The following is an 81,547-nucleotide window of genomic DNA, read 5'->3' on the forward strand; positions in this document are numbered from 1 at the left end:
GTTTCATCCATTCTCCAGCTACTACCAACTGGGCGTTTTCTTTTTCTTACTTCTTGATCTATAAGGGGAATAAACTTAACGACCCACCTTTGTAAAGTAGAATGATCAATCTTTGCGCCTCTCATATGCATTATCTCTTCTAAGTCTCTATAGCTTAAAGAAAAACGACATTTCATGTAGACAAATAACAATATTAATTCCGGTGAAGAACAAAATCCTTTAAAATACCGAAATAATTTCGGTGTAATAGTAAACATTTTAGTCAATTTTTAACTAAAATTACTAAAATAAATACCTTCTTAAAACAAATGCGACAGAACCCTCAAACAAACTGTATCATAGTGGGCTCCAATTACAATACATTCCGTATGGGTACTATTTTGGATAGCTATACCATGCGACGTAGGTATACTACCTGGAATAACTACTTCTATATTTTGCACATCAAATTTTTGCCCCCTATAGGTGGCACTATAGGTAATTACATTGGTTTGATACCCGATCTCTTTAAAGGAATTATCAATGTATTGTGCTGCTTGACAGAGCTTTTGGTAATATGCTGGATCGGAAATATTACGGGGACCAATTATTTGTGATAAATAGGTTATATGCTTTTTTAAGTTTTGGTTTAGGGCTTCGTCTGATTGCCTACAGCGGATTATATGCGTTGTGGTTGGAGCTATATATGTAGGTATAGGGGTAGCTGGTCCACCAGCAGTTTTTAGGATACCCAAGGTAGTGTTGCTACACCCAATAAATAATGTGGCAATATAAAACTGATGTATGCCATACATCTTAAAGATAGTCATAAAATTTTTTGGTGCATTCTATTGCGTCAATAAGGGGTCTATTGAGTGGACAGTGAACAAATGGCTAAATGCAGCTTTTTAAGTAAAACTATTTGGTTAAAAGACTAAATTGAATATAAAATAATAGTATGTTTTTACTAAAAGTTGTCGCTTACCATGGCCGAATGAAAATAGAAAAATAACCCTTACTAAGTGCAACTATCGAGCTGAAAAATAGTGGTTAGACAATACCACCCATGCTCCGTTGTTGTTGCTGGAAAAAGGTTAAAGCTTCTAGCAGATCCTGTTTTTTGAAGTCTGGCCAATATAAATTAGTAAAATATATTTCTGAATAAGCGCATTGCCAAGGCAGAAAATTGCTTATCCGTTTTTTACCACCTGTACGTATCAATAAGTCAATATCAGGCAAGTGGCCTGTATTTAAATATTGCTGATAGGTAGCTGGAGTAATTTTAGCGCGATGGTTCTTTGCAAATTTTATAAAACTCTCAAAACGAGAATTTTTATTAAACCCTTTATGTAAAAATTCGTCTACTACTTTAATCAAAAAATCATTTGCTATAGCTTCAGAGGCAGCTACCATTTCTGCTTTCCCTCCATAGTTAATGGCAACGGTCAAATGTAGCCTAGTATTATCCTTTGTAAGCTCTATCACCTCTTTTAATCTATTCCAGCAAAAACTAGGTATCCCTGCTGTATCCCCCACTACACGGAATTTAACATTATATTCCGTAAAAAGGTTGATGTGCTCAGCAATGCCTTCGGTAATCGTTCGAAAAATATTATTTACCTCTGGTGTGGGTCGGCTCCAATTTTCAGTAGAAAAAGCATAAAGGGTTAAATAGGTGATCCCGTGCTCTAAACATCCAGTTATTGCTTCAATGACTGCCTTTTTTGAATTTTTATGTCCATAAGACCTGTCGCCTATTGTTTTTATGCCCCACCTGCCATTACCATCCATGATAATGCCAATATGGCTTGGATGTTTGGCTAAGCTAGGTAGTGCATGTAGATCATACTTATTGGAAGAAGCGGTATATCCAGGTAGGAGTGTAAATAGCAATACCCAGTTTGTAAAAACCCTTCTGAATACAATTACTATTGTAAGTAAAAATCTTTTTTTTTTGTCTGCCATAGAAGGAAACAGGCTATACATCTGATATAAAAATTTTTTAGCTTAAATCAATATCGTCCCACATCGTTTGGAAAAAAGTATAGAAGTAAGACTTCCAAAAACTATAGGTGTAGAAAACAGTCAAGTTTAAGTAAAAATATCATACGATCAAAACAATATTGGGTTTACTTTCCCTATATATATAGTTTAGAGCAATTGGTTAACAGTCCTATTTAACTGGAGTCTACCTGGGTCGCTCCATTGAAATATGTTTGATAATATTCTGGATTAATGTCGAATGATCATTATTCTGTTGATTAACCTGAATATAGGGACATAGTTTCAGTTGGAGCGTTTGTTCATAAGCCTTTTTAATGGCTTCAAAACGCGTTTGACCCATTTGGTCAAACGCGTCCTGGTTGCTTCTGGACTGGTTTCGGAATTGGAAAGTATCAAAGTCTATATCGCAGTATATACATAGATCTGGCATTAAACCAGAAAAAATACGATGTGTAGTTAAAAAAGGGGCCCAGTAATCTGGTTGATGCGTTAATTGATAGGCTATAGTAGAAAAAATAAATCGATCAAAGATCAGTACATCTGCCGCTCCTACCAGTGCTTCTTTATAAATCAGTTCATGGCGTGCTGCTAAGAATAGAAAAAATTCTGTAATAGGGTGGGCGTCTTCATTTTTAATGGTTAAGATGGTTTCCCAAATCAATTGCGCATTTTTACTCCCTTTGGGATCATGCAGCAACTTTACCTGATAAGATTGATTGATTAAACTAGCTTGTATTTGATGTGCCAAAGTCGTTTTTCCAGCAAAATCTACCCCTTCAATCACTAACGTAAATATCCTACGTTGTGTACGGGTGATCCGATTTTCCATATAATTTATAATTAAGGGTAAAGAATGAATGGTAAAAATACAAATAAATCTATCATTCATTATGAAGTTAAATTTCTTTAAAATTAAGTATATTGCAGCGCTACCATTCAGTTATACAGTAGGCCTAGAATAATTTTATACATGATGAGTACGCTTCAAGATTTTCTTTCCTGCTCTGATCCAAATGTACGCAATGTATTATTGGGCACCATTTTGCTGAGTACCAGTAGCGCTATGATTGGCGTATTAGCCCTTCTAAAAAGAAAGACGCTTATCAGTGATGCCATTGCACATGCGGTACTCCCTGGTAGCTGTTTGGCTTTTTTGCTAACTGGAAACAAAAACTCTATCTGGCTTATTATAAGTGCTTTTATCACAGGTTGGTTGGCCTCTATAGCCATTGATCAGATCACTACCCATTCAAAAATAAAGTTAGATGCTGCCATTGCTATTGTGGCTTCCATAGCTTTTGGATTGGGTAGTTTTTTGCTATCTATGCTGCAACATAGTGGACAAGCTAGCCAAGGTGGGTTAAAGTCCTTTTTATTAGGCAGTGCTGCTACCCTACTACAAGAAGATGTAGTTGCATTGCTCTGGTTGAGTTGTATTATTATTATAGTTTTAATTTTGTTCTTTAAAGAATTTATGCTTATTGCCTTCGACCGTCTTTTTGCACAGTCCATAGGCCTTCCTATTAAAAAAATAAATTTTTTGTTTACCAGTTTAATGGTACTGGCTATTGTAGTTGGCATCAGGGCAGTAGGGATAGTATTAATGAGTGCGATGCTTATTACGCCAGCTACTACTGCACGGTTCTGGACAGGAAAGATTTCTTATATCATGCTGTTTGCTATGTTGATTGCGGTCTTTTCTTCCTTAGCAGGAACTTTTATTTCCTATACCATTCCTTTTATGCCTACTGGGCCTTGGATTGTACTCATTATGTCAGTTATAGCTTATTGTTCTTTTCTTATTGCTTGGTATGGCCGCCTATTGAAAAAAAATAGATAAATATACCATAATATGATGCAGCTTACCCTGCCCTCGTTTGATTATAAAACTAAGCAAGTTTTAAATAAAATCTATATTTTAGACCTGGTTCGTAAAAGGTATGTATTGCTGACCCCAGAAGAATGGGTCCGTCAGCATATGTTGCATTACTTGATTCACTACCGCTTCTATCCTAAAGGGTTGTGCTGCTTAGAAAAAAGGATATATAACGGCATCAGCTATTATAGGCCTGATATTATGCTATGCGATAAATTTGGTGCTACTAAAATGGTGGTAGAATGCAAAGCGCCCTATATCAAACTAACTCATAAAACCTTAGGGCAAATGATGCAATACAATCGACAGCTTATGGTAAATTATTTACTGGTAACAAATGGAATTACCCATTTTTGTTGGCAGTGGGAAAAAGATTTAGGTTATTTTCAGGCAATAAGCTATATTCCAATTTATCAAACATGCCCAATCGCTAGATAACCTACTTATACAAGTAAATATGATTTTCATTTACCCATAGATGCAACATGCTGTTAAGTGTTTATTCAATGGTTAGAGAACGTCATCAGTGTCTTCCGTTCATCCTAGAGGCACTTAAGCTAGGTATAGCGATTTTTGCTTTTGAAAAATTTTTAAGAATGGGTATAAGGTGACCATTTAGTAAAAATTAATCTGATTTTTTTATACTTTAATTCAAAAATCTATTGCAACAGTCTTATAATTTTTACTGTTTGTAATATTAAATCTTTACTGCTACAAAAGAAAAAAGACTTCTATAAGTAATATACACATGATTTACAATAATCCTAATTCAGCATTGACCTTTTTATACTGCTGAATAGATTTTGCTGGATTGCCAAGTAATACATCACCCTTTTTTACATTTCCTAATACAACTGATCCAGCACCAATACTGGCTCCCTTTTGAATGGTAACACCTGAAATAATAGTAACGCCCATGCCAATAAAAACTTCTTCTTCCAAAGTGACCTGGTTCCCTATAATAGTCCCAGCTCCTATCTCTACCCAATCATAAATATGCGTTTCTGATTCAATGATTACCCCATTGTGTAGTATACAATGGTTGCCTATGGTTACCTCTGAAGCCAAACAAACTTGTGCAGCTATGTAATTGCCTTGCCCTAGTTGAATGGCATCAGCCATAATGACAGATGGATGAATAGCAGAGATTGAAATGGCGTCTTGTTGTGCCCTTAAAAAGTTTAAACAGTCTTTTCTTTTTTCTATAGGGCGATAGGCAATAAAATAAGGACATGCTTCATTGAGTAGCCCAAGAAAAGCTGGATCATTTGTACTACCTAACACAGGAATATTTTGTATGGTTCCCTGATGCCATTTGGGTTCATCTTCTAGAATGCCATACACCATTAAATTATTTTTTTGAAAAATATCTAAAGATCCTTTTGTAAGATCACATACGCCAAAAACAATGACTCCCTTGTGCATATTATGTATATGATTTAATATTAATGAGTGCGTTCATAAAAGAAAAGTTTTATTATATAACGCCTTACGCTATTACTAACTATTTAACTTTACATTTCCTCGGGTAATTCAATGGTTAAAAGCGCCATGCTCTTTTTAAGCACTTTGCCTACACAAAAGGAAAGCAATAGTCTAATCGCTTTGGTATTAGCGTTAGGTTCCCGTAATATTAGATGACTTGCATAAAATTTGTTGTAAGTTTTCGCTAGCTCTAAAGCGTAATGGGCTACTACAGAGGGCATATAGGCTACTGCAGCCTCCTCTATCGTTTCTGGTAGCCTATACAATTGGAAAATAAGAGTCTGTTCTAATGGGCTAAGCGCACCACTTGTTGATCCATCCAGTGGAACCTTTAGAACGCATTGTGCCTTTCGGCTTAGTGAACAAATTCTAGCATAGGTATACTGAATAAATGTACCAGTATCACCCTGTAAATCAATAGATTCATTAGGGTTGAATAACATCTTTTTTTGAGGTGAAACCCGTAGTAAGAAGAATTTTAAGGCTCCTATTGCCAAAGTATGGTGCAATTTGTGTAGGGCTTCCTCGGAACATTTAGTAACTTTATCAGCAGTATTCATATAGTCCCCAACTGTATCAATCATTTCTTGTATAAGGTTGTCCGCATCTACTACGTTTCCCTCTCTAGATTTCATTTTACCATCTGGTAAATCCACCATCCCGTAGGGAAAATGGTGCATAGAAGATGCATAAGGTCTGCGCAATTCGGTCATAATGGCAAATAAGACCTTAAAATGATAGCCTTGTTCATTGCCGACCACATAAATCATTTGATCAAAATGATAATCTACATAACGTAAATCAGCTATTCCTAGATCTTGTGTAATATACACAGCTGTTCCATCGTTGCGCAACAAAACCTTTTCTCCTAAACCTTGTTTGGATAGGTCAACTGCAATGGCTCCATCTTCTCTTTTGTAAAATATTTTTTGATCCAGGCCTTCTTCTACAATAGTTTTACCTAGTAAATAAGCGTCAGATTCATAATAAATCTTATCAAACGTGATGCCCAATTCGGCATAAGTTGCATTGAATCCGTCGTAGACCCAGCCATTCATTTTTTTCCATAGCGCCATCACATCAGGGTTGCCCTTTTCCCATTCCACCAACATATTTTGTGCCCGCTGCAAAATAGGAGGTAGCGTTGCATCTTCCCCATTTTTCTCCATAAGAGCCCGTTCTGCTTTATATACTTGGTCAAATTTTACATAATACTTTCCTACCAAATGGTCTCCCTTTATGCCAGTACTTTCTGGTGTCTCATCGGCGCCAAATTGTTGGTAAGCCACCATAGATTTACAGATATGAATGCCACGGTCATTAATGAGGTTCACTTTATGGATGGTATATCCAGCCGCATCTAATATAGCTGCCAAAGAGCTGCCTAAAAAATTATTACGCAAATGACCCAAATGTTGCGGTTTATTGGTATTGGGAGAGGAAAATTCTAGCACTACATGGCGCATCCGCCTGGCCAAACGGCCATAAGTCGAATCTGTTGCAATAGTAGTTAAAATGGACAGCCAAATGGCATCATTCAGCACAAGATTTAAAAAACCACTTATCACATTATAACTAGCTATTAGATTGGTATGGGTTTGTAGCCATTGGCCTATTTGAGTGGCCAATTCCGCAGGTAATGCATTACATCTCTTAGCAAAAGAAAATACAGGCAATGAAAAAGTACCTTCAAATTCTTTTCTCGTAACCTCCAAGCTACAGGCTTCTTCCGATAAAGGTAGATCATAAATGGCTAGAAATGCTTCTTGTATGGCTCGTTTAAGTTTAGGTACCAGCTTTATGGAAGCTCTGTCAAAGGGCATAAGGTAAAGTTTATCTGATCTGATTTTATTTTAAATTAAAAATTTATAACGTGGGTCGCACTTTCTGGATTTATTTTTTTGATTTACAACTATTTTAATAGAGTATTTTATTGGTATTTTTAGTAAAAATTAGCTACTTTACTTGATTTTATCAAGTAATTTTTAACATAAAAACTGATAATAAAAATAATTTATACAAAAATATTCTTTATACAACTGTTTATAAATAAACATTATTTCAATTTTTATAATTGATTATCAATTTAAAAAATATTAAAATTCGGAACAAATTAGGTATTAAATTATATTTTGGGTTTAAAAATTTAGTGTATATACTTTCTATTACCCCAAGATTATTACCCTATTTTAAAAGATTAATGCATCTATCATGATTGTTTTTTTTAGCTAGATCAAGAGGCGTTTGACCAAAAACATCTTTTATGTTGGCTACAACCCTTTCATCTTGTATTAACGCTTTACAGACTTCTACATGCCCTTGATAGGCTGCTGCATGTAGTGGAGTAAAACCATCTTTATCTTGTAAATTCACCTGGACATCTTTAGTGGCCAATAGTTCTTTTACCACTTCTACATGCCCTTGATAGGCTGCCGCACGTAGTGGAGTCCAACCATATTTATCTTGTAAATTCACCTGAATACCTTTAGTGGCTAATAGTTCTTTTACCACTTCTAAATGACCTTGATAGGCTGCCGCACGTAGTGGAGTACAACCATATTTATCTTGTAAATTCACCTGAATACCTTTAGTGGCCAATAGTTCTTTTACCACTGCTAAATGCCCTTGATAGGCTGCTGCATGTAGTGGAGTAAAACCATCTTTATTTTGTAAATTCACCTGAATATCTTTAGTAGCTAATAATTCTTTTACCACTGCTACATAACCTTTATAGGATGCGATATGTAGTGGAGTAAAACCATCTTTATCTTTTAAATTCACCTGAATATCTTTAGTAGCTAGTAATTCTTTTACCACTTCTAAATGATCATTTTGTGCTGCTAGTTCTAGTGGAGTACAACCATTTTTATCTTGTAAATTCACCTGAATATCTTTAGTAGCTAGTAATTTTTTTACCACTTCTAAATGACCATTTTGTGCTGCGATATATAGTGGAGTACAACCATATTTATCTTTCGAATTTACGTCAATCTCAGGTTTATTGAGTAAAGCTTCTACTGCTTGTACATCACCACTTTTAACTACTACATGTAGCCTAACATTCCTTTCTTTTGGTGATAAATATGAATCAGCATAAGCATAGATCGGAAGTAAAAAAAATAAAAGAACTATACACAGTAGTAGGGATATGCTATACGCGATATGTTTTTTATACATCTATACAAAAATATTTAATAGGGTGAGACGATAATTTATATAAACAATAAGGTATAGAAGTCAATATTTAATTTTACAGTCAGTACAAATTATAGCTTATAGTTATCGTTTAAGTTTAGTATATCAGATTTTCCTTTAATATATGCGATTAGGTTTTTTTCAAAAAATATTAATTTTTTACTACCTTCCCAAGTTTGTATAGCTGTTTTACCATAACAATTGCAATAGACTTTTAATTATGTTGTGCCCCATTGGTCAAAACTTAAGAGGCCCTACTTAAGGCAGCTTGTAATAACTTATTGGCCAGTGGTGCGTTGGCTTTTCCTTGACTATTTTTCATAATTTCCCCCATAAACATGGCCAGTAGTCCTGACTTTCCATTTTTATAAGCTACTACTTTTTCTGGATGCGCTGCTAATACTTCTGCAATAAGTGCTTTCAAGTTGGCTTCATCATTATCCTGTATGAGGTCTAATTCCTCTGCAACTGCCATAGGCGTTATATTTGGCTGTTGCAATAACAAGGGAAAGATTTGATTGGCCGCAACCGAAAAATGGACCATGCCACTTTCTACCAATGTGATGAGTGCAACGAAACGGTCAACGGTAAGGGGCAATTCTTCCAATGCAAGAGACTGCTCGTTAAGATAACCTTTTACAGGCCCCAGTAACCAATTAGCTGCAGCCGTATAATAGGTAGTATGTTGACATAGTTCATCAAAGAATATGGCAAATGCTTTATGCTCGGTAAGTACGGAAGTAGCATACTCGGAAAGACCATATACCTCTATAAATTTTTTAAAATAAGCTCTTGGCAACAAAGGCATCGTCTTGCGAATGCTTTCTATCCATTCTTTTGAAACCCATATAGGAGGTATGTCTGGTTCTGGAAAATAACGGTACTCACTGGCTGTTTCTTTGGCACGCAAGCTAATCGTCTCACCTGAAGCAACTTGAAAGTTTCGCGTCTCTGCTATCACGGGTTCACCCTTTTCCAACAGGGCTATTTGGCGTTCTATTTCATGGGCTATGGCAAGCTGAACATTACGCATAGAGTTCATATTTTTAACCTCTACTCTAGTGCCTAGTTGTTTAGATCCCTTACGGGCTACTGAAATATTGGCATCACAACGTAAAGAAGCTTCTTCCATATTGCCATCACAAATATCTAAATACCGGACCAATTTTCGAATTTCATATAAAAACTGATACGCTTCTTCTCCTGTTGTAATGGCTGGAGCGGTTACCAATTCCAATAAAGGGGTCCCTGCTCGATTATAATCCAGCAAAGTAACCTCTTCCACCAGACCATGTATAGATTTACCAGTGTCTTCTTCTAGATGCATGCGTATAAGTGGAATGCTTTTCTCTACTCCTTCATTGCTATAAATGGTTACAAATCCACCTTGGCAAATCGGGGTAGTATCTTGTGTAATTTGAAACCCCTTGGGCAAATCTGGATAGAAATAGCTTTTTCTAGCAAAAAAATTTAAATCTGTAATCGTTGAACCACATGCCAACCCTAATTTTATCGCGTAGTCAAATGCTTTTTTATTTACTCTAGGCAACGTACCAGGACAGGCCAAAGTAATAGGACTAAGATTGGTATTAGGAAGGGAACCATATTCAGCTCTATCTGAGGAAAACATTTTGCTATGGGTGAGCAATTGAATGTGGATTTCTAGTCCGATCACTACTTGATATGAATCTTTTATAGTTGCATGCATAAGTTTACTATATGGTTTGCTAGCTGTATGGCTATCTGGATCTATCAATTATTTTGCTTATAAAACATAGATAGCATTTACCTGTAAGAACAGCATGATTTTTTACAAATGCTATTTTTTATTGCTTAGCAGATGAGGTATGATCGATGGGTAGATGATACAAGTTATTCATAACGTTTTAATTCAAATTTTTCTCCAAGATAAAGCCTACGCACCTGTTCATCTTCTGCCAATTCTTCTGCAGTACCCGCTTTAAGCAATGCGCCAGCAAACATTAAGTAAGCTCTATTCGTAATGGAAAGCGTTTCATCTACGTTATGGTCTGTAATCAAGACCCCAATATTATTATGCTTAAGCTGGGCAATAAGCAGCTGAATTTCTTCTACAGCAATAGGGTCTACACCTGCAAAAGGCTCATCCAGTAAGACAAATTTGGGATCAGTGGCCAACGCTCTAGCTATTTCTGTACGACGCCGTTCCCCTCCAGAGAGTACATTAGCTTTACTTTTGCGTATATGCGTAATGCTAAATTCTTCCAATAAACCTTCTAATTTTTCTTTCCGTTCCTGTTTAGAAAGACTACGCATTTCCAATATAGCCATAATATTTTCCTCTACCGTTAATTCTCTAAAGACAGAGGCTTCCTGGGGTAAATAACTAATACCTTTTTGGGCACGTTTGTACAAGGGCAACGGGGTAATACATGCTTGATCCAAATAAATGTTACCACTATTGGGCTTTATAAGACCAACCGTCATATAGAAAGTAGTGGTTTTCCCTGCTCCATTGGGCCCCAGTAAACCTACCACTTCACCAGACTCAACGGTCAGTGAGATTCCTTTTACTACTTTACGTCCTTTATATGCTTTGATCAGTGAATCTGCACGAAGTTGCATAATTTTTTTGTATTAAATGAGGGTATATACTTTATCTTTAGATTGCCCTATCCAACGACCCTTATACAGATTAAAAATACGAAGGGTTTAAACTGAACCATAAAAAGCAAGAGCAAGATCGCATTATTTGTTACGATCATGGGGTAAAAACGGACCGACCTGCACATTTGCTCATCAGAGTAAATTTATAAGAAAATATTCATTTTATTACTATCTACCTATTTCGAGTGGAGTACTTCATGGGGAATGAGGCTAAAAAAGCATATATTTGACCCAAAATCTAAAAGAAGATTTTTGTTCAGTAGGCCTTCCCTATCTTTATAGTTTAGCGCATACATATAATCATCCATACTGCATTGCAATTTTCTGTAACACATGAAGATCAGTATTCCAAAGCTAGAGCAGGGCTGATCACCACTAGTAAAGGCAGCATTCGTACGCCTATTTTTATGCCAGTAGGTACGATAGGATCGGTAAAATCTATTCCACAGGACGTACTGCGCGACCAAATCAATGCGGATATCATCCTAGGCAATACCTATCACCTTTATCTACGTCCAGGTACTAAAGTATTGGATGAAGCAGGAGGACTCCATTCCTTTATGGGATGGCATCGACCCATATTAACCGACAGTGGGGGCTATCAAGTCTACTCTCTAGCAGATCGTCGTCAGCTGACAGAAGCAGGGGTTACCTTTCGTTCCCATATAGATGGATCTAAGCATTTATTCACACCAGAACTTGTAGTAGATATTCAAAGGAGCATTGGCTCCGATATCATGATGGTACTGGATGAATGCACCCCTTATCCTTGTAGCTACCACTACGCAAAGGCTTCTATGGAACGTACCCATAGATGGCTCAAAAGGGGCATAAATTATTTTGATATCACCTTAACGAATCAGCATGCCCATCAAGCACTTTTTCCAATTGTGCAAGGTAGTATCTATAAAGATTTACGGATCCAATCGGCTGAAACCATAGCTGCAGCAGATAGACCTGGCAATGCGATAGGAGGCGTATGCCATCCCGACGGTCAACTATATGAAATTACAGAGCTGGTTTGTTCTATTTTACCTAAGTCCAAGCCGCGCTATTTAATGGGGGTTGGTACACCGTTGGATCTTTTAGAGTGCATTGCCTTAGGTGTAGATATGTTTGACTGTGTAATGCCCACTCGCAATGGACGGAATGGTACGCTATTTACCACACAGGGTATCGTAAACATTAAAAATAAAAAATGGGCATATGACTTTAGCCCTATAGATGCCGCATTAGGTGGGCCAGTTAGTGGTTATTATTCAAAGGCCTACCTGCGCCACTTGATCACCTCTAAAGAATTATTGGGCGCGCAATTGGCCAGTGTCCATAATTTAACTTTTTATCTATGGTTGGTGCGTGAAGCTAGAGAGCAGATTCAGCAGGATAGCTTTGTTGCATGGAAAAACCATATAGTTAAAACCATCATGGAAAAAATCTAATCAAAATGAAGCTATTAGATAGGTACATTTTTAAAAAGTTTTTTTCTGCTTTTTGGGTGATTCTTACCATATTTATCTCAGTTTTTATCGTTATCCACCTAGTGGACAATATAAGTAATTTTAAAAAGCATCACCTTTCTTTTCAAGAAGTATTCAACTACTACTGTGTACTAGTACTTTATTTAGTGAATCTTGTAGCCCCTCTTATTGTCTTTGCTACCACTATATGGTGTACGACGAGGCTGGTAAAACGATCAGAAATTATTGCATTATTAAGCGGTGGGATTAGCTTGCATCGCATCATAAGACCTTATATAATCATTGCTTGTTTGCTTACTGGAGCCAATTTTTATCTTATAGGTTGGTTATTGGCCAATGTGAATAAAGCACGTGTTAGGTTTGAAACAGAATATCTCGACATGGGCATGGGTAGTTTGTCTCAGTCAGACTATATACAGCTTAAGGTGGGCGCTGATCAATACCTACACATTGGCAAGTACCATGGTTACAGTAATACGGGATATGATATTAGCTTAGATACCTTTAAGCATAACATGCTGATAGAGCGCCTATGTGCTGAAAAAATGGAATGGAATGGAAAAGATCAAACATGGATCGTACAATCTTGGCAAAAACGCATCTTTTTTCCAAGACATGAAGCGGTTATAACAGGAGACAATCTAACGATTTCCTTAGCAGTCCATCCAGAAGATTTTTCCATTAACCCCAATTTAAAGGATAGCTTAACCCTTCCTGAATTGGCAAAACAAATTCAAAAATTGATATACAAAGGTAGTGCAAGTGTGCGTTTTTTCATAGCCGAGCAACATATTCGCTACATGACCCCCTTTGCCATTCTCATTCTTATTGTATTGGGTTTTTTAGTAGCATTACATAAGCCCAGAGGAGGGGTAGGAGGACGGATTACGTTGGGCATTATACTGGGTTGTTTTTATATAGTCCTGTTTTTATCTGCCAAAATTGTAGCCGAGACACAAAGTGAACACCCACTATTGGACATATGGTTGCCTAATATTATTTTTTCTGTTTTATGTATCATCTTTTATCGACTCGTATCCAAATAATATCTAACTAGGCTTTTTCAGTCTACTACTGGTGCAACATATCCATCATTCGATATAGATCAAATTCTGCTTGTTTTACCTTAAAAGCCTGTTCTATTAAATCAATTTCTATTTTTTGAGTATCTTCTTCTGCTTCATGCAATTCAAGTAGTTTTAACCGATTCAGACGGTACTTTTCTCTTACAAAGGTCAATTTTTGTTTGCTTATTTTCAGTTGTGCTTCTACTACTTTGTATGCACCTAAAGCATGGTGGTATTGCCACTTTTTATCTTCTAGACCACCTTCTATAGCTAATTTTTTTTGTATTAACCCAAATTTTGCATTATGCAATGCAATCTTTGCTTTCTTAACCGTTGCAGGCAGTAATAATAAGGTAGCTATATCAATACTAATTCCAATACCGGTAGCGCATTGGCTAGGTGAATGATCCAGAGACCATCTTTTATCCTTTAAATCATATAAATAGCCATTTGATTGAAAACTGCTGAACAGATTTAAACAAGCAAGTGGATAGGCTTTGGCCCTACTTAAATTGGTAGCGGCTATGGCTACTTTTTTTGCTTGTATGGCAGTCTCTAAATCAACTGCTTTTTCTTTTATAACAGCCTTTATATCCCATATAGGTTGAATGGAAATATTGGATTGCACGCATGTTGCTTCATTAAGCGGTTTACCAACCATTATGTTGAAACTTCTGCGCTTTTCTTTCAACGCTTCTTGCCGCTCTAATAAGGTTAATTTTACTTTTTTAAGCGCTAGTTGCGCATCCAAACAATCTATTTGGGAAATAAGTCCCACCCGCAACTTTTCTTTCTCTGTTTTCAATCTAGTTGTTGCTAGGTTCATCAGATTATTCGATAATTCCCACTTTTTTTGTGCCAAAGCTAATGCATAATAGGCATAAACGACTTCTTGTAATTCGTTTTCCACCGATTTTTTTGCCACTAGTTTGCAAACAGCATTATTTTGACCAGCTATTTTAGCTTGAAAAATTTTATCAAATAGCGATGCAAGCCTCCATTCTACGCTAAAAATAGGTGTAGATTGAATTTTATATATGTGATCTTTGGATTTCCAGGTGTTTACTTGGTCAATCTTTACAGTTACCTTAGGCGCCCATAAACGAAAATAGTCTATCTTGGTCGAGAGGATGGCTTGCTTTTTTGTATTTTCAGCCATCTGAATATTTAAATTATTTTTTAAGGCCATATGTATGGCTTCTTCTAAACTTATTGGCTGGTCTTTCGATTGTGCAACATTATAGACCAAAAGTGCAATGGTGCACATCATACTAAATCGTATAATCAATTTTTGAATCACCGACATTTTTAGTGAATTTTTTATTAAATAATCTTTCCGTCTATAATTTCTTGAATACAATTACATTGTCGTGCTACCTGTAGAGAATGTGTAACGATAAGAATCGTATTCCCTTCCCTATTCATTTCCTTTAGCAAGGCCATGATTTCATGCGCTGTACTGCTATCTAAGGCGCCTGTTGGTTCATCTGCTAAGATTAAAGGAGGATCGGTTACCAGTGCACGTGCAATGGCTACCCTTTGTTGTTGACCACCTGACAATGCATTTGGCTTATTATGGGCATGGGCAGATAAGCCAACTCGATCTAGCATAGCCCATGCACGTTTGTACCGTTCTTTTCTTTCTATACCCTGGTAATAAAGCGGTAGCGCTACATTTTCTAAGGCCGTTTTAAAAGGAATTAAATGAAACCGTTGAAAGATAAAGCCAATTAATTCGCTTCTATATCTACTGGCTTGTTGGTTAGAAAGATTTTTTATATGAACGCCATTAAGATGGTAATCTCCATGGTCATAATGATCTAGTATGCCAATAATATTCAACAAGGTAGACTTCCCTGCACCAGATTGCCCCATTAAAGCAACTAAATCTCCTTTTTCAAGGTAAAAATTTATGCCATTTAGCACATTTTTAGTAACCGTACCATTTTGATAGGATTTATACAAATCTTGAATCTGAATCATGCTACGTTTCTACAATTAAATGATCTGCTTCTGTAAGGCCTTCTTTTACTTCAACATAAAGCCCATCTGATAGCCCTAATACTACATTTTTGGGAACGATTTTACCTTCATGCAAACACTTTATAAAACAGTGCTTCCCTTCCATTTGAATCACACTTTCTGGAACAGCCAGGACATTTTTTACTTGTCCAACTACTACCTCTGCAAGTGCTAAATAACCTGCCCGTAAGGTAACTTTTGACTTTTTAGGCTGCTGTACGAGCCCTTCTATTTCAAATTTAATTTCTCCATTTTTTAATCGTTCTTCACTTGCTTTTGGTGCAATTTTAGTTAACGTAACTTGTAATTTTACCTCATTAAAGGCATTTAATGAAGCGATAAAGGTCATCCCTTTGGCTAAATCGGCCACATCTAATTCACTTACCTGAGCTGAAAACAAAAAATGATCCATATCACCAATAACAGCTACTGTAGTACCACGAGCGTTACTACTAGTGGTCTGTACCATACTACCTTCCTTAGCGGGTAAGGCTAAAATGGTTCCTTTTGTAGTAGCCTTAATGAGGTTGGCATTTGCTCCTTTTGCATGAGTATAGCCTTGTTGGCTGATTTGCAATGCTTTATGGGCTGAAGCAAATACTTCTTTGGTTTGTTCCCAAGATGCCAAAGCTGCTTCATAAGCTTCTTTGGCTAGCATCTTTTTAGTAAAAAGGTGTTTACTTCTTAAGTATTTCGCTCTGGCTTGATTTAGGTTAATAGAGGCCACACGCAACTTGCTAGCTGCCTCCTCAACCTCTTTTGGATTGGGCTGTATTTTAATACGAGCAATCTTCGTACCTTGTTGCACATAATCCCCCACCTCTACCCATAATTTATCTACAATACCTGTAAGATGCGTTTCTAAATTAATTTCTTTATGAGGTATAAGAGTACCGGAAAAAACTTTCTTTCGAATAATCGTTCTGCGCGTAGGCTGTGTAGTTTTAAAAGTTACTTGATGGAACTTGCTCCATTTGACTTTATAGACCCTGGAATAAGCAAAAACGCCCCCAGCTATAAGACCAGTGGTTAAAATAAATTTAGTGACTGTACGCATTTTTATTCATTATTTAAAGCATCTATTGGCTTAATATATAATGCTCTTTTTGCAGGGATAATGCCGGCTAGACAACCAGACAATATCAAAACAATTAAGGCAGATACAACCATAGAAAAGTGAAATTCAAAATGAGCGATCCCATGTTTTTTGATGATAGGCAATAGATAAGTATTCATCCACTGGAGCATGCTTATACCGATCCCTAGTCCTAAGACACCAGAAATGAAGTTAATGATTATGGATTCTAGTAAAATTAAGCCCATAATATCGCTTGATTGAGCACCCATCACTTTACGAATGGCCAATTCTTGTGTACGCTCCTTTACGACCACATGCATCATATTACCTATACCTACCACTCCACTGACTAAAAAACAGAGACCAAGGAACCAAATAAATCCTTGCATCACTACAAAGAGTATTTGGAAAGTTCTGGCTTCTTTAGATAGATGTCTTATGTACAGTGCTTGTTTATCTTGCGCTTCAAAATTGAGCCGCCTAGCCAAATAAGCCCGAATTTTTTTTTCTACCTTTATAGGATTTTGTTTGGGCGCTAAAGTTGAGATCATGCAATCAATACTTTCCGCATTAAGCGGAAACAATGCTTTAAATAGGCTGCTTGGGATAATGACCCGATGGTCATCCTGACCAGCGGTTCCTTCTAATACGCCAATCACAGAGAAAGTAGTGCCATCTATTGTGACAAAGGTTCCAGCTGCTGATTGGCTTCCAAATATTTTCGTTTTCATTTTAAAACCTAGTACGCAAACTGGAAGTTTTTGTATTCCATCACGTTCAGTAAAAAAGCGCCCCTCTACTAGTTCTAAATGTTTCATTTTTTCATAGCCCACACGCACCCCTAATATATTACTTTTATGTGCAGCTTGCCCATATATAATCGAACAATGGGTTGCAAATAGAGGCATGATCTGTTCAAAAACATTCAAATGAACGGCTAGCTCGTCTGATAGTCGTTCGGTTAGATGGATGGTACCAGTTGATCTATGGCCTCCATAAATGGAGATCACTTGGCTGCTATAGCTTTGAAATTTTTTCACCATACCATTGTAAAATCCACTACCTGCTCCTTGTAAAAGCACCAAAATAAACATTGCCCACATTACACCAAATCCGGTAAAAGTGGTTCTTATTTTATGTGCTTTTAAGCTATAAAAAACCTCTAAGAAACTTTGATATCCAAACATATATATAAATATACAATCGGTTTAATCATTTACGATTCAATGCCTCTACAGGCTTTATTTTTACCGCTCTGATGGCAGGTACAATGGCAGCTAAGGAGCTGCTTAAGGTAATTAATCCCAATCCGACAAATATCGATTCAGGCGAAGAGGTTAAAGTAGATAGGTAATAGGTTTGACATAATGGAACGACCCATTGGTTGAACAGCTGCATAAGAGAAAAACTTGCTATAAATCCAATCATACTCGCTACAAGGGTTACCATAACGGTTTCACATAAAACCATCAACACAATTTCTGTAGAGCTACTACCCAATACCCTTCGAATAGCCAGTTCTTGTGTTCTTTCTTGAACGGTCACAAGCATCATATTGCTAATGCCTACCATACCGGTTAGGAGCAGACATATACCTATAATCGCATTAAAAATAGCTAGATTTTTAAAAAAATTATGAAATTTATTGGCATGCTTGGTAAGACTAAATACACCGAGTCCTTTTGTATTTTGTGCATCAAAATTTAAGTGGCGGCCAAAATAAGAACGAAACTGTGCTTCTACTACCTCTTCACGAGCCGTTGGTACCAACGTAAGTCGAATAGAATCTACATAGTGACTATACTTGGGAAGTATCTGTTTAAACAAACTATTGGTCAGTAATAACCCATTAGATTCATTATACATTCCACCAAATGCATCTAGTACACCGACAACTTGCAGGCCCATATCTTCCAAAAAAATATATTTCCCAATAGCAGAGGCTGCACCAAATAATTTTTCCTTAATGTGTATACCGATGACGCAAATATTATGTACAGTTACTCCATCACGTGGGGAAAAAAAACGACCCTCCTGGATGGGCAAATGGGTTAATAAAGAATAAGAAGGATCACATCCCAAAACCCATGCGTTAACCTTTTGGGAGGCATACTTTACGGGACTGTTACACCCTAACATAGGACTAATCTGCTGAATCGTAGGGAAAGCTTTGGCCAAGTTTCCAACCATTGTAGTTGGAATAGGGTGATGATTACCAGCGGTACTACCGCCCCAAATGACCATCGTTTTCGTACCATACTTTGCAAATGCATTGGAAACACCATGGTGAAATCCATTGCCCACACCCAATATCAATACCAGTATAAAAATAGCCCACCATATGCCAAAGCCCATAGAGAAGGTGCGGGATCTATGGGTGTTGAGGCTCTGTGCGGCCTCTCTTAAAGCATACAAAAGCATAAGATTCTACAATAACGTAACCAAACAACCGATCAAATCTAATACAAAATGTATAAAAAACATAATTTATATAGATAACTATAATCTATGGAATTTTAGGTTATTTCCTTTCCGGAAAAACATATTATGGCATTAACTTTCCTCTGCTCTAGGATGGGCTTTTTTAAAAATTTCTTTTAATCTGGTCAGAGAGTTGTGCGTATAGATTTGGGTAGCGGCCAAGCTAGAATGGCCCAATAATTCTTTAATAGCCTGCAAATCAGCCCCTTTATCCAATAAGTGCGTAGCAAAAGTATGGCGAAATATATGGGGACTATGTTGACTAGCACGTGTAGTAGGGGCCAAATATTTCTTTACTACTCGGTAAATAAACATAGGATAACAAGGTTGCCCCCGGTCGGTTACGATGAGTTGCGGAGTAGAATGATAACCTACTCGCTCTTTTTCCAATATATAATCAGCGATCAATGGCGTAAGTGGCCGTGGAAAAGGAATGATCCGTTCTTTATCGCGCTTTCCTATTACCTTAACAGTTGCATCTGTAAGGTTGATAGCCTTTTGGCAAAGGGCGATTAGTTCAGACAGCCGCATACCTGTTCCATATAGCAGTTCTAAAATCAATCGATCGCGCAAACCAGCAAAATGAATGGGAAATAGTTGTTTGTCTAAGAAGGAGATCAGCTCCTTTTCTTGAAAAAAGATGGGCAACCTTTGTTTCCCTTTTAGACTTTTAAGTGAGGCTGTAGGACAATCTGTTGCCAGCAATCTTTTTTGTAAAAAAGTGTAAAAACTACGTATCGCTGCCATTTTCCTATTGATAGAACGATGGCTAAGTCCTTCCTTAGCCAAAGACATGATCCAGCTACGCAGATCCTGACCTGTTACTTCCGTAACTATTTTTTTAGGGATGTACCCAGAAAGGTAAGCTATAAATTGAATTAGGTCTGTTTGATAGGCCGTAATGGTATGTGGACTTGCTCTTTTTTCTACTGTTAAATAGGTGACAAAAAGGGTAAAGAATGGCTGATTATCCATAAATGCAAATATAAAGCTTTAACAGGATAAAAGGCTACCTATAAACTACCCTAAAATGACAAAAAAGCTATGCGCGACTACATCTATCCTAATGCATACGGCATCGCATTTATTGAATATATAGTTACAACTACTGCAGATCAAACTAGATACCAGATTTATCCGTTGTTGCCATATAACATGCGATACTTATAGATGGATTTCAACTTTTTCGCTTTTCTCCTTACAGTGGGTTTCGTATAGGCCATACGTTGCCTCGCTTCTTTGAGTACGCCTACCCGTTCTACTTTTTTCTTAAATCTTTTAAGCGCCCTATCTATTGCTTCATTTTCTTTTACTTCTACAACAATCATATTTTATTTAGTTTGTCATTAAAATGGGTACACTATGCAAATCCAACTACAAATCTACTCTAAAAATAGAGCAAGCACAAGGTTCCTTTAATAAATTAGACTATTCTTAAAGTTTACCGGCTATTTTCATTAATTGTATGGGTTGATTTATATGAAGAGGTATATCCATTGCATGCAGTTTTAGTGAACTACTATATGTTTTGGCGATGTCACATCTTTAAAAAACCTATATCCATCAACTTTTTTTTAATTTACGTGGAAACGTTTGGTTAATCCGTTGGAGTTAACCTTCAGATATAATGATATCAAACTAATTTTTTTTTGTATTTTATCCTATTGCATCTCCAACAAAAGGTTATTATCAACTTAACTACTTGTTTATGTTTATGTATCATTTTTTATCCGTCGCTTTTAAACAAAAAAAACAAAAATATTTGATTTCCATTATCCATTATATATGCTTTACATTGCTTGGATTTTTAAGTCATGCTAACGAAATTCAAAAAATAACAACACCTTATTTCAATATAGGATTTTATAAAAGTGTAACCTGCTCGGCGCAGCGTATAGCGAACACGTTAGAAACCATATATAACCCTGTCTGTAAAACATTGGGGGTATATCCAAATCCTATTTCTTTATGGATCGATAACCAATCTACGGAGTGCAACGGATTCTTTACCAATATGCCACGTCATATAAAGATGTATACTTTATATGCCCATGATCCCTATTTTATTGGAAATGAAGATTGGTTAAATATGTTGTGTATACATGAGTTTAGACATGCGGTACAACATAGTATTGAATACTATAGTACACCTTCTTGGCTCAAGCCCTTATATTTTTTCGGCAATTTGGTTAATTACTCCAGCGTTCCTCCTTTTTTCAAAGAAGGTGATGCAGTTGGTATAGAAACAGCACTTACAAAAAGTGGTCGAGGGCGCTTACCTGGATGGGAAAAATTATATAAAGTTAACCTGCTAGAACGTGGCGCAGCTAGTTTTGGAAGACAAATATTTGGCTCATTGAAACATGAGCTAACATCTGAATATCACATAGGTTATTACTTCACTACACATATTCGAAGAAATTATGGTCTAAATGCTATCAAATCTATTTTTGAAAAAACCATTCAAGGAATACCTTTTTTTGGATTTTACCATGCCATAAAAAAGGTTACTAAAAAGTCAATACTTCAAGTATACAATGATATGAATCAAGAATTATTGGTTGGTTGGCAAAAACAGTTAGAAGGCCTAAAAATTACGCCTGCTACCCAACTTACCTTTAAGAAAGAAGGGGATAGCTTCGATTATATGCAGCCATTTATTGACGCATCAGGTAACTTGATAGCGTGTAAAAGAGGTATAGGATTGCGTGATCAATTGGTACAGGTTACGATTACCCCCTCTGAGCCGACCGTACCAAAAAATATAGTTTCACCTTTTCAAAAGGATAAAACTATATTTTACTTTATAAATAGGAGTGATACGTTTGTTCCATCTACTTTTGCGATCGGTCAGGGGTGCGCAGTTTGGCTAGAACCCTGTACCCATCCTTGGAAAGGAAAACAGCGAACCATTCGGTTACAACATTATGATTTTAAACAAAGAAAAAGACGAACCCTTGTTGCAAGGAGTAGGTATAATGCACTGGCTATACGTCCTGATACCCGCCAACTGGTTGCCGTAGCATCTGATGAATCCAGTAACCATTTTTTAGTTGTCTTAGAAACAAAGTCTGGTAAAGTCGTTAAAAAAATAGATAATCCTGATAATGGTTATTATTTAACGCCTAGTTGGTCTGGTGCGTCAGACATAGTAGTGGTAAAAACCAAAGACCAAAAAAATAGTATTGTACGCATCAATACCGATACAGGTAAAACAGAAATACTCTTGCCTTACACCTACGAGCATAGAAGTTATCCTAAACTATATAAAGACTATTTACTCTATAACAGTTCCTACAATGGCATTGATAATATTTATGCCATGCATTTACCTACCCAAGCTTGTTTTCAAGTTACTTCAAGAAAATATGGAGCCTATTTGGGAATGGTAGACCCTATAACCAATCAACTTATTTTCAGTGATTATACTAAAAATGGTATGGAAATAGCCGCTATGCCTTTTGATCCTCTTTTGTGGACACCTCTAAAAGAGGTAGAGGATAGGTCTGTAGCTTACTACGAACCATTAGTTGTACAAGAAGAGAATGGTGATATTTTAGAAAAAGTTCCCAACCATCGATATCCTGTTACTAAATGCCGTTTTGGAATAGATAATATTGGCTATAAGGGCATAAACTTAGCACTCAACAGGGAGAATAAGTCGCTAGACATCGTGCCTTTTACATTGGTAAATTTACAGGATAATCTGAAAGTCACCCCTTATTTTAGCCTATTTATGAAACCTAAAAATCAATTTCCAACGACTGAAATAAGGTTGCAAGTAAAGTATAGAAGCTTTTATCCAATCTTTAACGTAGACATTACAGGTATTGCAGGTACTCGGGATAATACAAATAAAAATCTATTGTATTTTTATGATATAAAGCGAAAAACAGCTCTATATTGGAAAACAAGATTAGGGTTAGGCATAAGACTCCCTCATTACTTTACTTTAGGAAAGTGCTTAGGAAAAGCATCTTTAGGAGCTGTATTGAATTTAAATCAACCTTTTGATAAAAAAGGCTCTTATAACACAGACTACTTTTTTAAAATAAAAAATCACTCCATGCAAAGTAAGAGAGATAGATATCCACCCTGGATGCAACTATTTAATGTAGCGTTTTCTACGCATAGGGCTTTTTATAAAAATAATGTTTCCTATAAAGATACATGTTATTTTAATTTTGCATGCTATTTACCAGGTATTCAGCACCATCACTATTTTATTTTTACTTTAAATCCAATTATTGAAGTTGAAAGATTCAAAAATCTAAATAATAAGTGGAGCTACATGTTTAAAAACATTAAACTTAAATATGGTTTGCCCCTAGCCTATCCAGAGTGTGGCATACCATTCATTTGGTTTTTAAAGGATATATGGATAAATGGTCATTATTCAACGCTAGCTACCAACCAAAATCCCGATACCTTTGGCCTAGAATTTAATTTCTCAAGTAAATTACTATCTAATAAAAATATTTATCCTATTGATATTTCTATAGATTTTCGTTGGTTTAAAAAGATAAATGATGAGTGGATTTGCAAGTTTGAAATGCCTCATTGGCGTATAAGGTTCAATCCTAAAAGCTGTTGATGGCTGCATCTACACAGTTAATTTTTTAGTGGCATAGTCACCAAAAGGGTAGTGGACTGATTTTTAAGACAAATTTTTAGGAATTTTATTTCCTTCTTTTCCCATTTGTTAATCACCTAAAATAGTGATTTACTTGTCTGATTTACAATAGATCAGTATTGTTTTCTTAGTTAATATTTACATTTTTAACAAGCATTTTTTCTGTCTTTAATACGGTATTATATATAATAAGTTGATAAACAAAACAATTCATTTATTAATAATTTATTTAGAATTATCTAAAATAAACTGTAAAATGTATATTTAATACTTATTATAAAAGTTAAAGGTACAATACTATATTTAGATTATACGGAAATAAAATTCTTATTTTTTTGTCTGATTTTTTCAGTCCACTATAGTTTTATGGTAAATCAGTTGATATAGTGTCAATATCATCTATAAAATTTACTGTTTTATCATGTGCGCCTGCATAAGCGTCAAATATATTCAATATATACCAAGCACTCGCAATGATAATAAATAAATTACGCGTGCGTTCACATTCCCGAATACGTTTTTTGGTAAACTCACAAACTGGATTAGATGAATGGTTACCAAGAAGAAGGGTTCGTCTATGTTTGTTCATTTCTTGATGTTCTGAGTAGATTTTATGGCCAACCAAAGCAAAACCCAAATAAAGGCAAGGCACTTTCCAGTAATCTTTATTATAAACTTGCCCTAAGCCAGGAACCACCATAGAAGTGATCCAGGCGCGTTGCACCATGGCTTCTGCACGCATGATTTTAGACGACAATGCTGTTTCCTCTATCTTTTCAGAAGAGAGATGATTAGATGTATTGTCTACAACATATAAGGGTCTAATGGAGTGGTTGAGCAGCACATTCCATAGAATGGATTTATCCGGTGAGGCAACAGCCCAACTTAAGTAAGGAAAATAAAAAAATCCCATTACGCTTAAAAAAAAATGAAAAGACATCTTCATTCTTATTTTATATTTGAAATAATAGATAAAATCCTTTCTAGTTCTTTCTCAGAATCAAATATAATCTTAATTTCTCCTTGTTTTTGTGTATCTGCCTTGATAATTACTTTTGTATTAAATTGCTGGCATAATTGATGCGTTGTGTTTTGTAATTTTCTTTTAAAAGAAGGATTAAGTTGTATTTTAGTAGTTGGCTTTTTCAAATGGCCAATGGGAGAGAGGTCTTGTACCAATCTTTCGACTTCTCGTACGGAAAGAGCGTCTTCTAGTATCTTTTTCAGATAACCTAACTGGATTTCTGGTGTTTGCAAATTAATCAGGGCTCTTGCATGACCCATAGAAATTTTTTGGTCTCGAAGCGCAATTTGAATATCAGGCGGCAATTTAAGCAAACGAAGGTAATTATTTACAGTGGTTCTATCTTTTCCAACCCGTTCAGCTAATGCTTCTTGTGTAAGTTTGCAATCTGTCAGCAAACGTTGGTAGCTCAACGCAATTTCAACTGCGTTCAATGCATCACGTTGGATATTTTCAATAAGCGCAACCTCTAGCATATGGAGATTATCCGTACAACGTATATAAGTAGGTACCTCTTCTAAGCCTGCTAATTTAGCTGCACGCAAGCGCCTTTCACCAGCTATTAACTGATAGGTATGATTGCTTAACTTTCGAACGGTAAGCGGTTGTATAATTCCATGTAACCTTATGGAGGCACTTAATTCATTAAGTGTTGCTTGGTTAAAATCTTGTCGAGGTTGGCAAGGATTGGTAGCAATCGATCCAATCTGAATCATTTTAAAAAAATGGTCAGAAGTATTAAGAGATGTTTCGGTATGGGCACCTTGCAACAAGGCGCTTAACCCTCTACCTAACACGCGATTTCCTTTTATAGGCTCCATAATTTAATCAGTTTTATTATTTCTAACGCCACCTGTGATTTCTTCAGCAAGCCTAAGATAGCTAACCGCACCTTTACTATCTGCATCATAAATAATTGCCGGCATACCAAAACTTGGTGCCTCACTTAATTTAATATTTCTCGGAATAATGGTTTCAAAAACCATGCATTGAAAATGCTTTTTGACCTCTGCTACAATTTGGTTGGCCAAACGAAGCCTCGCATCATACATTGTCATTAATATGCCCTCTATTTCGAGATTAGGATTCAAGCGAGATTGAATAATTTTAGTTGTATTCAATAGCTTTCCTAACCCCTCTAATGCAAAGTATTCACACTGAACCGGTATAATTAAAGAATCTGCAGCGGTAAGTGCATTGATAGTGATTAAGCCTAAAGAGGGCGCACAATCTACTATGATGTAGTCATAAATCGGCGTTATGGACTTTAAGGCTAATTTAATGCGACCTTCTCTATTCTTAAAGCTTACCATCTCTACTTCTGCACCTACTAAGTTGATATGGGAAGGCAGAAGATCTAGATTAGGTATAGTGGTAGATTGAATCAACAGTTTGGGATCTACAGTCTCTACAATGCATTCATAAATACTGTGTGCTACTTCTTCTGGCTTAATCCCCACACCAGAAGTTGCGTTTGCCTGTGGATCAATATCAATCAGAAGGGTTTTTTTTTCTAAAATAGCAAGACTTGCTGCTAGGTTTATAGCAGTAGTTGTTTTGCCAACCCCACCTTTTTGATTTACAATCGCTATGATTTTTCCCATATTATCTGCGATTTATTCGCATAAATTTTACAAATTATACATAAATAGCCCTAAATCTTTATTTTTTACTTCTTGATTACAACTAAACCGCAAATAAGAAAACAAAACCAATATTTAATATATACAAAGAAAATAATAGGAAATAAACCATAAACGGATTTTATTACCGTATGATTACCACATTATATGATGTGCTAGCGCACAATCTATGAAAAAAATAAAATATATCAAAAAAGTATATTCAAAAATGTAGACTTGCTTTATACAAAAGATATGTTTCATCTTTGCAGAAATACCAAATAGGCAAACCCACAGCTTATTAAGTTATTTTACTTCTTTTTAAGATATAACTGTTTTGATTACCGTCCTAAATAAACCATTAAAATAGAGATATCGGCCGGACGCACACCGCTTATTCGTGAAGCTTGTCCTAAGGTGGCAGGTCTTACTTTTTGAAGCTTTTCTAATCCTTCTGCAGAGATTGCCTTAAGTTTTGTATAATTAAAATCAAGTGGAATCGTATAATGTTCCAATTGTTCCATTTTTTTTACAAGTTCTTTTTCTTTTTGAAAATAATTTTCATATTTAACCTGAATGTTCGCTTGTTGCAAGACTTCTTGTTCATAAGTAGATAGTCCATTACTTTGCTGTTTGTCCAATTGAAGCAGATCACTCAAATTAACCTCTGGTCTTTTTAGCAACACATCAGCAGATTGTGGGATATCTATTAAACTTGCACCTTGTGCTGCCAAGATTGGATTAATTATTTCTGGTTGTATCTTCCATTTTTTTAAAAAATCAAAGATAGAAACCAGTGCTTTTTTCTTTTTATATACTTTTTGAAATCTTTTTTTATCAGCTAATCCTATCGCATACCCCAATTCTGTTAAACGCAAGTCTGCATTATCTTGTCTGAGTAAAATGCGAAATTCAGCCCGTGATGTAAACATTCGATAAGGTTCTTCTGTTCCTTTTCCCACTAAATCATCTATTAAAACGCCAATATAAGCCTCAGATCTTTTGAATACTACTTGACTAAGTTCATGGATCTTTCTATAGGCATTGATCCCTGCCATTAGACCCTGACAGGCGGCTTCTTCATAACCAGTTGTTCCATTGATTTGGCCTGCAAAGTATAGATTTTGAATTAATTGGGTTTCTAATGTATAGTGCAACTGTGTAGGAGGAAAATAATCGTATTCAATGGCATAACCAGGGCAGATCATTTTTACTTTTTCAAAGCCAGTGATAGCCCTTAGCATCTTTAATTGAATAGATTGTGGTAATGAGGTAGAGAGTCCATTTACATAGACTTGAATAGTATGCCATCCTTCTGGCTCCACAAAAATTTGATGACGCTCTTTATCTGCAAATCTATACACTTTATCTTCGATAGAAGGACAATAACGGGGACCTGTGCTTTGAATTTGCCCATTGTAGATGGGAATATCTGCTAAATTATCCTTAATAAGGTTGTGGACAGTTGGATTGGTATACGTAATATAACAATTTTTTTGCTTTATAAGCGGAGTAGTATTTAAAAAAGAGAAGTACCCTGGCACAGGATCGCCTGGTTGTTTTTCCATTTTATTGTAGTCTAATGTTCTACTATCTACACGGGGTGGGGTTCCTGTTTTCATTCTTCCTATTTGAAAACCCAATTTTTGCAGTTGTTCCGTTATACCCGTAGCAGCTCTTTCTGTAGAACGACCACCAGCCATTTTTTTTGTACCAATATGGATTATTCCATTTAAAAAAGTACCGTTAGTTAAAATTACAGCGCAACTCTTTATCGTAATGCCTAGTGCAGTTTGAATACCCTGTACCTTTCCATTTTTTACTAGTAATGACACCACCGTATCTTGCCAAAAATCTAGATTGGGCAATGATTCAAGCGCCCTGCGCCAACATATTGAAAATAATCCTCGATCGTTTTGTGTCCGAGGACTCCACATTGCTGGCCCTTTTGAGGTATTTAACATTCTAAATTGAATAGCCGACTGATCTGCTATAATGCCAGAGGATCCTCCTAACGCATCTATTTCCCGAATAAGCTGCCCCTTTGCAATACCGCCCATAGCTGGATTGCAAGACATTTGACCAATCGTCTGCAAGCTCATAGTAACCAACAAAACTTTAGCGCCTAATTTTGAAGCAGCTGTAGCAGCTTCACAACCTGCATGGCCACCACCTACTACAATAATATCATATTCAAGTACCATAAATTTAAAAATGTTCCACGTGAAACATATCACTAATAATTTGCTAAAGCACAAAATAGACCATTGAAGGACAATTTATTGGTGTAATCTGATTACTGAACGAGTAACTGTAAATGAATAAGATCAATATAATTGCTTAAAAAAATCGAACTAGAGATGAAATATTTTTTATCCAAAAAAATAAAGTTAAATTGCACAAAGCAGCAAAAGTGTTACGAAAGCATTGGCTCGCTTAGCTCGCTTAGCTTATTAATAAAAGATATATTAACTATGCACATGCTATATGGTAGAGGTTTTTTTTAGAAGGAGGTCACGCCCAGGGAAAAAAAAAGAACTTTCCAATGCAGCCGCTTCATCTGAATCTGAGCCATGAATAGCGTTATAGTCAATAGAAGTAGCAAATATTTTTCTAATGGTACCGTCAGCGGCTTCTGTTGGATTAGTAGCGCCCATTAGTCTGCGTAGATCTGCTACAGCATTTTTTTTTTGTAAAACCATAGCTACTACAGGGGCAGAAGCTATGAATGCACACAAAGCTTTGTAGAAAGGGCGATCTGAATGGACAGCATAAAAATGTTCCGCAACAATCGGCGTTAACTGAAGCATAGTGATGGCATCTATGGAAAAACCTGCTTTTTCGATCATAGAAAGAATGGCACCAATATAATTGGCTTGAACTGCATCTGGCTTAATCATTGAAAATGTATATTTTCCTTGTATTCTGTTCATTTGATTAAGGGTTATTTAGGAAGATTGCATTTGTTCGTTGTGTACTGAAACCTGGACACTTTTGGATTTTTCTAGTTGATTATGATTAACCCTATCTACCAATAAATTAGATTTTCAATAAGGGAATAGCTGAGTCAGCTTTTTTCTATAAAGACAAATATAATACTTTTTGCTTCTTATCCAATTAGCTATATAACCTATATTATAAGTAAGCCAATCTATTAATGATACCAGTTCTGATTATGTGAAGTAGCGTAAGTTTTTATAGAGGGTCAATCTACTTTTTGTTAAGCAATGTTTATAACATCTTTTAAAACAGCGCTTATCTAATGACAAGGAAATACATTCAAATAAATAAAAAATTAGCAAAATGGTAGAACATAGAACAATAATTGTAAAACACTTGGGTTTAATAGATTATAAAGAAGCATTAGCAGTTCAGGAGGCCTATTATAAAACGATAGTTGATCAAAAACATGCGCGTGCTACGGTAGATCAACTTAGTCAATCAGCAGTTTCTAATTATTTGCTTTTTTGTGAACATCCTCCTGTGTACACATTGGGCAGAATGGGATCCATCAACCATTTATTAGTGGATGCAGCTACCTTAGCGACACAGGAGATTGCCTTATATCATGTAAATAGAGGCGGGGATATTACCTATCATGGACCGGGTCAATTGGTAGCCTATCCTATTATTGATTTAGAATTTTTTTTCACAGATATACAGCGTTATCTTCGCTTGCTTGAAACATCTGTTATAGAAATGTTGTCCCATTTCAATATTCCATCAACTAGCTTACCTGGCTTAACAGGTGTATGGTTAAAAGCAGATAAAAATAGCAAATCGTTCGACCGAAAAATTTGTTCTATTGGCATTAGGATAAGTAGATGGATCACCATGCATGGACTAGCCCTAAACGTAAATAATGACCTGGCCCCTTTTGATCAAATTATACCCTGTGGTATCCCCAAAGCAGTAACATCTATGCAACAAGAATTAAACAAATCGATTTCTATAATGGATGTTTCGGACATTTTAGCGCAAATTATTTTAAAAAAGTTAAATTGTGTATAATTTTTGTATTAAGATTTTATTTAAAATAAAGTGCCAAATATTTATATTGCCTGTATGGTTCCTATTTACAATTACAGGGTACTTCTTTTAAATGTTGGAAACATTTAAACGTAAAGATCAATGAGAAGGACCTCATCATCATGTTTTTTCCTACTTATTAATTTGCCAATGTCAAATGCAACATAGAGGAGAAATTATTGAAAATGTAGTGAGAAGAAGCGGTATTTCTATTTCAGTGTTAGCTGAAAAGATAGGTATAAGTAGAAATACGCTCTACAACAGATTTAAAGAAAAAAATTTAAGCTATGACTTTATATTGACCTTGGGAAAAGTGTTGCACTATAATTTTGCAGTACATTTTCCTGAAATGAAGTCAGATAGAACACTTCCAGATAATGCCCGTGCAGAATTGTTTCAACTTGAGCAGAAATACGAAAATCTTCTGGAAAAGTATAATTGGTTATTGAAGTTCTTACTGAAAAAATCGCAAGATACAGACCAACATGCTTTGCGTAAGCAAATTAAAGAATTTATCAATACTCCTTAGTGTACACCAGTATGTCAAATTCTATAAGAATTAAAAAATCATTGGGTCAACATTTTTTAAGAGATTCAAATTTAGCCAGTCAAATAGCCAATCTATTAACAGATGAAAGTTTAGGAGGTACGGTAATTGAAGTTGGACCGGGTAAGGGAAACTTAACAAGTGTATTGCATCATAAAGCTATTGCTCGTTTATACCTTGTAGAAGTGGATAGTGACCTTATACCCTATCTAAAAAAGAAGTATCCCTCTTTAAGTGATCGCATCATAGAAGCAGACTTTTTAAAGTTACCGCTAACACAACACTTTCAAAACAAGCGGTTAACGATTATTGGCAATTTCCCTTATAATATTTCTTCTAAAATCTTCTTTAAAATTTTAGATAACCGAAATGTAGTAGGTGAAATGGTAGGCATGTTTCAAAAAGAAGTAGGACAACGCATCACTGCTAAACCAGGTAGTAAGGTCTATGGTATGCTCAGTGTGCTTTTACAAGCGTTCTATACTATTACATACCATTTTACAGTCCCACCTGATCTTTTTTTTCCCCCTCCTAAGGTGGATTCTGCAGTTATTACCATGCACCGCAATAATGTACAAAAACTGCCATGTGATGAACCATTTTTTTTTCAAATAGTAAAAAGGGGATTTCAGCAGCGTCGAAAAAAATTACAAAATGCACTCGGTGGGTTGAACCTATCAAATAGATGTTATACCGGTTTATTGCATAAACGTGCAGAGGAACTAAGTGTAGCTGAATTTATAGAACTTACCAATGCATTGACTGTCAAAACGTTGATTTAACCTATGCTAGGTTGGGTGTAGAAGTTAATATTTGATCTTACAGACAGTAAAAATTGTAGCCTTTTATATAGCTCTTTTACTATTAACCTGAACTCTGGATTAGAGTTATTGTAAACCAGTCATATATAAAGGAAGTGTTCACCAAACTGTGTCAAGACCTAAAAGAAGTTATAATTTAAATAAATTAGACAGTAAAGGTTTTAGACATGTAAGAAACAATGAAGAATGACTACGTTGGGTTAGTAGATTATAAATCTCTGGAGGCAAACATTTTGTCTTCTATTCGTTTAGGTAAGCCTTTAACAGGCAAGAATGGTGCTTTAACCCCTCTGATAAAGAAGCTTCTAGAATCAAGCTTAGAGTGTGAGATAACTCACGACTTATATACTGATTTATCAATAAATAATCGCAGGAATGGAAAGAGTTCTAAACATTTACGTACAAGCTCTGGTTCTTTTCATTTAGTCACCCCTAGGGATAGAATAGGCAGTTTTGATCCACAGATCGTCAAAAAGCGTCAAACAAGTCTACATCCTGAATTGGAAACTAAGATTTTAAGTATGTTTTCTAGTGGTATGAGTTATAAATCTATAGCTGGCCATGTTAAAGAAATTTATGATCATAAAATATCATCTGCTGAAATATCTAGCGTTACAGATACCCTGTTACCGGTAATAAATGAATGGCGTAATCGTCCGCTTCAATCGGTATACCCTATTGTTTTTATGGATGGAATGTTCTTTAAGGTAAAAGAAGATGGCAGATGTGTAAGTAAATGCATGTATACCCTATTAGGGATAGATAAATATGGTAAAGAAGAAGTACTAGGCTTCTATTTATCTGAAAATGATGGATTTAACTTCTGGTTAGGTGTTCTTAATGAACTTAAGGAACGCGGTGTAGAAGATATCTTTATTGCCTGCATTGATGGCTTAAAAAACTTTCCTTCAGCTATAAATAGCGCTTTCCCTAATACACAAGTCCAGATGTGTACTGTGCACCAGATACGCAAGTCACTCAAGTATGTAGCTAGCAAAGATGTAAAACGTTTTTTAACTGATTTAAAGCAGGTATATAAAGCTTCAAGCATGGAAATTGCCAAACATTATCTATTGGAATTGGAAGAAAAATGGGGAGAAAAGTATCAGATGGTTACCAAATCTTGGCAAAACAACTGGGAGCATTTATCTGGATATTTTAAGTATTCAGACCCTGTCAGAAGGCTAATCTATACTACTAAACCCATAGAAAGTCTGCATAGACAAATCAGGCAATTCACTAAGACAAAAGGAGCATTCATAGTATAAATTCCTTGTATAAATCAGTGTATTGTGCTATAAAAAAGATGGAAAATAAGTGGACTATGCCTCTGCGAAACTGGGCATTGACCATATCTCAGCTAGATATATTCTTCCCGGGAAGAGTAATGGCTGAGCTGAGGTGAAAAGATTTTGACACAGTTTGGTGAACACTTCCTAGAAACCTTCAAACGAAAACTAGAAGTTAACTATTCGATAAGTAATAAAAGTACTTTTTTAATACAAATCTTACAAAGTCTATTGAAATGGTCTCATCCAGTAAGTTGTCAGCTTTATCAAAAGTAACTTTTGTCTTAGTCACTCGTCTTATTTGCCTATTAAGATTTTCGATGCTATTGGTCGTATAGATCATTCTACGCACCTGAACAAGATAATGAATATACGTAAAATAGTCATTTATATCTTCTGTTTGAAGAGACTTAACCAGTTTTTTCGGTCCACTATATTCAAGCGCACCGCAGGATCCATACGGGAGAAAAGCCGTATAAATGCGACATCTGTTCTAAATTGTTTACTCAATCAGCTAATCTTACAAAACACGCAGGTAGTCAGTATCTTTAAGTTGATTTAAAATAAGTTATGATTCCTTATTTTTATATTATAGAGAATTACATAATAGATTGTATATCAGATTTAGATAATCCTGTAACACGAATAATCTTATCTAATAAATCTCCCTCTTGTAGCATAGTTTTAGCGACTTTAAGCTTACCAAGTTTTTCACCTTCTGCTCTCCCCTCTTGTCTCCCCTCTTGTCTCCCCTCTTGTCTCCCCTCTTGTCTCCCCTCTTGCCTAGCTGTATTTTTCATGTATTCTTCTACAGCTTGGTTGTCCATAATTCGTTTAATCTCTTTCTCATAGGTGGATAATTCCACGTCTGACCAGTTGAATCTATTTAAAGCTTCATAAGCATCCTTTATAACAAAATCAGAACCTATTAATTTTTTTAAGTCTTGTTCGGTAGTATCAGGCGCATATTTGAAAAAATAACACCATTTTTCTATAATATTAGATAATTCTTCTATAGATTTTATCTTAAACTTAGGTAATTCTATAAATGTGAAAGAGAAATCTTTAAGATCTCGTTGGTAAGTGTTGTCATCTAAAATAACATGCTTAGATAAATAATTTTTTTTGTTAGGGAAAACAATATAATCTATAATAGCTATGAATATCACTTCTCTAAGATCCTGATATCTCCCCCCTACGTCTTTTCCTTGATTTAGTTGCCTAGAATATGCCTTAGCCGCATAATACTGTGCCCTTTTTTCGAACCCTTCTTGTGGCGCGACTTGCATCTCTATTATGAATTTCTTTTGATTTTGGTCTTCACATAACACATCTACTATACTTTCCTTTTTACAAGCAATATCAGGATCTTGAATGGTAGGCAAGAACTCTACATCTTTTACTTTATCTTTTCCGTTTAATTTCAATACATCATTGATAAAATGGATAAGAATATTTTTGTGTTTTTCAGTTCCAAATATCTTTCGGAAAGCTACGTCGTTCTTAGGATTTAAAAACTTTGAGGTTATCATAAGTATAGATCAGATATGTTGATTCCTATAGTAAATATAGTAAGTTTTTATGGTCGAACAAGGTTCTAATTTGCAAGGTATTCTCACTGCAAGAGCTATTTTTAGAATTTTGTCTCAAAAATGTTAAAAAAGATAAGTTTATGGTATTTTGTTTTTTTGAGATAGGAATATGAAATAGTTTATGGACTATTTTAAGTAGGTATTTTAGATGTTTTGTAAAACGTTCGTTTTTTGAGACAATCAGATGAAGATGGTAAGAGGATATGAAATCTTATTTAGTTTTAAGTAAGAACTATGGATGACAGGTGAGTTGGTTTTGTATAACCGAAAAAATTACTATATTGGATGTTTTGATTAATATCTCTTCTGTATCCCTATGGTAACTTCAAAGTTTTTAAGTCCCAATAACGACCTAGCCTTTCGTAAGATATTTGGTAGCGAAAAACATAAAAATATTCTTATTTCACTTTATTAATGATATGCTAGTTCTAAAAGACTCAGATAAAGTTGAAAACTTTACTTTCTTATCCAAAATTCAGGATCCAGATGTATAAAAAACATTATACATATAAGCTTTTTTATGGTAAAGGTAATACTACTTATAGTTTTTGTATTTTTTTTGCTACGGGTATATAGTTATTTCAAATCATATTTATCGACCTGGTTTTTCTAATAATTTGCTTTCTTTAGGAGGAAGTGGTTTAAAAAAATCATGCCAGCTTTTTTCTTTTTTTATATCTTTTAACACAAAATTTTAATACTAATCCAAACCATTTCTTACTGGGACTAAACAGCTAAAAGCGGAACAAAACGGAAACAAATTCTATAAATTTCTGTCCAGTTTTTTCGGTCCACTATAACACCATGGTCTCCCTTACTTCAGCAGAAAAACACTACCGATTGGCACTTTCTTTGGTACCAGGTATAGGCGCGGCTAGGTTAAAAAAATTATTAGCCTATTTCGGCAGCGCCCAAGCAGTCTTTGTAGCAGCACATAAAGGCAATACTTTGCTGCCCTATACACTAGCTCAATCGATTACCTCAAGCAGTAGCCTGGCTCAGGCAGAAAAAATCCTACAGCTGCATGCATCAGAAGCCATTCAGTTGCTAACCATAGAGGAGGATACCTATCCGAAAAGATTGCTAGACTTACCAGATCGTCCTGCTATATTGTATTATAAAGGGCAAGCCGTTTTGAATCAACAGCGGGTAGTCACTATTGTTGGTACCAGACAATTGACACCCTATGGGCAAGCCGCTATTACTAAATTTTTAGAAGAACTCCTTCCCTATCAGCCCCTTGTAGTCAGTGGTTTAGCCTATGGAGCAGATATATGGGTCCATAAGCAAGCACTAGAGATGGGTTTGACCACTGTAGCCGTCTTGCCTACAAGTTTGGATCAAATTTATCCTACTGCACACAAGAAAATAGCCTTGCAGATGTGTGGGGGTAGCGGAGGCTTACTTACGGAGTATCCGATAGGAAGTGGACTAGGTCCCTATACTTTTGTAGCCCGCAATAGAATTTTAGCTGGGTTGGCAGATGTAACCATAGTTATTGAAGCTAAGGAAAAAAGCGGTGCATTAATTACCGCCTACTATGCCAATAATTACCATCGAGAGATTTTTGCTTTGCCAGGTAGTATCTACTCAGCTACTGCTGCAGGATGCCATCGATTGATTAAACGCAATCAAGCGCATCTTTTGACTCATATCGATGACTTGGTCTATATCATGAACTGGAAAGTGGACAAGCCATCTCAACCAGATGCTTATCTTAACCATCCGCTTACCGAATCAGAACAAACGGTTTTTATCCAGATTCAGGAAGCCACGCAACCCATTACCATTGATGCTTTAACCCATGCCACTGACTTGCCACCTGGGACCTTACAAGCCGCATTATTGTCCTTAGAATTACAAGGTTTATTACGTGCCCTACCAGGTAAGCGTTTTACAATAGCTCCTATCTATAGCCACAACGGTAAAGTATGATTAATGTAAAGAATTTAGCTAAATTTGAGATAGCTAAAATAGCATACATAGATCAACATCATTTAATATATGTTTAAAGTCGCAACTTTATATAAGTTTGTATCCCTAAGTGACCTAGCTGCACTACAGCAGCAACTTCAATCTATATGCAAAGAACTAACCGGTACACTGCTGATCGCCCCAGAAGGGATCAATGGTACCATTGCTGGTTTACCTGGTCCATTGGATCAGGCGCTGGCTCATCTAACGGCTATGCCATCATTTAGCGACTTGTGGTATCAATATTCTGAAGCCAGCACTAAACCATTTCGCCGTCTAAAGATTAGGATTAAAAAAGAAATTATTACTATGCAGCGACCAGAGGATTCATGTATGTCACTGCGTGGTCGTCACGTCTTAGCCAAAGACTGGAACCAGACTTTAGAACAGGCAACGCTTGTTATTGACGTGCGCAACGATTACGAATGTCGATTGGGAAGTTTTTCCGGTGCCTTAAACCCGCATACCACCTATTTTAGTCAATTTCCTGCTTTTGTTGACCAAAATTTAATAGCTTACAAAGCGCAACCCATTGCCATCTTTTGTACAGGAGGCATCAGATGTGAAAAAGCATCTGCTTATATGTTGGCCCATGGGTTCAAAGAAGTTTATCAACTCAGTGGTGGCATTCTACAATATTTAGCGCATACTCAACTAGACCAATCCAAATGGAAAGGCGAATGTTTTGTTTTTGACGAGCGCATATCCTTAAGCCATGGATTAAAAAAAGGAAGTTGCCTACTTTGCTATGGTTGTCGTATGCCTTTAACTCCAGCAGATCTAGATACAAATTATCAACCTGGTGTTCAGTGTAAATTTTGTCTAAAAAATAAATAATATAGGGCTATGCATAGAAAAAAATGGATGCTTTTAGGATAAACTTTTAAACCATTGCTATAAACTTAAATGTATACAAATGAAAGGGTATTTATTTCCTGGTCAAGGGAGTCAGTATATAGGAATGGGAAAAGCGCTTTATCAACATAGCAGACGCGCACGTCAAATGTTTGCAACAGCTGATCGGATCTTAGGTATGGATTTGACACAACTTATGCTAGAAGGTACTTTAGAAGCTTTAAAAGCAACTACTGTTGCTCAGCCTGCTATTTTTTTACATGCTGTTGCAACCGCTTTGCTAAGTGATGCGTTTCATCCAGCAGCCGTGGCAGGCCATTCTTTAGGCGAAATAGCCGCTCTGGTGGCCAATAAGGTCATTGCATTTGAAGATGGCCTTTATTTAATAGCGGTCCGTTCTAAAGCGATGCAAAAAGCTTGTCAGCTTTGTCCCGGTACAATGGCTGCTGTATTGGGTCTAAGGGAGGAAGTGGTTGAAGCAATTTGCGCAAGGATTAGACAAGAAATCGTCGTTCCGGCCAATTACAATTGTCCAGGACAATTGGTTGTTTCAGGAAGCCAGACAGGTATCACCTTGGCGATAGAAGCTTTAATACAAGCAGGTGCGCGAAAAGTAATACCCTTACAAGTAGAAGGAGCGTTTCATTCTCCACTTATGGCGCCTGCCCAGGAAAATTTTGCCACTGCACTCTCCTCTATTTCTTTTTCTAAAGGGACTTGCCCTATTTATCAAAATGTGACTGGGTTACCTGTTACCGATCCCCAAATTATTAAAGAAAACTTGCTGCAACAGTTGGTTGCACCTATTTATTGGACAAAAACCATTCACCATATGGTACAAGATGGCATTAGCGAATGCATTGAATGTGGCCCAGGAACTGTTTTACAAGGGTTAACCCGAAAAATAATTCCTGATTTATCGATTGGATCCCTTCAGCTAAGCTATTTGATAACCTAATAGTGTAGTAATTTAGCCATTACGTAAAGATTCTAGTAGTATCCTTAAAGCTTGACCACGGTGTGATACAATATTTTTCTTTGCTTTTGTTAATTCAGCTGCCGTAAGACCTAACTGCGGATCATAAAAAATAGGATCATATCCAAAACCGTTATTACCTTTAGCTTCACGCTTTAGCAACCCCTTCCATATACCATGACATATCAGCGGCGTGGGATCTTCGGGGTGGCGTAAATAAACCAATAGACAATCAAATTGGGCCTGGCGCTCATGATCTGGTATATCTTCCATATCTGTTAATAATTTTTTGATATTATCTTGATCAGAACCATACGGACCACTATAGCGTGCTGAATAGATACCTGGAGCACCTTTTAATGCATAAACAGAAATACCTGAGTCCTCAGCAATAGCAGGTAAGCCAGTTGCTTTTGCGGCATGACGTGCCTTTAAAATAGCATTTTCTATAAAAGTTAGTCCAGTTTCTTCAATTGAAGCTATACCTAAATTAGTTTGAGCAATAATATCAAATTTGAATGCTTTTAGCAGCTCGGAAAATTCAGTAACTTTACCAGGATTGCCTGTAGCTAATACTACTTTTTTCATAAAATTTTCTTAATGTTTTAAATCAAAAATAGCTATTTACCAGTTTAGGAGAGCATAATCTATCTTTAGCGCTGCTTGTTCCAGGAATGGTTTAACAGGAAGCAACCGTGATTTAGCAGAGGGAACATTATGAATATACAAATAAAATTAGTACACTACATATATAATTTGTGCTATGTAAGCAAACCGCCATCTACCTGGATGACTTGTCCCGTAATATAGTTTGATGCATCAGAAGCTAAAAAAAGTGCACAATTCGCTACATCTTCCGGAAGCCCTACCCGCTTAAGCGGAATATTTTGGATCCAGGCTTGTTGAATCGATGGCTCCATTTGGTCTGTCATAGCAGTGGCTATAAAACCTGGTGCAATAACATTGGCACGTATATTCCTACTACCTAGCTCTAAGGCAATTGACTTAGTAAAACCAATCATACCAGCCTTAGAAGCTGCATAGTTCGTTTGTCCAGCGTGTCCACTAATGCCTACAATAGAAGATATATTGATAATAGAACCACTGCGCTGCTTAAGAAAGGTTTTGATAGATGCTTTGACAGTGTTAAAAACAGATTTTAAATTTATATTTAATACTGTATCCCAATCCGCTTCTGGCATACGCAATAGCAAGTTATCTCTAGTAATGCCTGCATTATTAATCAATACATCTAACCCACCAAACGTCTCTATTATATCTTCTATTACTTTATGAGTAGCTTTAAAGTCGGAAGCGTCTACATGCATAGACTGCACCTTAACGCCAAAAGCACGTAATGCTGCTTCTGTAGCTTGTACCGCTTTTAAGTCAGATTCACAATAGGTAAAAGCAATATGACCGCCTGCCTCTGCCAATTTAAGTGCAATAGCTTTTCCGATTCCTCGTGTGGCACCTGTAATAAATATTCTTTTTTCTTTTAGATGCATAATAAAAACTGATAATGAATGAACGACCTTTAATGAAATTAATAATACAAAAGTACCCAAAATAGGATCTTTAATCGATTATATAGTTAGAGATTAAAATTAAGTCATACTTTTGTATAATAGGATTATCTTAATTAAAGAGCTGGAAAAAGGCTGCAACGTGATTAGTATTAGATACCGTCCCGAACGTTCAACCCCAGCTTTTTTCATCTTAAAACTGAATAGTTAGCTGGCCATTAAAGCCCGTGTAAACGACGATAGTTAACAAGATGAATAAATTTAATACAAACATCTAGTAATATGCAATATATAGGCATCGATATAGCAAAGAATAGTTTTGTATCTGCTTTCCCTAGAGATAAAGGATATAGTACATCTACGTATAAGAATGATCTGAATGGTATTAAAACTTTTTTGGTTAAACTTGATAAATCATTGCATCATTGTGTATTAGAAGTGTAGTGGACTGATTTTTAAGACAAATTTTTAGGAATTTTATTTCCTTTTTTCCATTTGTTAATCACCTAAAGTAGTGATTTACCTGTCTGATCTACAATAGATTAGTATTATTTTCTTAGGTAGTATTTACATTTATTTAACAAGCATTTTTTCTGTCTGTCTTTATTAGGGTATTATATATAATAAGTTGATAAACAGAATAATTCATTTATTAGCAATTCATTTAGAATTATCTATAATAAACTATAAAATATATATTTAATTCTGATTATAAAAATAAAAAATACAATACTATATCTAGATTATACGGAAATAAAATTCTTATTTTTTTGTCCTAATTTTTCAATCCACTATAAATATAACAACTATCTATAGCAACGGCCTCATATCATGAAACCATATTTAACATTACTACAACATATTTTAGGAGAAGGAGTTGACAAAAAAGATAGGACTGGAACGGGAACAAAAAGTCTTTTTGGTTACCAAATGCGGTTCAACCTAGAAGAAGGATTTCCACTACTTACTACTAAAAAAGTGCATCTACGCTCTATTATCTATGAATTACTGTGGTTTTTAAGTGGTGATACAAATGTACGTTATTTACAACAACATGGCGTTACCATATGGGATGAATGGGCCTCCAAAGAGGGAAAACTAGGCCCTATTTACGGCCACCAATGGCGAAACTGGTCTACAGAAACAGGTGTAAAAATTGATCAAATAAGCGAGACGATAAAGGAAATTAAAGCTAATCCTGATTCACGTAGGCTATTAGTAAGTGCATGGAACGTGGGTGAAATTTCTAAAATGGCATTGCCACCTTGTCATGCTTTTTTTCAATTTTACGTAGCAAATGGGAAACTATCTTGTCAACTCTACCAGCGTAGTGCGGATGTTTTCTTAGGGGTTCCTTTTAATATTGCCTCTTATGCACTCCTCACGATAATGATGGCGCAAGTCTGCCAATTAAAAGCTGGCACGTTGATTCATACGATTGGTGATGCACATTTATACTATAATCACCTAGAACAAGCAAGTTTACAACTCAAACGTTCTCCTTATCCATTGCCTACTATGCAACTTAACCAAAACGTGACAGATTTATTTAGTTTTCTTTATGACGATTTTACATTGTTACACTACCTGCATCATCCAGCTATTAAAGCAGTGGTTTCTGTATAATGATATCTTTTGTACTAAATCTTAATTTCCTTTTAGGTATTAGGAAAATTTATACTTTCATGATTAGCTTAAAGCTACCGTCATAGACAAGAACAATTTGACTAATCGTATTATAAATAATCGGATCATTTGTGCTTCCATGTCCAAACCTGTTTGTTTTAAAGACTGGGATAGGTAAAGCAGATGCAAATTGATTCAGTGTTGTTATAATGTCTTTATTATCGGTACCACAATGGCCAAATAGTATGGCTTTTACATTTTTTAGTAGACCAGCTTGTTTAAAATGCAGTAAGGTACGATCTAGTTGATAAGCTTTTATTTGCGTATCTTCCAGAAAAAGAATTTTTCCTTCTGTTTTTACTTCCCAGGTTGTACCAATACCTGTTTGCAGCACGGTTATATTACCACCTGTAAGCTTACCATCTACAATATCGATAGATTGCGCTGCTGCATTAATCGGAAATATTTGATCAACTATAGCGTGTTTAACTTTTCCGGAAATGATCTCAGCTATCTTTGTAAAATTAGCACGTTTTTTATCACTTTTAAGTATTTCAACTATTCCACTTCCATGAATGGTTTTCCAGTCCCATGCTTGTGTAAAGAAAATATGGAGCGCAGTTATATCACTATATCCTATAAAAAATTTCTCTTGTTCAGGTATCGTTAATTTCTGTAAAGCAGGTATCAACTTAGCAGCACCATATCCTCCACGCAATGTCCATACTACATGATTGGTCTTATCAAACAGTGCATCCTTTAAGTATTTAAATCTTACTTCATCACTATTAGAATGAAAAACAGATCGGCTTTGATCAAAGCATCCATTTGGTATATTCAATTGGAATGAAGCGATGGTTTTCAAAGTAGTTAACTCGTTTTTATTGATACCTGAAGCAGGTGCAACGATTGTAATGGGTATATCTTTTAAGAGATTAATAAAATTTATATTCTGATTTTCAAATTTTACAATTGAAAAATTAGCTAATAAAAAGAATATAGTGGGAATAAAACACTTATGCATATATTTATAGACAACATTTAGAATACGTCCATCGTTATGCATACAAAGAATAAAGAGCTAAAAAAAAGATATTAATATTACATGAACAAATATAATTATCAAAGATTTTATTCTAAGTATTAACTATCAAAAACTGATGAAAGTCTATCTTTTAACATTTTAAAAAATGCAAGCTAGAAAATAGACAAAAGCAGGAAAAAAATTTATAAAAACTTGTCCTAAATTTTCGGGCCACTATAGTTTGAACCCTTACGTGGACTTGAAGGGATTCGAACCCCTAACCGCTGCATCCGTAGTACAGTGCTCTATCCAGTTGAGCTACAAGTCCATCTTATGGCTGCTATGCAAATTTAATAAACAAAAATTTATTTCAAAGTAATGTTTTGACATATTTAAAAAAAAAAGTACCTTTGTTTAGGTAGTATTTATACGTTATAATGTCATTAATTTACATGAAAAAAAAGATTCTTCCTTGGTTATTTCTTTTTGTCGCCTTACATTTTCCCTATGCAGCTTCTGCAGGTAACGCAGCTTCTACTCCTATAGATGCTGAAGTCGACCAGCCAGATAGCTCTTCAGGTAACGTAGCTTCTACTCCTATAGATACTGAAGTCGATCAGCCAGATAGCTATCTGCCGCTAGTACAAAATTATTTTAGCTTTGTATACGAACCCCTAAAAATGGATTACTTATATGATCGAAATTCGGAAAATTCGTCAAAATTTCCCAATACAAAAAAAATAGATTGGACCGCTTTATTCCGTAACAATACTGCATTTCTGTATGCTATTCGTCTCAATAAATCTCGTTTTGCTTTGTGTATAGGGGGTGGTTGTAGTAGTTTGTATTATTCTTTTATTGGTGAAAAACGTAATCAAGATATAATCTATAAAGAGCTTAAAAGAGTTTCAGAGTCTGATGCAAGTTTTCAGGATCTAGATAATACTTCAGGTAGAAAAGTGTCAGATTCTATTCTTAATATCCCCTTCTTTGATTTCTTGGTTAGGCTTCGATTCAATAGTGTCTTGGAAGCTCCTAAGGAAGGATTTCATGGTTGGTTAGGCCTTAAGCTTGGCCTGCGTAAACGTGCTGCTATGAAGTATTGCTATAAAGAATATAATGATTCAGGTGCTTCTTTGGTTACAAATGGTACTTTTAACCTTAAGCCGTTTGCTTGTGCATTCCAAACTGGAATGGGGTATCATCGTTTTGGTTTTACAGGAGGAATTCATTTGACTCCTCTCTTCGAGAAAAATAAAGGTCCTGATGATTCTGATTCGCTTAGGCCTTTTTCTTTTGGTATTTATGTAGATTTAATGTAACGAATAGATCCGCACTGCGTATACTTACTTGCGTTTACTGTTAAAAACTTTATCTCTTTTTTGTAACAAAAAAATATTTTTGTAGATTTGATTAATCTATTCATTTGGTATACTATATACTGATTTTCTGCTTATTTTTTGGGGGAGATGCCAGAGAGGTCAATTGGGGCGGACTGTAAATCCGTTGCGTAAGCTTCGAAGGTTCGATTCCTTCTCTCCCCACTAGTTGGCAGTAAAAATATGTAAAGCGGGAGTAGCTCAGTTGGTAGAGCGGCAGCCTTCCAAGCTTCAGGTCGCGAGTTCGATCCTCGTCTCCCGCTCTTTTTCTATAGGGCCGGTGTAGCTCAGTGGTAGAGTGCTTCCTTGGTAAGGAAGAGGTCACGGGTTCAAGTCCCGTCATTGGCTCCATGTTAGAATAGATCTGAGGAAGTTGATTTTAGCGTAGATCCAAAAATTTATATTGGATAAGTTATTTATTTTATTGAAAGTCTTAAAGAATTATAAGCTATGGCAAAAGAAACATTTAATCGATCAAAGCCACATGTCAATATTGGTACAATTGGCCACGTTGACCATGGCAAAACGACACTAACCGCTGCTATTACTACTGTTTTGGCTAAAGCAGGATTAGCAGAAAAAAAAGAGTTTTCAGCTATTGATGCTGCCCCAGAAGAAAAAGAACGGGGCATTACCATTAATACTGCGCACGTGGAATACGAAACCCAAAACAGGCATTATGGACACATAGATTGTCCAGGTCACCGAGATTATGTTAAAAACATGATTACGGGTGCAGCCCAGATGGATGGTGCGATTCTTTTGGTAGCTGCTACAGATGGGGCGATGCCTCAAACTAGGGAACATATTCTCTTGGCTAACCAAATTGGTGTACCTGGTATCGTAGTTTTTTTAAATAAGGTAGATCTAGTAGATGATCCTGAAATGATCGAGTTAGTAGAACTTGAAATTAGGGAGCTTTTAAATGCCTATAATTTTGATGGAGACAATGCGCCTATTATTCGTGGTTCTGCTTTAGGTGCCTTGAATGGCGAGCCAAAGTGGGAAGCAAAAGTTGAAGAGCTTATGGCTGCAGTAGATAGTTATATTCCACTTCCTGTACGATTGGTAGATAAAGATTTTTTAATGCCTGTAGAAGGGGTATGTACGATTACAGGTCGCGGAACAGTTGTAACTGGTAGAATTGAAAAAGGTGTGATTACCACCGGTAGTACAGTTGATATTATTGGTATGGGAGCTGAAAAATTGACTTCTACGGTTACAGGTGTTGAAATGTTCCGAAAAAACTTAGATAGGGGCGAAGCAGGTGACAATGTAGGCCTCTTGCTGCGTGGTATTGATAAGGCTTCTATTCAACGTGGTATGGTGGTCTGTAAACCCGGAAGTGTCAAGCCGCATAGTAAGTTTAAAGCTGAGGTCTATGTTTTAACCAAACAAGAAGGAGGGCGCCATACTTCATTCTTTAACAAGTACAGGCCACAGTGCTACTTTAGAACAACAGATGTTACAGGTGAAGTAAAACTACCGGAAGGTGTAGAAATGGTTATGCCAGGTGATAACGTCAATTTAGAAATTACCCTTATCCATAGTATTGCTATGGAAGTAGGATTGCGTTTTGCCATTCGTGAAGGAGGAAAAACAGTTGGCGCTGGCAGGGTTACTGAAATTCTTGATTGTTAATTAAAAGTTTTATAGAAGTGGCTTGCATAGTATAGTTAAAAGGCTACTTAAATATAATAAAGTAGCTACTAGACTATGTTTTTATCTTAGTTAAGATAAAAAATGTACATGTACAGTCCATAAGTCTCTATTCTGTAATTGTTTGTAAAACACAAGTTTACGTCCGATCATTTCGCTTATCAAACAGATCTTATTCTAAGCAGCATAATTTTTACCTAATTGTTAACTGTAAATAGATAAATACGGGTGTAGCTCAACTGGTAGAGCGATGGTCTCCAAAACCATAGGCTGGGAGTTCGAGTCTCTCCACCCGTGCATAAAATATGTCAAAAGCAAAGCTATTTATACGGAATCTAATACAAGAAGTAAGGTACAAGATTACTTGGCCTCCCTATCATGGGTTACAAAGTAGTTCCCTGCTTGTGCTAGTAGTCTCATTTATATTTGCGCTTCTTATTGGGCTTATGGATTGGTCTTTGAAAAAAGTTTTTATTTGGTTTTATAATCCTTTTTAAAAAATGGACAAATTGAATGAATGCATTACAGTGGTATGTGCTTAAAGTAGTCACTAAGCAAGAAGAAAAAATAAAAGCCAATCTAGAAGTAGAGCTTGTAAAAAACACTTTACAGCATATTGTTGGCGAGGTGTTGATACCTTACGAAAAAGTATATGAAGTCCGTTCTGGCAAAAAGTATGTAAAAAATAGGAACTTATTTCCTGGCTATATATTTTTGCAGGCAGATCTTGCAAACGGCTTATTGGTACAGTTATTAAAAGATATAACAGGTGCCTTGGGGTTCTTAGGTGTGAAAGGGTGGCGTGGCGCTCCTGTTCCATTGAGTCAAACAGAAGTAAATAGAATTATAGGTAAAACCAATAGCCTTGAATCTAATGATTTAAAGTTAAATACTATTTTCTCCCTAGGAGAAGTGGTTGAGATTATAGATGGACCTTTTGCAGGTTTTTCTGGAAAAGTTCAAGAAATTTTTGAAGAAAAGAAAACACTTAATGTAGTGGTTAAAATTTTTGATGAGCGGAGTACACCTGTAGAGCTAAATTATACGCAGGTTAAAAAGCTTTTCTAATGCTTTGTAAATATGCCTGTAAAGCATTTGTAAAATTTATATAATATGTCTAAGCCAGTTTTGGGTTATGTAAAGTTAAGGATTAAGGGTGGCTCAGCTAATCCCTCTCCACCAGTAGGTCCCGCATTAGGTAGTAAGGGTATCAATATTATGGAATTCTGTAAGCAGTTTAATGCCAGAACAAAAGATCAGCAAGGAGAAATTGTACCTGTAATCATTACAGTTTATCAAGACAAATCTTTTGACTTCATCATTAAAACATCTCCTACTGTTGTTGCCATTATGAAGCTTGCAGAAATTACAAAAGGCTCTCCTGAGTCCAATAGGCGTAAAGTGGCCAGTATTAGCTGGGAGCAGATTCAAGAAATTGCAGTAGAAAAGCTTCGAGATTTAAACACCTTAGATATACATGCCGCGATGCGTATGGTAGCTGGAACAGCAAGAAGTATGGGTGTTACGATAGAAGGTATTGCCCCTTGGGTTAAATAAAAGAGATGAAAATGGCGATTCAAAAAAAGAATAAGCATAGTGCAACAGATCATGCTAAAGAAGCCTATACTTTAACTGAGGCTGTTCAGCTCGTGCAAAAAAGTACTTCTACAAAGTTTGATGCTTCCATGGATGTTGCAGTTCGTTTGGGTGTAGACCCTAAAAGGTCTGATCAAATGGTAAGGGGAACAGTTTCTTTACCACATGGAACAGGTAAATCTTGTAAGATCTTAGTTCTCTGTACAGCTGACAAAGAACGAGAAGCTAAAGAGGCTGGGGCAGATTATGTAGGGTTAGACGACTTTATTGAAAAGATAGCAGCTGGGTGGACAGATATAGATGTGATTATAACGATGCCAACCGTTATGGTTAAACTGGGTAGATTGGGTAAAATATTAGGGCCTCGTGGCCTTATGCCTAATCCTAAGGTAGGTACTGTAACCATGGATGTGGCTAAAATGGTTAAAGAAGTAAAGGGTGGAAAGTTAAGTTTTAAGGTAGATAAATATGGCATTGTACATAGTAGTGTAGGTCGTGTATCTTTTCCCCAGGAAAAAATAGTAGAAAATGTGATGGAGCTGTTAAAAGTGATTGTTAAATTAAAGCCTGTCTCCTCAAAAGGGCTTTACGTAAATAGTATTAGTCTTTCTAGCACGATGAGTAGAGGCGTTTTTGTAGATAGGAGTATTGCCGTTGGGCTTTAAAAAAATGAAACGAGAAGAAAAATTACAGGTTATAGAAAGTCTAATAGAAAAGTTTTCTACTTTCGACTGTTTTTATGTAGTAGACGCTATGGGGCTTACTGTAGAACAGGTAAATAAATTTAGAAAAAGTTGTGCAGAACAAAATATAGTCTATCAGGTAGCTAAAAATACCCTGATACAAAAGGCCCTAGAACGATCCGAAAAATGTACCGCCCATTCGCCTGTTTTTTCAAGCGTATTAAAAGGATTTTCAGGTATTTTATTTAGCCATGATAGTGGCCGTGCTCCTGCAAAAATTTTAAAGTCTTTTTTGGAAGCGGAAAAGTTAAACTTGCCTATTTTGAAAGCTGCTTCCATTTATGGTGATTTATTTATTGGGGCAGAGCACTTGCATAGGTTAACAACCTTAAAATCAAAAGAAGAGATTTTGGCCGATATTATCACGCTTTTGAAAGCTCCTATTTTAAATGTGCTGGCTGCAATGCAATCTGGTGAGAAACGTTTGATGGGAGTGATAGAAACTTTTTTGAAAGCATCAACTTAATAAAAAAGTCTCTTTTTTATATTTATCTATATTTTACAAACCTTTACAAATTATGATCGACTTAAAAGATTTAGCAAAAACGCTTGTTAACTTAACGGTTAAGCAGGCATCTGATCTGGCTGATATTATGAAGAATGAGCACGGCATTGAACCAGTTGCCGCAGCGCCTATGATGATGGCTGCTGCACCTCCAATTTCTGTTGAAAACGTGCCAGAAAAAACTACATTTGATGTTATTTTAAAATCAGGCGGTGCGGCTAAGTTAGCAGTTGTAAAACTGGTAAAAGAAATAACAGGTTTAACATTAAAAGAAGCCAAGGAGTTTGTAGATGGTGTACCAGATACGATGAAACAAGGTCTTCCTAAGGAAGAAGCAGAGACTATTAAAAGAAAATTAGAAGAGGCTGGTGCAGAGGTTGAGTTGAAATAGTCAATGGGCGTATATATAATATAATTTTTGCTGCGTTAAAGGTTACCTATTTAGGTCTGAGTGCATATTTATTTGTAATGTACTCCCTTTAGCGCTTGCTTTGCTTCATGTTAATGTAGCTAAAACCGCATTCTAGTTTTGCTTTCTATAAGTTATAAACATGTAGCATCTTCGTAAAGAAAACACAATCTAGTAAACAAAATTGCCATATGCCTTCTGTTGATGCTCCCGCAAACTACACTGATTTGCTTGAAATCCAGTTGCAATCTTTTAAAGACTTTTTTCAACTTGGTATTAGTCCAGAAAATAGAATAAATGAAGGGCTTTATAAGGTTTTTATGGAGCATTTTCCTATTGAAGATTCTAAGCGAAACTATATTTTAGAATTTATTGACTATAATTTAGAGCTTCCTCAATATACGCCTCGGGAGTGTATTGAACGAGGCTTGACCTATGATGTACCTTTGAAAGCAAAATTACGCTTGTTACAAAATGACGAACATACTGGAAAATATGAAGGCGTTGAACAAGAGGTTTTTTTAGGGAATATACCTTATATGACCGATCAAGGTTCTTTTATTTTAAGTGGCGTAGAGCGTGTGGTGGTTTCTCAAGTGCATAAGTCTTCTGGTATTTTCTTTTTTCAAAATAAGCACATTAGTGGTTCGAATATTTACGCTGCTAAGGTAGTCCCTGCCAAAGGTGTTTGGATTGAATTTTCCGTTGATATTAATTCAGTCATGTATGTCTATTTAGATAGGAAAAAGAAAATACCAATTACTACTATGTTGCGTGCCATTGGATATAGTAGTGACAAAGATATTTTAGGTATATTTGGTCTTGCCGATGAGGTAGAGGCAAGTGCTGTAGTATTGGAAAAATGTATAGGCCGCAAATTAGCCGCTCGGGTTTTAAAAATTACAGTAGAGCATTTTGTAGATGAAGAAACTGGCGAAGAATATGTTTCTACCAGACATGAAGTTCTTGTAGAGCGCAATACAGTATTAGATGAAGCAGCTATAGAAGTCATCTTATCTTCTGGTGTTCCGTCTGTTATTTTCCATCATTCAGAAGCAGCTCCTGCAGACTACCAGCTTATATATAATACTTTTGGGAAAGATAGTACCAATGACACTAAGGAAGCAATAGAGCAAATTTACCGCCAGCTCCGTAATGCAGAAGCACCTGATGAGCAAACGGCTCGTGAAACGGTAGAAAGCCTTTTTTTTAGTAGTAAGCGCTATACGTTGGGTGAAGTAGGTCGTTATCGAATCAATAAAAAATTAAATCTGGATATTTCAGTAGAGGCTTCTGTTTTGACCCAAGAAGATATCATACAAATCATTCATTATCTTATTAAGGTAGTCAATGGTAAAGCAGAAGTAGATGATATTGATCATTTAAGCAATCGCCGGGTACGTTCTGTTGGGGAGCAACTTTTTACTCAATTTGGTGTAGGGCTTTCTCGTTTGGCCAGAACGATTCGTGAACGCATTAACATTAGAGACAACGAGCTATTTAAGCCTGCAGATTTGATTAATGCACGTACCCTTTCTTCAGTTATTAATTCTTTTTTTGGTATTAATCCACTTTCTCAGTTGATTGACCAAGTCAACCCATTGGCAGAAATTACCCATAAGCGTCGCGTATCCGCATTAGGACCTGGCGGACTTTCTAGAGATCGTGCTGGTTTTGAGGTTCGTGATGTTCACTATTCTCATTATGGTAGGTTGTGTACGATTGAGACACCGGAAGGTATGAATATTGGTTTGATTTCTTCACTTTGCATGTATGCACGTGTCAATAATATGGGCTTTATCGAAACGCCTTATAGGCGGGTAGAACATGGTAAAGTTGACCTTAGTGGTACCATTTGTTATCTTAGTGCTGCAGAAGAAGAACATGCTAATTTTGCTCCAGCTAATGTACAGTTAGATGCAAATGGTGTCATCTTAGATAACCGAGTCAAAGTCCGAAATGGAGATGAGTATCCTCTGGTAAAACCAGAACAAGTTAATTATATGGATGTTTCGAGCAGTCAGATTGCATCGGTTGCTGCTTCTTTGATTCCGTTTTTGGAGCACAATGATGCCAGTCGTGCCTTGATGGGATCTAACATGCAGCGTCAGGCCGTTCCTTTGGTAAGGCCAGATGTGCCTATTGTTTGTACAGGTGTAGAAAAAAGAGTCGCTAAAGAGTTTAGGGGGTTACCTACTGCAGAAGGTAGTGGTTTGGTTACTTATGTAGATGGTAAAAAAATTGTGGTTCAATATGATCGTTCTGAAGAAGAAGCACTTGTTGCCTTTGATGAAGCCTCTGTAACCTATTCTATGGATAAATTTAGAGGTACCAACCGCAGTACCTGTATTAACCTATCGCCAATTGTTTCTAAAGGCAGTCGTGTAGAAAAAGGCCAAGTGCTTTGTGAGGGATATGCTACTAAAAATGCAGAGTTGGCCCTGGGTAAAAATTTGAAAGTAGCTTTCTTATCTTGGAAGGGATATACCTTTGAAGATGGGATTGTAATTTCTGAACGTATTGTGCGGGATGGCGTTTTTACTTCTATTCATATTAAGGAATTTATTCTGGAAGTAAAAGATACAAAATTTGGTGCAGAAGAGTTGACCAATGAAATTCCAAATGTTAGTGAAGAAGTCATTGCCAAATTAAGTATTGATGGCATTGTTAAAGTAGGTACAGAAGTTAAAGAAGGTGATATCTTGATTGGTAAAATTACCCCAAAGGGAGAGATAGATGTTACGCCAGAAGCAAGACTTTTGAAAGCTATTTTTGGTGATAAAGCAGGCGATGTAAAGAATACCTCTTTAAAAGTCCCATCTGGTATGGAAGGTATTGTAATCGATACTAAAATATTTTCTAGTCCTGAAAGAAATAAGGAAAGTAAACAGAAAGTTAAAAAAGAACTGGAGCTATTAAAAAAGACACATGCTAGAAATTTATTAAAATTGCGTGATATAGCTATTCAAAAGTTATCAGTGGTTTTAGAAGGAATGGTTACCAATGGTATTTATCACCAATTCGGTGATGAAATTATTGCAGAAGGTACGAAACTTACTACTTCACTAATCGCTGAAAAACTCTTCCCTCCTAAAAATATTTACCGTGATGAGTCGCTTTATAATATTCCAGCAGAAGCCAATCTAGTTGGAGACCTTGTACTCAGTAATTGGACTCCTGATTCAGGTAAAAATCATCTAGTCCAGCGTATTTTAGGCAACTATATTAAAAAATGTACGGCTTCTATTGTACGTTTTAAGCGTGAAAGATTTACACTAGAAGCAGGAGATGGGTTACCCAAAGGAGTTGTAAAAGTAGCTAAAGTCTATATTGCAGAAAAAAGGAAGCTCAAGGTGGGTGATAAAATGTCTGGAAGGCATGGTAACAAAGGTATTGTTTGTAAGATTGTACCTCAAGAAGATATGCCATTCTTAGCAGATGGTACACCAGTAGACGTTGTATTAAGTCCACTCGGATTGCCTTCTCGTATGAACTTAGGTCAGTTGTATGAAACTGTGTTAGGATGGGCTGGTGAGCAATTAGGTAAACGGTATATCAACCCTATTTTTGAAGGTATGACCTTAGAGCAGATTTCCAATGAGTTGGATCAAGCCGGCTTACCTGCTTTTGGTAAAACAACGGTTTATGATGGAGGAACAGGTATGCCATTTAATCAAAGTGTTACAGTTGGGGTAGTCTATCTGCTCAAGCTTGCCCATTTGGTAGATGATAAAATGCACGCCCGTTCCACAGGTCCTTATTCTTTGATTACGCAGCAACCATTAGGTGGTAAAGCTCAATTTGGAGGGCAACGATTTGGTGAAATGGAAGTATGGGCATTAGAAGCCTATGGAGCTGCTTATACATTACAAGAAATGCTCAACACAAAATCAGATGATGTAGTGGGTAGATCTAAAGCCTATGAAGCAATCGTTAAAGGGAATAATATTCCAAAGCCCAATTTGTCAGAATCATTTAATGTGTTGATGCATGAATTAAGGGGGCTAGGTCTTGAAATTACGCTTGTATAGTAAATAGCCAGTTTGACATTCCATATCTCACATCGCTTACCAAGTTTAATCGTATGAAGTTTAAAAGAAATAGGCCGCAATCCATTCAATTTTCTGGTATCATTGCCAGTCTTTCTTCTCCAGAAGTTATTTTATCTCGTTCTTCAGGAGAAGTCACCTTGCCAGAAACGATTAATTATAGAACCCATAAGCCTGAAACCAAAGGATTATTTTGTGAGCGCATATTTGGTCCTGTAAAAGATTGGGAATGTCATTGTGGTAAGTACAAAGGCATTCGTTATAAAGGTATTGTATGTGATAGATGTGGTGTTGAGATTACAGAAAAAAAACAACGTAGAGAACGCGTTGGCCACATCGAGTTAGTTGTGCCGGTAACCCATATTTGGTACTTTAGGGTGTTGCCTAGTAAAATTAGTTACTTGCTCGGTATACCTACTAAAAAAGTTGAACAGATTGTATACTATGAGCGTTACGTAGTCATTCAACCTGGTATCAAGAAAGAAGATGGTATAGCGGCTATGGATCTGCTATCTGAAGATGAGTATTTGGCTATTTTAGATGAATTGCCTCCAGATAACCCATTATTGAGCCATTCAGATCCTAATAAATTTATTGCCCTTATTGGTTCAGAAGCTATTGAATCTATCCTAAAAAATATTGATTTAGAAAAACTTTCAGTTGACTTACGCGAGCAGTTACTTACTGATGCTTCTCAACAACGCCGTTTGGAGATTGTCAAAAGACTAAAAATTGTAGAAGGGTTTAGAGATGTCCATAAAAAAGTAGAAAACCGGCCAGAATGGATGGTGATGCGTATATTGCCTGTTATTCCGCCTGAATTACGTCCTCTTTTCTCACTGGGCGGTGGTAAATTTGCTACCTCTGATTTAAATGACCTTTATAGAAGAGTTATTATTAGAAACAACAGGCTTAAGAGATTATTAGATATTAAGGCACCACAAATCATCATACGCAATGAAATGCGTATGTTGCAAGAGGCTGTAGATTCTTTATTTGATAATTCTCGTAAAGTAAATTCTGTTGCTTCAGAGGGGATTCGACCATTAAAATCTCTTTCAGATATGTTGAAAGGGAAGCAGGGCCGTTTTAGGCAGAATTTGCTTGGCAAGCGTGTAGATTATTCCGGCAGATCTGTTATTGTGGTAGGGCCTGAGTTGCAGTTGCATGAGTGCGGTTTACCTAAAGAAATGGCAGTTGAACTATTTATGCCTTTTATTATACGTAGGCTCATAGAACGTGGTGTAGCAGAAACCGTAAAAGTAGCTAAAAGATTAATAGAAGAAAAAGCCGCTGTTATCTGGGATGTACTAGAGAATGTATTGAAAGGTCATCCTGTATTACTCAACCGAGCACCAACCTTACATCGATTGGGTATACAAGCCTTTCAACCTAAATTGATTGAAGGTAAAGCCATTCAATTACATCCTTTGGTATGTACCGCCTTCAATGCCGACTTTGATGGAGATCAAATGGCCGTTCATGTTCCCCTTGGTCAAGAAGCCATTGCAGAAGCTTCATTGCTTATGTTGGCATCGTATAATGTATTGAATCCCTCAAACGGTATTCCTATTACTATTCCATCCCGTGATATGATTTTGGGATTGCATTATCTAACGAAAGGAAGGCGTAGTACTCCAGAAAATGTCGTATTAGGAGAGGGTATGTCTTTTTATGCACCTGAGGAAGTATTGATTGGATTGGCCCATGAAAAAGTGTCTAAGCATGCTTATATCAAGCTTCGTTTGCCTGTAATCCAGTCAGATGGATCACAAGTTTATACACTGATAGAGACTACGGTTGGTAGGGTAGTATTCAATGAGTATTGTCCAGATGGGATGGCATTTATTAATGAAACGTTGAATGTAAGAAACATGCAGCGTATTGTAACAGATATGTACCGTAAGTTTGGTACGGTCGTTACTGTTGAATTTTTAGATAACATTAAAGCTTTAGGCTTTAATAGCGCATTTCAGGCAGGCATGACGATTGGGTTAGATGATGTAAAGATACCAGCTAACAAACATGAATTAATTGACCAAGCTACTGCAGAGGTGGAGTCGATTTGGGGTAATTATATGTTGGGCTTGATAACCGATAATGAAAGATACAATCAGGTTATTGACGTTTGGACCAGAACCAATACCCGTATTACCAATCAACTCATGGAACAGTTGGAGCGCGACCAGGAGACCTTTAACTCTGTTTACATGATGATGATTTCTGGTGCAAGGGGATCGCGTGAACAGGTGCGTCAGTTGGGTGGTATGAAAGGATTAATTGGTAGACCTCAAAAAAGTACACAAGGATCAGTAGGAGAAATTATTGAACATCCTATTATTTCTAATTTCCAAGAAGGGTTGAACGTGATTGAGTATTTTATTGCTACCCATGGTGCTAGAAAAGGGTTGGCTGATACAGCTTTAAAAACAGCAGATGCTGGATATCTCACTAGAAGGTTGGTAGATGTAGCGCAAGATTTAACAGTTATTGAAGAAGATTGTGGCTCCCTTAAGGGTATTACTGTAACTGCTATAAAAGTTGAAAATAAAGTAGTTGAATCGCTTGCAGAACGTATTCTAGGGCGTGTGGTGGTAGAAGACGTGTTGGATCCACAAACAGGTGTCCTATTAATTGCACGTAGCAATGGAATTGATGAGCAGGTTGCTGCCCGCATAGAGCAGACGGGTCTAGAAGAAGTATTTGTACGCTCTGTTTTAACCTGTGATTTGTCTCAAGGTGTTTGTGTAAAATGTTATGGCCGAAACTTAGCCACAGGTAATATGGTATCTGTTGGAGAGGCAGTGGGGGTCATTGCTGCGCAATCTATTGGGCAACCTGGTACACAGCTTACCATGAGAACCTTCCATGTTGGAGGTACTGCCTCTAATGTTACCGTTGATGCTAAGGTTAAAGCAAAATATGCAGGTGTAGTAAATTTTGAAGACTTGATCGTTACAAGTTATGTAGATGCAAACGGACAGACAATAGAAGTTGTTATGAGTCGTTCTGCTGAGTTACAAATTTTAGATGCAGATACAAGAAAAGTATTAACTAGTACCCATTTGCCATATGGTGCCCATCTTAAGGTAGCAAGCGATCAAATGGTAAGTCACGATCAAGAACTCTACCATTGGGATCCGTACAATGTTGTATTATTGGCTACTCAGGATGGGGTAGTCAGTTTCCTAGGTCTTAAAGAAGGCGTTACCTACCAAGAAGAATTTGATGAGCAAACCGGTCGTAAAGCAAAGGTAATGATTGAGTCCAGGGATAAGACCAAACATCCAAGTATCATCTTATCTGATGATGCTGGTGTAACCATTGCCTCCTATACCCTTCCTGTTAAAGCACATTTGGTAGTAGAAGCAGGTGATAAGATAGGCAAAGGAGCAGTATTGGCTAGAGTCCCTCGTATTATTAATCAATCTAGAGACATTACAGGTGGGTTGCCTCGTGTGGTAGAGCTTTTTGAAGCCAGAAAACCTGCCAATACTGCTTTTATCAGTGAATTAAGTGGTGTCGTAACCTATGGAGGCATTAAAAGAGGCAATAGAGAAGTTTTTATTGAATCTAAAGAAGGTATACAGGTTAAGTATATGATACCATTGTCTAAGCACATCTTGGTCCAAGATAACGATTACGTTAAAGTAGGAGAGGTAATCACAGATGGTGCCGTAGCCGCTGCTGACCTTTTGGTTACAAAAGGTCCATTGATTACCCAAGAATATATCATGAATGAGTTACAAAGCGTATACCGTTTACAAGGTGAAAAAATTAACAATAAGCATATTGAAATCATCATTAAGCAGATGATGCGTAAGGTAGAGGTATTGGATCCAGGAGATACTACACTTTTGCATGGGCAAATTATTGATAAAGTTAAATTCTTTAAAGAGAATGATAGAATCCGTGATAAAGTTATTGTGCTCACACTTGGCGATTCTACATTATTTAAGCAGGGACAATTTGTTTCCGCTAGTAGGTTGTTACAAGAGAATGACAAACTTACTCAACAAGGGCTGGTTCCTGTTGAAACTAGACCAGTAGAATTGGCGGTTGCCCAGCCAAAGCTCCAGGGTATTACACAAATTTCCTTGGCTACCGAAAGTTTCTTATCTGCAGCTTCTTTCCAAGAAACAGCTAAAGTATTGAGCGATGCAGGTATTAGTGCCAAGTATGATAAATTAAAAGGATTGAAAGAGAATATTATTGTAGGTCATTTGATTCCTGCTGGAACAGGTATGCGTGCTTATGAACGATTGGTTGTAAGTTCTAAAAGAGAGTATGATGCTTTGGTCTCTGCTAAATCTAGTATAATCACAAGTTAGATCTAAAGCAATCTATAAGCCATCTATATAGCTTTATCAAATCCTTTGTAAAAAAATCATAAAAAACAGTCCTGCTTACAGTTAAAGCAAAGTTAGTGTTAGCTATTCTATACAGATGATTTGGCTCTCTATTTGCAAGTAGTAGCTTTTTTCTGATTATAACTTTTTACAAGGGTTATTTTTTCTTGAAAGGTAATGGTTCCAAATAGCTAAACAAATACATAAAAAATACAAAACAATTTATAATTTTAGATAAAAAATATCCATAGGCCTAGCTATACACCCAGCTAAACAAGTCTAACTAGATTATTAGTCAGCTACTTTTGCTTCATCATACCTTAAATGTTTTTAGCTATGTATTATCTGCATCCTTTAGATGATCGGTAGGTGCTTTAGATGCCAATATATTGATTTGGATTTCTTGTGTAATTTTTTTCATAATTTGTCACTGTTGCTTCTAACAGATACTAATTTTTTAAAAAATTAGCTATTTCTGCTAATTTTTCATCTAATTCCCGCGTTGCATCATGAGAAGAAATATAACCAGGGTATTGATCAAATTTGGTTTTGATCGTGGAGGAAAGCTTCTTCCACGTAGCATCTTTGGTGCCATGCAAAGGGATTAATTTGGCATGTAAGTGGTTTACACCATATCCTTCAAATATAAGAGCTGTTCTAGCAACGGTTGGAAACTTATGAACCAATAGGTTGGATACTTGTTTAGCTGCTGCCATTAACCCATTGATCTCTTCTGGACCATGATCAAAAATATCGCTACTCAGGTGGCGCTTAGGTATTACCACTGTAAACCCGTCTGTATTAGGAAATATAGATAGAAAGGCCATATAATCTACCTCTTCCCACACCTTATGACAAGGTGCTTGCCCAGCTATGATTTGACAAAAAACACATCCTTTTGGAGATAGATCAGTAGGTGCTTGCATATGGATCTTAGTTGGCTTACCTTGGCTTATAATCATTTTTTAACATATTCCAATACAATACAAAGGGGCTAAACGGCTGTTAAACATTTAGACCAATGTGATTCTAAATTTAAGCAACAAATTGAAATGCACCAAGCCTATTATAGTTTCCTGTAAAGATTCTATTGGATAAAATTATAGAGGAAGCACAAAATGAATAGCGTTCAGTTAACACCACCATTGGTTGAACAAACATAGGTGGCATTTTGGATGGCTACTTGTTGTGCTAGTCTTTCCGCAATTTTGTTAAAAGGCTCGATAGTTTGCCCAGATAGGACGCCTACATCTCCCTGTTGGCAAATCATAGGAAGCAATGGAATTTGGCCTAAAAAAGGTATGGATGCCTGTTTTGCCAGTAGTGTGCCTCCATCTTTTCCAAAAATATGATAGAGATGGATCGCATCTGTTTTTTCTGTTGAGAAGTACGACATATTTTCTATCAATCCCAGTATAGGTACCTTAATCTGTTCTTTTTTAAACATAGCAATGGCCTTTATGGCATCTATTAATGCAATTTTTTGTGGTGTAGTAACCACTACTGCCCCTGTAATAGAAACACTTTGTACCAAAGTAAGGTGAATATCGCTGGTACCAGGGGGTAGGTCAATTAATAAATAGTCTAATACACCCCAATTTGCATCTTGTAATAATTGCTTAAAAGCAGCACTGGCCATAGGGCCACGCCATACAATGGCCTCTTCCATATTGGATAAAAACCCAATAGAAAGCAATTTCACCTTATGGCGATTTATAGGTATAATAAAGTTTTTTCCGGACTCTTTTCCTACAGTTGGTTTAGCGGTTTGGCAACCCCACATCGTCGGAATAGATGGTCCAAATATATCTGCATCTAACAGTCCTACAGCTGCACCATGGTTGGATAACGCCAGTGCCAAATGGGTAGCAATTGTAGATTTGCCAACCCCCCCCTTACCAGAAGCAACGGCAATAATATTTTTGACACCAGGTAATATAGAGGAGTTAGAGCGCCCTGAAGTCACTTTTGAGGTGAGTTGAATGCTAATCTCAAAATCATCGGTTACCGTTTCACGAATAGAATGAATACATGCCTGTTTGATCATTTCTTGTAATGGACAGGCTGGGGTGGTCAGTATAATGGTAAAAGAAATGGTAGAACCATTTATATCAAGGTGATCAATCATGCCCAATGAAACTAGGTCTTGCTTTAAATCGGGGTCATCTACTTTACGTAAAGCTTCTAAAACCTTTTTTTTTAAGGTGTTCATGATTATATGTTTTGGTTCATTTGGTTCTGCCGCGTCTATATTTGATTGTATATCGCTTTTCTTTTTGTCTTATATTTTACATATTATTTAGCCATTTTGCTACCAAAATGGTTAAAGGTAGATACCTGTTCTGCAGACTACGTTGCTATTGCTCCAAAATGTTACCCTATTTTAGAAGTTTTTTTCTTTAAGAGAGCAAATTTTATTATTTGTATACATGAGAAGAGGTATGCAACACAATCAAAGATTTAATTTTCAAAGTCGCCTTTAGGAAAGTCAAACCGCTTTAAATCGTCTGCTGTTTCTACATTGGGAAAAATCAGCTTGGCTTCTTCAAGAAAGAGACTTAGGTCGAAATAACGCGCAGAAAAATGCGTTAAAATTAATTTTTGAACCCTTGCTTGTTTAGCAATAGTAGCAGCTTGTTTTGCTGTCATGTGGGCATAATAAAACGCAAGACTTTTATGTTGTTCTAAATACGTGCTCTCACATAATAAAAGCTTGGCTCCTTTTGCTAAATCAATAGCATTTTGACAATATTTAGTGTCGATGACATAAGCAAAAATATCCCCTTTGCGCATTTCGCTTACATCGGAGAGCAAAACAGTGCTCCCATTTAAGCTTAAAACACCTCTTTTTTGGAGATCTCGAACTTGCAGCCCTGAAATATTTTTGGCTTGGAGTTTTTCTTTATCAAATTTTATAGAATCAGCTTCCGTGATGCGCCATCCTATATTATCAACTCTATGATCAAGAAATTTAGCTTCAATTGTAAATTTATCATCTTTGTGCACCACTCCTTCTTTAGAAACCGGATACTCAATGATTGGAATGTCATTTTTATTGGCCGTTCCATAGCGAAGGCGGTCAAAATACAACTTGCCACTTGCTGGATAATAACAATAAATAGGACGCTTGACCCCATCTAAATTGAGACGCATCAATATGGCACCAAGTCCTAGACAATGATCTCCATGAAAATGGCTAATAAAAATTCTTGTAACAGTAGAAGGAGCTATTTCTGCAAAAATAAATTGCCTTTGCGTCCCCTCTCCAGGATCAAATAAAAGCCCTTCTCCATTCCATCGAAGAAGATAAGCCCCATTATTCCGAAATCGAGTTGAATCCTGTGCGCTACATCCTAATATAATTAAATCTCTAATAATCATATGCTTGGTTTTTTGCATTCAAAGTGCTAGCGTCAATTCTAGATAGCTTTGTTGCATAAATAATTTACAATTTGCATTTTCATCGTGATCTATGAAGTATACTTAATTAATTTAGCTCAATTAGTCACTTGTTTGAACAACAAAGATAAATGTATTTTTAGGTATAAATAATATTATTAATACAGCAAAAGATTTATTCTAATGCATACAATAAATTCATAGATTAGATCCGTTGTTATATGTTAAGCTCAAGAGAGGCTAGATGATGGCTTACCTTGTAATAGATCAAAATAAATTTTATGAAAATTTCATACATTTGAGTCATTTCAACTGATCCAGTATTATGCGTGTACTTTTCGTGGTTTGTAGGTTGTAAATAAAATAGTAGCTATTGTTTAATAGCAATAATATATTTATATACAACTGTGGATGTACATGAAGTTTTCGATATAAATTTTAGCTATTTTTTTACTTTTATTTTTATTTTTTATTCTTTATGCCGATTCAGCCGCAAAAAGCAAGCTTTGTAGTTTTTGTATTGCTCTTTTTTTTTCAATCTGTCTCTAATAGCTTTGCTTTAGGAGTAGATTTTATAGAAAGAGCACATTTTAATGAAGATGGATCTGGTAAATTTAGCATTGAAGTAGATTTAACGAAGACCAGTCATTTAATTTCAGTCATTAAATACTTAAGTAAAAATTATGAAGATGTAACCAAAGCTGTTGGTTATAACGCATTTAGTAATGCTAGTGCAAAATTTGAAAAAATAGCAGGTATTAGCCACGTGGATGTGGCCTATAATGAAAAGATGCTCAAATTTAAGTTAGTGTTTAAATTTAATACACTTCAAGCACTTAATAAAGCGATAGGAAAACTTAATAAAGGCTTGGATCCTCCTAAGATTACCTATTTTATTCTTGATGATTTGCTTTTTATCCGAGAGGATCTAAATGGTATTGCAAAGAAGCTACTTTTTTACCAGCAATATGATAATTCCTTAGTTAAAAGTTTGGATTTAGCCTTCTTTTTTAAAGAATCCACCTATACAACTATCTATACTTTCTGTAATACAATTGAGGATTATAGTAATCCACTAAGTGAACTTACTAAAGATAAAAAAACCATACGCGTTACCCATCATGTCTTCGCTCCGGATCAAGTAGAACATGCAATAGGCAATCGGCTTCATTTTACAAAAAAGTAGTTTACTAAAATAAATTTTATGAAAACCAAGTACGCCCACCTGGCAGAAAGAATAGAGGCCTTAAGGGACTTTCTTTGACTATGCTGATAAAAACAGGCAATTACACTGCTTAGAAGAAGTGGTTGCTTCTCCTTTATTTTGGTCAAACCCAGCCGAAGCGCAACAAATTATCCAAAAAATAAAAAGTTTAAAAGAAACCATTGATCAATTCAATACCTTGCAGAACCAATGGGATGAGCTGCTTTTATTAGAATCTTTATTTGAAGAGGATACAATGGCTCAAGAAGAGCTCTCGCTTGTAGCATCTGGACTTGTTACTTTATTAGAAGCTGTTGAATTAAAAAAAATGCTGGCTGGAGAAGAGGATCATTTAAATGCCATCATAGATATAAAGCCAGGTGCAGGTGGAACAGAAAGCCAAGATTGGGCCCATATGTTGGTACGTATGTATACCATGTGGGCAGCCAAACAGGGTTATACCGTTAAAGTAATTCATTACCAGCCAGGGGATAGTGCTGGTATAAAGGCCGTTACGTTGGAAGTAATCGGTTCCTATGCTTATGGATACATCAAGGCAGAAGTAGGTATTCATCGACTGGTACGTCTCTCTCCCTTTGATGCAGCCGGTAAAAGACATACCTCTTTTGCTTCCGTATATGCAGCCCCTGTTATCGATGATTCCATAAAAATTGAAATAAATCCTGCCGATCTAAGTTGGGATACCTTTCGATCTGGTGGAGCCGGTGGGCAAAATGTCAATAAAGTAGAAACAGCAGTTCGTGTAAAGCATATACCAACTGGAACAGTAGTAGAATGCCAACAAGAGCGCTCTCAGCTACAAAATAGAGATAAAGCTTTGCAATTACTTAAATCTAAGCTCTATCAACAAGAACTAGAAAAAAGAAGAGACAAACAACAACAAATACAACGCAGCAAAAAAAAGATTGAATTTGGCGCTCAAATTAGGAGCTATGTACTACATCCTTATAAGGTTATTAAAGACAACCGAACAGGATATGAACGGAAAGATGTAGAAAATGTGCTAGATGGTGCTATTGATGGCTTTATAAAAGCCTATTTATTACAACCTTAAATTATTCTTTGCGTCCTAAAAAGTTTTTTGAAAAAAATGTCTAATTTTTTTGTACTTAAGGGGCAAACGAAAGAGCCTTTATAACTAATATATATAATTGATCTACAGTAACTCTAATCCAGAATTGACCTTAGTAATAAAAACTTTTCTAAATAAAAATTAAAAACAATAAAAATTATTTTCATGCTCATAATCAATATTATATTGATTTAATATTCTTATAAAATTGATTTTAAGCCGTTTTTTAATTATACGTATAAATTTTTTCATATAGTAGTCTTCTACATGGTAATATATTTCGATTAATTTTAATAGATTAACTATAAGTTCCTTGGCGGATTTGGTGAAAAGATAGAGATAAAGATTTAAAACGCAAAGGAGCTTTGTAAAACTTTTTTAATAACCAATCGCTGTATTCAAATTCATAATGAGGTTAATTCCTGGTCAACAAATAGAGAATAAGATGGAGTCAATCAGAATATTTTTTAAGGCTTTATCTTTGGAGATAAAGCCAGGCGCGTATGATAGATTGAATAAAGTGGAACAGGCTACAGATGAAAGCGCATATATCAACAGTCATAATGGAATAGGCTTACCCTATTGTTAGCTATATAGCTATGTTAACCGGTTATAATGGTATGGTTGAATGTCTTCTAAGGACACCTGGTGTAAAAATGGGTATTAAAAATAGTAAAAGGATAACCACGTTAAAAATTACTAAAAACCCAAGCACTAAAAAAAATGAATGATTTTGAAAAAAATAAACCAGCTTTAAGAAAAAATACAGCTAAAAAAAATAATCGCCTTTCTAGAGAAATAGACAAAGCAGCAGAAGCTAACCGATACGCCCCCGCAAAAACACGACTAGGTCCAGTATCAGATATAAAAGATACCACTGAGCCAAAAAATTCTCATTCCAACAATAATCTTTTGAAAAAGAATCGTTCGCTAAATCAAATACAAACTAACCTAGAAAAGTTAAGAAGCATGGATGCCTTTCCTAAAGTACTTAACGAACACTACCGTTCAATAAGTGAACAATTTACTAAGTACCCTTACAGTAGTTTACCCAACATAAATAGTAAGCCATTAAACATTAGTGATTTAGAAGGCGCATACACTGATCCTAAAGTACTTAACGAGCACTACCGTTCAATAAGTGAACAATTGATTAAGTACCCTTACAGTAGTTTACCCAACATAAATAGTAAGCCATTAAACATTAGTGATTTAGAAGGCGCATACACTGAACTATTTGAACCAGTGAATAGAGAAACGCTATATACCAATCTTCTTCGTAATCAAGAAGAAGAAATTTACATCATTAGCGGTATAAATACGAACAATGAAGATGATGCGAAGAATCTATTCCTCAATGAGTTAGAACAGTATAAAAGAGAAGCTATCTGTAATGATATAGGCATTCTTACCCATCCCTACTATACATTATCTAAAAATAAAGCCATACGGTTGGTAAATAGTGCATTTACAGAAAAAACGTTTAAGGAATTATGTGATAAGGAAACATATAAGAAAATATATTGGATAAAGTGGAGTGGGCCACAGTGCATGATCCTACAAAAGATCTATAATCCTAACTTTTACACCGATAGAAAATTTAACAAAGTTGTAATTAATAATAAGTCTAAAAGAATACGCGGTCTATGTACAACACTCACACAAGGAACAAAAGATAAATTTATATTTAGTGGTATAATTAATGATGATTACGATGCACTTGGAAAATTACTTGGGGTAGAACCTAGTATGTTTAATAAAAATAAAATTTTTGTCAAGCAAGATATACAAAAATCAAAAAAAATTTTTGATAATCTTTCTGATACGGTACACTGGCTTGAAGTAGAAGAAAATGAAAATAATCAGCAAATTATTTGGCGTAATTCCAAAGGAAGCTTACACAGTTTACGTGATTATGTTGATAAAAAAGAATATAAAAACGCATATGGAGAAAACGAACTTTTGGAGGCTATACAAGATAGACATGCCGTAATTATTGCTATTGATCCAGGTATGGGCAAATCAACTACCTTAACCAAATTATATCAATTAAAATATAATCTAAATAACTTATCAAGGCGAGGTTCCTGCAATTGGCTCATTAACATAAAGCTTCAAAACCATTTAGAAGACATTAAAAATATTGATGTCAATGCTATTAATATTGCTGATTTTTTATCAGCAATTAACAAAGATTTGAAATATAACATTGCCCAAGATTTATTAAAATTCACTTTAGAGGTAGCAAAAAATCATAAAACACCTTTGTTGATTATTTTCGATGGTTTTGATAAAGTAACAGATGCATCAGATAGGAATAAAGTTACTGCATTACTAAGGCATTTAAGAAACAATACATATGTTACGTTTTGGGTTACAACTTCTTTGCAGTATCAAAAAACATTAGAAGATGCTTTATCCACATTTGCGGTAACCTTTAAGCCATTAGATGATGATGAACAGAAATATTTTGTAAAAAAATATCTAACAAATCGTCTAAATCTAGTGTGCAGTAAAGATACGTTAAATATTTCTGGGGATGGTAAAATTGACGACAGTAAAATTGAGGAATATAGTAAAGCCTTTACAAATAAGGTACAATCTACGTTTCAAGGTGATCAATCGTTTATAGGTATCCCATTTCATTTGCATGTACTACTGACAGGTTCAAAAGAAGAAAAAAAGGTAGAAGGTGATATTGTAAGCAAAAATTGTATAAGCTCATTTAAGAACTGGGTAAGGGAGAATAATGAACCAGATTTGAGTTATATAGGTAAAAATAGGTTAGAGATCTATGCAAATTTTATCAATGGTAAGTATGAGACTTATTTTAAAAAAGTAGGGATTATAGAGGATACACAGAAAAATAACTTTAAATCTGATGCCAACAAATGTTGTGAGAAATTAGCTAAAAGCTTAGTCCATTCTTTAGAGTTAGATATAGAAAAAAAGAATTTAGATATGATTCTAGCTACTGAATTGGTTAAATCTGATCAGAACGGCTCAGCATTTGTACATCCAATCTTGGGCGAATATTTTTTATCTGAATGGTGTACGAATTTGATAATAAAAAAGAGTAATACACCGAATCCAACTAAATGGAAATTATTGCTGTCTATCTTAACAGATGTAAATCATAAAAGTGTTCGATCTTTTATAAATGAAAAGTTAGTAAATAAACAGCTAAGTCAAGTAGCCTTGCAAACATCGGGCGAAATGATTAAAAATCTGTACAACCCAGCATACAATCAAGGAAGAAATAAAAAAACATTTGAAGAAAAAACTGCATTACACGTAGCAGCAGAAGAAGGCAATATAGATATTGCGCGTTTTTTATTGAATAGCATTCACGATGATGTAAGCTTTTTAATAAGCTTTGTAAGCAAGCTTGATAAGGAGGGAAACACGGCTTTGCATATTGCCGTTATATATAACCGTTTCGACTTTATTTATTATTTACTAGAGTCTTTTAAGAACGATCCAGAAGAACTAAAAAAACTTCTCGAAATACAGAATAATCATGGAAATACTGCTTTGCATATTGCTATGAGAAAGAATCATATAGGATTTGTAGCTGCTTTACTAAAACCTTTTAATAATGAACTGGAAAAATTGAAAAAAATAATGAAAATACAGGATAATTATGGAAATACTGCTTTACATATTGCTATTAAAAATGGTGATATCGCTTCTGTAGCTGCTTTACTAGAACCTTTCAAGAAAGACTCGGAAGAACTAAAAAAACTTCTCGAAATGCAGTATAATCATGGAAATACTATTTTACATACAGCGGCTGAAAAGAAAAATGAAATTATAAATCCCTTACTAAAAACTTTTGAGAACGATCGAATAAAACTAAGAAAACTTCTCGAAATACAGAATAATCATGGAAATACTGCTTTACATATTGCTATTAAAAATCGTAATACAGCTTTTCTAGATGATTCACTAGAACCTTTCAAGAAAGACTCGGAAGAACTAAAAAAACTTCTCGAAATACAGAATGAAAATGGAAATACTATTTTACATACAGCAGCTGAAAACAATGATAAAATCATAAATTCCTTAGTAAAAACTTTTGAGAACGATCGAAAAACACTAAGAAAACTTCTCGAAATACAGAATGAAAATGAAAACACAGCTTTACATATTGCTATTAAAAATCGTAATACAGCTTTTCTAGCCGATTTACTAGAACCTTTCAAGAAAAATCCGGAAGAACTAAAAAAACTTCTCGAAATACAGAATAATCATGGAAATACTATTTTACATACAGCGGCTGAAAACAATGATAAAATCATAAATTCTTTAGTAAAAACTTTTGAGAACGATCGAAAAACACTAAGAAAACTGCTAGAAATTAAGGAAAATAATGGATATACAGCTTTGCATATAGCCGTTTGTAGAGGCAATTCTGATATTGTAGCTAGTTTGGTAAAACCTTTTGAGCAAGATTTAGGAACATTGAAGAAGTGGATAAAAAAGGGTGGCGGACATGGAAAGACTCTTTTGCATATCGCAGCTTATAAAGGCAATTATAATACCATAGTTTATTTACTAAAACCTTTTGAGCAACATAAGAAACAATTGAAAGAATTTATACAAACTCAGAACAGCGATAAAAGAACGGCTTTGCATATAGCTGCTGCAAAAAATAATCTGGTTTTTATCGATTCTTTACTAAAATTCTTTGAGCAACATAAGAAACAATTGAAGAAGCTCATAAGCATTCAGAATAATTGTAGAGAAACTGCTTTACATATAGCGGTTTATAATAAAAAAACTTCTTCAGATACAGCGGTTTGTGAAAGCAATTGTGATATTATAGCTACTTTGGTAAAACCTTTTAACCAAGATTTAGACACATTGAAGGAGTGGATAAAAAAGGCTGACGAATGTGGAAACACTCTTGTGCATATGGCAGCTAATAAAGGCAGTTATAATATCATAGCTGATTTACTAAAACCTTTTGAGAAAAATCTAAAAGAGTTAGACAAAATTATAAAAACGACTAACAATAACAAAGAAACAGCTTTGCACATAGCACTCCAAAAAGAGCATTATAATTTTTTTGCTAGTTTAGTAAAACCTTTTGAGAAAAATCTTATAAAATATACAGAATATTTAAAAACTATGGGTAGTCATAAAGAAACGGTTTTGCATATAGCACTTCAAAAAGCGGACTATGATTTTATCAATTCTTTATTAAAACCTCTTGAGCAGGACAAAGAACAATTGAAAAAGGTTATACAAAATCAGAACAAGGATAAAAAAACTATTTTGCATATAGCAGCTGAAAAAGGCGATGAACAGTTTATCACTTCCTTACTAAAACTTTTTCAGAAAGATTTAAAAGGATTAAAAGAGATTATAGCCACTCGAGATAATTATCAAGAAACGGCTTTGCATATAGCACTTAGAGATGGGCATGATAATTTTGCCATCTCTTTATTAAAACCTCTTGAGCAGCACAAGGAACGATTGAAGGAAATCACAAAAATTAAGAATAAAGATGGAAAAACTGCCTATGAAGTAAGAAAAAATCACAAGACAACCAATGAAATGATACAGCTATTCTTTGGTAAAGTTAATAAAGAATATAGGTCAAGCATATATTCAAATGGAATGATCTCACCATTAACCCAATCAATGTGCAGTCTTCCAACGCAAGATGAATACGTTTATAACGTTCCATCTACTAGTAGTAGCGATAAAATATACCCTACACTCCCTCAAACAATGGAATATATACCGACTAACGACTAAGAGTATAGAATGGACCGAAAAATTAGTCCTAATTTTTCGGTCCATTCTAGTTTTTACACCAAAATTCCACATATTGATCTTCTTATGAACCATCCAAGCAAGACGAGCCATATAAAAATAAGACCATCAATAGAGTTATACACTTGATATAAACAAAACTATTAAGAAAAAAGTTATACACTTTTTATCCATAGTCTTCCCTTTCCTCCTACTGGTTAAGCAGAGTTAAAATCAGAAAATATCTTTTTGATGAATTTTTAATCATAATTTTATAGAAAGATATTTTTAAATACATTTATAATTATATCATGTGTTTATTTTTTTAAGTCACAAGATATACAAAAAGTAGTTCCTATAATAAACTTTATAAATTGATTATCAACGTTAGCTCTGGATTAAATAAATTTTTTATACTGATAGTCAAATTATAATAGATACAATAAAAATGAATTTATACTTATTTTTTAACTAAAAAATAAAAGATTGACAACTAGTATTTTTAAAAATAGCCTTTGATGAACCCGCTGTTTAAATCCATAAGTAATTACATATGATCGTCTAATAATCAGTAATATAAAAATAATTTTTAATCTAAAAGTTACGGCATCAATATAAAAAAATACAAAATATATTAAATACGAAACATATACCAGTTGATAAACATTGAGCTATTGAAATTAATTTTAAAAAACTTTTCAAGTTACCACTTACAGTGAACACGCAGATCGATTTCAAGACTAAATGGACAGTGGATAAACCGATCATTTTAATAAAAATTATACACAATTTTTCTTTTAAGGTATGCTCCTCACATATCCACTAGATAGTAAATCTAATTCTTTTTTTAGATTTAAATTATTTACAATGCTTTTGGGGAAGATGAAGATAAGTATGAAAGTCTAGAGAGTGGGTGCCGCTGTGTTCCGAATAGCAGTATAACGGTTTAATCGATTAAGATAATTTAGGAGGTAGAAATGGATATAGATGATTTTTTTTCTAGAGATATAACTTTACTTGTAGGAATCGATAAAGCTCGACTGCTTAAGGATGAACTCAATATATATACCTACGAAGATCTTTTAAAACATTATCCATTTCGATACGAAGATAGAAGCCGTCTTTTTACAATTGCATCGTTAACGCCTGCTACTTCCAGTGTACAATTGCAAGGATATGTTACCAATTTGCAAAAGATTGACAAAGGAAAAAAGAAACTGGTGGCACAGTTTGAGGACCAAACCGGAGAACTGCAATTGATATGGTTCCATAACTTTTCTTGGATTATAAAAAAAATTAAACCAAATGTATTGTACCGTATCTGGGGCAAACCTGTTTTTTTACCACAAGGTTCAATACAAATGATGCATCCAGAAGTTTGTCTTGTAGAGCGGCTTCAAAAAAAAAAAGATAAATTATTGCCTTTGTATCATGCTACAGAAAAACTAAAGCGGCATCAGCTAGATACAAAGGGTATTGCGTTTCTGCAAAGTAAACTGTTGAGTCAGCTTCGTACAACGATAGGAGAAACCTTACCGAACTATTTATTAACACGCTATCAACTATCTTCTTTTAAAGAAGCTTTTCAAAATATTCATTTCCCTGATAACGAATCACTACTAAGACAGGCCCAAAGGCGGCTTAAGTTTGAGGAATTATTCTATATTCAATTAAAACTGCTTAAGCAAAAACGAATTTATTCCACCAAACAAAATGGTAAAATATTTAATGATTTATCACTGTTCAATATATTTTACCACTACCATTTGCCCTTTCATTTAACCGATGGCCAAAAACAGGCCATTAGAGAGATCTATTGCGACATAGCTTCTGGCAAGCAGATGAACAGACTTTTGCAAGGTGATGTGGGAAGCGGCAAAACAATTGTTGCTTTTTTGGCCATGTTAATGGTGGTGAGCAGCAAAGTACAGGTGGCGGTTATGGCGCCTACTGAGATTTTAGCCCATCAGCATTTTGAACGTTTTCGTGTTTTTGCACAACATTTGAATTTGAACATTGCTTTACTGACAGGGAGTACAAAAAAAAAAGAGAGAGAACATATTTTGTATCGGTTAAAGGTAGGTTTATTACCTATTGTGGTGGGTACCCATGCGTTACTTAGTGATGCAGTTTCATTTAATGAACTGGGCTTTTTTGTAATAGATGAACAACACCGTTTTGGTGTTGCACAACGTGCTGGTCTTTTAACTAAAAATCAAGTTTATGCGCCACATATACTCATTATGACCGCTACGCCTATTCCAAGAACTTTGGCCATGACTTTTTATGGTGATTTGGATCTTTCCACTATTTATGAATTGCCCTCAGGGAGGAAACCTATTAAGACGCAACACTACTATGAAAATTTTCGGTTAAAAGTCTTTCAACTCATAAAAGAACAACTTCTGTTAGGTAGACAGATATACATTGTTTATCCTCTTGTAGAAGCCTCTGCTGTGTTGGATTACCACAATCTTATGGATGGTTATACCTCTGTTTCTACGGCTTTTCCAAATACGCCTATTGGCATAATACATGGAAAGATGGACGCTCCTGCCAAAGAAATAGAGATGAAGCGTTTTGAAAAAAATGAAACAGGTATTCTAGTAGCGACAACGGTTATAGAGGTAGGAATTAATGTACCAAATGCTACGGTAATTCTTATTGAAAGCGCGGAGCGATTTGGACTATCGCAATTGCATCAGCTCCGTGGCAGGGTAGGGCGTGGTAGTGCGCAATCTTATTGTATATTGATGACCGATTATCGTTTAAATAAAATAGGAAAAAAACGAATGGAAGTAATGGTTAAAACCAATAATGGATTTGAAATAGCTGAGTTGGATCTCAAACTCCGTGGCCCAGGTGACCTAATGGGGGTGCAACAAAGTGGTATACTAAATTTAAAAATAGCTGATTTATCTAAGGATGCTGCTATTTTAGAAGTAGCACGTGGGATTGCTAAAGATATTATTCAACAAGACCCGAATTTTCAGCAGCCTGATCATTTGGTAATTCATAAGGAATATACTAGATTACTGGTCTCAGCTGGAGATTGGAATAGAGTAGGATAAAAGCGCGTTTATATAAGAAATAAAGGATTGAGCAGATACCATTCGTTTTAGCTTTCTTGGGTTAATTTTTAATAAAAAGATCGTGTCACTATAATGAAAAGATCATGTCACTATATAAAAGCTTTGTAGAAAAGTTTAGCCATATTCAGTTGCTTCGTCAGATAAAAGGGCTCTTATCATGGGATCAGCAAACTTATATGCCCGCTGGTGCGGTTGATATACGTGCCAAGCAACTTGCTTATGTTGCCAGCTTGGCGCATGGGGAGGCAACCAGTAGTAAATACCGAGATGCCTTGGCAGAAATGATTGATATAGAAACAGAAGAAATTAAGTTAGAAGGCTTATCTAAAATAGCAGCATCCAACCTTAAGCAGTGGTGTAAGGACTTTAAGCGGACCACTAAGTTGCCACAATCTTTTGTTCAGGCATATTATGCTACTACTGCTACTGCAACAGAAGTATGGAAAAAGGCTAAAGAAACTTCTAATTTTGCGTTATTTCGTCCTTGGTTGAAAAAGGTGGTGGATCTTAATCGAGAAAAAGCCAATCTACTGGGCTATGTAGATAGTCCCTATGATGCATTAATTGATTTGTATGAAGCTGGTGTAACCGCTTCTACTTTATCCACTCTTTTTGCGGATATATCTTCTTTTTTATCTTCTATCGTAAAAAATACTGATGGAAAAGATAGTCCTTATAAGATATATTTTGACCATTCTTTTCCACAAGAAGCACAAATGCAATTCAACCATTTGCTCTTAAAGAGCATAGGCGTTAGTGGTGAAAATACTAGGTTGGATTATTCTGCACATCCTTTTTGTTCCGGTATACATTCTTCTGATGTAAGGATAACTACAAACTTAGAGGGTGGGTTGTTGCAGAATATTTTTGCTGTTTTACACGAAGGTGGCCATGCACTTTATGAATTGGGTCTTTCTAAAGAAGACTGGTCTACACCTCACGCCCAAGCTGTTTCGATGGGGGTGCATGAAAGTCAATCTAGGTGGTGGGAAGTGATGGTCGGCCGGTCTCTTCCTTTTTGGTCCTATATATACCCTATTTTTCAAAAATATTTTCCACATTTTAACGAGCTATCACTTGCCAATTTTTACCGACACATCAATCATGTGCAAGCTTCTTTTATTCGTATTTATGCGGATGAAGTAACCTATCCATTGCATATTATCCTTAGGTTTGAGTTAGAAAAAGCATTGATAGAGGGGACCATGGATGTATCAGATGTGCCAGAGATGTGGAATATGAAGATGCAAGCGCTTTTGGGCATTACACCTAAAAATGATGCGGAAGGATGTTTACAAGATATTCATTGGTCTTCAGGTCATTTTGGTTATTTTCCGACCTATGCATTGGGTAATATCTATGCGGTTCAATACTTTTCTGCTTTTGTTCAATCTTTTCCAGACTGGGATGTAAAAGTGGCAAAAGGATCAATTGCATTTATGAAGGATTGGTTACATAAACATATTCATCAGTTTGGTAGGATGTATAATGCTGCGGAAAGTATACAACGTGTTACCGGTCATCCTATATCTACGCAACCCTATAAAGATTATATTAGGAGGAAGTATCAAAATTTTGATTGAGTTCCTATGCCAACTTACTTTTTTATACTAGCCGTGATAAAAAAGTAAGTTTTTGAAAACTTATGGCTTCTAGTGGTAGAAATGAAGGAAAATAGTTATAAACCTATTAAAAGATTCACTTTATTTGGTCGATTGGAAAAAAAACTGGCTTTAAAAGGCATCTCTTTAGTTACCCCTTACTATGTATTTCGTCTATTGTACCTTTTCTTTTTAGGGTTGCTTTATATTTGGAATGCACATTACCATGAAAGAATTTTGCATAAAATTCATCAGCTCCAGCCTATGGTAGATGCGCTTCGTGTGAAACATATGCAGCTACAATCTAGTTATATGTTTGATAGCAAACAATCTGAAGTAGCTAAAAGGGTTGTACCATTGGCTATTTATGAAAGTAAAACCCCGCCCTATACCATTAAAGCCAATAAAAAAAGTGGTCCATACTAAGGCAATTTTATTACGTGCCAGAATAGTCTTTCTTTCTGTTGTATTTTTTGTCGGGATCGTTATATGGAAAATAGTCTATTTACAGTTTTTAGAAATAGATAAGTGGCGCCATCGTGCCAAAGTGGCACAATTAGAATATAGACCTATTCTGGCCACCAGAGGTAATATTTATGCCGATGATGGCGCTTTATTGGCTACTTCTCTTCCCTTTTATAGGGTTGCTTTAGACCCTGTTCTGGCTTCAGATGTCTGTTTTAAAATAGGAATAGATCCACTTAGCCAGGCATTGTCTGATTTTTATAAAATTTATCCTTCTGATTATTACAAAAAGTTAATTATAGATGCGCGTGCCAGAAAACGGAGGTACCTACTCTTGGATCAAGGATACATCACCTATGAAGAAAAAAAAATGATGAGCCGTTGGCCTATTTTTAATCAGGGTAGGTTTAAGGGAGGCGTGATTTTTGAAGCACAATACAAACGGTACAACCCCTTTAAGGAATTAGCCAGGCGTACCATTGGCATGCACAGGGAAAGACATGCGTATGGTCTAGAATATTCCTTTAACCAAGTATTAAAAGGAGTAAATGGCAAGGCACTGTATCAAAAAGTAGTAGGTGGTAAGAAAGGAGTAGATGAAAAGACATTTTACCAGAAAGTGGTAGGTAGCAATTGGAAAAAGGTTCCGGAAGGTACCGTGATACCACCTATACATGGATGTGATTTGGTCACTACGCTAGATATCAATTTACAAGATGTAGCCCAAAGCAGTTTGTTGACCGTTCTTAAGCAAACAGATGCGCAAAATGGTTGTGCGATTGTAATGGAGGTTGCTACTGGAGCTATTAAAGCAATTGCTAATTTGTCTCGTACAGAATCTGGAAGATATATAGAAGCCTATAACTATGCCATAGGCAATCAAGGTAGAGTAGAACCGGGTTCAATTTTTAAGTTGGCATCTATGTTGGCTTTATTAGAGGAAACAAGATGGCCGCTTACCAAGCCAATAGATACGGGTCAAGGCGTGGTACGATTTTATAACAGATCGATGAAAGATGTTAAAAAAGGAGGTTATGGGTTGCTTACCCTGCAAGAAGTATTTGAAAAATCATCTAATGTGGGTATCTCTATGGCCATTCATGAAACGTTTGGTGCAGTCCCTCAAAAATTTATCAATTATATGGAGCAGTTGGGTATCCATCAACCATTGGGGATTGAACTAGCTGGAGAAGGAAAACCTTATATGATTACCCCTAAAAGTAAAATGTGGAGTGGCGTAGCACTTCCATGGCTTTCTATTGGTTACAACTTACAGATAACCCCACTTCAGATGTTGGTACTGTATAACGCAGTAGCCAATAATGGTAAAATGCTCAAGCCTATGTTGGTGCAACATGTACAATCAGCCCATGGCATCATCAAAACTTTTCCAACTACAGTCTTAAAAGAAAAAATCTGTTCAGATGAAACGTTGCATAAACTAAAACTTATGTTAGAAGGAACCGTAGAAAAAGGGCTTGCACAACGCATTAAGCATGGATTTTATAAAATAGCTGGCAAAACGGGTACTGCTGAAAAATTGGTGAATGGAAGGTACACGAACCACCACCTTACTTCATTTGCTGGTTATTTTCCAGCAGATCGTCCCTATTATAGTTGCATTATTGTAGTAGATGATCCGCAAGGTGCAACCTTTCGTTTTGGTTCAGAAGTACCTGCACCTATATTTAAAGATATTGTGGATAGAATAGCTGGAAAAGATTTGCAGGCAAGAAAACCCATTAATGGGTCTGTGCGCCCATATCCAACCTTACTTTCTAATGTAGGTAATGCCCATGAACTCCGTTTTTTGTACCAATGTTTGCACCTCCCTCTACCTGAACCTATAGATGATACGACCCCAATTTGGGGTCGTATGCAGATCAGTTCTACAGCTGTAACCTTTCAGCCATGCCACAACCTATCTCCAAAAGAAGTACCCTATGTATTGCATATGAAGCTACGTGATGCACTCTTTTTATTAGAAGAACATGGTCTTAAAGTTACAGTAGCGGGTAATATACATGGTGCAGTATCCAAACAATCTAAAGTAATCGATAACCATATTACTATTTTATTAAAGTAATGATGCACAATCTTCAACAGCTTCTAGTAGGAATTTCTGTAAAAGAAATATGTGGTTCAGTCGACCTATCTGTAGAAAGTATTTGTTTTGATAGCCGTAAAGCAGTACCTCACTCTTGTTTTATTGCTATAAATGGTAGTCAATTGGATGGACATAGCTACATATCAATGGCCATAGCAGCAGGTAGTAGCGTTATTGTATGCGAATGGTTGCCTGACTCCATTCAGGAAAATGTAACCTATATAGTGGTCTACTCTACGGCTAGATCACTGGGGATCATGGCCGCTAATTTTTACCAACAACCCAGTAAAAAACTAAAACTAGTAGCAGTGACTGGTACAAATGGTAAAACCACTATTGTACACTTACTATATCATATGATCCGCAAGATGGGCTATAAAGCGGGTATGTTTTCTACCATATACAATAAAGTTTTAGACCAAACTTATCCCGCTAGCCATACCACGCCAGATCCTTTGCAATTACAGTCATTCTTACATCTTATGGTAGAATCGGGTTGCCAATATTGTTTTATGGAAGCAAGTTCACATGCCATAGTCCAAGAAAGGTTAGCAGGCCTCCATTTTACAGGTGCTGTTTTTACCAATATTACCCATGAACATTTGGATTATCACCTTAATTTTTCCCAATATATTCAGGCTAAAAAAAAACTCTTTGACCATTTGCCTTCTACTGCTTTTGCCCTTATGAACCAGCAAGACAAACACAGTCAGATACTACTTCAGAATTGTAAAGCTAAAAAATTTACTTTTTCACTTCAAGACGTTGCTGATTTTAGAGCAAAAATAGTGACCAATACTTTACATGGGTTAGAATTAGCCCTAGATTATCAGTCGATATGGTTTCAACTACTGGGTGCATTCAATGCCAGTAATCTCTTGGCTGCTTATGGTACCGCTCAGTTATTGGGGCTAAGTGGGCAAGAAAGTTTGGTTGCACTTTCGGCGATTCCCCCTATTTTAGGAAGAATGAATCGGGTGCACCATGGAAAATCACAACAAGTTATAATAGACTATGCCCATACGCCAGATGCCCTTCAAAAAGTAATGGATACCTTGCATGCCATCCGTCCTGCTGGAAGTAGGCTTATTGCCATTATGGGGTGTGGGGGCAATCGTGACCAACAAAAGCGGGCGATGATTGGAAAGATTTTAGCTCAAAATAGTGACATTGCTATATTTACCAGTGATAATCCAAGAGAAGAAGATCCACAAAAAATTATAAATGCGATGCAACAAGCTGTACCCGAGGTGTACCTTCCAAAGGTATTGCATATCATAGATAGAGCGATGGCCATTAAAACAGCTTGCTTACTGGCGTACGCAAACGATCTAATTTTAATAGCAGGGAAAGGGCATCAATATTATGAAGCAATCAAAGGGGTGAAATATCCTTTTTTTGAAGCAAAAATAGTTCAGGAAGTTTTAGGCGATGCAAAAGTAGTTTAGGTGTAAACCAACCATATTGTTTTGCGCAGCCTCTAACTATTTTGGTCTTTTTCCGTAAGGATACAGAGGTCCAATGCTTCTTTAGCGGCCTTTTCTAATGCTTGCCCTATTGTTGGGTCCAGGTATGTATGGGCTATATGCACATCTATATTGAGTGTTTCTTGCGCCATATGCTTGACCTCTGATAGATGAATGTAACCAGCTGCATGGCGTAGGTCATAAAGCCGTTCGGCCAGTTTTATAAACAGCACAGAAAGCTGTAGATGTTCTTCTTTAATGGCTTGTGCCAGTCTATTCTGCACATAAAGCAAAGAAGGATGGTCTAACTCCTCCCGTTTATCTATTTTTATTACATTGGATACAAAAGCATAGACGCCTAAGTTATAATGTTCTTTGATATAAGAAAGGGGTAAACAGGTACGGCGTACCAATCCATAAAGCAAAGCAGCATAAACCACCTTAGGAGAGTGGAAAACCCAATCTACTACCAGTTGGGCAATCCCTACTGCGCGTACATAAAACAATTGGCCAGAGATATGCCGCTTAAAGCCAAACTGCTTCCTGAGCAATAAAAGTATACTTGAAATAGTCTTTACATCAATAGGATCCACTTCAGACGATGATATACAGACATGGTCATGGAATTGCATGAGCTGCATCATCGAATCAGCTTGCTCCTTAGGCGCAATAGGAGCTTCTCTAGTTAAGGAATCTATAGGCAATCTAGCAGTCATTTTATGTAGAATATCGGTAATATCTATAGGCAATACCATTAGGATATAAAGTTTCTTTTCGTCAAGAGAAGCTTCTAGATAACCATAATGGGCACGCACTACACTAGATAGGGTATCTTGTTCCAGATCTATAGATGGTGGGGCCTGTGTTTCTTCTTTGAGATCGATACAATCTATTTTATGATAGCACGCTTTTATCTTAGGTAGGTCATTGTGATGCATAGTAGACGGGCTGATGACTAGCGCAATAGCTTGAAAATCAATACAGACCGGAGAACTGTTTCCAATACCATCGGCTTGTTTAAACTGCAAAGCAGTAGGATGGAGTGCTACTTTAACAATGGGTGGAATGGTTTGAGTTAGCTTACCCATTCGTAAAATAATTTTAACCAGTGCGTAAGCTACCTGATGGATATCACATACTACATCGGTACCCAATGGGTTGCTAGGCAGTCTTATTTTTTTTACCAGTAGTTTAGGTGGATGTTCTATCTCCTGGGATAAAGTAACCTCTACTGTACGAATCAGCTTATCTAGAGTAATTTTATTAGGTTGCAATAGTGCATGCGTTTTGGCAGTTTCTCTGCTGTTAAAATAGGCTATCCAATCATAAAATTTATGGATAATGGTTTGGAAATCTTCTTTATAAAGGGGTGTATGGTTATCTAAAAAAGAAATAGATTCTTCTACTTTACGCACTACTTGTGCTAAAATAGATCCATATCCTTTAGGAGAATTGAGATGCGTGGAGGGAACCAGGGCCGCCTCATAGAGAGACGCTTTTAGTTGTTGCGAGGCGGTAATCTTTTTTTGATCTTTCAGGTAAATATTTTGTCGGGTAAGTTTATCTATTTTGGTTTTAAAATAGATCATAATGGCAAAGATACATAGACCAGCTAGGAATAGCGGCCATAAGGAAGCAAATAGGGCAAAAGACCATCCAAATGCAATAAGCTCCCCCCCTAAAAATGTAGTAGCTACCACCCCTATAGCGAGATAGAGGGGCAATATCCATAAGATTACCGCACAATGGGTCAAAGATAAAGCTAGACTAAAGATGGGATCTACCATATCCCACCAGTTTCCAATCAGTGTTAAAGGTAGATAAACGGCTAAGGTTATAAGTGCAACTAGGTTAATAAACCAGTTGGGAAGTATTTTGCCAAAGAAAGCTTTAGAAGCTATAAAAAAAGCACCTACAACCACTTGACATAGGGCAGCATAGATGCAATCTGGTTTAATAAACCAATAACTTAGAATCGCAGTAGTGGTTGTATAGATCCCTATTAAATATAGGGTAACATCGCTGGTTATCAACTGGGATAAGGTGGCTTTTCTATTGGCCCAAGCGTTTTGAATAGCTTCTTTTCGCTCCGCACGCTTCCGGGAATCCTCTTGTTGGATTTGTCTAAATACGTGATCGGGTTTCACCCAACCGGTACCATCTGGCTGCTTGAGTAGATAGTGGGCGGCCATCATAGCAAGGCCATTGGCCAGCATAGCAATAAAGGCACCATTTATACCTGTATCAGGCTCAATCCATTTGTTCCAAGCTAAGATGGTTAAGAGACCGGTAGTCATACCAATTAAAGCGGTACGAGTAGTGCCTCGAAAGCCCAAGACAGATAATATAAAAGGAGCTGCTATAATAGGTCTACTGCAATCAAGAGACCAATACAGTAACTTTAACAAGTTTCTGTATTTGAATGCTATCAGCATAGACAATAGCCCTACTACTAAAGTGGTACCTTTTGCCATTCTAAGTTTATAAGCGTCAGATATTTTTGTTTTATTTTGTATAGTTTGCGTTATATCGTTGCTAAATATAACAGAACAAGCATTTAACGCGGAATCTGCTGTAGATATCGTCATCGCTAGCAAACCAATGGCTAAAAATCCTTTAAAAAGAGAGGGAATATGGTCTGTTATATAGCCCCAAACTGATTCTATTGGTAAATTTAATGCTCCTGCAAAAGTAAACAAGGCTGTTAGAACTATAAAAGATTTTATACAAAAGGTAAAAAGGGTTGTATACATAAAAACCCTTTGGACCTGAATCGGTCCAGAAGACATATAAATCCGTTGCATAAGTCCAGGACTGCCATAAGGGACTATAAAAGATAGGCTTAGCAGCAATAAGCCCACCATCTGGGCATTAAACTTAAATAGTTTAGTAAACTGAAACTTAGTTTGGCTTTGTAGTATAGGAATGATTTCAGAAACTGGTTTATCTATTTTTATAAACATAAACCAGGCTAATAGAGGAATAATAATGGCAAAAGTTATAAACTGCAGTACATCTGTATAAGTAACAGAACGAACACCACCAAAGATGGAATAGAAAATAAGGAGTAAGGTAGAAAAGATAGTGACTGTATAGGGATTAATTGATCCCAAACAAATCTTAAGTGCCTGGGACATTACGTTAATTTGTATAATAACCATAATCATACAATGTAATATACTAAACAAAGCAGCAACGATACGTGGATATCTACCATAGATACTACCTATTGTTTCTGCTATAGAAAAATGTTCCATAAATGGCCCCATACGTAATCCTAACCTACTCATAAACCAGTATGAACAACAATCTAAAATCGTAAGCATTATCCAATATGATCCAAGTTGATAGATACACTCTATGTTACGTATTAGGGTTCCTCCATTATAAGCAGTAGCCAACACCGTAGCCACCAAAGTAGCCGTAGCAAACTGCTTATTCCCCACTGCATATTCTCGGAAGGTGGTTTTCTTTCTACTAAAGTAAATCCCTACTACCAGTGTTGACAATAAAAAAGCCCCTACTATTACAATAGTCATATTTAAGTAAATCATAACGCAAAAAATTAAGAAAGTATAAAAAAGACTATAGAGAAGATATATGTTTTTATATTACAAATTTTGGTGTAAAAAACCAAGAATTTAAAGAGCGGTATCCTAAAAAATTTCTATAATCGGGTTTGGTCTCGCTTGAGACGATGGTTCTTGTAGGGAGAAGAGGGTGTGGGTTAATTTGAATAGGCTTCAGGGACCTATAGCAAAAAGGGTAAAAAACAAAGGGATATCCATTGGATCTACATCTACCCTCTAACTATTTTAG

General features: G+C 35.9%; 61 protein-coding genes, 5 tRNA genes and 2 pseudogenes. 37 read left to right on the forward strand and 31 right to left on the reverse strand.

Features of this window, described 5'->3' with window-relative positions:
- The 4 genes and pseudogenes from ACRRVD_RS03455 to tmk all read right to left on the reverse strand — a co-directional run.
- Positions 1-257: pseudogene (locus tag ACRRVD_RS03455) on the reverse strand (IS6 family transposase); the annotation flags it as partial.
- A 42-nt stretch (positions 258-299) separates the two neighbouring features.
- Positions 300-809, reverse strand: coding sequence for a zinc-binding metallopeptidase family protein (locus ACRRVD_RS03460; protein WP_432461741.1), 510 nt, complete (start codon positions 807-809; stop codon positions 300-302).
- Between the two features lie 220 nt (positions 810-1,029).
- Complete coding sequence (uppS, locus tag ACRRVD_RS03465) at positions 1,030-1,944, reverse strand: polyprenyl diphosphate synthase (RefSeq protein ID WP_432461742.1); 915 nt, start codon at positions 1,942-1,944, stop codon at positions 1,030-1,032.
- A gap of 223 nt (positions 1,945-2,167) precedes the next feature.
- A complete protein-coding gene (tmk, locus tag ACRRVD_RS03470) occupies positions 2,168-2,872 on the reverse strand; it encodes a dTMP kinase (RefSeq protein ID WP_432461743.1) in 705 nt (234 codons plus the stop codon).
- An 81-nt stretch (positions 2,873-2,953) separates the two neighbouring features.
- On the opposite strand from tmk, the gene ACRRVD_RS03475 reads away from it, so the two are divergent.
- Both ACRRVD_RS03475 and ACRRVD_RS03480 read left to right on the forward strand, forming a co-directional pair.
- Positions 2,954-3,823, forward strand: a complete 870-nt coding sequence (locus ACRRVD_RS03475) for a metal ABC transporter permease (RefSeq protein WP_432461744.1) — start codon at positions 2,954-2,956, stop codon at positions 3,821-3,823.
- 12 nt (positions 3,824-3,835) lie between these two features.
- Positions 3,836-4,297, forward strand: coding sequence for a type I restriction enzyme HsdR N-terminal domain-containing protein (locus ACRRVD_RS03480; RefSeq protein WP_432461745.1), 462 nt, complete (start codon positions 3,836-3,838; stop codon positions 4,295-4,297).
- Positions 4,298-4,612: 315 nt separating this feature from the next.
- Here ACRRVD_RS03480 and ACRRVD_RS03485 read toward each other — a convergent pair whose 3' ends face one another.
- From ACRRVD_RS03485 to lptB, 5 genes are all read right to left on the reverse strand, one after another.
- On the reverse strand, positions 4,613-5,284 hold the full coding sequence (locus ACRRVD_RS03485) for an LbetaH domain-containing protein (RefSeq protein ID WP_432461746.1): 672 nt from the start codon (positions 5,282-5,284) through the stop codon (positions 4,613-4,615).
- An 89-nt stretch (positions 5,285-5,373) separates the two neighbouring features.
- The gene (gene argS, locus ACRRVD_RS03490; protein WP_432461747.1) at positions 5,374-7,167 is read right to left on the reverse strand and encodes an arginine--tRNA ligase; all 1,794 of its coding nucleotides are present in this window, start codon (positions 7,165-7,167) and stop codon (positions 5,374-5,376) included.
- A gap of 361 nt (positions 7,168-7,528) precedes the next feature.
- Entirely contained in the window at positions 7,529-8,521 is a 993-nt protein-coding gene (locus tag ACRRVD_RS03495; RefSeq protein ID WP_432461748.1) for an ankyrin repeat domain-containing protein, read from the reverse strand.
- A 262-nt stretch (positions 8,522-8,783) separates the two neighbouring features.
- Positions 8,784-10,247, reverse strand: a complete 1,464-nt coding sequence (gene gatB, locus ACRRVD_RS03500) for an Asp-tRNA(Asn)/Glu-tRNA(Gln) amidotransferase subunit GatB (RefSeq protein ID WP_432461749.1) — start codon at positions 10,245-10,247, stop codon at positions 8,784-8,786.
- A gap of 164 nt (positions 10,248-10,411) precedes the next feature.
- On the reverse strand, positions 10,412-11,143 hold the full coding sequence (gene lptB, locus ACRRVD_RS03505; protein ID WP_432461750.1) for an LPS export ABC transporter ATP-binding protein: 732 nt from the start codon (positions 11,141-11,143) through the stop codon (positions 10,412-10,414).
- A gap of 356 nt (positions 11,144-11,499) precedes the next feature.
- Here lptB and tgt point away from each other — a divergent pair, with 356 nt between their 5' ends.
- Together tgt and ACRRVD_RS03515 are read left to right on the forward strand one after the other, a co-directional pair.
- On the forward strand, positions 11,500-12,624 hold the full coding sequence (gene tgt, locus ACRRVD_RS03510) for a tRNA guanosine(34) transglycosylase Tgt (RefSeq protein ID WP_432461751.1): 1,125 nt from the start codon (positions 11,500-11,502) through the stop codon (positions 12,622-12,624).
- Between the two features lie 5 nt (positions 12,625-12,629).
- Complete coding sequence (locus ACRRVD_RS03515) at positions 12,630-13,709, forward strand: LptF/LptG family permease (RefSeq protein ID WP_432461752.1); 1,080 nt, start codon at positions 12,630-12,632, stop codon at positions 13,707-13,709.
- A gap of 25 nt (positions 13,710-13,734) precedes the next feature.
- Here the strand turns inward: ACRRVD_RS03515 and ACRRVD_RS03520 are convergent, their stop codons facing one another.
- The 7 genes from ACRRVD_RS03520 to rpsU form a co-directional block, all read right to left on the reverse strand.
- Positions 13,735-15,000, reverse strand: coding sequence for a TolC family protein (locus ACRRVD_RS03520; RefSeq protein WP_432461753.1), 1,266 nt, complete (start codon positions 14,998-15,000; stop codon positions 13,735-13,737).
- A 53-nt stretch (positions 15,001-15,053) separates the two neighbouring features.
- Complete coding sequence (locus tag ACRRVD_RS03525) at positions 15,054-15,713, reverse strand: ABC transporter ATP-binding protein (RefSeq protein ID WP_432461754.1); 660 nt, start codon at positions 15,711-15,713, stop codon at positions 15,054-15,056.
- Between the two features lies 1 nt (position 15,714).
- Complete coding sequence (locus ACRRVD_RS03530; RefSeq protein ID WP_432461755.1) at positions 15,715-16,809, reverse strand: efflux RND transporter periplasmic adaptor subunit; 1,095 nt, start codon at positions 16,807-16,809, stop codon at positions 15,715-15,717.
- A gap of 2 nt (positions 16,810-16,811) precedes the next feature.
- On the reverse strand, positions 16,812-18,017 hold the full coding sequence (locus ACRRVD_RS03535) for an ABC transporter permease (RefSeq protein WP_432461756.1): 1,206 nt from the start codon (positions 18,015-18,017) through the stop codon (positions 16,812-16,814).
- Between the two features lie 25 nt (positions 18,018-18,042).
- The gene (locus tag ACRRVD_RS03540) at positions 18,043-19,245 is read right to left on the reverse strand and encodes an ABC transporter permease (protein WP_432461757.1); all 1,203 of its coding nucleotides are present in this window, start codon (positions 19,243-19,245) and stop codon (positions 18,043-18,045) included.
- A 138-nt stretch (positions 19,246-19,383) separates the two neighbouring features.
- Complete coding sequence (locus tag ACRRVD_RS03545; RefSeq protein ID WP_432461758.1) at positions 19,384-20,286, reverse strand: tyrosine-type recombinase/integrase; 903 nt, start codon at positions 20,284-20,286, stop codon at positions 19,384-19,386.
- 158 nt (positions 20,287-20,444) lie between these two features.
- Positions 20,445-20,639 carry a 30S ribosomal protein S21 gene (gene rpsU, locus ACRRVD_RS03550; RefSeq protein WP_432461759.1) on the reverse strand — a complete coding sequence of 65 codons (195 nt, stop codon included), beginning with the start codon at positions 20,637-20,639 and terminating at the stop codon, positions 20,445-20,447.
- A gap of 386 nt (positions 20,640-21,025) precedes the next feature.
- Between rpsU and ACRRVD_RS03555 the strand changes: the two genes are divergently transcribed.
- Positions 21,026-23,905: a hypothetical protein gene (locus ACRRVD_RS03555; RefSeq protein WP_432461760.1), complete on the forward strand. Its 2,880-nt coding sequence runs from the start codon at positions 21,026-21,028 to the stop codon at positions 23,903-23,905.
- A gap of 403 nt (positions 23,906-24,308) precedes the next feature.
- Here the strand turns inward: ACRRVD_RS03555 and ACRRVD_RS03560 are convergent, their stop codons facing one another.
- From ACRRVD_RS03560 to ndk, 5 genes are all read right to left on the reverse strand, one after another.
- Entirely contained in the window at positions 24,309-24,884 is a 576-nt protein-coding gene (locus tag ACRRVD_RS03560) for a DUF5683 domain-containing protein (protein ID WP_432461761.1), read from the reverse strand.
- A gap of 8 nt (positions 24,885-24,892) precedes the next feature.
- Complete coding sequence (locus ACRRVD_RS03565; protein ID WP_432461762.1) at positions 24,893-25,789, reverse strand: ParB/RepB/Spo0J family partition protein; 897 nt, start codon at positions 25,787-25,789, stop codon at positions 24,893-24,895.
- Between the two features lie 3 nt (positions 25,790-25,792).
- Positions 25,793-26,572 carry a ParA family protein gene (locus ACRRVD_RS03570; RefSeq protein ID WP_432461763.1) on the reverse strand — a complete coding sequence of 260 codons (780 nt, stop codon included), beginning with the start codon at positions 26,570-26,572 and terminating at the stop codon, positions 25,793-25,795.
- A gap of 359 nt (positions 26,573-26,931) precedes the next feature.
- Positions 26,932-28,794 (reverse strand): tRNA uridine-5-carboxymethylaminomethyl(34) synthesis enzyme MnmG, encoded by a 1,863-nt coding sequence (mnmG, locus tag ACRRVD_RS03575; protein WP_432461764.1) that lies wholly within the window; start codon positions 28,792-28,794, stop codon positions 26,932-26,934.
- A 279-nt stretch (positions 28,795-29,073) separates the two neighbouring features.
- The gene (gene ndk / locus ACRRVD_RS03580; protein WP_432461765.1) at positions 29,074-29,523 is read right to left on the reverse strand and encodes a nucleoside-diphosphate kinase; all 450 of its coding nucleotides are present in this window, start codon (positions 29,521-29,523) and stop codon (positions 29,074-29,076) included.
- A 370-nt stretch (positions 29,524-29,893) separates the two neighbouring features.
- Here ndk and lipB point away from each other — a divergent pair, with 370 nt between their 5' ends.
- The 4 genes and pseudogenes from lipB (at position 29,894) to ACRRVD_RS03600 (ending at position 33,392) form a co-directional block, all read left to right on the forward strand.
- Positions 29,894-30,601 (forward strand): lipoyl(octanoyl) transferase LipB, encoded by a 708-nt coding sequence (gene lipB, locus ACRRVD_RS03585; protein ID WP_432461766.1) that lies wholly within the window; start codon positions 29,894-29,896, stop codon positions 30,599-30,601.
- 175 nt (positions 30,602-30,776) lie between these two features.
- Positions 30,777-31,148, forward strand: a complete 372-nt coding sequence (locus ACRRVD_RS03590; RefSeq protein ID WP_432461767.1) for a helix-turn-helix domain-containing protein — start codon at positions 30,777-30,779, stop codon at positions 31,146-31,148.
- A gap of 11 nt (positions 31,149-31,159) precedes the next feature.
- Complete coding sequence (rsmA, locus tag ACRRVD_RS03595; protein ID WP_432461768.1) at positions 31,160-31,948, forward strand: 16S rRNA (adenine(1518)-N(6)/adenine(1519)-N(6))-dimethyltransferase RsmA; 789 nt, start codon at positions 31,160-31,162, stop codon at positions 31,946-31,948.
- Between the two features lie 218 nt (positions 31,949-32,166).
- Positions 32,167-33,392 (forward strand): annotated as a pseudogene (locus ACRRVD_RS03600) (IS256 family transposase).
- Positions 33,393-33,451: 59 nt separating this feature from the next.
- Here the strand turns inward: ACRRVD_RS03600 and ACRRVD_RS03605 are convergent.
- A complete protein-coding gene (locus ACRRVD_RS03605) occupies positions 33,452-33,757 on the reverse strand; it encodes a transposase (RefSeq protein WP_432461800.1) in 306 nt (101 codons plus the stop codon).
- A gap of 118 nt (positions 33,758-33,875) precedes the next feature.
- Positions 33,876-34,808, reverse strand: a complete 933-nt coding sequence (locus tag ACRRVD_RS03610) for an Rpn family recombination-promoting nuclease/putative transposase (RefSeq protein ID WP_432461769.1) — start codon at positions 34,806-34,808, stop codon at positions 33,876-33,878.
- A gap of 864 nt (positions 34,809-35,672) precedes the next feature.
- Between ACRRVD_RS03610 and dprA the strand changes: the two genes are divergently transcribed.
- The 3 genes from dprA to fabD all read left to right on the forward strand — a co-directional run bounded on the left by dprA (position 35,673) and on the right by fabD (position 38,655).
- Positions 35,673-36,803 (forward strand): DNA-processing protein DprA, encoded by a 1,131-nt coding sequence (gene dprA, locus ACRRVD_RS03615; RefSeq protein ID WP_432461770.1) that lies wholly within the window; start codon positions 35,673-35,675, stop codon positions 36,801-36,803.
- Positions 36,804-36,872: 69 nt separating this feature from the next.
- The gene (gene trhO / locus ACRRVD_RS03620; RefSeq protein ID WP_432461771.1) at positions 36,873-37,679 is read left to right on the forward strand and encodes an oxygen-dependent tRNA uridine(34) hydroxylase TrhO; all 807 of its coding nucleotides are present in this window, start codon (positions 36,873-36,875) and stop codon (positions 37,677-37,679) included.
- A gap of 79 nt (positions 37,680-37,758) precedes the next feature.
- Positions 37,759-38,655 carry an ACP S-malonyltransferase gene (gene fabD / locus ACRRVD_RS03625; protein WP_432461772.1) on the forward strand — a complete coding sequence of 299 codons (897 nt, stop codon included), beginning with the start codon at positions 37,759-37,761 and terminating at the stop codon, positions 38,653-38,655.
- Between the two features lie 12 nt (positions 38,656-38,667).
- On the opposite strand, the gene rdgB is transcribed toward fabD, so the two are convergent.
- Together rdgB and fabG are read right to left on the reverse strand one after the other, a co-directional pair.
- Complete coding sequence (rdgB, locus tag ACRRVD_RS03630) at positions 38,668-39,261, reverse strand: RdgB/HAM1 family non-canonical purine NTP pyrophosphatase (RefSeq protein WP_432461773.1); 594 nt, start codon at positions 39,259-39,261, stop codon at positions 38,668-38,670.
- 173 nt (positions 39,262-39,434) lie between these two features.
- Positions 39,435-40,181 (reverse strand): 3-oxoacyl-[acyl-carrier-protein] reductase, encoded by a 747-nt coding sequence (fabG, locus tag ACRRVD_RS03635; protein WP_432461774.1) that lies wholly within the window; start codon positions 40,179-40,181, stop codon positions 39,435-39,437.
- Positions 40,182-40,481: 300 nt separating this feature from the next.
- Between fabG and ACRRVD_RS03640 the strand changes: the two genes are divergently transcribed.
- Together ACRRVD_RS03640 and ACRRVD_RS03645 are read left to right on the forward strand one after the other, a co-directional pair.
- Positions 40,482-40,643 carry a hypothetical protein gene (locus ACRRVD_RS03640; protein ID WP_432461775.1) on the forward strand — a complete coding sequence of 54 codons (162 nt, stop codon included), beginning with the start codon at positions 40,482-40,484 and terminating at the stop codon, positions 40,641-40,643.
- Positions 40,644-41,030: 387 nt separating this feature from the next.
- Positions 41,031-41,825: a thymidylate synthase gene (locus tag ACRRVD_RS03645; protein ID WP_432461776.1), complete on the forward strand. Its 795-nt coding sequence runs from the start codon at positions 41,031-41,033 to the stop codon at positions 41,823-41,825.
- Between the two features lie 49 nt (positions 41,826-41,874).
- Here ACRRVD_RS03645 and ACRRVD_RS03650 read toward each other — a convergent pair whose 3' ends face one another.
- Together ACRRVD_RS03650 and ACRRVD_RS03655 are read right to left on the reverse strand one after the other, a co-directional pair.
- Positions 41,875-42,849: an LD-carboxypeptidase gene (locus ACRRVD_RS03650; RefSeq protein ID WP_432461777.1), complete on the reverse strand. Its 975-nt coding sequence runs from the start codon at positions 42,847-42,849 to the stop codon at positions 41,875-41,877.
- Between the two features lie 254 nt (positions 42,850-43,103).
- A tRNA-Arg gene (locus tag ACRRVD_RS03655) sits at positions 43,104-43,177 on the reverse strand.
- A gap of 124 nt (positions 43,178-43,301) precedes the next feature.
- Here ACRRVD_RS03655 and ACRRVD_RS03660 point away from each other — a divergent pair.
- The 14 genes from ACRRVD_RS03660 to rpoC all read left to right on the forward strand — a co-directional run bounded on the left by ACRRVD_RS03660 (position 43,302) and on the right by rpoC (position 57,520).
- A complete protein-coding gene (locus tag ACRRVD_RS03660) occupies positions 43,302-44,171 on the forward strand; it encodes a hypothetical protein (RefSeq protein WP_432461778.1) in 870 nt (289 codons plus the stop codon).
- 141 nt (positions 44,172-44,312) lie between these two features.
- Positions 44,313-44,393 (forward strand) — tRNA-Tyr (locus ACRRVD_RS03665).
- A gap of 25 nt (positions 44,394-44,418) precedes the next feature.
- Positions 44,419-44,491: transfer RNA gene (locus ACRRVD_RS03670), tRNA-Gly, on the forward strand.
- A 13-nt stretch (positions 44,492-44,504) separates the two neighbouring features.
- A tRNA-Thr gene (locus tag ACRRVD_RS03675) sits at positions 44,505-44,579 on the forward strand.
- Between the two features lie 99 nt (positions 44,580-44,678).
- Positions 44,679-45,869 carry an elongation factor Tu gene (gene tuf, locus ACRRVD_RS03680; protein ID WP_432461779.1) on the forward strand — a complete coding sequence of 397 codons (1,191 nt, stop codon included), beginning with the start codon at positions 44,679-44,681 and terminating at the stop codon, positions 45,867-45,869.
- Between the two features lie 242 nt (positions 45,870-46,111).
- Positions 46,112-46,184 (forward strand) — tRNA-Trp (locus ACRRVD_RS03685).
- A gap of 8 nt (positions 46,185-46,192) precedes the next feature.
- The gene (secE, locus tag ACRRVD_RS03690) at positions 46,193-46,384 is read left to right on the forward strand and encodes a preprotein translocase subunit SecE (RefSeq protein ID WP_432461780.1); all 192 of its coding nucleotides are present in this window, start codon (positions 46,193-46,195) and stop codon (positions 46,382-46,384) included.
- 16 nt (positions 46,385-46,400) lie between these two features.
- The gene (gene nusG, locus ACRRVD_RS03695; protein WP_432461781.1) at positions 46,401-46,955 is read left to right on the forward strand and encodes a transcription termination/antitermination protein NusG; all 555 of its coding nucleotides are present in this window, start codon (positions 46,401-46,403) and stop codon (positions 46,953-46,955) included.
- Between the two features lie 45 nt (positions 46,956-47,000).
- Positions 47,001-47,444, forward strand: coding sequence for a 50S ribosomal protein L11 (gene rplK, locus ACRRVD_RS03700; protein ID WP_432461782.1), 444 nt, complete (start codon positions 47,001-47,003; stop codon positions 47,442-47,444).
- A gap of 11 nt (positions 47,445-47,455) precedes the next feature.
- On the forward strand, positions 47,456-48,148 hold the full coding sequence (gene rplA / locus ACRRVD_RS03705; protein WP_432461801.1) for a 50S ribosomal protein L1: 693 nt from the start codon (positions 47,456-47,458) through the stop codon (positions 48,146-48,148).
- Positions 48,149-48,152: 4 nt separating this feature from the next.
- Positions 48,153-48,692, forward strand: a complete 540-nt coding sequence (gene rplJ / locus ACRRVD_RS03710) for a 50S ribosomal protein L10 (RefSeq protein ID WP_432461783.1) — start codon at positions 48,153-48,155, stop codon at positions 48,690-48,692.
- A 52-nt stretch (positions 48,693-48,744) separates the two neighbouring features.
- Positions 48,745-49,122 (forward strand): 50S ribosomal protein L7/L12, encoded by a 378-nt coding sequence (gene rplL / locus ACRRVD_RS03715; RefSeq protein WP_432461784.1) that lies wholly within the window; start codon positions 48,745-48,747, stop codon positions 49,120-49,122.
- A gap of 209 nt (positions 49,123-49,331) precedes the next feature.
- The gene (gene rpoB / locus ACRRVD_RS03720; RefSeq protein ID WP_432461785.1) at positions 49,332-53,171 is read left to right on the forward strand and encodes a DNA-directed RNA polymerase subunit beta; all 3,840 of its coding nucleotides are present in this window, start codon (positions 49,332-49,334) and stop codon (positions 53,169-53,171) included.
- A gap of 53 nt (positions 53,172-53,224) precedes the next feature.
- The gene (gene rpoC / locus ACRRVD_RS03725) at positions 53,225-57,520 is read left to right on the forward strand and encodes a DNA-directed RNA polymerase subunit beta' (protein ID WP_432461786.1); all 4,296 of its coding nucleotides are present in this window, start codon (positions 53,225-53,227) and stop codon (positions 57,518-57,520) included.
- Between the two features lie 467 nt (positions 57,521-57,987).
- On the opposite strand, the gene ACRRVD_RS03730 is transcribed toward rpoC, so the two are convergent.
- From ACRRVD_RS03730 to ACRRVD_RS03740, 3 genes are all read right to left on the reverse strand, one after another.
- Positions 57,988-58,500 carry an HIT family protein gene (locus tag ACRRVD_RS03730; RefSeq protein ID WP_432461787.1) on the reverse strand — a complete coding sequence of 171 codons (513 nt, stop codon included), beginning with the start codon at positions 58,498-58,500 and terminating at the stop codon, positions 57,988-57,990.
- Positions 58,501-58,667: 167 nt separating this feature from the next.
- Positions 58,668-59,750, reverse strand: a complete 1,083-nt coding sequence (locus ACRRVD_RS03735) for an Mrp/NBP35 family ATP-binding protein (RefSeq protein WP_432461788.1) — start codon at positions 59,748-59,750, stop codon at positions 58,668-58,670.
- Positions 59,751-59,998: 248 nt separating this feature from the next.
- On the reverse strand, positions 59,999-60,937 hold the full coding sequence (locus ACRRVD_RS03740) for a ribonuclease Z (RefSeq protein WP_432461789.1): 939 nt from the start codon (positions 60,935-60,937) through the stop codon (positions 59,999-60,001).
- Between the two features lie 478 nt (positions 60,938-61,415).
- Here ACRRVD_RS03740 and ACRRVD_RS03745 point away from each other — a divergent pair, with 478 nt between their 5' ends.
- The 9 genes from ACRRVD_RS03745 to ACRRVD_RS03785 all read left to right on the forward strand — a co-directional run bounded on the left by ACRRVD_RS03745 (position 61,416) and on the right by ACRRVD_RS03785 (position 77,710).
- Positions 61,416-62,123 (forward strand): hypothetical protein, encoded by a 708-nt coding sequence (locus ACRRVD_RS03745; protein ID WP_432461790.1) that lies wholly within the window; start codon positions 61,416-61,418, stop codon positions 62,121-62,123.
- 18 nt (positions 62,124-62,141) lie between these two features.
- Positions 62,142-63,216 (forward strand): peptide chain release factor 2 gene (prfB, locus tag ACRRVD_RS03750; protein WP_432461791.1). Its coding sequence is split into 2 segments (ribosomal slippage): positions 62,142-62,198 and positions 62,200-63,216, totalling 1,074 coding nucleotides; the frame shifts between segments, so codons are not numbered across the junction.
- A 427-nt stretch (positions 63,217-63,643) separates the two neighbouring features.
- Positions 63,644-63,823, forward strand: coding sequence for a hypothetical protein (locus ACRRVD_RS03755; protein ID WP_432461792.1), 180 nt, complete (start codon positions 63,644-63,646; stop codon positions 63,821-63,823).
- Between the two features lie 134 nt (positions 63,824-63,957).
- Complete coding sequence (locus tag ACRRVD_RS03760) at positions 63,958-69,000, forward strand: ankyrin repeat domain-containing protein (RefSeq protein ID WP_432461793.1); 5,043 nt, start codon at positions 63,958-63,960, stop codon at positions 68,998-69,000.
- 974 nt (positions 69,001-69,974) lie between these two features.
- Positions 69,975-72,068, forward strand: coding sequence for an ATP-dependent DNA helicase RecG (gene recG, locus ACRRVD_RS03765; RefSeq protein ID WP_432461794.1), 2,094 nt, complete (start codon positions 69,975-69,977; stop codon positions 72,066-72,068).
- 104 nt (positions 72,069-72,172) lie between these two features.
- Positions 72,173-73,672 (forward strand): carboxypeptidase M32, encoded by a 1,500-nt coding sequence (locus tag ACRRVD_RS03770; protein ID WP_432461795.1) that lies wholly within the window; start codon positions 72,173-72,175, stop codon positions 73,670-73,672.
- An 81-nt stretch (positions 73,673-73,753) separates the two neighbouring features.
- A complete protein-coding gene (locus ACRRVD_RS03775; RefSeq protein ID WP_432461796.1) occupies positions 73,754-74,116 on the forward strand; it encodes an FtsL-like putative cell division protein in 363 nt (120 codons plus the stop codon).
- Entirely contained in the window at positions 74,058-76,241 is a 2,184-nt protein-coding gene (locus ACRRVD_RS03780) for a penicillin-binding transpeptidase domain-containing protein (protein WP_432461797.1), read from the forward strand. The genes ACRRVD_RS03775 and ACRRVD_RS03780 overlap by 59 nt, the downstream gene beginning before the upstream one ends.
- Positions 76,241-77,710, forward strand: a complete 1,470-nt coding sequence (locus ACRRVD_RS03785) for a UDP-N-acetylmuramoyl-L-alanyl-D-glutamate--2,6-diaminopimelate ligase (RefSeq protein ID WP_432461798.1) — start codon at positions 76,241-76,243, stop codon at positions 77,708-77,710. Before ACRRVD_RS03780 ends, ACRRVD_RS03785 begins: the two co-directional genes overlap by 1 nt.
- Positions 77,711-77,742: 32 nt before the next feature.
- On the opposite strand, the gene ACRRVD_RS03790 is transcribed toward ACRRVD_RS03785, so the two are convergent.
- Positions 77,743-81,282: a sodium:solute symporter family transporter gene (locus ACRRVD_RS03790; RefSeq protein WP_432461799.1), complete on the reverse strand. Its 3,540-nt coding sequence runs from the start codon at positions 81,280-81,282 to the stop codon at positions 77,743-77,745.
- Positions 81,283-81,547: the final 265 nt, after the last annotated feature.

Origin of the sequence: Candidatus Cardinium hertigii, from assembly GCF_050864915.1 — a bacterium.
Classification (GTDB): domain Bacteria; phylum Bacteroidota; class Bacteroidia; order Cytophagales; family Amoebophilaceae; genus Cardinium; species Cardinium hertigii_D.

Bases quoted from the DNA above. Each gene is read 5' to 3' on its own strand.
- ACRRVD_RS03460 (WP_432461741.1), bottom strand. From the start codon at position 809: ATGACTATCTTTAAGATGTATGGCATACATCAGTTTTATATTGCCACA.
- uppS (WP_432461742.1), bottom strand. From the start codon at position 1,944: ATGGCAGACAAAAAAAAAAGATTTTTACTTACAATAGTAATTGTATTC.
- tmk (WP_432461743.1), bottom strand. From the start codon at position 2,872: ATGAATGATAGATTTATTTGTATTTTTACCATTCATTCTTTACCCTTA.
- ACRRVD_RS03475 (WP_432461744.1), top strand. From the start codon at position 2,954: ATGATGAGTACGCTTCAAGATTTTCTTTCCTGCTCTGATCCAAATGTA.
- ACRRVD_RS03480 (WP_432461745.1), top strand. From the start codon at position 3,836: ATGATGCAGCTTACCCTGCCCTCGTTTGATTATAAAACTAAGCAAGTT.
- ACRRVD_RS03485 (WP_432461746.1), bottom strand. From the start codon at position 5,284: ATGCACAAGGGAGTCATTGTTTTTGGCGTATGTGATCTTACAAAAGGA.
- argS (WP_432461747.1), bottom strand. From the start codon at position 7,167: ATGCCCTTTGACAGAGCTTCCATAAAGCTGGTACCTAAACTTAAACGA.
- ACRRVD_RS03495 (WP_432461748.1), bottom strand. From the start codon at position 8,521: ATGTATAAAAAACATATCGCGTATAGCATATCCCTACTACTGTGTATA.
- gatB (WP_432461749.1), bottom strand. From the start codon at position 10,247: ATGCATGCAACTATAAAAGATTCATATCAAGTAGTGATCGGACTAGAA.
- lptB (WP_432461750.1), bottom strand. From the start codon at position 11,143: ATGCAACTTCGTGCAGATTCACTGATCAAAGCATATAAAGGACGTAAA.
- ACRRVD_RS03515 (WP_432461752.1), top strand. From the start codon at position 12,630: ATGAAGCTATTAGATAGGTACATTTTTAAAAAGTTTTTTTCTGCTTTT.
- ACRRVD_RS03520 (WP_432461753.1), bottom strand. From the start codon at position 15,000: ATGATGTGCACCATTGCACTTTTGGTCTATAATGTTGCACAATCGAAA.
- ACRRVD_RS03525 (WP_432461754.1), bottom strand. From the start codon at position 15,713: ATGATTCAGATTCAAGATTTGTATAAATCCTATCAAAATGGTACGGTT.
- ACRRVD_RS03530 (WP_432461755.1), bottom strand. From the start codon at position 16,809: ATGCGTACAGTCACTAAATTTATTTTAACCACTGGTCTTATAGCTGGG.
- ACRRVD_RS03535 (WP_432461756.1), bottom strand. From the start codon at position 18,017: ATGTTTGGATATCAAAGTTTCTTAGAGGTTTTTTATAGCTTAAAAGCA.
- ACRRVD_RS03545 (WP_432461758.1), bottom strand. From the start codon at position 20,286: ATGGATAATCAGCCATTCTTTACCCTTTTTGTCACCTATTTAACAGTA.
- rpsU (WP_432461759.1), bottom strand. From the start codon at position 20,639: ATGATTGTTGTAGAAGTAAAAGAAAATGAAGCAATAGATAGGGCGCTT.
- ACRRVD_RS03555 (WP_432461760.1), top strand. From the start codon at position 21,026: ATGTATCATTTTTTATCCGTCGCTTTTAAACAAAAAAAACAAAAATAT.
- ACRRVD_RS03560 (WP_432461761.1), bottom strand. From the start codon at position 24,884: ATGTCTTTTCATTTTTTTTTAAGCGTAATGGGATTTTTTTATTTTCCT.
- ACRRVD_RS03565 (WP_432461762.1), bottom strand. From the start codon at position 25,789: ATGGAGCCTATAAAAGGAAATCGCGTGTTAGGTAGAGGGTTAAGCGCC.
- ACRRVD_RS03570 (WP_432461763.1), bottom strand. From the start codon at position 26,572: ATGGGAAAAATCATAGCGATTGTAAATCAAAAAGGTGGGGTTGGCAAA.
- mnmG (WP_432461764.1), bottom strand. From the start codon at position 28,794: ATGGTACTTGAATATGATATTATTGTAGTAGGTGGTGGCCATGCAGGT.
- ndk (WP_432461765.1), bottom strand. From the start codon at position 29,523: ATGAACAGAATACAAGGAAAATATACATTTTCAATGATTAAGCCAGAT.
- lipB (WP_432461766.1), top strand. From the start codon at position 29,894: ATGGTAGAACATAGAACAATAATTGTAAAACACTTGGGTTTAATAGAT.
- ACRRVD_RS03590 (WP_432461767.1), top strand. From the start codon at position 30,777: ATGCAACATAGAGGAGAAATTATTGAAAATGTAGTGAGAAGAAGCGGT.
- rsmA (WP_432461768.1), top strand. From the start codon at position 31,160: ATGTCAAATTCTATAAGAATTAAAAAATCATTGGGTCAACATTTTTTA.
- ACRRVD_RS03610 (WP_432461769.1), bottom strand. From the start codon at position 34,808: ATGATAACCTCAAAGTTTTTAAATCCTAAGAACGACGTAGCTTTCCGA.
- dprA (WP_432461770.1), top strand. From the start codon at position 35,673: ATGGTCTCCCTTACTTCAGCAGAAAAACACTACCGATTGGCACTTTCT.
- trhO (WP_432461771.1), top strand. From the start codon at position 36,873: ATGTTTAAAGTCGCAACTTTATATAAGTTTGTATCCCTAAGTGACCTA.
- fabD (WP_432461772.1), top strand. From the start codon at position 37,759: ATGAAAGGGTATTTATTTCCTGGTCAAGGGAGTCAGTATATAGGAATG.
- rdgB (WP_432461773.1), bottom strand. From the start codon at position 39,261: ATGAAAAAAGTAGTATTAGCTACAGGCAATCCTGGTAAAGTTACTGAA.
- fabG (WP_432461774.1), bottom strand. From the start codon at position 40,181: ATGCATCTAAAAGAAAAAAGAATATTTATTACAGGTGCCACACGAGGA.
- ACRRVD_RS03640 (WP_432461775.1), top strand. From the start codon at position 40,482: ATGCAATATATAGGCATCGATATAGCAAAGAATAGTTTTGTATCTGCT.
- ACRRVD_RS03645 (WP_432461776.1), top strand. From the start codon at position 41,031: ATGAAACCATATTTAACATTACTACAACATATTTTAGGAGAAGGAGTT.
- ACRRVD_RS03650 (WP_432461777.1), bottom strand. From the start codon at position 42,849: ATGCATAAGTGTTTTATTCCCACTATATTCTTTTTATTAGCTAATTTT.
- ACRRVD_RS03660 (WP_432461778.1), top strand. From the start codon at position 43,302: ATGAAAAAAAAGATTCTTCCTTGGTTATTTCTTTTTGTCGCCTTACAT.
- tuf (WP_432461779.1), top strand. From the start codon at position 44,679: ATGGCAAAAGAAACATTTAATCGATCAAAGCCACATGTCAATATTGGT.
- secE (WP_432461780.1), top strand. From the start codon at position 46,193: ATGTCAAAAGCAAAGCTATTTATACGGAATCTAATACAAGAAGTAAGG.
- nusG (WP_432461781.1), top strand. From the start codon at position 46,401: ATGAATGCATTACAGTGGTATGTGCTTAAAGTAGTCACTAAGCAAGAA.
- rplK (WP_432461782.1), top strand. From the start codon at position 47,001: ATGTCTAAGCCAGTTTTGGGTTATGTAAAGTTAAGGATTAAGGGTGGC.
- rplA (WP_432461801.1), top strand. From the start codon at position 47,456: ATGGCGATTCAAAAAAAGAATAAGCATAGTGCAACAGATCATGCTAAA.
- rplJ (WP_432461783.1), top strand. From the start codon at position 48,153: ATGAAACGAGAAGAAAAATTACAGGTTATAGAAAGTCTAATAGAAAAG.
- rplL (WP_432461784.1), top strand. From the start codon at position 48,745: ATGATCGACTTAAAAGATTTAGCAAAAACGCTTGTTAACTTAACGGTT.
- rpoB (WP_432461785.1), top strand. From the start codon at position 49,332: ATGCCTTCTGTTGATGCTCCCGCAAACTACACTGATTTGCTTGAAATC.
- rpoC (WP_432461786.1), top strand. From the start codon at position 53,225: ATGAAGTTTAAAAGAAATAGGCCGCAATCCATTCAATTTTCTGGTATC.
- ACRRVD_RS03730 (WP_432461787.1), bottom strand. From the start codon at position 58,500: ATGATTATAAGCCAAGGTAAGCCAACTAAGATCCATATGCAAGCACCT.
- ACRRVD_RS03735 (WP_432461788.1), bottom strand. From the start codon at position 59,750: ATGAACACCTTAAAAAAAAAGGTTTTAGAAGCTTTACGTAAAGTAGAT.
- ACRRVD_RS03740 (WP_432461789.1), bottom strand. From the start codon at position 60,937: ATGCAAAAAACCAAGCATATGATTATTAGAGATTTAATTATATTAGGA.
- ACRRVD_RS03745 (WP_432461790.1), top strand. From the start codon at position 61,416: ATGCCGATTCAGCCGCAAAAAGCAAGCTTTGTAGTTTTTGTATTGCTC.
- ACRRVD_RS03755 (WP_432461792.1), top strand. From the start codon at position 63,644: ATGAGGTTAATTCCTGGTCAACAAATAGAGAATAAGATGGAGTCAATC.
- ACRRVD_RS03760 (WP_432461793.1), top strand. From the start codon at position 63,958: ATGAATGATTTTGAAAAAAATAAACCAGCTTTAAGAAAAAATACAGCT.
- recG (WP_432461794.1), top strand. From the start codon at position 69,975: ATGGATATAGATGATTTTTTTTCTAGAGATATAACTTTACTTGTAGGA.
- ACRRVD_RS03770 (WP_432461795.1), top strand. From the start codon at position 72,173: ATGTCACTATATAAAAGCTTTGTAGAAAAGTTTAGCCATATTCAGTTG.
- ACRRVD_RS03775 (WP_432461796.1), top strand. From the start codon at position 73,754: ATGAAGGAAAATAGTTATAAACCTATTAAAAGATTCACTTTATTTGGT.
- ACRRVD_RS03780 (WP_432461797.1), top strand. From the start codon at position 74,058: ATGAAAGTAAAACCCCGCCCTATACCATTAAAGCCAATAAAAAAAGTG.
- ACRRVD_RS03785 (WP_432461798.1), top strand. From the start codon at position 76,241: ATGATGCACAATCTTCAACAGCTTCTAGTAGGAATTTCTGTAAAAGAA.
- ACRRVD_RS03790 (WP_432461799.1), bottom strand. From the start codon at position 81,282: ATGATTTACTTAAATATGACTATTGTAATAGTAGGGGCTTTTTTATTG.